Origin of the sequence: Roseisalinus antarcticus (genome assembly GCF_900172355.1) — a bacterium.
Lineage (GTDB): Bacteria > Pseudomonadota > Alphaproteobacteria > Rhodobacterales > Rhodobacteraceae > Oceanicola > Oceanicola antarcticus_A.
The window spans coordinates 108,702-206,276 of sequence record NZ_FWFZ01000007.1; the positions used below are offsets into that span (position 1 = coordinate 108,702).

General features: G+C 68.1%; 101 protein-coding genes, 1 tRNA gene, 1 pseudogene and 1 riboswitch (1 of these 104 cut by a window edge). Of the genes and pseudogenes, 59 read left to right on the forward strand and 44 right to left on the reverse strand.

What is annotated here, in order from left to right; translation table 11 throughout:
• The 5 genes from ROA7023_RS08820 to ROA7023_RS08840 all read left to right on the forward strand — a co-directional run.
• Window positions 1-352, forward strand: the 3' end of a protein-coding gene (locus ROA7023_RS08820; protein ID WP_085878654.1) for an NAD(P)/FAD-dependent oxidoreductase. The gene continues 947 nt to the left of window position 1, outside the view; only the last 352 of its 1,299 coding nucleotides appear in the window; the start codon falls outside the window, past its left edge; the stop codon is at window positions 350-352.
• Window positions 352-1,170: a DUF1365 domain-containing protein gene (locus tag ROA7023_RS08825; protein WP_085878655.1), complete on the forward strand. Its 819-nt coding sequence runs from the start codon at window positions 352-354 to the stop codon at window positions 1,168-1,170. Before ROA7023_RS08820 ends, ROA7023_RS08825 begins: the two co-directional genes overlap by 1 nt.
• Window positions 1,170-2,408 (forward strand): MFS transporter, encoded by a 1,239-nt coding sequence (locus ROA7023_RS08830; protein ID WP_085878754.1) that lies wholly within the window; start codon window positions 1,170-1,172, stop codon window positions 2,406-2,408. Before ROA7023_RS08825 ends, ROA7023_RS08830 begins: the two co-directional genes overlap by 1 nt.
• A 96-nt stretch (window positions 2,409-2,504) precedes the next feature.
• Window positions 2,505-3,245: an SDR family NAD(P)-dependent oxidoreductase gene (locus ROA7023_RS08835; protein WP_085878656.1), complete on the forward strand. Its 741-nt coding sequence runs from the start codon at window positions 2,505-2,507 to the stop codon at window positions 3,243-3,245.
• Between the two features lie 81 nt (window positions 3,246-3,326).
• Window positions 3,327-3,644 carry a DUF3775 domain-containing protein gene (locus tag ROA7023_RS08840; protein ID WP_085878657.1) on the forward strand — a complete coding sequence of 106 codons (318 nt, stop codon included), beginning with the start codon at window positions 3,327-3,329 and terminating at the stop codon, window positions 3,642-3,644.
• Here ROA7023_RS08840 and ROA7023_RS08845 read toward each other — a convergent pair.
• Both ROA7023_RS08845 and ROA7023_RS08850 read right to left on the reverse strand, forming a co-directional pair.
• Complete coding sequence (locus ROA7023_RS08845) at window positions 3,638-4,693, reverse strand: saccharopine dehydrogenase (RefSeq protein WP_085878658.1); 1,056 nt, start codon at window positions 4,691-4,693, stop codon at window positions 3,638-3,640. The genes ROA7023_RS08840 and ROA7023_RS08845 overlap by 7 nt on opposite strands.
• The gene (locus ROA7023_RS08850; protein ID WP_085878659.1) at window positions 4,693-5,340 is read right to left on the reverse strand and encodes a histidine phosphatase family protein; all 648 of its coding nucleotides are present in this window, start codon (window positions 5,338-5,340) and stop codon (window positions 4,693-4,695) included. Before ROA7023_RS08850 ends, ROA7023_RS08845 begins: the two co-directional genes overlap by 1 nt.
• A gap of 257 nt (window positions 5,341-5,597) precedes the next feature.
• Between ROA7023_RS08850 and ROA7023_RS08855 the strand changes: the two genes are divergently transcribed.
• Complete coding sequence (locus ROA7023_RS08855) at window positions 5,598-6,425, forward strand: DUF481 domain-containing protein (protein ID WP_234992103.1); 828 nt, start codon at window positions 5,598-5,600, stop codon at window positions 6,423-6,425.
• Window positions 6,426-6,491: 66 nt separating this feature from the next.
• Here the strand turns inward: ROA7023_RS08855 and ROA7023_RS24735 are convergent, their stop codons facing one another.
• The 5 genes from ROA7023_RS24735 to ROA7023_RS08875 form a co-directional block, all read right to left on the reverse strand.
• Window positions 6,492-6,659 (reverse strand): hypothetical protein, encoded by a 168-nt coding sequence (locus ROA7023_RS24735; protein WP_200812478.1) that lies wholly within the window; start codon window positions 6,657-6,659, stop codon window positions 6,492-6,494.
• A 189-nt stretch (window positions 6,660-6,848) separates the two neighbouring features.
• Window positions 6,849-7,706, reverse strand: coding sequence for a hypothetical protein (locus ROA7023_RS08860; RefSeq protein ID WP_085878660.1), 858 nt, complete (start codon window positions 7,704-7,706; stop codon window positions 6,849-6,851).
• A 155-nt stretch (window positions 7,707-7,861) separates the two neighbouring features.
• Window positions 7,862-9,145 carry a hypothetical protein gene (locus tag ROA7023_RS08865; protein ID WP_085878661.1) on the reverse strand — a complete coding sequence of 428 codons (1,284 nt, stop codon included), beginning with the start codon at window positions 9,143-9,145 and terminating at the stop codon, window positions 7,862-7,864.
• 194 nt (window positions 9,146-9,339) lie between these two features.
• Window positions 9,340-9,465 carry a type B 50S ribosomal protein L36 gene (gene ykgO, locus ROA7023_RS08870; protein WP_007255499.1) on the reverse strand — a complete coding sequence of 42 codons (126 nt, stop codon included), beginning with the start codon at window positions 9,463-9,465 and terminating at the stop codon, window positions 9,340-9,342.
• Between the two features lie 79 nt (window positions 9,466-9,544).
• Window positions 9,545-9,619: transfer RNA gene (locus ROA7023_RS08875), tRNA-Val, on the reverse strand.
• 149 nt (window positions 9,620-9,768) lie between these two features.
• Between ROA7023_RS08875 and ROA7023_RS08880 the strand changes: the two genes are divergently transcribed.
• Entirely contained in the window at window positions 9,769-10,632 is an 864-nt protein-coding gene (locus tag ROA7023_RS08880; RefSeq protein ID WP_085878662.1) for an N-formylglutamate amidohydrolase, read from the forward strand.
• 2 nt (window positions 10,633-10,634) lie between these two features.
• Here ROA7023_RS08880 and ROA7023_RS08885 read toward each other — a convergent pair whose 3' ends face one another.
• Both ROA7023_RS08885 and ROA7023_RS08890 read right to left on the reverse strand, forming a co-directional pair.
• Window positions 10,635-11,888 (reverse strand): DNA polymerase IV, encoded by a 1,254-nt coding sequence (locus ROA7023_RS08885; protein WP_085878663.1) that lies wholly within the window; start codon window positions 11,886-11,888, stop codon window positions 10,635-10,637.
• Window positions 11,889-11,988: 100 nt separating this feature from the next.
• Entirely contained in the window at window positions 11,989-12,576 is a 588-nt protein-coding gene (locus ROA7023_RS08890) for a YdeI/OmpD-associated family protein (RefSeq protein WP_085878664.1), read from the reverse strand.
• A gap of 142 nt (window positions 12,577-12,718) precedes the next feature.
• Between ROA7023_RS08890 and ROA7023_RS08895 the strand changes: the two genes are divergently transcribed.
• The 4 genes from ROA7023_RS08895 (at window position 12,719) to ROA7023_RS08910 (ending at window position 17,254) form a co-directional block, all read left to right on the forward strand.
• The gene (locus ROA7023_RS08895) at window positions 12,719-13,531 is read left to right on the forward strand and encodes an SDR family NAD(P)-dependent oxidoreductase (RefSeq protein WP_200812479.1); all 813 of its coding nucleotides are present in this window, start codon (window positions 12,719-12,721) and stop codon (window positions 13,529-13,531) included.
• Between the two features lie 264 nt (window positions 13,532-13,795).
• On the forward strand, window positions 13,796-15,091 hold the full coding sequence (locus ROA7023_RS08900) for a hypothetical protein (RefSeq protein ID WP_085878666.1): 1,296 nt from the start codon (window positions 13,796-13,798) through the stop codon (window positions 15,089-15,091).
• A gap of 195 nt (window positions 15,092-15,286) precedes the next feature.
• Complete coding sequence (locus tag ROA7023_RS08905; protein WP_085878667.1) at window positions 15,287-16,366, forward strand: PLP-dependent cysteine synthase family protein; 1,080 nt, start codon at window positions 15,287-15,289, stop codon at window positions 16,364-16,366.
• A 435-nt stretch (window positions 16,367-16,801) separates the two neighbouring features.
• Window positions 16,802-17,254 (forward strand): NUDIX domain-containing protein, encoded by a 453-nt coding sequence (locus ROA7023_RS08910; protein WP_085878668.1) that lies wholly within the window; start codon window positions 16,802-16,804, stop codon window positions 17,252-17,254.
• Between the two features lie 180 nt (window positions 17,255-17,434).
• Here the strand turns inward: ROA7023_RS08910 and dapA are convergent, their stop codons facing one another.
• Window positions 17,435-18,307, reverse strand: coding sequence for a 4-hydroxy-tetrahydrodipicolinate synthase (gene dapA, locus ROA7023_RS08915; protein WP_085878669.1), 873 nt, complete (start codon window positions 18,305-18,307; stop codon window positions 17,435-17,437).
• Between the two features lie 161 nt (window positions 18,308-18,468).
• Between dapA and ROA7023_RS08920 the strand changes: the two genes are divergently transcribed.
• Window positions 18,469-20,679 (forward strand): lytic transglycosylase domain-containing protein, encoded by a 2,211-nt coding sequence (locus ROA7023_RS08920; RefSeq protein WP_143535499.1) that lies wholly within the window; start codon window positions 18,469-18,471, stop codon window positions 20,677-20,679.
• On the opposite strand, the gene ROA7023_RS08925 is transcribed toward ROA7023_RS08920, so the two are convergent.
• Both ROA7023_RS08925 and mnmC2 read right to left on the reverse strand, forming a co-directional pair.
• Window positions 20,676-21,557 (reverse strand): DMT family transporter, encoded by an 882-nt coding sequence (locus tag ROA7023_RS08925; protein WP_085878670.1) that lies wholly within the window; start codon window positions 21,555-21,557, stop codon window positions 20,676-20,678. The genes ROA7023_RS08920 and ROA7023_RS08925 overlap by 4 nt on opposite strands.
• Window positions 21,554-22,222, reverse strand: a complete 669-nt coding sequence (gene mnmC2 / locus ROA7023_RS08930) for a tRNA (5-methylaminomethyl-2-thiouridine)(34)-methyltransferase MnmC2 (RefSeq protein WP_085878671.1) — start codon at window positions 22,220-22,222, stop codon at window positions 21,554-21,556. The genes ROA7023_RS08925 and mnmC2 overlap by 4 nt, the downstream gene beginning before the upstream one ends.
• Window positions 22,223-22,271: 49 nt before the next feature.
• Here mnmC2 and ROA7023_RS08935 point away from each other — a divergent pair, with 49 nt between their 5' ends.
• Window positions 22,272-23,306 carry an NAD(P)/FAD-dependent oxidoreductase gene (locus ROA7023_RS08935; protein WP_085878672.1) on the forward strand — a complete coding sequence of 345 codons (1,035 nt, stop codon included), beginning with the start codon at window positions 22,272-22,274 and terminating at the stop codon, window positions 23,304-23,306.
• A 142-nt stretch (window positions 23,307-23,448) separates the two neighbouring features.
• Here the strand turns inward: ROA7023_RS08935 and ROA7023_RS08940 are convergent, their stop codons facing one another.
• The gene (locus tag ROA7023_RS08940) at window positions 23,449-23,982 is read right to left on the reverse strand and encodes an NADPH-dependent FMN reductase (RefSeq protein WP_085878673.1); all 534 of its coding nucleotides are present in this window, start codon (window positions 23,980-23,982) and stop codon (window positions 23,449-23,451) included.
• 102 nt (window positions 23,983-24,084) lie between these two features.
• Here ROA7023_RS08940 and ROA7023_RS08945 point away from each other — a divergent pair, with 102 nt between their 5' ends.
• Window positions 24,085-25,722: a thiamine pyrophosphate-binding protein gene (locus ROA7023_RS08945; protein ID WP_085878674.1), complete on the forward strand. Its 1,638-nt coding sequence runs from the start codon at window positions 24,085-24,087 to the stop codon at window positions 25,720-25,722.
• 283 nt (window positions 25,723-26,005) lie between these two features.
• On the forward strand, window positions 26,006-26,824 hold the full coding sequence (locus ROA7023_RS08950) for a hypothetical protein (protein ID WP_159458469.1): 819 nt from the start codon (window positions 26,006-26,008) through the stop codon (window positions 26,822-26,824).
• A gap of 218 nt (window positions 26,825-27,042) precedes the next feature.
• On the opposite strand, the gene ROA7023_RS24400 is transcribed toward ROA7023_RS08950, so the two are convergent.
• The 4 genes and pseudogenes from ROA7023_RS24400 to cobO all read right to left on the reverse strand — a co-directional run bounded on the left by ROA7023_RS24400 (window position 27,043) and on the right by cobO (window position 30,369).
• Window positions 27,043-27,234: a hypothetical protein gene (locus ROA7023_RS24400; RefSeq protein ID WP_159458470.1), complete on the reverse strand. Its 192-nt coding sequence runs from the start codon at window positions 27,232-27,234 to the stop codon at window positions 27,043-27,045.
• Window positions 27,235-27,548: 314 nt separating this feature from the next.
• Window positions 27,549-29,110, reverse strand: a pseudogene (locus ROA7023_RS08960) (alanine/glycine:cation symporter family protein).
• A gap of 23 nt (window positions 29,111-29,133) precedes the next feature.
• Window positions 29,134-29,568 carry a universal stress protein gene (locus tag ROA7023_RS08965; RefSeq protein WP_085878677.1) on the reverse strand — a complete coding sequence of 145 codons (435 nt, stop codon included), beginning with the start codon at window positions 29,566-29,568 and terminating at the stop codon, window positions 29,134-29,136.
• Between the two features lie 192 nt (window positions 29,569-29,760).
• Window positions 29,761-30,369: a cob(I)yrinic acid a,c-diamide adenosyltransferase gene (gene cobO, locus ROA7023_RS08970; RefSeq protein WP_085878678.1), complete on the reverse strand. Its 609-nt coding sequence runs from the start codon at window positions 30,367-30,369 to the stop codon at window positions 29,761-29,763.
• A gap of 69 nt (window positions 30,370-30,438) precedes the next feature.
• Here cobO and ROA7023_RS08975 point away from each other — a divergent pair, with 69 nt between their 5' ends.
• Complete coding sequence (locus ROA7023_RS08975) at window positions 30,439-31,563, forward strand: endonuclease/exonuclease/phosphatase family protein (RefSeq protein ID WP_085878679.1); 1,125 nt, start codon at window positions 30,439-30,441, stop codon at window positions 31,561-31,563.
• 6 nt (window positions 31,564-31,569) lie between these two features.
• Here ROA7023_RS08975 and ROA7023_RS08980 read toward each other — a convergent pair whose 3' ends face one another.
• The 5 genes from ROA7023_RS08980 to ROA7023_RS09000 form a co-directional block, all read right to left on the reverse strand.
• Window positions 31,570-32,007, reverse strand: a complete 438-nt coding sequence (locus ROA7023_RS08980) for a GNAT family N-acetyltransferase (RefSeq protein ID WP_143535501.1) — start codon at window positions 32,005-32,007, stop codon at window positions 31,570-31,572.
• Window positions 32,008-32,352: 345 nt separating this feature from the next.
• A complete protein-coding gene (cobN, locus tag ROA7023_RS08985; RefSeq protein ID WP_085878681.1) occupies window positions 32,353-36,060 on the reverse strand; it encodes a cobaltochelatase subunit CobN in 3,708 nt (1,235 codons plus the stop codon).
• Between the two features lie 40 nt (window positions 36,061-36,100).
• Window positions 36,101-36,553, reverse strand: a complete 453-nt coding sequence (locus tag ROA7023_RS08990) for a GNAT family N-acetyltransferase (RefSeq protein ID WP_085878682.1) — start codon at window positions 36,551-36,553, stop codon at window positions 36,101-36,103.
• Window positions 36,550-37,620: a cobalamin biosynthesis protein CobW gene (cobW, locus tag ROA7023_RS08995; RefSeq protein ID WP_085878683.1), complete on the reverse strand. Its 1,071-nt coding sequence runs from the start codon at window positions 37,618-37,620 to the stop codon at window positions 36,550-36,552. Before cobW ends, ROA7023_RS08990 begins: the two co-directional genes overlap by 4 nt.
• A gap of 73 nt (window positions 37,621-37,693) precedes the next feature.
• Window positions 37,694-38,341 (reverse strand): HupE/UreJ family protein, encoded by a 648-nt coding sequence (locus ROA7023_RS09000; protein WP_085878684.1) that lies wholly within the window; start codon window positions 38,339-38,341, stop codon window positions 37,694-37,696.
• A 109-nt stretch (window positions 38,342-38,450) separates the two neighbouring features.
• Window positions 38,451-38,673: riboswitch (cobalamin riboswitch) on the reverse strand.
• Between the two features lie 213 nt (window positions 38,674-38,886).
• Between ROA7023_RS09000 and ROA7023_RS09005 the strand changes: the two genes are divergently transcribed.
• Together ROA7023_RS09005 and ROA7023_RS09010 are read left to right on the forward strand one after the other, a co-directional pair.
• Window positions 38,887-42,342 (forward strand): chromosome segregation SMC family protein, encoded by a 3,456-nt coding sequence (locus tag ROA7023_RS09005; protein WP_085878685.1) that lies wholly within the window; start codon window positions 38,887-38,889, stop codon window positions 42,340-42,342.
• Between the two features lie 184 nt (window positions 42,343-42,526).
• Window positions 42,527-43,672 carry an MFS transporter gene (locus ROA7023_RS09010; RefSeq protein WP_370739211.1) on the forward strand — a complete coding sequence of 382 codons (1,146 nt, stop codon included), beginning with the start codon at window positions 42,527-42,529 and terminating at the stop codon, window positions 43,670-43,672.
• 23 nt (window positions 43,673-43,695) lie between these two features.
• Here ROA7023_RS09010 and ROA7023_RS09015 read toward each other — a convergent pair whose 3' ends face one another.
• From ROA7023_RS09015 to ROA7023_RS09030, 4 genes are all read right to left on the reverse strand, one after another.
• Window positions 43,696-44,865 (reverse strand): lytic murein transglycosylase, encoded by a 1,170-nt coding sequence (locus tag ROA7023_RS09015; RefSeq protein WP_085878687.1) that lies wholly within the window; start codon window positions 44,863-44,865, stop codon window positions 43,696-43,698.
• Between the two features lie 78 nt (window positions 44,866-44,943).
• A complete protein-coding gene (gene cbiB, locus ROA7023_RS09020) occupies window positions 44,944-45,849 on the reverse strand; it encodes an adenosylcobinamide-phosphate synthase CbiB (protein WP_085878688.1) in 906 nt (301 codons plus the stop codon).
• On the reverse strand, window positions 45,846-46,847 hold the full coding sequence (locus ROA7023_RS09025) for an aminotransferase class I/II-fold pyridoxal phosphate-dependent enzyme (RefSeq protein WP_085878689.1): 1,002 nt from the start codon (window positions 46,845-46,847) through the stop codon (window positions 45,846-45,848). Before ROA7023_RS09025 ends, cbiB begins: the two co-directional genes overlap by 4 nt.
• Window positions 46,844-47,209, reverse strand: a complete 366-nt coding sequence (locus ROA7023_RS09030; RefSeq protein WP_085878690.1) for a DUF1636 family protein — start codon at window positions 47,207-47,209, stop codon at window positions 46,844-46,846. Before ROA7023_RS09030 ends, ROA7023_RS09025 begins: the two co-directional genes overlap by 4 nt.
• Window positions 47,210-47,482: 273 nt before the next feature.
• Here ROA7023_RS09030 and ROA7023_RS09035 point away from each other — a divergent pair, with 273 nt between their 5' ends.
• A complete protein-coding gene (locus tag ROA7023_RS09035) occupies window positions 47,483-47,839 on the forward strand; it encodes a response regulator (protein ID WP_085878691.1) in 357 nt (118 codons plus the stop codon).
• Here ROA7023_RS09035 and ROA7023_RS09040 read toward each other — a convergent pair.
• Window positions 47,836-48,828, reverse strand: a complete 993-nt coding sequence (locus ROA7023_RS09040; protein WP_085878692.1) for a glutathione S-transferase family protein — start codon at window positions 48,826-48,828, stop codon at window positions 47,836-47,838. The two genes, ROA7023_RS09035 and ROA7023_RS09040, sit on opposite strands and share 4 nt — an antisense overlap.
• 349 nt (window positions 48,829-49,177) lie before the next feature.
• Here ROA7023_RS09040 and ROA7023_RS09045 point away from each other — a divergent pair, with 349 nt between their 5' ends.
• The 8 genes from ROA7023_RS09045 (at window position 49,178) to ROA7023_RS09080 (ending at window position 56,261) form a co-directional block, all read left to right on the forward strand.
• Entirely contained in the window at window positions 49,178-49,402 is a 225-nt protein-coding gene (locus ROA7023_RS09045) for a DUF6732 family protein (RefSeq protein WP_085878693.1), read from the forward strand.
• On the forward strand, window positions 49,399-50,463 hold the full coding sequence (locus tag ROA7023_RS09050; RefSeq protein ID WP_085878694.1) for a sirohydrochlorin chelatase: 1,065 nt from the start codon (window positions 49,399-49,401) through the stop codon (window positions 50,461-50,463). Before ROA7023_RS09045 ends, ROA7023_RS09050 begins: the two co-directional genes overlap by 4 nt.
• A 79-nt stretch (window positions 50,464-50,542) precedes the next feature.
• Complete coding sequence (locus ROA7023_RS09055) at window positions 50,543-51,187, forward strand: precorrin-8X methylmutase (protein ID WP_085878695.1); 645 nt, start codon at window positions 50,543-50,545, stop codon at window positions 51,185-51,187.
• Window positions 51,184-52,386, forward strand: a complete 1,203-nt coding sequence (gene cbiE, locus ROA7023_RS09060; RefSeq protein ID WP_085878696.1) for a precorrin-6y C5,15-methyltransferase (decarboxylating) subunit CbiE — start codon at window positions 51,184-51,186, stop codon at window positions 52,384-52,386. Before ROA7023_RS09055 ends, cbiE begins: the two co-directional genes overlap by 4 nt.
• Entirely contained in the window at window positions 52,383-53,084 is a 702-nt protein-coding gene (gene cobI, locus ROA7023_RS09065; protein WP_085878697.1) for a precorrin-2 C(20)-methyltransferase, read from the forward strand. Before cbiE ends, cobI begins: the two co-directional genes overlap by 4 nt.
• Window positions 53,075-54,910 (forward strand): precorrin-3B C(17)-methyltransferase, encoded by a 1,836-nt coding sequence (gene cobJ / locus ROA7023_RS09070; protein ID WP_085878698.1) that lies wholly within the window; start codon window positions 53,075-53,077, stop codon window positions 54,908-54,910. The genes cobI and cobJ overlap by 10 nt, the downstream gene beginning before the upstream one ends.
• A gap of 123 nt (window positions 54,911-55,033) precedes the next feature.
• Window positions 55,034-55,810 (forward strand): precorrin-4 C(11)-methyltransferase, encoded by a 777-nt coding sequence (cobM, locus tag ROA7023_RS09075; RefSeq protein WP_085878699.1) that lies wholly within the window; start codon window positions 55,034-55,036, stop codon window positions 55,808-55,810.
• Window positions 55,811-55,904: 94 nt separating this feature from the next.
• The gene (locus tag ROA7023_RS09080) at window positions 55,905-56,261 is read left to right on the forward strand and encodes a hypothetical protein (RefSeq protein WP_085878700.1); all 357 of its coding nucleotides are present in this window, start codon (window positions 55,905-55,907) and stop codon (window positions 56,259-56,261) included.
• Here the strand turns inward: ROA7023_RS09080 and ROA7023_RS09085 are convergent.
• Window positions 56,255-57,430, reverse strand: coding sequence for a MalY/PatB family protein (locus ROA7023_RS09085; RefSeq protein WP_085878701.1), 1,176 nt, complete (start codon window positions 57,428-57,430; stop codon window positions 56,255-56,257). The genes ROA7023_RS09080 and ROA7023_RS09085 overlap by 7 nt on opposite strands.
• Window positions 57,431-57,531: 101 nt before the next feature.
• Between ROA7023_RS09085 and def (ROA7023_RS09090) the strand changes: the two genes are divergently transcribed.
• The 4 genes from def (ROA7023_RS09090) to fmt are packed head-to-tail and all read left to right on the forward strand — an operon-like array spanning window position 57,532 to window position 59,976.
• Window positions 57,532-58,053, forward strand: a complete 522-nt coding sequence (gene def / locus ROA7023_RS09090) for a peptide deformylase (RefSeq protein ID WP_200812480.1) — start codon at window positions 57,532-57,534, stop codon at window positions 58,051-58,053.
• Window positions 58,054-58,545 (forward strand): peptide deformylase, encoded by a 492-nt coding sequence (gene def, locus ROA7023_RS09095; protein ID WP_085878702.1) that lies wholly within the window; start codon window positions 58,054-58,056, stop codon window positions 58,543-58,545.
• Window positions 58,542-59,036, forward strand: a complete 495-nt coding sequence (gene def, locus ROA7023_RS09100) for a peptide deformylase (protein ID WP_085878703.1) — start codon at window positions 58,542-58,544, stop codon at window positions 59,034-59,036. Before def (ROA7023_RS09095) ends, def (ROA7023_RS09100) begins: the two co-directional genes overlap by 4 nt.
• 37 nt (window positions 59,037-59,073) lie before the next feature.
• Window positions 59,074-59,976, forward strand: coding sequence for a methionyl-tRNA formyltransferase (gene fmt / locus ROA7023_RS09105; protein ID WP_085878704.1), 903 nt, complete (start codon window positions 59,074-59,076; stop codon window positions 59,974-59,976).
• Between the two features lie 16 nt (window positions 59,977-59,992).
• Here the strand turns inward: fmt and rnhA are convergent, their stop codons facing one another.
• From rnhA to ROA7023_RS09125, 4 genes are all read right to left on the reverse strand, one after another.
• Window positions 59,993-60,445, reverse strand: a complete 453-nt coding sequence (gene rnhA / locus ROA7023_RS09110) for a ribonuclease HI (RefSeq protein WP_085878705.1) — start codon at window positions 60,443-60,445, stop codon at window positions 59,993-59,995.
• Window positions 60,445-60,894, reverse strand: coding sequence for a DUF3429 domain-containing protein (locus ROA7023_RS09115; protein ID WP_085878706.1), 450 nt, complete (start codon window positions 60,892-60,894; stop codon window positions 60,445-60,447). The genes rnhA and ROA7023_RS09115 overlap by 1 nt, the downstream gene beginning before the upstream one ends.
• A 206-nt stretch (window positions 60,895-61,100) precedes the next feature.
• Window positions 61,101-62,051, reverse strand: a complete 951-nt coding sequence (gene ispH, locus ROA7023_RS09120; RefSeq protein ID WP_085878707.1) for a 4-hydroxy-3-methylbut-2-enyl diphosphate reductase — start codon at window positions 62,049-62,051, stop codon at window positions 61,101-61,103.
• A gap of 128 nt (window positions 62,052-62,179) precedes the next feature.
• Window positions 62,180-62,758: a LabA-like NYN domain-containing protein gene (locus tag ROA7023_RS09125; protein ID WP_085878708.1), complete on the reverse strand. Its 579-nt coding sequence runs from the start codon at window positions 62,756-62,758 to the stop codon at window positions 62,180-62,182.
• Between the two features lie 90 nt (window positions 62,759-62,848).
• Between ROA7023_RS09125 and folK the strand changes: the two genes are divergently transcribed.
• The 13 genes from folK (at window position 62,849) to ROA7023_RS09190 (ending at window position 72,711) form a co-directional block, all read left to right on the forward strand.
• On the forward strand, window positions 62,849-63,457 hold the full coding sequence (folK, locus tag ROA7023_RS09130; protein ID WP_085878709.1) for a 2-amino-4-hydroxy-6-hydroxymethyldihydropteridine diphosphokinase: 609 nt from the start codon (window positions 62,849-62,851) through the stop codon (window positions 63,455-63,457).
• 98 nt (window positions 63,458-63,555) lie between these two features.
• A complete protein-coding gene (gene rpoZ / locus ROA7023_RS09135; protein ID WP_085878710.1) occupies window positions 63,556-63,915 on the forward strand; it encodes a DNA-directed RNA polymerase subunit omega in 360 nt (119 codons plus the stop codon).
• 40 nt (window positions 63,916-63,955) lie between these two features.
• Window positions 63,956-66,100, forward strand: a complete 2,145-nt coding sequence (locus ROA7023_RS09140) for a RelA/SpoT family protein (RefSeq protein WP_085878711.1) — start codon at window positions 63,956-63,958, stop codon at window positions 66,098-66,100.
• A gap of 25 nt (window positions 66,101-66,125) precedes the next feature.
• Window positions 66,126-66,749, forward strand: a complete 624-nt coding sequence (locus tag ROA7023_RS09145; RefSeq protein WP_085878712.1) for a DUF2062 domain-containing protein — start codon at window positions 66,126-66,128, stop codon at window positions 66,747-66,749.
• Window positions 66,750-66,848: 99 nt separating this feature from the next.
• Window positions 66,849-67,589 carry a pyridoxine 5'-phosphate synthase gene (locus tag ROA7023_RS09150; protein ID WP_085878713.1) on the forward strand — a complete coding sequence of 247 codons (741 nt, stop codon included), beginning with the start codon at window positions 66,849-66,851 and terminating at the stop codon, window positions 67,587-67,589.
• A complete protein-coding gene (locus tag ROA7023_RS09155; RefSeq protein ID WP_085878714.1) occupies window positions 67,586-67,891 on the forward strand; it encodes a Dabb family protein in 306 nt (101 codons plus the stop codon). The genes ROA7023_RS09150 and ROA7023_RS09155 overlap by 4 nt, the downstream gene beginning before the upstream one ends.
• A gap of 25 nt (window positions 67,892-67,916) precedes the next feature.
• The gene (locus ROA7023_RS09160; protein ID WP_085878715.1) at window positions 67,917-68,372 is read left to right on the forward strand and encodes a hypothetical protein; all 456 of its coding nucleotides are present in this window, start codon (window positions 67,917-67,919) and stop codon (window positions 68,370-68,372) included.
• Window positions 68,369-68,767 carry a holo-ACP synthase gene (gene acpS, locus ROA7023_RS09165; protein WP_085878716.1) on the forward strand — a complete coding sequence of 133 codons (399 nt, stop codon included), beginning with the start codon at window positions 68,369-68,371 and terminating at the stop codon, window positions 68,765-68,767. The genes ROA7023_RS09160 and acpS overlap by 4 nt, the downstream gene beginning before the upstream one ends.
• Window positions 68,768-68,929: 162 nt before the next feature.
• The gene (lepB, locus tag ROA7023_RS09170; protein WP_085878717.1) at window positions 68,930-69,766 is read left to right on the forward strand and encodes a signal peptidase I; all 837 of its coding nucleotides are present in this window, start codon (window positions 68,930-68,932) and stop codon (window positions 69,764-69,766) included.
• A gap of 5 nt (window positions 69,767-69,771) precedes the next feature.
• Window positions 69,772-70,722: a signal peptidase I gene (gene lepB / locus ROA7023_RS09175; RefSeq protein ID WP_159458471.1), complete on the forward strand. Its 951-nt coding sequence runs from the start codon at window positions 69,772-69,774 to the stop codon at window positions 70,720-70,722.
• Window positions 70,719-71,402 carry a ribonuclease III gene (gene rnc / locus ROA7023_RS09180; RefSeq protein ID WP_085878719.1) on the forward strand — a complete coding sequence of 228 codons (684 nt, stop codon included), beginning with the start codon at window positions 70,719-70,721 and terminating at the stop codon, window positions 71,400-71,402. Before lepB (ROA7023_RS09175) ends, rnc begins: the two co-directional genes overlap by 4 nt.
• A 71-nt stretch (window positions 71,403-71,473) precedes the next feature.
• Window positions 71,474-72,379, forward strand: coding sequence for a GTPase Era (era, locus tag ROA7023_RS09185; protein ID WP_085878720.1), 906 nt, complete (start codon window positions 71,474-71,476; stop codon window positions 72,377-72,379).
• Window positions 72,376-72,711 carry a DUF1491 family protein gene (locus ROA7023_RS09190; RefSeq protein WP_085878721.1) on the forward strand — a complete coding sequence of 112 codons (336 nt, stop codon included), beginning with the start codon at window positions 72,376-72,378 and terminating at the stop codon, window positions 72,709-72,711. The genes era and ROA7023_RS09190 overlap by 4 nt, the downstream gene beginning before the upstream one ends.
• Here the strand turns inward: ROA7023_RS09190 and ROA7023_RS09195 are convergent.
• A complete protein-coding gene (locus ROA7023_RS09195; protein WP_085878722.1) occupies window positions 72,708-73,319 on the reverse strand; it encodes a Pr6Pr family membrane protein in 612 nt (203 codons plus the stop codon). The two genes, ROA7023_RS09190 and ROA7023_RS09195, sit on opposite strands and share 4 nt — an antisense overlap.
• Before the next feature lie 70 nt (window positions 73,320-73,389).
• Between ROA7023_RS09195 and recO the strand changes: the two genes are divergently transcribed.
• Window positions 73,390-74,115: a DNA repair protein RecO gene (gene recO, locus ROA7023_RS09200; protein WP_085878723.1), complete on the forward strand. Its 726-nt coding sequence runs from the start codon at window positions 73,390-73,392 to the stop codon at window positions 74,113-74,115.
• Window positions 74,116-74,144: 29 nt separating this feature from the next.
• Here recO and ROA7023_RS09205 read toward each other — a convergent pair whose 3' ends face one another.
• The 3 genes from ROA7023_RS09205 to ROA7023_RS09215 all read right to left on the reverse strand — a co-directional run bounded on the left by ROA7023_RS09205 (window position 74,145) and on the right by ROA7023_RS09215 (window position 77,336).
• Window positions 74,145-75,167, reverse strand: a complete 1,023-nt coding sequence (locus ROA7023_RS09205) for an NAD-dependent epimerase/dehydratase family protein (protein ID WP_085878724.1) — start codon at window positions 75,165-75,167, stop codon at window positions 74,145-74,147.
• 87 nt (window positions 75,168-75,254) lie between these two features.
• Window positions 75,255-75,650, reverse strand: coding sequence for an META domain-containing protein (locus ROA7023_RS09210; RefSeq protein ID WP_085878725.1), 396 nt, complete (start codon window positions 75,648-75,650; stop codon window positions 75,255-75,257).
• 12 nt (window positions 75,651-75,662) lie between these two features.
• Window positions 75,663-77,336: an acyl-CoA dehydrogenase family protein gene (locus ROA7023_RS09215; protein ID WP_085878726.1), complete on the reverse strand. Its 1,674-nt coding sequence runs from the start codon at window positions 77,334-77,336 to the stop codon at window positions 75,663-75,665.
• 90 nt (window positions 77,337-77,426) lie between these two features.
• On the opposite strand from ROA7023_RS09215, the gene ROA7023_RS09220 reads away from it, so the two are divergent.
• Window positions 77,427-78,251 (forward strand): sulfite exporter TauE/SafE family protein, encoded by an 825-nt coding sequence (locus tag ROA7023_RS09220; protein ID WP_306372481.1) that lies wholly within the window; start codon window positions 77,427-77,429, stop codon window positions 78,249-78,251.
• 48 nt (window positions 78,252-78,299) lie between these two features.
• On the opposite strand, the gene ROA7023_RS09225 is transcribed toward ROA7023_RS09220, so the two are convergent.
• Window positions 78,300-79,898 (reverse strand): phosphoenolpyruvate carboxykinase, encoded by a 1,599-nt coding sequence (locus tag ROA7023_RS09225; protein ID WP_085878728.1) that lies wholly within the window; start codon window positions 79,896-79,898, stop codon window positions 78,300-78,302.
• Window positions 79,899-80,198: 300 nt separating this feature from the next.
• On the opposite strand from ROA7023_RS09225, the gene ROA7023_RS09230 reads away from it, so the two are divergent.
• From ROA7023_RS09230 to ROA7023_RS09260, 7 genes are all read left to right on the forward strand, one after another.
• Complete coding sequence (locus ROA7023_RS09230; RefSeq protein ID WP_085878729.1) at window positions 80,199-80,900, forward strand: response regulator transcription factor; 702 nt, start codon at window positions 80,199-80,201, stop codon at window positions 80,898-80,900.
• A gap of 15 nt (window positions 80,901-80,915) precedes the next feature.
• Window positions 80,916-82,661 carry a sensor histidine kinase gene (locus ROA7023_RS09235; RefSeq protein ID WP_085878730.1) on the forward strand — a complete coding sequence of 582 codons (1,746 nt, stop codon included), beginning with the start codon at window positions 80,916-80,918 and terminating at the stop codon, window positions 82,659-82,661.
• Window positions 82,662-82,668: 7 nt separating this feature from the next.
• The gene (locus tag ROA7023_RS09240; RefSeq protein WP_085878731.1) at window positions 82,669-83,097 is read left to right on the forward strand and encodes an HPr kinase/phosphorylase; all 429 of its coding nucleotides are present in this window, start codon (window positions 82,669-82,671) and stop codon (window positions 83,095-83,097) included.
• Window positions 83,094-84,032, forward strand: coding sequence for an RNase adapter RapZ (gene rapZ, locus ROA7023_RS09245; RefSeq protein WP_085878732.1), 939 nt, complete (start codon window positions 83,094-83,096; stop codon window positions 84,030-84,032). Before ROA7023_RS09240 ends, rapZ begins: the two co-directional genes overlap by 4 nt.
• Window positions 84,029-84,421, forward strand: a complete 393-nt coding sequence (locus tag ROA7023_RS09250; protein ID WP_085878733.1) for a PTS sugar transporter subunit IIA — start codon at window positions 84,029-84,031, stop codon at window positions 84,419-84,421. Before rapZ ends, ROA7023_RS09250 begins: the two co-directional genes overlap by 4 nt.
• A gap of 8 nt (window positions 84,422-84,429) precedes the next feature.
• Window positions 84,430-84,708 carry an HPr family phosphocarrier protein gene (locus ROA7023_RS09255; RefSeq protein WP_085878757.1) on the forward strand — a complete coding sequence of 93 codons (279 nt, stop codon included), beginning with the start codon at window positions 84,430-84,432 and terminating at the stop codon, window positions 84,706-84,708.
• An 81-nt stretch (window positions 84,709-84,789) separates the two neighbouring features.
• The gene (locus ROA7023_RS09260) at window positions 84,790-85,638 is read left to right on the forward strand and encodes a lysophospholipid acyltransferase family protein (protein ID WP_234992104.1); all 849 of its coding nucleotides are present in this window, start codon (window positions 84,790-84,792) and stop codon (window positions 85,636-85,638) included.
• Here the strand turns inward: ROA7023_RS09260 and ROA7023_RS09265 are convergent.
• Window positions 85,635-86,510: a 3-hydroxybutyryl-CoA dehydrogenase gene (locus ROA7023_RS09265; protein WP_085878734.1), complete on the reverse strand. Its 876-nt coding sequence runs from the start codon at window positions 86,508-86,510 to the stop codon at window positions 85,635-85,637. The two genes, ROA7023_RS09260 and ROA7023_RS09265, sit on opposite strands and share 4 nt — an antisense overlap.
• Window positions 86,511-86,674: 164 nt before the next feature.
• On the opposite strand from ROA7023_RS09265, the gene ROA7023_RS09270 reads away from it, so the two are divergent.
• Window positions 86,675-87,517 (forward strand): DUF6473 family protein, encoded by an 843-nt coding sequence (locus ROA7023_RS09270; RefSeq protein WP_085878735.1) that lies wholly within the window; start codon window positions 86,675-86,677, stop codon window positions 87,515-87,517.
• 81 nt (window positions 87,518-87,598) lie between these two features.
• On the opposite strand, the gene ROA7023_RS09275 is transcribed toward ROA7023_RS09270, so the two are convergent.
• From ROA7023_RS09275 to ROA7023_RS09300, 6 genes are all read right to left on the reverse strand, one after another.
• Window positions 87,599-88,522 (reverse strand): electron transfer flavoprotein subunit alpha/FixB family protein, encoded by a 924-nt coding sequence (locus ROA7023_RS09275; RefSeq protein WP_085878736.1) that lies wholly within the window; start codon window positions 88,520-88,522, stop codon window positions 87,599-87,601.
• On the reverse strand, window positions 88,522-89,280 hold the full coding sequence (locus tag ROA7023_RS09280) for an electron transfer flavoprotein subunit beta/FixA family protein (protein WP_085878737.1): 759 nt from the start codon (window positions 89,278-89,280) through the stop codon (window positions 88,522-88,524). The genes ROA7023_RS09275 and ROA7023_RS09280 overlap by 1 nt, the downstream gene beginning before the upstream one ends.
• A gap of 313 nt (window positions 89,281-89,593) precedes the next feature.
• Window positions 89,594-90,166 carry a cob(I)yrinic acid a,c-diamide adenosyltransferase gene (locus tag ROA7023_RS09285; RefSeq protein WP_085878738.1) on the reverse strand — a complete coding sequence of 191 codons (573 nt, stop codon included), beginning with the start codon at window positions 90,164-90,166 and terminating at the stop codon, window positions 89,594-89,596.
• 4 nt (window positions 90,167-90,170) lie between these two features.
• Complete coding sequence (locus ROA7023_RS09290) at window positions 90,171-90,368, reverse strand: twin transmembrane helix small protein (protein WP_085878739.1); 198 nt, start codon at window positions 90,366-90,368, stop codon at window positions 90,171-90,173.
• A gap of 60 nt (window positions 90,369-90,428) precedes the next feature.
• Window positions 90,429-91,253 carry an SDR family NAD(P)-dependent oxidoreductase gene (locus ROA7023_RS09295; RefSeq protein WP_085878740.1) on the reverse strand — a complete coding sequence of 275 codons (825 nt, stop codon included), beginning with the start codon at window positions 91,251-91,253 and terminating at the stop codon, window positions 90,429-90,431.
• A 39-nt stretch (window positions 91,254-91,292) separates the two neighbouring features.
• The gene (locus tag ROA7023_RS09300) at window positions 91,293-91,790 is read right to left on the reverse strand and encodes an SH3 domain-containing protein (RefSeq protein ID WP_085878741.1); all 498 of its coding nucleotides are present in this window, start codon (window positions 91,788-91,790) and stop codon (window positions 91,293-91,295) included.
• 266 nt (window positions 91,791-92,056) lie between these two features.
• Between ROA7023_RS09300 and ROA7023_RS09305 the strand changes: the two genes are divergently transcribed.
• The 5 genes from ROA7023_RS09305 to ROA7023_RS09325 form a co-directional block, all read left to right on the forward strand.
• Window positions 92,057-94,480, forward strand: a complete 2,424-nt coding sequence (locus ROA7023_RS09305) for a DNA topoisomerase IV subunit A (RefSeq protein WP_085878742.1) — start codon at window positions 92,057-92,059, stop codon at window positions 94,478-94,480.
• Window positions 94,481-94,537: 57 nt separating this feature from the next.
• Window positions 94,538-94,930 (forward strand): hypothetical protein, encoded by a 393-nt coding sequence (locus tag ROA7023_RS09310; RefSeq protein WP_085878743.1) that lies wholly within the window; start codon window positions 94,538-94,540, stop codon window positions 94,928-94,930.
• Window positions 94,927-96,186 carry a DUF898 family protein gene (locus ROA7023_RS09315; protein ID WP_085878744.1) on the forward strand — a complete coding sequence of 420 codons (1,260 nt, stop codon included), beginning with the start codon at window positions 94,927-94,929 and terminating at the stop codon, window positions 96,184-96,186. Before ROA7023_RS09310 ends, ROA7023_RS09315 begins: the two co-directional genes overlap by 4 nt.
• Before the next feature lie 8 nt (window positions 96,187-96,194).
• On the forward strand, window positions 96,195-97,313 hold the full coding sequence (locus ROA7023_RS09320) for a M48 family metallopeptidase (RefSeq protein ID WP_234992105.1): 1,119 nt from the start codon (window positions 96,195-96,197) through the stop codon (window positions 97,311-97,313).
• 135 nt (window positions 97,314-97,448) lie between these two features.
• Window positions 97,449-97,575 (forward strand): GTP-binding protein (locus ROA7023_RS09325; protein WP_234992111.1); only part of this gene is annotated, 127 nt, incomplete at its 3' end.

Below are 97,575 nucleotides of genomic sequence, written 5' to 3' on the forward strand. Positions count from 1 at the left end.
AAGCTGGGTCTATACCGAGAATCCGGCCAAGGTCAGCGAGCGGATCGACCTGACCTACTGGATGAACTCCCTGCAGCGCTGGCTGGTCGACGAGCAGGTGTTCGTCACCCTGAACACCACGCGCCAGATCGACGAAAGCCTGATCTGGGATCAGGTCACCCTGCGCCATCCTGTCTACGACCTGGAGGCGATGGAAGCGCAAAAGGCCGCGCAAAGGATGAACGGCGACAATGCGACCTGGTTCTGCGGGGCCTGGATGCGCAACGGGTTCCACGAGGACGGCCTCGCCTCTGGGCTGATGGTGGCCGATGCGCTCAATCGCGGTGTGCCCCAGGCCGTGGCGGCAGAGTGATGCCCGACGACGCGGCACAGATCGGTCTGCGGCCCGGCCCGCGCGAGGGGAGCGCGGCACCGGCCGGGTTGGAGCATATCGCGGGAGAGACCTATCACGGCCGCCGCGGGCGGACGGCCAACGCGTTCCGCTATTCCATCGACTATATCCTCTGCAATGCCGAGGCGGCGACGCGCGGTCCCCTGCTCTTTTCGCGCAACAGTGCCAATCTCTTCGGTCTGCGCGACAGCGACCACGGCGGGCCGCGCAAGGCCGGGCAGGGGGCGCCCTGGGTGCGGGAGGTTCTGGCCGCGGCCGGGCTGGACCTGCCCGGGCCGATCCTGCTTCTGGCGCAACCGAGGGTGCTGGGCCATGTCTTCAACCCGGTCAGCTTCTGGCTGTGCCATGGTGCCGACGGCGTGCTGCGGGCCGTCATCGCCGAGGTGACGAACACCTTCGGTGACCGCCATTCCTACCTGTGCCATCACGACGACCTGCGCCCGGTCACGGGCGAGGACACGCTGACCTCGCGCAAGATCTTTCATGTCTCGCCGTTCCAGCCGATCGACGGCGATTATTCCTTCCGTTTCGACATCCGGCGGGACCGGATCGACATTCGCATCGGCTATCGCTCCGAGAGCGATGACGGCGTGACCGCGACCCTCTCCGGCCTTCGCCGTCCGCTGACCAACGCCGGCATCCTGCGGGCTGCGCTGCGCCGGCCCTTGGGGTCGCGCCGGGTGCTGGCGCTGATCCACTGGCAGGCGCTGAAGCTCTGGTGGAAGGGTGCGCGATTCCGGGCCCGCCCGGAGCCGCCGACCGACGAGGTCAGCCGTTGATCAGCCGGGCGGCCGCGGGGCGGCTCCCGGCCTATTCGCTGTTTGCCGCGGTCCTTTCGGGGGCCGGGCTTCCGATCTATATCTACGCGCCGAAATTCTACGCCGACAGCTATGGCGTGAGCCTTACCGCGCTGGGCGCGGTCCTGTTCGCGCTGCGGGTGCTGGACTTCGTGCAGGACCCGGCGCTGGGCTGGCTGGCAGAGCGGATCAACCGTGGCCGGGCGCTCTGGGTCGGGGCAGGGGCGGCGGTTCTGGCGCTGTCGATGCTGGGGCTGTTCGCTGTCGTGCCACCGATCGCGCCACTGGTCTGGTTCGCGATCACGATCACCGGGCTGTTCAGCGCGTTCAGCTTTCTGACGATCTGTTTCTATGCGCAGGGCGTGGCCAAGGCGGGCCAGGTCCGGGGCGGGCACGTGCGTCTTGCCGCCTGGCGCGAGACCGGGGCGCTGACCGGCGTCTGCATCGCGGCAGTGGCGCCGACGGCGCTGACCTCACTGGCAGACAGCCCCTTTGCCGTCTTCGCCTGGGGCTTCGCGGCGGTCACCCTGCTCGCCACCCTCGTCATGTGGCCGGAGTGGACCGGACGCGCCCGGCCCGAGGCGACGCCGATCCGCGATATCCTCTCCGACGCTTCTGCCCGCAAACTCCTCGTGCTGGCGCTGGTCAACGCGACGCCGCTGGCGGTCTCATCCACGCTGTTCCTGTTCTACGTCGAAAGCCGGCTGGACGCGCCGGGCTGGGAGGGGCCGCTGCTTGTGCTGTTCTTTCTCGCGGCGGCGGTCTCGGCGCCGCTGTGGTCGGCGGGGGCCGAGCGGTTCGGCACCCGCCGGGCCCTGCTGGCGGCGATGGTGCTGGCGATCCTTTCGTTCGCGACGACCCTGACGCTGGGGGCCGGGGATGCCGCGATCTTTGCGGTGATCTGCCTCGCGTCCGGCGCCGCCATCGGCGCGGACCTCACCCTGATGCCCGCCCTCTTCGCCCGCAGGATGGCCGAGATCGCGCCCAACGGCGGGCAGGGGTTCGGGCTGTGGTCGCTGGTCAACAAGCTGACGCTGGCGATCGCGGCCGCCGTGCTGCTGCCGGCCCTCGATGCGGTGGGCTTCGTGTCGGGGCAGGACAACGGGCAGGCCGCGCTGACCGCGCTGACGCTGCTCTATGGCCTGGTGCCGATCGTGCTGAAATGCGGGGCTGTTGCGCTGCTGTTGCGGCTTCGGCTGCCCGAACCGGCCCGAGCCTGACGCGGGAATTGCCAAGAAAGTGCCATTTGCCCATCGCGTTCCGCGTCTGAGGCCCTAGATTGGGAGTGGTATTTCAGGACGAAGGAACAAGACCTCATGCGTGACTGGCAAGGCAAGAGATACTGGATCATTGGCGCAAGCGAGGGGCTGGGCCGGGCCGTCGCCGAGGCGGTCAGCCGCGCCGGGGCCGAGGTCATCCTATCTGCGCGTTCTGCCGACCGGCTGGAGACAATCGCGGAGGAGTTGCCCGGCAAGGCCCGCGCCGTGCCGATGGATGTGACCGATCAGAAAAGCGTCGATTCGGCTGCCGAGCAGGTCGGCGAGATCGACGGTATGGTCTACCTCGCCGGGCTCTACTGGCCCCAGGGCGCCAAGGCCTGGACCGCCGAACAGGTCACCGCGATGACGGATGTGAACTTCATGGGTGCCGTTCGGGTGCTGGGCGCGATCCTGCCAGCCTTCACCGACCGCGATTCGGGCCATATCGTGCTGACCGGCTCGCTGTCGGGCTATCGCGGCCTGCCCCAGGCGCAGGGCTACGTGCCCTCCAAGGCGGGTCTGATGACCATGGCCGAGTGCCTGCATGCGGACCTGCGCAAGACCGGTGTCGACGTGCAACTGGTCAACCCCGGCTTCGTCAAGACGCGGCTGACCGACAAGAACACCTTCGCCATGCCGCAGCTGATGGAACCCGACGTCGCGGCCCGGCAGTATTTCGAGTACATGAACTCCACCGATTTCAAGAAGAGCTATCCGGCGCCGCTGTCGTGGCTGTTGCGCGGATCGCAGCTTTTGCCGGACTGGCTCTATTACCCGCTGACCAGCAAGGGGCGCTGATGCGCATTCGTTTGCGCTGGATCAAGGATCCAGCCGTCGGGGCCGCGCTAACCTTCTCGGAGCATGCGAGGAGAATCGGCCATGATGGACATATCTGCGGACAAGGTGGCTGAGGTCATCATCCTGGCCCGCGAGGGCGACGCCGGTGAAGACGAACTGGTGCAGTTCATCAAGGGCATGCGCGATGAGGAGCAGGCGAGCCTGGTGGCCCTGTTCTGGATCGGGCGCGGTTCGTTCGAGACGGCCGAATTCGAAGAGGCCGTCGCCACCGCCCGGCAAGAGGCAACGGTGCCCACCGCGCAGTATCTGCTCGGCTCGCCGCACCTGGCGGACCACCTCGAGGCCGGGCTGGAGGCGCTGGGGATCTCGTCGTCGAGCGAGGAAGACGCGCTTTACTGAAGAAGGTGGCGGAAGGTCGCCTCGGCGCGCGCCCAGACACCTTCGTCCCTGTCGCCCAGCGTCAGCAGATGCGGGAGCAGGGCCGCCGCGAATTCCTGTGACGCCTCGCGCGGCAGCAGGGAGGGCAGGTTGTCGATCGCCATGATGTCCAGCGGCGGCGCATCGTGGACCCGCACCACCGGCTGCGCCCAGCTTGTCGCCGCATCATAGAGCGGGATCGGGTTGTAGGGCGTGCCCGGGTCACAGGCCACGTCGCCGATCACGGTCAGGCGCCGGTCGGCCGTCAGGATGTCGGGGCCGGCAAAGACCGGGATGCCGGGCATCGCAAGGACCGCGTTCACCATCAGGTCATGCTCGGCGACCTCGGGGAAGGGGCCGCCGCCCGCTGTCTCTTCCTTGTCCCAGAGGGTCAGGGCGAGGCCGACGTCGCGACCCAGGAAATCCGCCGCCCCCTGGCCGACACGGCCTTTCGCGCCGATCACCAGGGCGGTGGGTCTTTGCCGGCCAATCTCGGCCCGCACGGCGTCGATCATCGCATCGGCATCGGGCCAGGCGGAGACTGCCGGCATCGCGCCGGTGTCGCGCTGCGCCGCGCACCAGGCCAGAAGCGACACCGCCGCCCCCACGTAGCCCGCGTAATATCCGAAGGCCGCGACCCTGACGCCGCGTTCGTCCACCAGGTATTCCAGGTCCCACAGGGTGCCGCCGCCCCGCCGGAAACGCTCCAGCAGCGCCGGCGCGTCGGGCTGGCCCTTGAAGGCGTGGGCGAAGAAGATGTGCGCATGGCTGAGCGGGGCCGCAGCTGGCGGCAGCTCTTTCAGCCCGAGGATCACCGCATCCGGCGGCGCGTCGGGCCAGCTGCCTTCGGGGGCCATGGCGCAGCCGGCGGCGGCAAAATCCGCGTCGGGAATGATGCGGGTCGGGCTTTGCTCGACGGTGACCGCGAAGCCCCGGGCCAGAAGCGCCGCCGCGCCCTCGGGCATGAGGGGGGTGCGGGCCTCGGAGGCGCGGGCCTCGGCGCGGAGCCAGATATGCGGGGCTGTGGCCATCAGAAATGTGTCCTCAGATGATCCCGGTCGGCCTGTTCCAGATGCGGAATCGCATTGAACCCGGCCAGGATGGTGCCGTGCGGCCGCACATGCACCCGGTGGATCGACGTGTTCCAGATCGGCAGCAGCACATTCGCCAGCCGCGTCGGATCGAGCAGCAGAAGATGCCGCAGCACCATGCCGATCACCCCGCCGGAGGTGACGCAGAGCACCTTGCGGCCCGGCTCGGAGGCCTCTTCCAGAACCGCGGCGATGCGCGCCTCGAACTCGGCAAAGCTCTCGTTGCCGCGGATCTCGGCGGCGTGCCAGGCCTCCATGACCTTGGCGACGTGGCCGGGAAAGTCCTCGGGCGCCGGCATCGGGACTCCCTGGCTTTGCGCAAGCGCCAGGCCGAGGTTGAAATAGTCCATCTCGTTGAGACGCGCATCGGCGATGGCGACGTCGCCATAGCCCATGGCCTCGGCGGTGGAGCGGTGTCGGTTGAGGGTTCCGGCGAGCACCTTGTCAAAGACCATGCCGCGGTCCCGCATCCAGTCGCCCAGCGCCGCCGCCTGGGCGTGGCCGAGGTCGGACAGACGGTCGTAGCTTGCCTCGTCCCGGGCCGCGGAATTGGCCTGGCCGTGCCGCACCAGAATGATCTCGCCCATGGGACTCTCCTGTTTGGGGCGATCTACGTCGCGGCGCGGTATGATGCAACGCGGGCCGGAACAGTTCCATCGAAATAGAAAGAAAACCTGCCACGGGGGCGGGTCCTGGCCAAGTCACTGAAAAAGCAGATCGCATTTCCTTGAGCGTTACTTTTGTGTCGGCCCGGGTCGATGGCCACCGCGTGAACGGAACGACGGGTCTGTCGATTTGTTGGGTCGATACCTCAACAAGACCATTCACCAAGAAGGGGATATCAATGAAACTGATGACTGGAACCGCTGCTGCCGCCCTGCTGGCGTTGACCGCCGGTGTGGCCCAGGCGCAGGACACCGTCTTTACCGGCGCCGACCGCGTCGAGACCGCCAACGAGGATCTGACGGAGACCGTCCGCGAGGACTTCGACCGTGACGTGCAGGTGGGCAACGAAGGCCGGTCGCTGGGCTATACCGGCTCGGTCGCGCTGCGCAGCTCGGTCCTGACGGGGAACACCGACAGCGTCGATATCGGCCTGGGGGCGAACTACGGCTTCTTCGATGGCAAGAACGGGTATGAGCTGAACCTGAACTACACCTACGGCGAAGAAGACGGCACACGGACCGACGAAAGCCTGCTCTATGATCTCGAATACACGCGGGATTTCAACACGCAGCTGTTCGCCTTCGCCAAGGTCCAGGGGTCGATCGACGAGTTCTCGAGCTTCGACAGCGACACTTTCGTCGGCGCCGGCATCGGCTACCGGATCTACAACACGCCCGACATCCAGTGGTCGGTCCAGGCCGGTCCGGGGTATCGCTATGCGGAGCTGTCCGACATCGCCTCGAGCGACTTCGAGGAATCGGCGATCTCGGTGGCCTCGAACTACTCGAACCGGCTGAGCGACATGGTCACGGTAACCAATGACACGGACGTGATCGCCTCGGACAGCGATACGGTGGTATTCAACGACCTCGGTGTGAACCTTTCGGTTGCAGAGCAGCTCGCGCTGCGGACGAGCGTCTTTACCGAGTATCACTCCGATCCTTTGCCGGGACGCGAAGACGTGGACAACACGTTCGGTGTCTCGCTGGTGTATGATTTCAACTAATCCCGCTTTTTGCATTCCCGGGATTTCCTGTGGGGGCTTCGGCCCCCACTTTTTTATGCCGCGTCCCTAGTAGGGGGCCGACAGGAGGCCGCGCAGGATCGGTAGCAGGGTGGCCGCCACCATGCCGACGACGGCGCCGATGGCGAGGCGGGGCAGGATGCCGCCAAGGACGGGCGCGGCCCAACTGAGGCAGGCACAGACGACGGCGTAGAAGGTCAGCGAAATCGGGTCCATGCACAAGTACTAGCAAAGCACGAGGCGGCGGTCATCCATCCGTTGCACGGCGGGAGGGCTTTGACCATATGGAGCGCCTGCGGCGCACAGGCTTTCCCCGGTTTCCCCTTGCGGTGAAACCGGGCGGTGGGCGCCCTTTGGTCGGCCGCGTGCGCCAAACGGGCGGCTGGCCCGCTGGCCGGGCCGTCGTCAGCGTCTGGCGGCGGCCTTCATCTCGTCGATGCGGGTCAGGGCTTCGGTGCGGGTGTTGCGGATATTGGGGCGGATCTCGCGGGTTTCGGCTCGCTGGCGGATGTCGCGTTCGGTTTCGGAGCCGGCGGCATAGCGCACGGAGCCGAGGGACCAGGTTTCGCGCAGCGCGTCCGCGCGCAGCGAGTATTGCAGCCAGGCCGGGGATTGGATGCGGGTGCCTTCGTAGTTGTAGAGGAAATACCATTTGCGGCGGGTGGCGCGGAGCTCTTCCTCGAGCCAGTTGAAGACGTCGTTCACGTCGCGGGAATGCTCGAAGGACATGGCCGAGAAATCCACCTCGGCGATGTCGGTCGCCGGGTTGAGCCGGACCCGGCGCAGGAATTCGGACTTCAGGAAGCTGGGCACATGGCCCACGCGGGTGCGGCGCCGGGAGGGGCGGGTGGAGAGGTCGGCCACAGCCTCGGCCCGGCTGGCGAAGAGGTTGGGGTTGAAGCGGTCCGTGCCCCGCGTCCGCTCGATCCGGGCAGCCGTGTCGGCGCTACGGTCCACGCGCAGGGTGCCCATGGAATGGCCTTCCTGAACGTCGCGGCCCCGGCGGGTATAGGTAAACCAGGCCGAATCGTCGATCCGGTAGTCGGTGGTATCGACCAGGAAGAACCACAGCGGCTCGCCGGTTTCGGTGATGCGCTGCTCGATCCGGTCATAGAAGGCGCCGACCTCGGCGGAGGTGTCGAACGTCAGGCCGGTGTAGTCGATCTCTATTGTCTGCATGCCTTCGTGGACGGTGATCCGGTCGTCGAGCGCCCCGGGGGAAAAGTCCGGGCCGAGGGGGCTGGGTGCCTTCCTGTCTGCCATCGTGTGCTCCTGTCTGACGGGGGCCAAATGGCCCATCGGGTGCGGCGCTGCAAGCTTGGCGGGTGCACCTGGCGGCGGGTGTGCCGCCCCGAAACGGCAACGGCCGCCCCCGGGAAACGGGGGCGGCCGCCGGGGCCGTACGAAACCTGCGCGGCTTACTGGGCCGGCACGTAACGCTCCATCACCAGGCGGAGCATCGGGCTGGAGCCCGAGATGTCGGTCAGCGCCACCAGGTAGGTGCCGGGGAAGACCCGGGCAGCGATCTGGCTGTCCAGACCCTGGCCGTAGTCGTCGTTGTAGCCGATCTGGCGGCCGACATCGTCGAACAGCCGCAGCACCGGGTCGCCGTTGGACGTGGCGATGGCTTCGATCAGCAGCAGGCCGGTCTGATCGACGGTGAGGCTGAACCATTGCGCCCGGTCGCCCTGGACCTGGGCGTTGGACACGCTGCGCGACGCGACCGTGCCGAGCGGCGTGATCGGGTAGGAGCCGTCCATCGGCGGCGCGACCTCACCCTGGTCATAGAGAGCCTGGGCCGCGGCGACCGGGTCATAGCCGGTCAGGGCGACGGTCACCGGCAAGGTGCCGTTCGACAAGGCGCGCAGGCCGATGCAATAGGTGCCGGGCTGAAGCGCGGTGGTCATGTCGATGCGGCTGTTCAGGCCGTCGAAGTCGTCGTTCTCGGCGTAGAAGGTGCCGTCATCGCCGGTGAGGGTGAGGACAGGGTCCGCATCCTGGTTCTCGGCCGTGATCGACAGGGTTGTCGGAGATCCGACGACGAAAGCGTAGGTCGGCACGCTGTCGATCGCGTTGGTGACGGACAGGCCGCCACCGAGGCTGCCCTCGACCGGGTTGCCGCCACCGATCATCATCGCGCCGCCACAGGCGCCGCTGTCGGTCATGCTGCCGCCACCGTCGTTGCCGGTGTCGCCGCCGCCCGTGTTTCCGCCGCCCGTATTGCCGCCATTGGCCGAGAGCTGCGCGCCGCCTTCCGTCAGCGCCTCGTGGCGGGTCTGGCCGATGCGGACGGTCGCGGTCAGCGGGGCATTGTCGTAGGACGACGTGTTCATGCAATAGGTGCCGGGTTGCAACGAGAGCAGCGCCGCCGAGGAGGTCCCGCCACCCGAGTCGTCGTCGCCGCCGACAACGGCGCCAGTGGAATCGAGGATCTCGATCACCGGGTCACCGGCGCCGCGGCCTTGGGCCTCCAGGCGCACGTCCATCGCCGAGGACAGGTCGAACAGCGAGACATGGGCATTGCCGAGCAGGACCAGCGCCAGCTGCTCGCGGTAGGTGTCGGAGGTGGCGATGTCGGAATTCGCCTGGTTGCCGCCGATCCAGGTTCCGGATCCGCCGCCGCAATAATCCTGCGCGGCTGCGGGCAGGGCCAGGGCGCACGCCGCCACCGGGCCGAGGATGAGAGATATTCTGAGCGTCATGGAAAAGGACCCCCCTCTTGAGTGTTTCACTGGGGGAACCGTAGAGCGATCGGTGGTGCGTTGGCTAGGAAATGCGTCAGAAGTTGCGCATTATTCCATCATTCGGAAATTCTGGCGCCTCAAATGACGAAGCCGCCCTCGGCGGGGCGGCTTCGTGTCGTCTCTATCGGTGCGGGACCGATGCACGGCAAGGCTCAGCCCTGGCGGGCCTTGAACTTGCGCTGGGTCTTGTTGATCACGTAGACCCGGCCCTTGCGGCGCACGACGCGGCAATCGCGGTGGCGCTGCTTGAGCGAGCGGAGGGAGTTGCGAACCTTCATGGGCCCTGTTCCTCTGTGTCGCGGCGCGGCGATGCGCCTTGTTGCTGTCGTGCGCCCCGGTCGGGCGCGGTGAAATTCATGGTGGGCGATACTGGGATCGAACCAGTGACCCCTTCGATGTCAACGAAGTGCTCTACCGCTGAGCTAATCACCCATGACCCTCGACAAAACGGCGTCCCATAACGAAACAGGACGCGGGCGTTCCGCGTCAGGTGTGCGGTCTCTAAAAGGAGTCGGAGACAAGATCAAGGGCTTTTGGCTGCGAATGAAAATGGTCTATCTTGACCTTGCAAAGGAGCCCCCATGTCGCACGCCGCCTACGATCTAGTCTTGCCCCGGGCGCGAACGACATCCGTGGTCTTCGCCTCGCCGCATTCCGGGCGCCGCTACGATCGGGCGTTCCTCGACATGGCCATTCTGGACCGGCACGAGATCCGGTCGTCGGAGGACGCCTTTGTCGACGAGCTTTTCGGGACGGCGACGCGGCATGGTGCGCCGTTTCTCAGGGCCGGGGCGCCCCGCGCCTTCGTCGATCTGAATCGCGCCGCCGAGGAACTCGACCCGGCGCTGATCCAGGATGTGCGGCAGGTCGCGCATAATCCGCGTATCGCCAGCGGGCTCGGGGTGATCCCCCGGGTGGTGGCCAACGGCCGGGCGATCTATCGCGGCAAGCTACCGCTGGCCGAGGCCTACCGCCGGATCAACGACTACTGGCGGCCCTACCATGCCGCGTTGCAGGGGCTGCTGGACGAGAATCACCGGATGTTCGGCGAGGCGATCCTGATCGACTGCCACTCCATGCCCCATGAGGCGCTGGAGAACGTGGGCCCCATCGGCGCGCCGCGCCCGGACGTGGTGCTGGGCGACCGGTTCGGCGCGGCCGCCTCGGCCCGCGTGATCGAGCGGGTGGAGGCGGCGTTTTCCGCCGCGGGCTTCCGTGTGGCCCGCAACATGCCCTTCGCGGGGGCCTACATCACCCAGGCCTATGGCCGCCCCACCCGCCGGCAACATGCCATCCAAGTCGAGATCGACCGCGCCCTCTATATCGACGAGCGCCGGATCGAACGCCTGCCGGACTTCGACGACGTCGCACGGCGGCTGGAGAGCGTGATCGCCGAGATCGCCGCCATCGGCCGGATCAACGACCTGCCTGTCGCGGCCGAATAGGCTCAGCGCAGGGCCCGCCCCTTCAGGATCGCGTCCTTGCCCCAGCGGGCGCGGATCGCGTCCGCCGCGCGTTCGGCGCTGGCGCGGCGCACCGCGCCCGGATCCAGCAGGTCGCCTTCCCGGTCCGCGTTCGCGGCCGTCTCCAGGTGGCTGAGCCCGACCCCGAGCAGCCGATAGGGCCCGGGATCACCCAACTGGTCGAACAGGGCCCGGGCCGTGCGATAGATCGTGTCGGCCAGCTGGGTCGGCTGCCGCAGGCTCTGCCGGCGGGTCAGCGAGGCATGGTTCGACCGCTTGAGTTTCAGCGTCACGACATGGCCCGCGTGATCCTTGGCCTTGGCGCGATCGGCGACCTTTTCCGCGAGGCGCCAGATGTGGCCATCGAGGATCTCCGGGTCGGCGGTATCCTTGTGAAAGGTCGTCTCGTTGCTGATCCCCTTGACCGGCGTGTTCGCGGACACCCTGCGGTGGTCCTCGCCCCGCGCCAGGTGCCACAGCCTGTCGCCCATGCCGCCGAAGCGTTCATGCAGTGCGTCGCGGTCCCAGCGGTGGAGGTCGTTGAAGGTGCGGATGCCGGCGGCCTCCAGGCTTTTCTGAGCGGCGGGGCCGATGCCCCAGATCAGCCTCACGGGCCGGGGGCGCAGGAATTCCACGGTCTCGGCCGCGCCGATCACCGAGAACCCGCGCGGCTTGTCGAGGTCCGAGGCGACCTTGGCCAGGAACTTGTTGTGCGAAAGGCCGATGGAGCCCGTCAGGCCGAGCTCGTCCTTCATCCGCCGCACCAGCCGCGCGAGCATCACCGCGGGCGGGGCGCCGTGCATCCGTTCGGTGCCCGACAGGTCCATGAAGGCCTCGTCCAGCGACAGCGGCTCCACCACCGGCGTCAGCTCGTCCATCATCGCGCGGATCGCGCGCGAGACCTCGACATAGGCCTCCATCCGCGGACGGACGACGATGGCCTCGGGGCAGAGCTTGAGCGCCTGGAACATCGGCATGGCCGAGCGCACGCCCTTGATCCGGGCGATGTAGCAGGCCGTGGACACCACGCCGCGCCGGCCGCCGCCGATGATGACGGGCTTGCCTTCCAGCGCGGGGTTGTCGCGCTTTTCGACGCTGGCGTAGAAGGCGTCGCAATCCATATGCGCGATCGACAGCGAAAAGAGCTCGGGATGTGTGGTCACGCGCGGCGAGCGGCAGGCCGGGCAGCGGGGGCCGTCGGGCAGGATGGTCAGGCAATCTCGGCAGAGCGCGGGCATGGCCGGATCATAGCAGGCCCGTGCGCCGCGGGGGAGGGGGCCCGCCGGGGTGGACGGAAATATCGCCCGGCGCCGGATGGGTCGGCCGGACGAGGCCGCGCTAGCGGTCGTTCAGCCCCTTGCCTCTGAGGATCCGCGCCCGGCACCTGTCGATCCGCGCGGTGCGGGTCTTCGATTGTTTCGCGCCCGACATGTGCAGGACATAGCCGCGCCGCCGCCCCGGTGTCAGCGCCTCGAAAGCCTCCTGCAAGGCGGGGTCCTCCTCGAAGGCGGCCAGCAGTTCGGGCGGATAGTCCAGCGAGTTCTTCTGGGGGAACGCAACCTTCGCGCCGGCCTTCTCGAGGGCGACGGCCTGGCCGATGAAGCCGCGCAGCACCTCCGCGCCCGCGTCGACCTCGGCCAGGCTGGCATAGCGCAGCATCCGCACCGCCTGGGAATTCGGTCCCTGCCGGTGCAAGTGACCCTCGGGATCGGACATCAGCGCCCCCTTGAAGAACCCCAGCCCGCAACAGGCCTTGAGCCCGAAGAAGATCGCCACGTTCGCGCCCTCGGCCATGTAGCAGAGCTTGGCCCATTTCACCGTCTCGACCAGGCCGCAATCGAGCGCGATGGCCCGGATGCGCTTGCGCTCTTCGTGCCAGTCGGGGGCGCTCAGGATCGTCTCGACACTTGGCTGCGGGCGTTTCATCGCATTGGCTCCGGTGGGGTGCGTGGCTGATCATGGGCCCTGGGGGTGGCGGCCTCAAGCGCGGAGGGTGCAGATCGCCCCTGTCGCGGCGCAGGGCAAGAGCGTAGAGGTCGGGTAGCACAGAGTTTCAGGAGGCATGACGATGACAGCACCCTTCCTTGCACCGAAGTCCGTGGCCGTCGTGACGGGGGCCGCCTCGGGGATCGGCCGGGCGGCCTGCCTGCATTTCGCGGAGCGCGGCATGCGCATCGTCCTGGCCGACGCGGACCGGGACCGGCTGGACCGCGCCGCGGCGGCTGTCACCGCGATCGCCGGCCCGGACAATGTCTCCGCCGTCGCGCTGGACGTGGCGGACGCGGGGGCCGTCGAGGCGCTGGCCGACGATACCTTCGAGCGGTTCGGCCAGGTCGATCTGCTGATGAACAACGCCGCGGCACGGGTCGCGGGCGGCGACCGCGAGGACCTGGAGGAATGGCACCGTACGATGGATGTCAATTTCTGGGCCGCGGTCCATGCCGAGCGCGCCTTTCTGCCCCGGATGCTGCTTCAGGGAACGCCCGCCGCGATCGTCAACACCGGCTCCAAGCAGGGGATAACGAACCCGCCGGGCAACCTGATCTACAACGTGACGAAATCGGCCCTCAAGACCTATACCGAGGGGCTTCAGCACCAGTTGCGCAACGTCGATGGCTGCAAGGTCTCGGCTCATCTTCTGGTGCCCGGCTGGACCAACACCGGAGAGCGCCCGCCGCATGACGGCGCCTGGATGCCCGAGCAGGTGGTCGACCGGCTGATCGCGGCGCTGGAAGCCGGGGATTTCTATGTCATCTGCCCCGACAACGAGGTCACCTCCGAGATGGACGCCCGCCGCATCCTGTGGGCGGCCGGCGACATGACCGAGAACCGCCCCCCGCTGTCGCGCTGGCATCCCGGGTGGAAGGACAAGTTCTCCTAGGTGCGGCCCCGTTTGTGCTAGGCTCTCCCGATCGGGGAGGAATGCCATGCGGGCTATCATCTGGACGATCGCGGCCTGTCTCTGGGTCACTCAGGCCGCGGCCGGGCCCTCGGAACGCTGTGTGCAAGAGGTCCTGGCCATGCATGGCTACGACCCGGGACCGATCGACGGCATCCTCGGGCGGCGGACCGGCGACATGGCGGCGGGCTTCGCGCAGGACAATGCCCTGGCGCTGCCGCCGCTGACCGTCGCCACCGCTCCGCAATGGTGCGAGGCCTTGCGCGAGGTTCAGCGCGGGGCCGGGGGGCCGCCGCTCGATCCGGCCGAACCGCGACCGGCCGGGGCTGCACCGAGCGTCCCGGCGACGGCTTCGCGCAGGAGATCACGGGCACGCTCGCGGGCGAACCGCTCAGCCTGCGGGTCTCTGCCCGGTTCGGCGGCGCGGTCGAGTCGATCCGTTGGCGCGGCCGGGAGTTTCTCAACATCTACGACCACGGCCGGCAGATCAGCTATGCGTGGCATCTGGACGGCTGGGGCGAATGCCTGAACCCGACGGAGCCGGGCTCGGCCTGGGACAATTTCCGCCAGAGCTCGACCACCGAGCTGCTCGAGGTCTGCTCGGACGCGCCCGGACGGCTGAGCACGCGGGCCCGCCCGGCCTGGTGGCTGCGCCCGGGCGAGACCGGGTTCTGCGACCGGGGCGCCGAGACGGCCCTGAACGACGGCCCCCTGACCGACCAGCTGTTCGAGAAGACGGTCGAGATCGGTTATGCTGGGATCGAGGGCGTCATCGCCTTCGATGCCACGATCACGCTGATGTCCGACCATGCCTCGCTCCAGGCCGAGATGCCGACGGGGTATCTCACGGGGGCATTCACGGCGCATCATACCTACGATCCGCAGTCCGGGAGGCTCGAACGGCCTGCGTCGCAGCCGCTGGTGCCGCCCTGGACCTCGGTGCACTGGTCCGGCCTGCCGCCGATCCTGGCGACCGAGGACGGGCAGTTCGCGATGGGGGCCTATACCGACGCGCCGATCCTCGGATACGAGATGCTGGCCTATGACGTGCCCAACCCGTTCGACCATACCAACAAGTGGAACATGATCCTGCGGCATGAACCTGCCCCGGCCGGCACCTATCGCCACCGTAGCTTCGTGATCGTCGGCACGCTGGAGAGCGTCCAGGCGGCGATGTCCCGGCTCTACCGCCTGCATCCCACCGATTTCGACCCGCCCGAGGGCTACGTGGACGTGGCCGACTGCGAGCAGATCGCGGGCTGGGCCTGGGATCCCAAGGCGCCGGACACCCCCATGCAGATCGAGATATACGACGTGACCGACAGTGCGCGGCGTCTGGTTCATGACGGTCCGGCGGATCGACTGCGCTTGGACCTGGTGCCGGTACTGGACGACGACGGGCGTCACGGATACCGGATCTGGACCTACCAGGCCATCGACCGGGCCGGTCCGCGCAGGCTGTCGGTCGAGGTGCGCAATTCGGTCGACGGCCTGCCCAACACGGTGCTGTCGTCCGGTGATCTGACGCTGGAGTGCCAATAGCCGGCCGCCCGGCCAGCGCCGCGGATAGCCGCCCGGGCGCGCGGGCTGACCTAGGGTAAAGGACTTGACCCCGCGCCGATGAGATCCCTAGGATCAAGGAGCAATTCCGCCTTGTCGGTATGTTGACGGGGTGCGGGCATCTGCCTGCCTCCCGAATGGCCCGGATTGCAATTCGAGCATCAGGGAAGGCGGACCATGGCCATCAAGTCATCCATACTGGAGACGGTCGGCAATACGCCGATCGTGCGGATCAACAAGCTCGGCCCCGCCACGGTGGAGCTTTACGCCAAGCTGGAGGCCTTCAACCCGCTGGGCTCGGTCAAGGACCGGCTGGCGCTGGGGATGATCGAGGCGGCCGAAAAGGACGGAAGCCTCCGCCCCGGCCAGACGGTGATCGAGGCGACCTCGGGCAACACCGGCATCGGGCTGGCCATGGTCTGCGCACAGAAAGGCTATTCGCTCGTCATCACCATGGCCGAGAGTTTCAGTGTCGAGCGACGCAAGCTGATGCGGTTCCTGGGGGCGAAGGTGATCCTGACACCGGCTTCGGAGAAAGGCACCGGCATGGTCGGGAAGGCCAAGGAGCTTGCCGAGAAACACGGCTGGTTCCTTGCCCGGCAGTTCGAGAACGAGGCCAATGCCGACATGCATTCGCGCACGACGGCCCGCGAGATCCTGGCCGATTTCGAGGGACTCGGGCTCGACTACTGGGTGACGGGCTTCGGGACCGGCGGAACGTTGAAAGGGGTTTCCCGTGTTCTCAGGGCCGAGAGCCCGGGGACCAGGATTGTCGTGGCCGAGCCCGAAAATTCGCAGCTTCTGTCCAGCGGAATCCCCCAGGAGCGCAATCAGGACGGCAGTGCCTCTGGGAGCCACCCGAGCTTCGAGCGGCACATGATGCAGGGTTGGACGCCGGACTTCATCCCCAAGCTGGCCGGAGATGCGCAGGCTGCCGGGGTGATCGACCTGCTGCAGCCCGTGGCCGGGGCGGACGCGCTGCAATGCGTCCATGACCTTGCCAGGCAAGAGGGTATCTTTTGCGGTATCAGCGGCGGTGCGACCATGGCGGCGGCCCTGAGCGTGGCCAGGTCCGCGCCAGACGGCTCACGCATCCTCGCGATGATCCCGGATACCGGCGAGCGCTACCTGTCGACGCCGCTCTTCGAGAACGTGGCCGAGACCATGACCGAGGAAGAGATGAACATCGCCGCCTCCACCCCGCGGTTTCGCTTCGATGTCGCCGGCGGGGCGGGGGCGGCCTCCGGGCCGCACTAGGCGCCCTCGCCCGGGGGCGCGGGCAAATGACCTATTGCCGAATGCCTCCTGGCCCGCGGTTCTGTTCGCCGCGGAGTGGTGTGCATTCTGCCGGCCGGTGCGCAAGATGCTTGCCGCTGCGACCATCGCCTGCCGGTCGGCAGGACAATGGGCGCGGTGGAAACCGTCTGGGCATCAGGTTGCGGACAAGTCCGCAGATTTTTCTGGGCCGACCCGGTATCGGCGGCACGACCGAGACCTTCGATTCGCTCAACGACGGCAGTTTGAGGGAACGGCTGACAGGACCGGGCGTCGCGTTCGACGCCACCATGATCCGTGACGCCATTCGGTTTTTGCCAGCCAGGCTCCATCCGCGCCAGCGCATGAAGTGTGCACCGTGGTGTCAGGGGCGCGTGTTGGGCTTGCAGGCTGGCGCGGGGTGACGTCAGGTGCCCCATGGAGAATTTCATCGGATCCAAAGTCGCGCTGTTTCTGGGCGCACGCCTGTTGGTCTGCCTTCGGGACGACTTCGCGCATATCCCGTTTCCCGGCGAATGGGACTTTCCAGGCGGCGCCCGGGAGGCCGGGGAGAGCCCGTGGCAGACCCTCGTCCGAGAGGTGGACGAGGAATTCGGGCTGGAGATGGACCGCGCCGAGGTGCTCTGGCAGAGTGTCGGGCCCTCGGCTTTGGACCCGGACCGGCTGATCTGGTTCTACGTGGCGCGGATGGACGAGGCGGCCGTCGGCGATGTGCTATTCGGCGACGAGGGGCAGGCCTGGGCTCTGATGGCGCCGGATGCCGTTCTGGCGCTCGACAAGCTGGTGGCGCATCATCGGCCGAGACTGGAGTGCTATCGGGCTCTGTCGGGGGGCTGGGGGCTGCCCGTGCCGCGCGACCACTGGTCCTGATCTGGCCGTGGGACGACGGACGACGCTCGCCTTCGGCATCGCCCCGCCCGCCGTCCCTTGGGCGTTTCGCTCTGAGTGGGACGTCTCTGCGTGTGCCAGCCGGAACCCCGTGCCGCAGGCAGGGGGGGACAGGGTCTGCGCGGTCCCGCTTCGCGGGGCCGCTCAATTTGATTGATCCGCCTAGTTGATCAGCCCGGCGTGCGTCATCGCCTGTCGGATCGCCACGCGGGTGGGCTCGCTTGCCTCCGTCAGCGGCGAGCGGACGTCGTCGGCGACGATGCCGAGCAGGGAAAGGGCGTATTTCGCCCCGACCGTCCCGGGCTCCATGAACACCGCGATATGCAGCGGCATGAGCCTGTCCAGCAGCGTCAGCGCAAGACGGTAGTCGCCGGACAGCGTCGCTTCCTGGAATTCGGCGCAGAGCCGGGGAGCCACGTTCGCGGTGACCGAGATGCAGCCGATCCCGCCATGGGCGTTGAACCCCAGAGCCGTCGCATCCTCCCCCGAGAGCTGGACGAAATCGGGGCCGCAGGTCAGCCGCGTCTTCGGCACCCGGGCCAGGTCGCCGGTTGCGTCCTTCACGCCGATAATCATCTCGTGCTGCGCGAGTTCGCCCATGGTTTCCGGCGTCATGTCCACCACCGACCGTCCGGGGATGTTGTAGATCACGATCGGCAGGCCGCAATCGGCGGCCGCGGTAAAATGGGCAATCAGACCCCGCTGTGTGGGCTTGTTGTAATAAGGCGTCACCACCAGCGCCGCATCGGCGCCTGCGGATTTGGCAGCTTGCACCAGGCGCACGGTCTCGGCGGTATTGTTGGACCCGGCCCCGGCCACGACCGGCACCCTTCCGGCGGCCTGTTCGATGACGCAGGCGACGACGCGGTCGTGCTCGGCATGGGTCAGGGTCGGGCTCTCGCCGGTGGTGCCGACGGGAACAAGCCCGTGGCTGCCCTGGTCGATCTGCCAGTCGACGAAGCGTTTCAGCGCATCATAATCCACCTCTCCTCCGGTGAAGGGGGTGACAAGGGCGGGAAGAGACCCTCTGAGCATGTGCGCGTCCTTTCTGAGCGGGGCGGACCGTGAGGCCCGGAGTCCCATGGGCGAAATCGCGCGGACCCTAGACCTATCCACGGACTTTGCCAAGTTTGTGAGTTGATTGGCGCGGCGGGGAGATTAGGGTCTCGGCATCGTCTCAAACCGGATTTGACATCATGCGCCTGCTGGCCGCCCTGTGCCTTGTTTCCTGCCCCTTGCTGGCCCCCGCCAAGGCGGTGGCAGAGGTCGACATCCCCGATCTGAACGCGGCCTTCGCCGCGGCCGACCGCGAGGACTGGCTGACCGCCGAGGAGCTTGCCGCGCCGGGCGGGCCGATCGGGGCGGATCTGATCGAGTGGATGCGTCTGCGCGACGACGCGGGGACCTGGGACGAGATCATCGCCTTCCTCGACCGGCACGGCGACTGGCCCGGGACCGACCGGATCCGTGCCCGGGCCGAGACGCTGATCCCCGAGGACTTGCCTGCCGAGGACGTTCTGGCCTTTTTCGAGGGGCATGACACCGAGACCGGCCAGGGCGTCGTGGCCCGCGCCCGGGCGCTGGAAGCGGCGGGCGAGACCGGCGAGGCCGCGGCCCTGGTCGTGCAGGCCTGGTTGACCCGGACTTTCGACACCGAGGGCGAAGCGATCCTGCGCGGCTCCTACGGTCAGCTGCTGGCAGAGCATCACGCGGCCCGGGTCGACATGCTGCTCTGGCGGTGGCGGGTCAGCGACGCGCAGCGGCTGTTCCCGCTGCTGGACGACGAGACCCGGAGCCTTGCCGAGGCGCGGGTCGGTTATATCCAGGGCGCGGGCAATCTACCCGCGCTGGTCGACAAGGTGCCCGCGGCCCTGCGCGAAAGCGCGGGCTTTCGCTACGACCGCTACAACTGGCTGGCCGGGCGGGGCCGCAACGACGACGCGATCGAGATGCTGGAGGCCGCCTCCGTCTCCGCCGACGCGCTCGGAGAGCCGTTCCGGTGGTCGGGCTGGCGGCGCGTCCTGGCCCGGCTCGAAATGCGCACGGGCGATCCGGAGCGGGCCTATCGGCTGGCGGCGAACCATTTCCTGCAGGAGGGCACCGCATTTTCCGATCTGGAGTGGCTGGCGGGCTATATCGCGCTGACGCGGCTCGACCGTCCCGACATCGCCTTGCTGCATTTCCAGACGCTGGAGCGCAATGTCTGGACCCCCATCAGCCAGGGCCGGGCCTGGTATTGGATCGGCCGCGCCCAGGAGGCGCGCGGCGACGGGCCGGCGGCGATGGCCGCCTACACCGAAGGCGGGCAAAATCAGACGGCCTTCTACGGCTTGCTGGCGGCCGAAAAGGCCGGGATGCCCCTCGACCCGCTGCTGACCGGGCTGGAGGATTTCCCGCCCTTCGAGCAGACCGGCCTCGCGGAGGACCCGCTGGTGATGGCGGGGCTGCATCTGCTCAAGGGCGGTGAACGCGGGCTTGCCGTGCTCTTTCTGGCCGAGGCAGGCCGCATTCTGGAGCGCGACGAGCTGGGATCATTGGGTGCCCTGCTGGATGATTGGGACGAAACCTATTTCGAGGTGCTTCTGGGCAAGTCGGCGGCCCAGCGCGAGATGGTGATCCCGTCGATCTATTTCCCGCTGCACGACATGGCCGGCATGGACCTGCCGGTGGAACCCGCGCTGGCCCTGTCCATCGCACGGCGTGAGAGCGAATTCCGCGTCGATGCGGGCTCTTCCGTGGGGGCGCTGGGGCTGATGCAGCTGATGCCTGGCACCGCGCAGGACGTGGCCGGCTGGCTGGATCTGCCCTATTCCCGGGCGCGGCTGACCCGGGACTGGACCTACAACGCCACGCTGGGCTCGCGCTACCTGGCCTATCTGACCGAGGAGTTTGGCGCCTCGCCATCGATTGTCGCGGCGGGCTACAATGCCGGTCCGGGGCGGCCGCGGCAGTGGATCGACCTTTTCGGCGATCCGCGTCTGGGCGAGGTGGACATCGTCGACTGGGTCGAGAGTATCCCGTTCGAGGAGACCCGGAATTACGTCATGCGGGTCACGGAATCGATCCCAGTCTACCGCGCCCGCCTTACCGGAGAGACCGGCGAGCTCGCGTTTCGCGACCTGCTCGTCGGGGTGAAGCCCTTGGTGCGCCCCGTGGCGCGTCCCGATGGCAGCCTTTCGACCGAGGGCCCCGAGGTCACGGTCTCGACCGCGGTGGCGCCCGGCGGGGCCGAGGCCTCTGTGGTGACCGCGCCCAGTGCGCTGGCGCCCGTAGTGTCGGTCGCGCCGCCGCCGAGACCGGATCGCGAGGCCGAGACCGGCGTCGGCGGCGGCATCTCGGCGCCCGCATCCATTTCTGGTCCGTCCGGGGTGCGGCCGCCGTCCCGGCCGACCGGTCCCGGCGGCTAGGACGCCGCGCCGCCGGCCACCTGTTTCCGGCGGCTGCGCCTGAGGGTGAAGAGGCCGGCCGAGATCACGATCGCGACGCCGATCACGGTGCTGGTCCGCAGTGTCTCGCCGAAGACAGCGATGCCCAGCGCGGTCGCAAAGACGAGCTGCAGATAGGCGAAGGGCTGGACCGAGGAGGCCTCAGCGACCTCGTAGGTCTTGATCAGCAGCCAGTGGCCCAATGCTCCCGTCATGCACAACAGGCCCATCCAGGCCCAGTCGGGGGGTGTCATCGGTTCCCACGACCAGATGCCGATGACGGTCACGAAGACCGCGCCCGCGGTGCCGGTATAGAAGAAGCTGGTCGCGGCGCTGTCCTTGCGGGCGGCGAAGCGGGTGAGCAACCCGTAAAGCGCGAACATCAGCGCCGCCGCGAACGGGACTAGGGCAGCGGGCTGAAAGACACCCACACCGGGCTGCAGGATCACGAGGATCCCGACAAAGCCCACGCCGATCGCGGTCCATCGCCGCCAGCCCACGGCCTCGCCCAGAACCGGCCCCGACAGGGCGGCGATCAGCAGCGGGTAGCAGGCAAAGACCGCGTGGCTCTCCACCAGGCCCAGCAGGACGAAACCCGCGACCATGACGCAGATCTCGAAGGCAAGCAGAAGGCCGCGAAAGATCTGCAGCACAGGCTGCGAGGTCCTGGCGGCGGCGCGGATCGACCCGGACTGGCGGGTGGCGATGGCGATGACGAAGGCCGCGAAGAACCAGTAGCGCAGCATCACCACCATCAGCACGTTGTATTCGCCCGCCAGATGGCGAGAGATGCCGTCCTGCATCGCGAAAACGAATGTGGTCCCGATCATCAGGGCGATGCCGCGTCTGGGATCGTTCATCTCAGGATGCCTCGGGACATGTGGCGTTTGCGGCCGAAACCGGCAGCCCGCGTGACGTCGAAGCCCGAGTCTCTCAGGCCCCGGCGAATGTGGCCGGCGGCGGAATAGGTCGCGACCGTGCCGCGCGGCGCGGTGTGGCGGGCGACCTCGCGCAGCAGCGCCGGCCCCCAGAGCTCGGGGTTCTTGGCAGGCGAGAAGCCGTCGAGGAACCAGGCGTCGGCGCATCCGGTCCAAGCCGGCAGCGTTTCGCGGGCGTCGCCGAGGATTACCCGCAGGGTGAGCCCCGGCAGATCGGCGCGGTCCGGCGTCTCGGCCAGGGCGGACAGCAAGCGGTCCGTCAGGTCGGGCGGGGTGCCCGCGGCGGCGAGCGCCCGGGTCATGTCCGGGTTGGCCATGGGAAAGGCCTCGAAACTGGTGAACCGGAGGGCGCCGGGCAGCCCGGATTTGCGGAAGGCGTCCCAGGCCATGATGCAGTTCAGACCGGTCCCGAACCCCAGTTCGGCGATGTGGAACCCGCTGTTGAACCGGGCCGGCAGGTCGTTGCCTTGCAGAAAGACATGGGTGGTCTCGGCCGGGCCATTGCTGAGCGAGAAATAGGGATCGTCGAACCGGGTCGCCACCGGGGTGCCGTCCTTCCAGTCGATCTCGGCTCTCTGGCCTTGCATGCCGCACTCCGCTAGCTCTTGCCGCGAGGAATGGGCGAAAGGTCGGGCGATGGCAACGGCGGATGTGACCATACGCGGCGCGGGCGTCTTCGGCCTGTCGGTGGCCTATGCCTGTGCGCGGCGGGGGGCGGCGGTGCAGGTGATCGACCCGCATGGCCCCGCCGCGGGGGCCTCGGGCGGCGTGGTCGGGGCGTTGGCGCCACATGTGCCGGAGCAGTGGAACGACAAGAAGGCGTTTCAGCTCGAGTCCCTGTTGATGGCCGCCGGGTTCTGGGCCGATGTGACGGCGCTGTCCGGCCTCGATCCGGGATATGCGCGGTCCGGCCGGGTGCAGCCCCTGGCCGATGCCGAGGCGGCCGGGCTGGCGCGACGGCGGGTCGTCGGCGCGGCGGACCTCTGGCGCGGAGAGGCGAGTTGGGAGGTGACGGAGGATTCGGGCGGCTGGCGCGTGGAGAGCCCCACCGGGCTATTCGTCCGCGATACGCTCAGCGCCCGGATCCATCCCCGGCAGGCCACCCTGGCGCTGGCCGGGGCGGTGACGGCGCTGGGCGGGCGGATCTGCAGGGAGGGGGCGGACAGGGGCAAGGTGGTCTGGGCCACGGGCTGGCAGGGTCTGATGGCGCTGTCAGATGAGCTGGGACGCGTGGCGGGGAACGGGGTCAAGGGACAGGCTGCGGTTCTGCGCCACGCGGCATGTCACCTCCCGCAGGTGTTTGTGGACGGGATCCACGTCGTCCCCCATGGCGACGGGACGGTCGCGGTCGGGTCCACGTCCGAGAGGGAGTTCGACCGGCCCGACACGGTCGACGAGCAGCTGGATGTCATCCTGAAGCATGTCCGAGCCGCAGTGCCGGAGCTTGCGGATGCAGAGGTCCTGGGTCGGTGGGCCGGTGTCCGCCCCCGGGCCCGCAGCCGGGCGCCGATACTGGGCGGTTGGCCGGGGCGCACTGGTCATTTCATCGCCAATGGCGGGTTCAAGATCGGCTTCGGGATGGCTCCGCTCGTGGGCGAAGTCATGGCCGATCTCGTGTTCGAGGGGAGAGACAGGATCCCTGCCCCGTTCCGCGTCTCCGCCTCTCTGTGACAGCGGCGGGACGGTGCGCGACGCTGTCCGCCCCCAAGGGGGCAGATGCGCCCCGCCCACCGTCCCATGGGCGTTGCTGCGGGATGGCGGGCGGGGCGATGCGCAGCACGCGCGAGCGCCGTACGTCATCCATGGACCACGGTCAGGTGGCCATCGCCTTGAGCTGGTCCATCAGCTCCTGAAGCCCTGCGAGCGAGCGTTCGTTTGTGAGGCGCCCGTCCTGGTCGAAGGCATTGCTGCTGTCGGCGATCATCACCTCGGGGCCGGGGAGGAGCCTCGGCCGGAAGGGGATCATGCACAGCCGCAGGGAATATTGCGACCGCTCTCCGCCCGCCCGGCCATCCGCCGCGGACATCATCGCGACCGGCTTGTCCCGCCATGGAGCGCCCTTTGTTCGACTGACCCAGTCGAGCGCGTTCTTCAGCACGCCCGACAGCGCCTTGTTGTATTCCGGCGTGGAGATCACCACCGCGGAGGCACTGGCGATCTGGTCCGCAAGGGTCTGGACGGACGGCGGAATGCCGGACGCCTTCTGGAGGTCGCCGTCGAACAGCGGCAGGCGCAGGTCGGCCTCGATGAAGTCGTCCGGCGCGAACAGGCGCACCGCTTCGCGGACGAGCTTTCGGTTCGTACTCTCCGCGCGAAGGGCGCCGGCTATGCCAAGTAGGGTCGTCATGGGCTCTCCTGTCCAATCAGCATCGGCACTTAGGGCTTCGTCCCCGGGTTGCAAGGCGGCGAGCGCGGGGCCAGTGTCTGCCCGAACAGGCGGAGGCATGACATGCGGCACGGCGGCAAGATACTGGCCGATCAACTGCACAAGCTCGGGGTGCGGCGGGTGTTCTCGGTGCCCGGAGAGAGCTTTCTCGCCGCCCTCGACGGGCTCTACGAGAGCGGGATCGAGAACATCGTCTGCCGGCAGGAAGGCGGGGCGGCGATGATGGCCGAGGCGCAGGGCAAGATGTCCGGCGCTCCCGGCGTCTGCTTCGTCACGCGGGGTCCCGGCGCGACGAATGCCAGCGCCGGCATCCACATCGCCCGGCAGGACAGCACGCCGATGGTGATGTTCGTCGGCCAGATCGACCGGGGCCACCGGGACCGTGGCGCCTTCCAGGAGGTCGACTACCGCGCGATGTTCGGCGGGCTGGCCAAGTGGGTCGCCGAGATCGACCGGACCGACCGCCTGCCGGAATACATCGCCCGGGCTTTTCGCGTCGCCCTGTCGGGCCGGCCCGGTCCGGTCGTCCTCGCGCTGCCCGAGGACATGCTGTCCGACAGCGCCGACGTGGCGGACTACGACGGCCTCGTCGGGGTCTATCCCACGCCCGCACCGGCAGCGTTTGACGCGATCATGGCAAAGCTTGCGGAGGCGGAGCGGCCGCTCGTCGTCGTTGGCGGCCCGCACTGGTCGCCCCGGGCAGAGGCCGACCTGAAGCGTTTCCTCGAGGTGCAGGGCCTGCCCGCCGTGGCGGATTTCCGGCGGCAATCCTACCTCGACAACCGGCACCGCAGCTATGCGGGGGACCTCAACGTCGGCATGGCCCCGGCGCTGGCGGCGCGGGTGCGGGAGGCCGATTGCCTGCTTCTGCTGGGCAGCCGCCTGGGAGATATCGAGACCCGCGGCTATACGCTTGTCGATCCCGCGGCACCCGCGCCGACCATTCTGCAGGTCCACCCCGATGCCGACGAGATCGGCCAGGTCTACGGGCCGGCGGCGGCGGTCGTGGCCACTGCGCCCGACGCCTTGGAGGTGCTGGCAGGCCGCGCCCGGCTGTGCGGCCGGGAGGACTGGACCGCCGCCGCGCGGGCCGACTACGAGGCCTGGCGCAGGCCACACCCGACCCCGGGCGACGTGAAGATGGAGGAGATCGTCCACTGGCTCTCCGACTCCTTGCCCGAGGATGCGATCCTGACCAACGGGGCAGGGAATTATGCCGCCTGGCTGCACCGGTATTTCGTCTTCAAGGGGCCGGGCACCCAGTTGGCACCGACCTCCGGCTCCATGGGATACGGGTTTCCCGCGGCGGTGTCGGCGGCCCTGCAGCACCCCGAACGGGTCGTCGTCTGCATGGCCGGGGATGGGTGCTTCCAGATGACCCTGAACGAGATGTCCACCGCCGTGCAGCACGGCGCGGCCCCCATCGTCGTGGTCTGCAACAACGGCCAGTACGGCACGATCCGGATGCACCAGGAGCGGCACTACCCCGGGCGCGTCTCGGGCACGGCGCTGGCCAACCCGGATTTCGCAGCGCTGGCGCGGGCCTATGGCGGGCACGGAGAGCTTGTCACGCGGAGCGAGGATTTCGCGGACGCCTTTGCCCGGGCGCGGGCGGCGGGGGTGCTTGCCGTGATCGAGCTGCGCGTCGACCCCGAAGCACTCTCCACCGGCGCCACGCTGACCGAACTGCGGGGAAGCTGAGCAGGGGGAAGCGTTCGCGCACCCCGCGCACGGATCCGGGATGAAGAAGGTCCCCTCTCGGGGGATCACCAGCTGTCGTCGGACGTGTCGGGGTCAGGACGCGCCGGTGGCGCTGCACCGACCGCTCCGAGGCCGGTGGGGCGGTTTCCGCGAGCCTCACGAAGGGGCAATGTCGCAACACGGCACAACGCGCCCGCAAAAAGGGAGTCGTCTCTGCGGCCGTCGCGTGACATGGATCAGGTTCGCGGTTGCATGACCGACCGACGCAGCATGGGGCAATAGCTTGACCGCGGCATCCTTTCGCGACCGCGCAGGTCGCATGACGGTCGCAATTGCTCTGGCGATGATGGTGCTGAGCCTTGCCGCGGGATTGTTCGATGAACGCACCTTGGGCGGCGCTTCTGTCTGGTCGAAGCCAACCAAATTCAATTTTTCATTTGCGGTCCACATCGCGACCCTGATGGTCTTTCTGTCTTTGCTGCAGGCGGATTTGCGCAAGAGCAAACTGATCACGTCGACGATGCTCGTCACCTGCGCCGCGGTGCTGCTTGAGCTGGGGTATGTCGGGCTTCAGGCGGCGCGCGGGCGTGCATCGCACTTCAACCAAGAAACGCCCTGGGAGGAGTTGGCATACTATGCCATGGGCGCTGCGGTCGCGGTTGTCCTGCTTGGTACGCTTGTCATCGGGTTGACGGTATGGCGCCGTCCGGTGTCACAGGTCGGCCCGGGGCTGCGGCTCGGGGTGGGCCTCGGGACCTTGGCGGGAACCCTCGCCACGCTGGCAACTGCCGGGGCGATGTCGAGCATGCAGTTCACGCCAACCGGGCATTGGGTTGGCGGGGATCTGACGGATGCCGGGGGGCTGCCGATTCTTGGCTGGTCGACAACGGGCGGCGACCTGAGAGTTCCGCATTTCTTTGCAACGCATCTGCTTCAGGCGCTTCCGGTCGCCGGGTGGCTGGCAGACCGTTCGGGACTAGCCTTCCCACGCGTGGTCCCGTTGGTCGCAGCTGTCGCCGGACTGGCCATTGTCTGGTTCACCTTCCAGCAGGCGATGTCCGGTCAACCGGTAATCGGCTGGAATACCGCTCGCTCGCCATAGGGTCGTCTTTCATTTCCGAACGGCGACGTCGTGCGACCATCCGACAGTCGGAATGCCTCCGTGCCGGCGGATGTGCGCAGCGGCCGCCTCGACGGCTCCGGGGCCCTTGCAGGATGTGTCAGAGATCGCAACGCGCGGCTGAGGCTGTCGCAACCGCGTCCAGCGCATCCGGCTTTTGCGTCGGGCCGCGGCGAAAGGCTGGGCCTTCATCTGGCCATTCACCGCAATCCAAGGATGGATGCGGGTCCATGACCATTTGAAGGGAACGGCATGATCGAGCCCGCCGTCTTGCTGACCTGCGCGTCGATAATTCTTGGCTTCGTATTCATCCCCGGCCCAGCCACGTCGTTGACGGTCGCGCGGGCCACCACATCGGGAACCAGGGTCGGGATCGCGACGGGTGCGGGCATCACGGCGGGGGATTTCCTCCACACGATCGTCTTTGCCGTGGCGTCCGGGGGGCTTGGCACCTTTCTTCGCCGGAACCCTGCTGTCCTGAGGTGGCAAGGCAAGGTCGTTGGCAGCATCTACTGCGCGTTGGGTGTCCGTCTCGCCCTGCAGGAGCGATAGGCGCTCCGTCCGGCAAAGTCTTGCCTATCCGGCAGTCGTGTTCGCAGGGTTGCACGCCATCCGCGACGGGACCTCAAGGGGACGGTGCCCCGGATCGGAAAAGGGCCTCCCCGACGGATCGGGAAGGCCCGGGTGTTCGACCGATCCCGAAGGATCAGGTTAACTTCTTGATTTCGAATGATTTTCGGCGGCTCTGGTAGCTTTCCAGCTCACGCTTCACGATCGGCATCAGGAAGTAGAGGCCGATGATGTTGACCACCGCCATCGCGAAGATCGCCGCATCCGAGAAATCGATGACCGGACCGAGGCTGGCCGAGGCGCCGATGATGACGAAGATGCAGAAGATGACCTTGAACACCAGTTCTTTGGTCTTTCCCTCGCCGAACAGGAAGGTCCAGGCCTTGAGGCCATAGTAGGACCAGCTGATCATCGTCGAGAAGGCAAAGAGAATGACCGCGATCGCCAGAACGTATTTGAACCAGCCGAAGGTCGACCCGAAGGCCGCCGACGTGAGGGCTACGCCGGAATTGCCATCGAGGTCTGGATCGCGGTGCTGCCCTCGTTCAGCAGGTAGAGCCCGGTTTCCGGGTCCGACACGAGCTGACCGGTGATGATGATCACCAGCGCCGTCATGGTGCAGATCACGACCGTGTCGATGAACGGCTCGAGCAGCGAGACGAAGCCCTCGGTGATCGGCTCCTTGGTGCGCACCGCCGAGTGGGCGATGGCCGCGGAGCCGACGCCCGCCTCGTTCGAGAAGGCGGCGCGCTTGAAGCCCTGGATCAGGGCCCGGACAAAGCCGCCCGCCACGCCGAGGCCGGTGAAGGCGCCCTCGAAGATCTGGCCGAAGGCCCAGCCGATGCTTTCGTAGTTGAGCAGGATGATGACCAGCGCCGTCAGGACATAGAGCACCCCCATGATCGGCACGACCTTCTCGGTGACCCGGGCGATGGACTTGAGCCCGCCGATGATGACCGCAAAGACGATGCCCGCGAAGATCACGCCGGTGATCCAGCCGGGATAATCGCCCACCACGTTCGTAAGCTGCGCATGGGCCTGGTTGGACTGGAACATGTTCCCGCCGCCCAATGCGCCGAGGATACAGAAGATAGAGAACATCACCGCAAGGAACTTTCCGGCCGGCAGCCCGCGTTCCTCGAACCCCTTCGTGAGGTAGTACATCGGCCCGCCCGAGACGGTCCCGTCCGGGTATTCGTTGCGGTATTTCACGCCCAGCGTGCATTCGGTGAATTTCGACGCCATGCCCATGAGGCCCGCGAGGATCATCCAGAAGTTTGCCCCCGGTCCGCCGATGCCGATGGCCACCGCCACCCCGGCGATATTGCCAAGCCCCACGGTGCCCGAGAGCGCCGTCGCCAGCGCCTGGAAATGGCTGACCTCGCCCGCGTCGTTGGGGGCGGAATAGTCGCCTTTGACCAGGGCGATCGAATGGGGAAACGCGCGGAACTGGATCAGGCCGAACTACACGGTGAAGACCGTCGCGCCGACAACCAGCCAGGCCACGATCCAGGGGAAACTGGTGCCCGGAAAGTTGCTGAAGATCAGATTGACGAACCAGCCTGTCGAGCTGGCAAAGACATCGTTGATCCGTTGGTCGAGGGTCATGGCCGTCTCTTCGACGGCCTGGGCCAAGGCGGGCGTCGCCGCCAGCATGGCCGGAGCGGCGAAGGCCGCTCGCTTGAATGCCTTGTTCATGAATGTCCCTATCTGTTTATTGTTTATGGAACAATGGTGACGGGCACGGGCGAGACCTGTGCCAGGCTTCCGGCGACGGACCCGAAGAGCCGCGACGTCAGCGACGAGCTTCCCGTGCGGCCGATCACGACCTCGTCCGCGCCGGACTCTTCGATGATCCTGCAGAGCACCTCGGCGATGTGGCCGTATCTCAGCACGGTCGTCACCTTCAGCCCGCTATCGGCGAGCCTGGCCTTCACCGGCTCCATCAGGGCCGTGTCGGCGCGGCGCAGCTCTTCGGTGCGGCGCTTGTGCCGTTCTTCCAGCTCCTCCGGGGTCAGGAACGAATACGGGGACCATTCCAGAACATGGGCGACGATCAGCTCGGCCCCCTCGGACCTTGCCAGCCCGGCGGCGAAGTCGAGAGCGGCCTGGGCGCTGTCGCTTTCGTCGAATCCTAGGACAAACTTGCGGGACACTGTCGTCCCTCCTGTATTGTTTGCCCCAAGACGGGGTGGAGGGAGCCTAGACCGACCTGTCCCGTCGGCAGAATCATCTTTGTTGTTTTGATGCGGCGGCGCGACAGGACCGCCGCCGCGTATGTCCTGTCGCAAGGTTGAGAGAAAAAGTAGCAGCGGCGGGACATGTCCCGCCCCGGTCGGGCCCTGCGCCTAGAACTCGACGCCCTGCTGGGCCTTGATACCGGCGCGGAACGGGTGCTTGACCAGCTCCATCTCGGTCACGAGGTCGGCGATCTCGATCAGGTCCGCATGGGCGTTGCGCCCGGTCAGCACCACATGGGTCATCGGCGGCTTTTCGGCGGCGAGGAATTCCACGACATCGGCGATCGGGACATAGTCGTAGCGGATCGCGATGTTGATCTCGTCGAGCAGGACCATGCTGTTGGCCGGATCGCGGATCAACTCCTTGGCCTTTTCCCAGGCGGCCAGCGCCATTTCGGTGTCGCGGGTCTTGTCCTGGGTCTCCCAGGTGAAGCCCTCGCCCATGGTGTAGAACGGGCATTCCTCGGCAAACTTCGCCAGGATCAGGTCGCGCTCGCCGGTCGACATCCCGCCCTTGATGAATTGCACCACGGCGCAGGGCATCCCGTGGGCGATGTGGCGGAAGATCATGCCGAAGGCTGCGGTGGACTTTCCCTTGCCCTTGCCGGTGTGGACGATGACGAGGCCCTTCTGGTCGGTCTTGGTGGCCATGATCTTGTCGCGGGCGGCCTTTTTCTTGGCCATCTTGGCGGCGTGGCGGTCGGCGTCGTCTGACATGGGTAGGGTCTCCCTGACTTGAAACGGCACCATTGCGCGGGGCAGCTTGGGGGGCAAGGGGGTGCGCCGATGCCAAGCTACAACGACCTGCGGCCGGACGAGGATTTCGTCGCGCGGGATTTCGCGCGGGTCTTTCCGGCGATGACCCCGGCCGAGCGGCAGCGCTGCATCCAGGGCCTGATGCGGCTGAAGATGGGGCTTGGCACCCTCGTGCCGCCGCGCCGGACCGAGGCCAACCTGCTGGTTGCCAGCTGGAACATCAAGGAATTCGGTCATACCGGTCAGCGCCTGCCCGAGGCCTATTACTACATCGCCGAGATCCTGTCGGCCTTCGACCTGATCGCCGTGCAGGAGATCAAGTCGACCCTGGTGGATCTGGACCGGGTCATGCGGATCCTCGGCGACGACTGGCGCTACATGGTGAACGACATCACCGACGGGGCGGACGGCAATTCCGAGCGTTCGGCCTATGTCTACAACACCAGGCGGGTAGAGCTGTCGGGGCTGGCCGGAGAGATCACGCTCTGGGACGAGCTGACGGCGGGCTCGGCGCTCAAGCAGTTGAAGCGGGCGCCCTATATCACCGGGTTTCTCGCGGGGTGGAAGCGGTTCGCGATGATCAACCTGCATCTACATCCGGGCGACGGCGCCGACGACCTAGCCTTGCGCGGCGAAGAGGTCCGGCTGCTGCTTGCCGCACTGGAGAAAAAGCGCACCGGGCTCTGGACGGACAACCTGGTGCTGGTGGGGGACATGAACCTCTACCTCGGCGACGACGCCGCGACGGTGGCGCGGCTCGAGGCGTCCGGCTACCTGGATTGCGGCGGCCTGAAAGGGGCGCTGACCAACGTGACCCGCAGCCAGGGCTATGACCGGATGTTCTTTCGCAAGAACGATTACTTCCAGTTCGTGCAGGACCAGCAGCAGCGCGAGAGCGGCGGTGTCTTCGACTTCTTCGCCCATGTCTATCGCGACGGAGACTGGGCGCCTTACCGCGCCGAGATGGCGGCGGATCACACCAACCCTGTCAAGGCGGCGGCGCTGCCGGCGGACGACGACCTGGCGCGGTCCTATTTCCGGCATCCTTGGCGCAAGAACCAGATGTCGGACCATTTCCCGATCTGGGTGGAGCTCGTGACGGACGATTCCGCCAAGTTCCTTTCGGACAACCTGGCCGAAATGCGCGGCGCCTGAGCGCGTTCAGTCGATGCGGGCGCCGGGGGCCAGGGCCTTGGCAAGGTAGCTTCTGCGGCGGGCGGGGGGGCCGCCGTCGAGGGTGCCGAAGACGGTATATCCAAGCTTTTCGTAGAATTCGGGCGCCTGGAAGGCGTAGCTGTCGATGAAGATCCCGGTGATGCCCTCGGCGCGGGCCTTGTCCTCGGCCGCGCGGACAAGGCGGGCCCCGTGGCCGCGTCCGCGCCGGTGCGGGGCGACCGCGATGTAGCGCACGAAGAGCCAGTCGAACAGACGGTAGCCCTCGAACCCGGCGACACATTGCCCGTCCTCGCGCAGCTCCAGCAGGAAGGGGGTATTGTCGAAGGGATGCCCCGATGCTGTCGCGTGGTCGGACACCCAATCGTAGAGCCGGGTGTGAAAGGCGGTCTCGTCCTCGGTCGGGGGCAGGATCTGGGTCGTCATGGCCGGCAGTCTGGCGACTAGCCGGGCGAGGTCAAGCGGCGGATCGCCGATCGGCGGGGCGGGATCGGCGTGGAATTGCCGGCGGCCTGCCTGCCCGGGCCCGGTCACGATCCTGTGCACGATATTTGCGAAAAAGGTGTGGAATACCCGTCTCGCGCCGGTCCGGCTTCGGGGCCAGACTTGAGGCGCAGGGACGATCACGCGGGACCGACGGACATGAAGACCTCATTGCGCCTTTCGCTCTTTCTGATGGGCGGCTTCCTGGCCCTTGCGGGCCTGTCCGGGCTGATCGGCTAACGTCCGGGCGGTGACCAGATTATTCGCGAATAATCTGGGGCCCGGTGATCAGGCGCGGTGGGCGGTTATTCGGGCGGCGGCGCTGTTGGAGCGCGGTTGCCACAGGCCCCGGTCGATGGCCTCCTGCAGGCGGTCGGCGATGTCGCGGAGCGCCGGCGCGTTGACTTCGGCGATGAACCCCCGGGTGGCGTCGTCTTCGAGAAACGCGGCCTCGACCAGGTCGAAATGGTGGTTGCGCACCGCGCCGGTCGTCGCGGCGAAGGCGAAGAGGTAGTCGACCGTCGCCGCGATCTCGAACGCGCCCTTGTAGCCGTGGCGTTTCACCCCGTCGATCCACTTGGGGTTCACCACCCGGGACCGGACGACCCGGGCGATCTCATCCTCCAGCGTGCGGATGCGGGGGCTTTCCGGGCGCGAATGGTCGTTGTGATAGATCGGTCGGTCGCGGCCCTGCAGGGTCGCCACGGCAGCCGCGGCGCCGCCCTCGAACTGGTAGTAATCGTCCGAATCGAGGATGTCGTGTTCGCGGTTGTCCTGGTTCTGGACGATGGCCTCGGCCCCGCTCAGGCGGGCCTCGAGCCCCGCCCGGTCCCGGCGCCCCTCGGCGCCCGCGCCATAGGCGTAGGAGCCCCATTCCAGGTAGGCCTCGGCCAGATCGGCGCGGGAGGCCCAGAGCCGTTCGTCGATCATCGCCTGGAGCCCCGCGCCATAGGCCCCGGGTTTCGAGCCATAGACCCGCGCGGCGGGGGCGCCGGCCCGCGCACCGGCCGCGGCGGGATTCATGTCCTCGGGCTCGTCGAGGGCCTGGATTGCCCGTGCGGCGGAATCCATCAGGTCGATCAGCCCCGGGAAGGCGTCGCGGAAGAAGCCCGAGATGCGCAGTGTGACGTCCACGCGGGGCCGGTCGAGGATGGTGAGGGGCAAGATCTCGAACCCGGTGACGCGGCGATTGGCGGCGTCCCAGGTGGGCTTGCAGCCCATCAGCGCCAGCGCCTGGGCGATGTCATCCCCGCCGGTGCGCATGTTCGACGTCCCCCAGGCGGTGAGCAGCAGGTTGCGGGGCCAGTCGCCGTGGGTCTGAAGATGGGTCTCGATCAGAAGTGTCGCCGATTTCCAGCCCAGGGCCCAGGCGGTCGGGGTGGGGATGGCGCGGCTGTCGACAGAGTAGAAATTGCGCCCGGTGGGCAGGGTGTCGAGCCGGCCGCGCGTCGGCGCACCCGACGGGCCGGGCGGGATCGCGCGGCCGTCGAGCGCCCTCAGCAGGGCCGCGCCTTCGGCCGGGCCGCACGCGGCCACGGCGGGGCGGACAACGTCCTCGATCTGGGCAAGGACCGTGGCACTGGCGGCGCCGGGGGCGGTAGCCTTGCCGTCGAGCAGGTCCTGCGCCAGAAGCTCCAGCCGCTCTACCGTGTCGCCATTGGTGCGCCAGAGATCCGCCGTGAGGGGGGCGAGAGCCTCGGGGCGCTCCTGTGCCGCCTCGGCCGGGGGGCAGTCGAGCGGATCCATGGCGATGCCAAGATCGGCGGCGAGGGCGCGGATCAGGGAGGCGTTGCCCGCCTTGCCCTCGGCCCGGGGCACGCGGGCCAGGGCGATGGCCAGGTCACGGGCCTGGCGGCCGGTCGGGCTCTGGCCGAAGACGTGCAGGCCGTCGCGAATCTGGGCCTCTTTCAGATCGCAGAGCCAGGCGTCCAGCCGGGCCAGATCGCTGTCGTCATCGCCCGAGAGACCGGCGTCGGAGGCCAGACCGGTGGCCTGGGACAGCGACAGGATCTCGCGCCGCAGGTGGGTCGTGCGGCGGGGATCGACGCCGGCGGCCTCGTAGTACTCGTCCACCAGCGCCTCGAGGTCGCGCAGGGGGCCGTAGCTTTCGGCCCGGGTGAGAGGCGGTGTCAGGTGATCGACGATCACGGCCTGGGCCCGCCGTTTGGCCTGGGTCCCCTCGCCCGGATCGTTGACGATGAACGGGTAGATGTGCGGGACGGGGCCGAAGGCGATCTCGGGCCAGCAGGTCTCGGACAAGGCGACGGCCTTGCCGGGGAGCCATTCGAGATTGCCGTGCTTGCCCATGTGAACGATGGCATGGGCGCCCCAGTGGTCGCGCAGCCAGAGGTAGAAGGCGAGATAGTTGTGTGGCGGGACGAGGTCGGGCGAGTGGTAGGTATCGGTCGGGTCGATATTGTAGCCGCGGGCGGGCTGGAGCGCGACGACGGCGTTGCCGAAGCGGTGGATGGAGAGGGCGAAGACAGGTTCGGAGCGGCCCTCCGGGGGGAGTTTTTCCGCCAAGATGAAGGGATCGGATTCAGGCGGGCCCCAGCGGTCGGTGACCTGTTGCTTGGCCTCCCAGGGCAGGGTGTCGAACCAGGTGCGGTAGGTGGAGAGCGGCAGATGCTCTCCTCCGGTGCGCGAGGCGCGGTCGGTCAGCCAGTTGGTGGGGCCGGCCATCAGGGTCGCCATCAGGGTTTCGGCATCGGCGGGGGGGGGCGTCTGGTATCCGGCCTCGGCCAGCAGGGTCAGGGCATGGACGGTCGCGGCCGGTGTGTCGAGGCCGACCCCGTTGGCCAGGCGCCCGTCCCGGTTCGGGTAGTTTGCCAGGACCAGGGCGACGCGCCGGTCTCGGGCGGGGGTGTGGCGCAGGTGGGCCATTCGGGCGGCCATCTGCGTTACCGCGTCGATCCGGTCGCCGCGCGGCCTGTAGGTGGCGATGGGGCATTCGGTGGCCTCGTCGAAATAGGCCGCGTCCTTGAAGCTGATCGCGCGGGAGAGCAGGCGGCCATCGACCTCGGGCAGGGCCACGTTCATGGCGATGTCGCGGGCCGAGAGGCCCGACAGGCCGCCCTCCCACGCCTCTTCGGTGCCGCCGGACAGGATGACCTGGAACACGGGGGCGCCGTTCGCCTCGGCGCTGGCGAGCGGGTTGCCGGAGCCCGGGGAACCGGGGGTGCCGGTGGCGAAGGCGGTGCAGTTGAGGATGACCGAGGGCGGCGCCGCGGTGAAGAGAGACGACAGCATGGCCTGGCTCACGTCGTCCTTGAGCGAGGCCGCGAAGATCGGCATCGGGTTGAGGCCGGCGCGCAGCAGGCTTCGGGTCAGGCGGTTGATCGGGGCGAGCCCGGCGCCCTGCAGCAGGGCACGGTAGAAGACGATGGGCACGACCGGGGCGTCCTGGGTCCATGCACTGCGCAACCGGGTCAGGTCGGGTGCGGTGGCGCCGGGCCAGTAGAGACCGGCCCGCAGCAGGGGGCGGGCGGGCGCGGCCGTGCGCTGCTCCGTCCCGCTGGCGATGTCCGCCGCATGGCGCAGGAAATTGGCGGCGTTCTCCGGCCCGCCTTCGACCAGATAGGACCAGAGCGCGTCGTAATCCGCCTCCGAGACCGTGCTGAGCGCCCGCAGCTCGGGGTCGGGCTTGTCGTCGCCGGGCAGAAAGGCGACGGGCACCCCCGCTGCGTGGAGCCCGGCGGAATACTGCGTCAGCCCGTAGCGCCAATAGCCCGCGCCGCCCAGCAGCCGCGCCACCACCAGCCGGCATTTCCGGGCGCAGGCGTCCAGGTGCAGGTCGACGCTCATGGGATGGTGCAGGTGCGTCAGGTTGGCCAGCCGCAGGCTCGGCGCCTCGGGCAGGTTGGCGCGGGCCTCCGACAGGGCCGCGAGTTCGGTATCGGCGGCGGAAATCACCAGGATGTCGGCGGGGGTCTGGCCCAGGTCCGTCGGCTCTTTGCCGTCGTCGACGGCACCGGGTGTCGCGGCGAGGAGATGCATCTGGCGGCCCTTCGGGTCGGGCGCCTGACCGACGTCAGGATCAGGCGAGGGGTTTGCGCATGAAAATGCTGGTGGTGTTCGCGGTGTAGCTGCCGAAGGGGGCGCAGGGGGCGAACCCCATCCGTTCATAGAGCCGGTGGGCCGCGGACAGCGTGTTGCCGGTTTCCAGCTTCAGTTCGGCGAGGCCCTGCGCGACGGCCTCCTGTTCGAGCCGGTCGAGGATGAGCCGTGCGGCCCCGCGCCCGCGGGCGGTCTCGGCGGTGAACATGGATTTGACCTCGCCGTATCCGTCGCGCAAGGCGAGCGCCCCGGTCGCCAGGGTCTCGCCTTCTGCCGTCGCCGTGAAGAATCGGATGTCGGGCGCGGTGAGCGCCTCGATGGAGAGGTAGTGATTGTCCTCCGCCGGGAACAGGCTCTGCATCAGGGCATGGCTCGCCTCCAGCAATGCCCGCGGACCGGGATCGCGCGGGTCGGCCGGTCTGACCTCGATCATGCGGTGAGCGCCGCCGAGATGGCGGCCCGGTCCAGACCCGCCTGGCCGATCACCACGAGACGGGTCTCGCGCGGGCCGGCATGGGGCTTGTCGAAATATGTCTCGATCCGCGGGCCGACCGCCTGGAGCGTCAGCCGCAGGGGCTTGCCCGTGACGGCTGCGAAGCCCTTGAGCCGCAGGATATCGTGCTGGCGGATCGTGTCGGCGACGCGTTCGGCGAAGGCTGTGGGGTCGGCGATCTCGCCCATGGTGACGACGAAGCTTTCGAAATCGTCGTGGTCGTGGTGATGGTCGTGATCGTGCTCATCCTCATGCGTGTGGTCGCCATCGTCGTCGTGGTGATGATGGTGGTGGACCTCGTGTCGGGCACCGAGGTCGGCCTCTGCGCCGATCTTCTGGCCCAGCAGGATTTCGACCGGCAGGGCGCCCATGGCCGTCCGGATCACCTGCACGCCCCGGCGGGCGTCGGCCTTGAGCACGGCGGCCAGGTGGTCGGCCTCCTCGCTTTCCATCAGGTCGGACTTGTTCACCACGATCATGTCGGCGCAGGCAATCTGGTCGTCGAAGAGCTCCGACAGGGGCGTCTCGTGGTCGAGGTTCTCGTCGGCGCGGCGCTGCCGGTCGACGGCGGCCACGTCCACGGCGAAACGGCCTTCGGAAACGGCCTTGCCGTCGACCACGGTGACGACGCCGTCAACGGTGACGCGGGTGGACAGGCCCGGCCAGTTGAAGGCGCGCACAAGCGGCTGGGGCAGGGCGAGGCCCGAGGTCTCGATCACGATGTGGTCGGGGGGCAGGTCGCGGGCCAGCAGCTTTTCCATGGTCGGCACGAAATCCTCTGCGACGGTGCAGCAGATGCAGCCGTTCGACAATTCCATGATGTCGTCATCGGTGCAGGTGGCGTCTCCGCAGCCCTTGAGCAGGTCGCCATCGACGCCGAGGTCGCCGAACTCGTTGATGATCAGCGCGATGCGGCGTCCCTTGGCGTTGGACAGCATGTGGCGGATGAGGGTGGTCTTGCCGGCGCCGAGAAAGCCGGTGACGATGGTGGCGGGAATCTTGGCCATGCTTCTGAGGGGTCCTCTGGACGCGGAAAGGCGGCCCCCGGAAGGGCCGCCCGGATGTGGGATGAAACGCGGATCAGCCGGCGATGGCGGCGACGATCGGGCCTTCGAGCATTTCCAGCGCCAGGAAGACACCGACGCCGGCCACGGCCGCGCCCGCAAGGCGGGCGTTCACGCTGCCGGCCGCGGTCGCGCCGAGCAGGCCGCGGGCGGCGAACTGGGCCCCGATGGCAAGCGCGTATTGCGTCAGACCGAGGAACAGGAGATAGCCCGCAAGGACAGCCCCGCCGACGCCGCCTTCCTGGCCGGCAAGCGCACCCGCGAAGGCCGCGCCGTGAAACAGCCCGAAGCCCGCGAACAGCGCCAGCGCCGGTCCGAGGGTCAGCGCACGGCCCGACAGGATCACGCCGCCGACGGTCAGCAGCGACAGCACGATCACCACCTCGACAGCGGGCAGCGCGAGCCCGGCATAGGCGGCGACGCAGCCCAGCACCATGGCCGCGACATAGGCCAGCGGCGCGGTGAAACGGGCCTGGGTGAACAGCGCGGCGATGCCCATGGCAGCCACGAAGAACAGGTGGTCGAAGCCCAGGACCGGATGGCCGACGCCGGACATCGCCCCGTGGGCGAAGGTCTCCATCGGCAGGCCACCCAGCGGATGGTGAGCAAGAGCGGGTGTCGCGGCCAGCGTCGTGGCGGCGGCGGCGAGCGAAAAGCGTTTCATCAAGTCTGTCCCCTTCGGTTTCAAAGGGGGTCTTTCGAGGGGCAGGCCATGCTTGAGCTGTGGCAGACCCTACGGAACACCCCGTCCGTCGTGTTGTCTCCACGGCCTGTCGGGGCCGTGGCGCATGGCAGGTCTCCTGGCTCGCGGGTCGATGCAACCTGCCGCCTTCCCGGGTGTCCCCAGTGGCTGAGTGGCAGGCCGCTCTCCGCTGACAGTCGCGGGGGCGGCTGCGGATTTGGGCCTCCGGTCTGGATCTGCCCGCACCGCATTCCCTTTTGAGCCCCGGCCTTTGGTGGTCGGCCTGACGGGGCACCATGCCCCACCCTTGTGCGGCGCGGGGGCGGCAGGCGTCAAGCAGCGATTGCGACCGAAAAGCTGCCCGCCGCGGCATGGGACCGGGCTTCGCCCCCGCGTCAGGCGGTCGGATCTGCGCAATATGTTGGGGATAACGAGCGGTGGTCGGCCATATGCGGTGCCGTGTCCGTTGACTCGCGGGGCGGGCGGGCGGCAGGCTGACGGCACAAGTAGAATCGAAAGGCCAAGCGGTGCGCTTTACCCGGCTGAAGCTGAACGGCTTCAAGAGTTTTGTCGACCCGACCGACCTGGTGATCGCCGACGGGCTGACCGGCGTCGTCGGGCCGAACGGCTGCGGCAAGTCCAACCTGCTGGAGGCGCTGCGATGGGTCATGGGCGAGAACCGCCCGACCGCGATGCGCGGCGGCGGCATGGAGGACGTGATCTTTGCCGGGGCGGCCACGCGGTCGGCGCGGAACCATGCCGAGGTCTCGCTTGTGCTCGACAATGCCGAACGGCTGGCGCCCGCGGGGTTCAACGACAGCGACATCCTGGAAATCACCCGGCGGATCACCCGCGACATCGGCTCGGCCTACAAGGTCGGAACCAGGGATGTCCGGGCGCGGGACGTCCAGATGCTGTTCGCCGATGCGGCCACGGGGGCGCATTCGCCCGCGCTGGTGCGGCAGGGCCAGATCAGCGAGCTGATCAACGCCCGGCCCAAGTCCCGGCGCAAGGTGCTGGAGGATGCCGCGGGGATCGGCGGGCTCTACCAGCGGCGCCACGAGGCAGAGCTCAAGCTGCGCGCGGCCGAGCAGAACCTCGCCCGGGTGGACGATGTGATCGAACAGCTGGCCGCGCAGCTGGCGCAGCTGGCGCGGCAGGCGAAGCAGGCCGCGCGCTATCGCGAGATCGGCACGGCCCTGCGCCAGGCCGAAGGGGCGCTTTTCTACACCCGGTGGCGCGAGGCGGACGCGGCCCGGCTGACGGCCGAGCAGGCCCTGCGCGAGCAGGTCATCGCCGCCGCCCGCGCCGAGACGGCCGCCCGCGAGGCGGGCCAGGCGCGCGAGGTCGCGGAGGCCGCGCTCCCCCCGCTGCGGGAGGAAGAGGCGATCGCCGCGGCGGTGCTGCAGCGGCTGGTGGTCGAACGCGATGGGCTGGCCGACGAGGAGCACCGGGCGCGGGAGGCGATCGAGGCGCTCGACGGCCGCATCGCCCAGCTGACCCGCGACATCGAGCGCGAGGCCGGGTTGAACCGCGACGCCGGAGAGACGGTGGCGGGGCTCGAGGCCGAAGAGGTCAGGCTGCGGCAGGCCGGCGAGGGGCACGAGGACAGGCTCGCCCAGGCCTCCGAGCAATTGGCGGAAGCGGCGGAGGTGTTGCAGACGCGCGAAAGCGACCTGACACGGCTGACCGAGGACATGGCGCGGCTGTCGGCGCGGCACCAGGCGGCGCACCGGCTTGTGGAGGATCACCGCAAGACGTTGAGCCGCAACGAGGCCGAGGCCACCAAGGCCCGGGCGGCGCAGGCCGAGGCGCGCCTGGCGCTCGACGCGGCCGCCGCCGCGATGGCGGACGCCACCGCCGGGTCAGAGACCGCCCAGGCGACGGCGCAACGGGCCGAAGAGACGCTGGCACAGGCCGACGAGGCCCGGTCCGAGACCCAGGGACGCGAGTCCGATGCCCGGGCTGCAAGGTCGGCGGCGGAGGGCGAGGCCTCGGCGCTGCGGGCCGAGGTCGGGGCGCTCGAGAAGCTGGTGAACCGCGATTCGCGCGACGGGGCGCAATTGCTGGACCGCGTCGAGGTGCGCCCGGGCTATGAAAAGGCGCTTGGCGCGGCGCTGGCCGATGATCTGCGGGCCCCGGTGGTCGGGCCGGGCGCGGTCTCGGGCTGGATTGCGCTGCCGGGCTATCCGGCGCCGGCGCCCTTGCCGGCCGGGGTGACGGCGCTGACGGATGTGGTCTCGGTCCCGGATGTGCTTGTGCGGCGGATGTCGCAGATCGGGCTGGTCGCGGCCGAGGCGGGCGCGGATCTGCAACTGGCGCTTTTGCCCGGTCAGCGGCTGGTCTCGGTCGAGGGGGATCTCTGGCGCTGGGACGGGTTCCGCGCCGGGGCGGCGGATGCGCCCTCGGCCGCGGCGTTGCGGTTGCAGCAGCTGAACCGTCTGACCGAGCTGAAGCGCGACCTCGAGGAGGTGACCGCCCGGGCCCAGGGTGCCAGGCAGGCGCATGAGGCCCTGTCCCGCCGGCTGGCGGATCTGACGGCTGCGGACCGGCACGCGCGGGACGCGCGGCGCGAGGCAGACCGGCTGGTCGGCGAGGCCGCCCGGGCCCTGAGCCGCGCCGAGGCGGACCGGAACCTGTCGGACGGCAAGCTGGAGACGGCGGGCCTTGCGCTGGACCGGTTCGAGGCCGAGGCGGAGGGCGCCCGCCGGGCGCTGGCCGAGGCCGAGACGGTGGTGGCCGATCTGGGCGATCTGTCGGCGGCGCGGGGCGAGGTCGAGGCGGTGCGCACCGCGGTGGAGGCCGCGCGGATCACGATGATGTCGCGGCGCTCGGCGCTGGACGAGGTGCGGCGCGAGGGCGAGGCGCGGGCGCGTCGGGCGCGCACCGTCGAGGCCGAGATCAAGACCTGGCGTACACGGCTGGACACGGCGTCGAGCCGGTCGGCAGAGCTGGAGGATCGCCGGTCCGAGGCGCAGGAGCAATTGGCCGCGGCGGCCGGCAAACCGGAGGAGATCGCAGTAAACCGGGCGCGGTTGGACGCGGCCATGGAGGCGGCCGAGGCGCGGCGGCGCGACTCGGCCGAAGCGCTTGCCGTGGGCGAGACGGGTCTGCGCGAGGCGACGGTCGCCGAGCGCGACGCCGAGAGGCTCGCCGGCGAGGCGCGCGAGGCCCGGGCCCGGGGCGAAGCCCGGTTGGACGCAGCGAAGGAGTCTGTTTCCGCCGCCGCGCTGCGGACCCAGGAGGCGCTGGAGATGGCCCCGCAGGAGCTGCCGGCCGCGCTTGCGCTCGACCCCGAGGCGTTGGGCCGAGCGGAGGATATCGAGGCGGATGTGAACCGGCTGAAGCGGCAACGGGACGCCTTGGGCGCGGTCAACCTGCGGGCCGAGGAGGATGCCCGCGAGGTCCAAGAGGAGCATGACGGCCTGGTGCGCGACAAGACCGACCTCGACGAGGCGATCCGCACCCTGCGCGCGGGTATCGGCAGCCTGAACCGCGAGGGCCGCGAGCGCCTGCTGACCGCCTTCGAGGAGGTGAACCGGAACTTTTCGGCGCTGTTCACCCACCTTTTCGGCGGCGGCGAGGCGCGGCTGGAACTGGTGGAGAGCGACGACCCGCTGGAGGCGGGGCTGGAGATCATGTGCCAGCCGCCGGGCAAGAAGCTGTCGGTCCTGTCTCTGTTGTCGGGCGGCGAGCAGACGTTGACGGCGCTGGCGCTGATCTTTGCGGTGTTCCTGGCCAACCCCTCGCCGATCTGCGTGCTCGACGAGGTGGACGCGCCGCTGGATGACGCCAACGTGGGGCGGTTCTGCGACTTGTTGAACGAGATGACGCGGCGCACGGAGACGCGGTTCCTGGTCATCACCCACCATGCGGTGACGATGAGCCGGATGGATCGCCTGTTCGGTGTCACCATGGGGGAGCAGGGGGTGTCTCAGCTGGTCTCGGTGGATCTGAAACGCGCGGAACAGATGGTGGCCTGACCCGGTGCGGCGCGGGGACGCCGTGTGACGCTCGCCTTCGGCATCGCCCCACCCGCCGTCCCTTGGCAAGGGGCCCGCGCCCTGGAGATTACCGTGACAGGCGGAGTGTGCTGATCTGTCGGGAGATCGGGGGTGCGTCATCTCGGATGCGTGGAAAATTCTTGCGGCGCTGACGCTCGCGCGGTTGAGCATGGGGTTTCAGTTCCAGGCTGTGCCGGCGCTGGCGGCGCAGCTGACCGCCGACCGGGCGCTGAGCTTTGCCGCCCTTGGCTCCCTCGCGGGGGCTTACCTGTTGCCCGGCGTGGTCGCGGCCCTGGGCAGCGGCTGGCTGGGTCAGCGGTTGGGAGACATTCGCACCGCCCTGTGGGGGCTGGGCATGATGACCCTGGCGGGGGTCTGCGGTTGGCTGGCCGAAAGCTTTGGCGCCGCGCTCTTGTGGCGGGTCGTGGCGGGCTGCGGGGCCGTCGGGCTGAACGTGATGCTCACCAAGATGGCGGCGGACTGGTTCCAGGATCGCGACGATCTGCCGACCGCCATGGGAGTTCTGGTCTCGAGCTGGCCGGCGGGGATTGCCCTGGCGATGGTCGTCGTGCCGCCCGTGGCGCTGTGGATGGGGCTTGGCGTCGCGATGATCCTGCCTGCCGTGGTCGCCGGGGCCGCGCTGGGGTTGCTGGCGCTCGTGTGGAGGGCGCCGCCCTCGCGGGGCGGAACGGTGCGGACCGGCTCGGCGGGGTGGCTCACGCGCCGCGAACTGGCGCTGGTGTTGATCGCGGGCGGGATCTGGGCGCTTTACAACACCTCGCTGATCGCGGTGATCGCCTGGACACCGGGCCTGCTGCAGGCGCGCGGCGTCGACGCCATCGCCGCCGCCGCAGCCGTGAGCCTGATCGGCTGGCTGGCCATCCTGTCGGTTGCGGCGGGCGGATGGCTGGCGGCGCGGTCGCCATGGCGCGATCTGCCGGCGCTGGCCTGTTTCGGGCTCTCGATCGCCGGATATCTGGCGATCATCGCATCGGGAGCCGCCGCGGCCTCGCCCTGGGCGATGGCGGCCATGGGGCTGGTCTTCGGTCCGGCGGCGGCCGTGATCATGACACTTCCGGTCGAGGCCTCTCGGCCGCAGGTGCGGGCCTTGACCATGGGTCTATATCTTGCGGTCTACTACCTGTTCATGGGTGTGGGCCCGCCGATGTTGGGCGCCCTGCGGGACGTCACCGGGTCTGCGGCGGCCCCGCTTCATGCAGGGGCGGCGATGCTGGTCGGCTGCCTTGTCCTGTGGGCCGGGTTTCGCGGCCTGCAGCGACGCGGACCAGAGACGGCCCTCGGCAGCTGAGGGACGAGTCGGCCCGCGCGGTGTCAGAGCCGGTTGAGAAGCTCCCGGGTCGGCCAGGCGTCGGCCGGCAGGCCGAGGCGGACCTGTTCCCGCTGCACCGCCTCGCGGGTCTTTTCGCCCAGGATGCCGTCGACGCCGCCAACGTCGTGGCCCCGCGCCACCAGTCTCTGCTGAAGCTGAAGCATCTCTTCGCCCGAAAGGCCCGGGTCGGGGTTTCCGGCGTCGTAGACCGGCGCCCCCATCAGGCGGGTGGCGAAATAGGCGGCCGTGGTGACGTAGACGAGGCTTTGGTTCCATTCGAAATATACGTTGAAATTGGGGTAGGCGAGGAAGGCCGGCCCATTGCGCCCCATGGGCAGCAGGACCGAGGCCTGCAGGTCCGGGGCACCCAGCGCACCGGTGCGGGCCTGCACGCCGAGGGCCTGCCAATCGGCGACCAAAAGCGAATGGTCGAGCCCGGTAAGCGTAAGGTCGAGCCCGTCTGGCACCACGATTTCCTGCAGCCAGGGCTGACCGGGACGCCAGCCCAGATCCGACAGCATCGCGGCCCCGGACAACAGCGCGTCGGCGGCGGAGGTCTTGAGCGTGACGTGGCCGTCGCCGTCGCCGTCGCGGCCGTTGGTCAGGATGTCCTCGGGCAGCATCTGGACCTGGCCGATCTCTCCGGCCCAGGCGCCGGTGGTGGTCGCGGGGTCGAGGTCGCCGCGGGCGAAGAGCTCGATCGCGGCGAAGATCTGTGGCCGGAAAAGCTCTGGCCGGCGGCAGTCGTGGGCCAGGGTCACCAGCGCGTTGACCGTGTTGTAGTCGCCCTGGACCGCGCCGTAGTCGGTCTCGAACGCCCAGAAGGCGAGCAGGACCCCGGGGGGGATGCCGTAATCGGCCTCGATCCGGGCGAAGGTATCGGCATGGCGGTCGGCATTTCTGCGGCCGTTGTCGATGCGATTCTGCGAGATCAGGCGGCGGGAGAAGTCGATGAAGTCGCGCTGGAACACGCCCTGGCGGCGGTCGGCGGCGATCACCGACGGGTCCTGCCGGACCGAGGCGAAGAAGGCCTCGACCGTCTCGCGGGGCTGGCCGGCGTCGATGGCCTCGGCCTTTAGATCGTCGATGAAGGCGGGGAAGGGGCCGCCGCATTCCTGTGCCGAGGCGCTGCCGGCGGCACATGTGAGGGCGAGGATTTTCAGGGTGCGCATTGTCTCTCCCAACGTCTGTTGCGGTCAAGGGTAGCAAGGGGTGGCGGCGGTGCACAGCGCCGACTGGCAGGAGCCTGCTCAGATCAGTGTGGACAGGGCGAGGGCGCCGAGACCGATGGCCCAGCTGCGCCAGAGGATGCGGGCCGCGGAGTCGATCTCGGCCGGTCCGGGGGATCGGCCTCCAACCGGATGGACGAACGGGTCGTCGGTCAGGGTGCCGCCATAGCTGCGGGGGCCGGCCAGCGCGGTATCTATGGCGCGGGCCATGGCGGCCTCGGGCCAGCCCGCGTTCGGCGAGCGGTGCCTGTTGGCATCCGCGAAGAACCCGCGCCAGTGTCGGGGGGCGCCGGCGGCAAGCCAGATCAGCAGCGCCGTGAGGCGGGCCGGAACCAGGTTCAGCAGGTCGTCGAGACGGGCTGAAGCCCAGCCGAACGCCGCGTGTCGGGGGGTGCGATGGCCGATCATGCTGTCGGCGGTGTTGACCGCCTTGTAGGCGACGAGCGCTGGCAGGCCGCCAAGCAGGAACCAGAACGCCGGCGCGGTGACGCCGTCAGAGAGGTTTTCCGCGGCGCTTTCGATGGCGGCGCGGGCGACGGCGGCCTCGTCCATGGCGGCGGTATCGCGGCCGACGATCATCGCGACCGAGGCGCGGCCGTCGGGAAGGGACAGGCGGAGCGTATTGGCCACCTGTCGGACATGGTCGGACAGGGATCGCTGGGCCAGCAGGATCGCGGTGACGACGATTTCGGCGAGCTGGCCGGGAAGGGCGGCGAGGGCGGCGCCCAGGGCGAGCGCCGCGGCGAGCAGGAAGGTCAGCGCGAGCACGCCCTTCGCGCGGCGATTGCGGCCTTGGTTCAGCTGTCGGTCGAGGGCGCCGACCGCGCGGCCAGCGAGCACCGCGGGGTGGGGCAGGCGTGTCCAGAGCCAGCGCGGCTCACCCAGCAGCGCGTCGAGGAGCAAGGCTACGACGAGGGCGGTTGTCATGGCCGCCGGACGACGCTCGCCTGCGGCATCGCCCCGCCCGCCGTCCCTCGGGCGGCCGCGCCGGCGATGGCTGTTTCGAGCTGTTGCCAGTGGTCCGGGTGCGGAAGGCCCAGGCGGAGCCAGCGGTCAGAGTAGGGGAAGATCCGCGACCAGACGCGGCTGGCGGCCAGGCGGGCCTGCCAGGCTGCGGCGTCCGCTGTCTCGTAGAGCCGGAAGAGGGGGGTGCCGCCGATGGGCCGGGCGCCCTGGGCCGTCATGAGTTTGTCGAGGTGCGCGGCATCCGCCGCGAGGCGTCCGCGTGTCGCGGCGGCCCACTCTCTGTCCCGCAGTGCGCACGCTCCGATCCGCAGGGCGGGGCCGGAGACCGGCCAGGGCCCCAGTCGTTCGGCCAGATCCGACATCGTGTCGGGATGGGCGATGGCGAAGCCGAGGCGAAGCCCGGCGAGCCCCCAGAACTTGCCGAAGCTCTTGAGGATGAGCGTGCCTGGGCGGGCGGTCGCCGCGATATGGCTTTTGTCGGGCCAGATATCGCAGAAGCTTTCGTCGACAATGGTCAGGCGGGATGTGCCAGGAAGGTCCCAGAGCCGGCCGTCGGGATTGTTGGGATGCACCCGGATGGTGGTCGGGGCCGGGGCCGCTTCGGTGACGGTGCGGCCGTGGAGGCGGGCCGCGGCGGCATGCTCGTTGTAGGTGGGGCCGGGGATGTGGATCGGGCCCGGCGGGGCGATCTCGGGCAGGCGCACGATCAGGGCCGAGGCGCCGGGGGCTGCGACGATGTCGGCCGCATCGGGCACGTTCCAGGCCGCGCGGGCGGCCTCGATCAACCGGGCGGTGGCGGCGGCATCGGGCAGGGCCGTCCACGCAGCGGGGTCCAGATCGGGCAGCTCGTAGGGCAAAGGATTGATACCGGTCGAGAGATCCAGCCAGTCCGGCCGCCGCCCCCCGTAGCTGGCGATGGCGGCGTCGAGGCCGCCGCCGTGATCCCGCCCGGATGTCATTCGGGCAGCGGGGGGTGGCGCGTGACGAAGTGCCCCTTGATCTCTTGCGGCCATTGCCGGTAGGGCACCTGCCCGGTCTCGGACGCCGCGTGCAACGCCGCGTAATCGAGGATCGCCCGGGCGGCTTCAGGCGTGGGTTCGAACCGGCCGAGAGTGTAGCAGAGCTTTCCCCGGGCCTGGATCGTGATGTTGCACCCCTGGGTGCAGCCCATCAGGCAGGAGACGCGCCGCAGGGCGAGGTCCCCGTCGCGGAAAGCGGATTCGATCAGCTCCGCCAGCACCTCGCCATCGGTGCGGCCCATCGGTCCGGCCTCCCAGCCCTCGCGCTTGCAGGTGTCGCAGATGGTGATCCAGGTTGTCATGCAGGGTCTCGCGAGTTTGGCCGGGCCGGGACGGTTGAAGCGGAAGCGGGGCGGCGACGCAAGCCCCCCTTCCGGGTGGGCCCACCCGGCGGGATATCGCCGGTCGGAGAGACGCCCGCAGGAAGTAACCTTCTCTTAGGAAATTCCAATTTAGTTTGTTTTGGCGATACACGGCCCGGAGAAACGGCCCGCGGTCGCGGCAGTTGCGTCTGACACGGTTCCCTGGCCGGGCCGCGACCGGTTCGCAATGCACCGGAAAGATGGACTTGCCACATGAGACTTCTGATCGTCGAGGATGACATCGCGCTTTGCCAGCTTTGGGGGCGGCATCTGGCGCGGGCGGGACATGAGGTGACGCTCTGCCACGACGGGCGGCGGGCGATCGACCTGCTGTGCGTGACGGGCTACGATGTCATCGTGCTTGACCTCGTTCTGTCGTCGGGCTCCGCCCTCGGCGTGGCGGAATATGCCGAGGTGCGACAGCCGGAGGCGAAGGTCATGTTCGTCACGAACACGACCTTCTTTTCCGACGGCTCGATCTTTGCGTTGAACGGCAATGCCTGCGCCTATCTTCCGACCGACACACTGCCCGAAGATCTCGCCGCCATGGTGGAGCATCACGGCCGCTAGGATCTGCGGCCGTGGGGGGCGTCGAAATCGAGGAGGGGCCCGATCGGGACGATCCTGTGCGGATTGATGGATTCGTGGCTGTAGTGGTAGTGCCGGGTGATGTGGTCGAGGTGGACGGTGTCGCCCACGCGGCTGTGGTCCGGCGCGACCCACTGGAACAATTCGCGCGTGTGGCCCCAGATGTTCGGGTAGTCGACAATCCGGGTGCGGTTGCACTTGAAATGCCCATGATAGACGCTGTCGAACCGGACGAGGGTCGGAAACAGGCGCCAGTCCGCCTCGGTGATGCGGTCGCCGGTCAGATAGCGGTTGCGCGAAAGCAGATCCTCCAGCCAGTCGAGCGTGTCGAAGAGCGCCCCCGCAGCCCGGTCATAGGCCTTCTGGCTGGTGGCAAAGCCGGCTCGGTAGACCCCGTTGTTCAAGGTGTCGTAGATGCGTTCGTTGATCGGTTCGATCTTTTCGCGCAGCTCTTCGGGCCAGAAATCCTGGGTGTCGCCGGTGATCTCGTCGAAGGCCGAATTGAACATGCGGATGATCTCGGAACTTTCGTTCGAGACGATGGTCTCGGTTTTCTTGTCCCAGAGCACGGGGACCGTGACCCGCGCGGTCACGTCCGGCCGCGCACGGGTGTAGATGTCGCGCAGGAAGTCCACGCCATAGAGCGTGTCGCCCGTGGCGCCAGGGAAATCCGGGTCCAGTTTCCAGCCGTCGTCGAGCATGTCGGGGTGGACGACCGAGCTGCCGATATGGGACTCGAGGCCCTTCAGCTTGCGGAAGATCAGCGAGCGGTGCGCCCAGGGGCAGGCATAGCTGACATAGAGGTGGTAGCGGCCGGATTCGGCCGGATAGCCCCCATCGCCCGAGGGGCCGGGTGACCCATCCGCGGTGATCCAGTTCCGGAAGGATGCGTTCGGTCGTTTGAATTCGCCGTCTGTGGCGCCCTTTTCGGGCGGATTGACGTGCCATGCGCCGTCGATCAGCTGGCCCATTTGTTTTTCTCCTATAACTCTTTGATTTCTTAGATATGGGATCCTCGGGGCGCGGAAACCCCGGCGAGAGCGCAGGGGCTCGCGCACTCGCGCACAGGCCGGTGGACGACGCTCGCCTTCGGCATCGCCCCGCCCACCGTCCCTTTGCCGTCACACCGGGGGCCGGCCGCCGGTTTGCGTTTGCGTGTCGTACGCCGGCGCGGTATCGCGGAAAAAGACGAAGCCCGGACCGGGCCAGACAGGAGGTGCCGAGTGGATCGACCCGTACCGGGGATCTTGCCGGCACATCGTCGATGGCGGAACCACCGCCGGCGCTCCTGTCCGCAACTGATGACATGGAGGTGCGCCCATGAAGATACAGATTCGCCAGATTGTTCCGCTGCTTCTGCTGGCCGCGACGACCGCCGATGCCCATCCGGGGCATCTGGCCGAGGTCGCGGGCCACGGCCACTGGATCGGCGCCGCCGCCATCGGACTGGCCGTGCTGGTCGGGATATGGGGCAAGCTGAAGGACCGAGAGGCGGCCGATTCGGGCGATGAACCCGAAGAGACCGGCGACGAGGCCGAGGCATGACGACGGGGGTCTTGCTCTGCGGGCACGGGTCCCGGTCGGCATCGGCGGTCGCGGAATTCGCGACCCTGGCGGACAAGCTTCCGCCCCTCCTGCCGCCCGACTGGCAGACGGAATACGGCTACCTCGAGTTTGCGAACCCTGTTCTGCGCGACGCGCTCGACAGGCTGCGGGACAAGGGCTGCGACAGAATCTTGGCGGTGCCCGGAATGCTGTTCGCCGCGATGCATGCCAAGAACGACATCCCGACGGTGCTCAACACTTACGCGGCCGAGCACGGGATCACGATCCAGTACGGCCGGGAACTTGGTGTCGATCCCAAGATGATCGCCGCCGCAGCCGCCCGGATCGAAGAGGCGCTCGACGATTCCGTGCCGCGGCATGAGACCTGTCTCGTCGTCATCGGACGCGGCGCCTCGGACCCCGATGCCAACGGGAACGTCGCCAAGGTCGCGCGGATGCTGCACGAGGGCATGGGCTTCGGCTGGTGCGAGGTGGGCTATTCGGGCGTCACCTTCCCCCTGGTCGAGCCCTGCCTCAGCCATGTGGCAAGGCTCGGCTACAAGCGGGTCGTCGTGTTCCCCTACTTCCTGTTCTCGGGGATCCTGATCGACCGGATCTATGGCTTCACCGATGCCGTCGCCGAGCGGCATCCGGAGATCGAATTTCTCAAGGCCCCCTATCTCGGGGATCATCCGTCGGTTCTCGCCACCTTCGCGGAGCGGGTCACTGAACTGGTCGGCGAGGTTCCGCCGCCGAATTGCGCCATGTGCAAATACCGCACGCAGGTGCTGGGGTTCGAGGCGGATGTCGGCGCGGTCCAGGAAAGCCACCACCACCACGTGGAAGGTCAGGGCGCCCAGGCGCCCGGGTCCAACGTGGCCGATTGCGCCCTGTGCGACACGTTCTGCACCGGGCTCTGCAGGCTCGATGACGCCGGCCATGCGCACGGCCACGATCATCATCACGACCATCACCATCATGACCACCACCATCACGCGCCATATCCCCACGCGGACCACCCCCACGGCCCGGAAAGCGCCCGGAAGACGGCGAAGTCATGATCCTTCTTCTGGTCTCAAATATCCCGGGGGGAGTCTCCGCAAGGAGACGGGGGGCAGAGCCCCCCTGCCGGCCTCCGGAATGAGGCCCTACCTCCGCGACCCCGCGGCGATCTACGCCGAAAGCTTCCGGACCGTCCGCCGCGAGGCACGGCTCGAGCGATTTCCGCCGGCGATCGAGCCCCTGGTCGTCCGCCTGATCCACGCTTGCGGTATGGTCGAGATCGCCGACCGGCTGGCGTTCTCCCCCCGCGCGGCCGAGGCCGGGCAGGCGGCGCTCGCGGCGGGGGCGCCCGTGTTGTGCGATTGCGAAATGGTCGGCGCCGGGATCATCCGGCGCTTTCTGCCTGCCTCAAACGAGATCGTGGTGACGCTCAACGACCCCGCCGTTCCCGCCCTGGCGCAAGAGGTCGGCACCACCCGGTCGGCGGCGGCCGTCGATCTGTGGCGGGACCGGATCGACGGCGCGGTCGTGGCGATCGGCAACGCGCCGACGGCTCTCTTCCACCTGCTGGAACGCCTGGAGGCCGGATGGCCACGGCCGGCGCTGATCCTGGGCTTTCCGGTGGGCTTCGTCGGCGCGGCCGAATCCAAGGCGGAGCTGGCCGGCGATCCGCGCGGCTGCGATTTCGTCGCCCTGCGGGGCCGGCGCGGCGGGTCGGCCATGGCCTCGGCGGCGGTCAACGCGCTTGCTCAGGGCGCATCGCTTCGCGACCCCGGCGCGTGACGGCCCCCTGGCTGCATATCGTCGGGATCGGCGAAGACGGGCTCGACGGGCTCACGCCCGCGACCCGCGCGGTCGTCGAGGCGGCCGAGGTCATCCTGGGCGGCGACCGCCACCACCTGCTGTCCGACCGGATTACCGCCGAGCGCATCGCCTGGCCGTCGCCTTTCGATGCGATGATCGACACGATCCGCAGGCTTTCGGGCCGTCGGGCCGTGGTCCTGGTCACGGGCGATCCGCTGTGGTTCTCGGTCGGGGCCCGCATAGGCCGTGCCATCGACCCGTCCGAGATCGTCTACCATCCTCAGCTCTCCGCCTTTCAGCTTGCCGCCGCCCGGATGGGATGGAGCCTGGCGGATGCCGAGACGCTCACCGTGCACGGCCGGCCGGTAGAGCAGATGATCGCCTTCATCCAGCCCGACGCCCGCCTACTGATCCTGACGACCGGGGCCGACACGCCCGGTCGCATCGCCTCTTTCCTCACGGATCGCGGCTATGGCCAGTCCCGGATGTCGGTGCTTGCCGCCATGGGGGGCAGCGCCGAGCAGCGATTCGACGGGACCGCCGAGAGCTGGGCCCACGAGGTACCGGCCTTCAACACCCTCGCGGTCGAGTGCGTCGCCGCGCCCGACGCCGCGCTGATTCCGCGCGTTCCGGGGCTGGACGATGCGCTTTTCCGCTCCGACGGGACGATGACCAAGCAAGAGGTGCGCGCCGCTACCGTCGCGAAACTGATGCCGATGCGCGGCGCCCTCCTGTGGGACATCGGCACCGGCAGCGGATCTGTGGCGATCGAGTGGATGCGCGCGGCGCGCTACGCCCGCGCAATCGGGATCGAGCCCCGGGCCGACCGGCGCGCCATGGCGGCGGAAAACGCCCTCGCCCTCGGTGCGCCCCGGCTGGAACTGGTCGAGGGCGAGGCGCCCGCCGCGCTCGACGGCCTGCCGCCGCCGGATGCCGTCTTCATCGGGGGCGGTCTCAGCGCCGAGGTCTTCGCGGTTTGCTGGCAGGCGCTGCGGCCGCTCGGGCGGCTTGTCGCCAACGCCGTCACCCTGGAGAGCGAGGCCGATCTGCTGGCGCTGCACAAGGCGCATGGCGGGCAATTGTCCAAGATCTCGGTCCACCGGGCAGAGCCCGTGGGGCGGCTGACCGGTTGGCGGCCGTTCATGCCGGTAACCCAGTGGAGCCTCGTCAAGCGATGACCGGCACGATGTATGGCGTGGGCCTCGGCCCCGGAGCGCCGGACCTTGTCACCTTGCGCAGTGCCCGGCTGATCGGGGCGGCGCAGGTGATCGCCTACCCCACCCTCGCCGGCGCCCCCAGTTTCGCCCGCTCCATCGTGGCCGACCTGATCCCGCCGGGGGCCACGGAGATCGCCATCGAAATTCCCATGGTCCGCGAGCGCGGCCCCGCGCAGGCGGCCTATGACGCGGGCGCGGCCCGGATTGCCGAAGAGCTGGCGCAGGGGCGCGACGTGGTCACCCTCTGCGAGGGCGATCCGTTTCTTTATGGGTCGTTCATGTATCTTCACGCCCGGCTGGCGCCCCGTTTCCGGGTCGAGATCGTGCCGGGCGTAACCTCGATGACCGCCGCCTCCGCCGCCGCGCGACGGCCGCTTGCGGCGCGCGACGAGGTGTTCACCGTGCTGCCCGCGCCGCTGTCCGACGACGCGCTGACCGCGGGGATCGCCGGGGCGGACAGCGTCGCGATCATGAAGCTCGGGCGGCACCTGCCGAAGGTCCGCCGGGTTCTCGACGCGCTTGGGCTGACGGACCGGAGCATCTATGTCGAACGCGCGACGCTGGGCTCCGAGACCGTCTGCCCCCTGGCCGAGGCGCCGGAAAAGGCGCCGTATTTTTCGATGATCCTGGTTCTGAAAGGCAATGACCCATGGCTGTGACCCCGGTCGTTCTCGCCCTGTCCGCCTCCGGCGAGGCCGTGGCCCACAGGATCGCCGCCGCACTGGGGGCGCAGGTCCATGGCCGCGAGGGGCGCGTCCGCCGGGCGGATGCCTGGTTCGGCAACGCGCTGGATCATGTCCGGGACCTCTTTCTTGCCGGAGTGCCCATAATAGGCGTCTGTGCGAGCGGTATATTGATCCGAGGTGTCGCGCCGCATCTCGCAGACAAACGCGGCGAGCCCCCCGTTTTGTCGGTGTCGGACGATGGCGGCGTCATCGTGCCGCTGCTGGGCGGACATCGCGGTGCGAACCGGCTTGCGCGGCAGACGGCGGAGGCGCTGGGTGGTGTGGCCGCGGTCACCACGGCCGGCGACGTGGCGCTGGGCGTGTCGCTCGACGAGCCGCCCGCCGGCTGGCGCCTGGGCACGCCGGAGCTGGCCAAGCCGGCCATGGCCCGGCTGCTGTCAGGGGCCCCGGCCGAGATCACGGGTGACGCCGCGGAGGCGGCGGGCTGGCTTGCGGACCTGCCAGGGCGAGGTGCGGCGGGTGGGCAAGAGCCCGTCCGGATCGCCGCGACGGTCGGACCAGCCCCCCAGGACGTGCTGACCTTTCATCCCGTCCGCTACGCGCTGGGCGTCGGCTGTGCGCGGGATTGCGCGCCCGATGACCTCCATGCCCTCGTGGTGGCCGAGCTCGATGCCGCCGGCGTGGCGCCCGGGGCGATCGCGGCGGTGCATACGCTGGATCTGAAGGCCGACGAGCCCGCCGTGATCTCTCTGGCGGCGCGGCTGGGGCTGCCGCTGCGGCTGTTCGATGCCGCGGACCTCGAGGCCCTGACGCCGCGGCTCGCCAATCCGTCCGAGGTGGTTTTCGCCGAGGTCGGCTGTCACGGCGTGGCCGAGGCCGCGGCCCTGGCCGGGGCGGGGGAGGACGCGACGTTCGTCCGGCCGAAGGCGAAGACCGCCACGGCGACTTCGGCACTGGCCGTCACGCCCGACCCGGTGACCGAAATGCGGGGTCGGGCAAGGGGACGGCTGTCCGTGGTCGGCATCGGGCCGGGGCAGGCCGCGTGGCGCACGCCGGAAGTCTCGCGGCTGGTGTCCGAGGCGGAAGAGCTGGTGGGCTATGGCCTCTACCTAGATCTGCTGGGCCCGTTGGCCGCCGGCAAGGTGCGGGCGGATTTTCCGTTGGGCGGCGAGGAGGACCGTTGCCGTCATGCGCTGGAGCGTGCGGGCCAGGGCCGCAACGTGGCGCTGGTCTGTTCGGGCGATGCCGGGATCTATGCCATGGGGGCGCTCGTGTTCGAGTTGATGGACCGGGGCGCGGCGGCGGGCGGCGTTTCGGACGCGGCGCGGCGGGCCGAAGTGATCTGTGCGCCGGGGGTCTCGGCCCTGCAGGCCGCGGCGGCCAGGGCCGGGGCGCCGCTGGGCCATGATTTTTGCGCGATCTCCCTGTCGGACCTGCTGACCCACCGCGAGGACATTCTGCGCCGGGTGCGGGCGGCGGCGGAGGGGGATTTCGTGATCGCCTTCTACAATCCGGTCTCGCGGACGCGGCGGACGCTGTTGGCCGAGGCGCGGGAGATCCTTTTGGCGCACAGGCCCGGGGCGACACCGGTGATGCTGGCAACGAACCTGGGCCGCGCGGGGGAAAGCCTGCGATACCGGCGTCTGGATGCCCTGGAGGTGGACGAGGTGGATATGCTGACCGTGGTACTGGTCGGGTCCTCGCAAAGCCGGTTGGCGACGCTCGGGGAGGGGCCGCGGATGTACACGCCGCGCGGCTATGCCCGCAAGATCGACGGGGACTTGTCGGATGCGGGGTGACCTTGAGGTGCGGGCTCTGCCCGCGCACGCCGCCTCGGCCCCCATCCTGTCCTTCCCCCGTGGCCGGGGGAAGGGAGCCCGTGGCGGGCCGACCCAGACGAACAGATGGCAGGAGGGCAGAATATGACCGTATTCTTCATCGGGGCGGGGCCGGGCGACCCTGAGTTGTTGACGCTGAAAGCGGCGCGGCTGATCGCTTCCTGTCCGGTCTGCCTTTATGCTGGCTCCCTCGTGCCTGCCGAGGTTGTGGCGCAGGCGCCGGAGGGGGCCGTCGTGCGGGACACAGCCTCGATGACGCTTGACGAGACCCATGCGGAGATCCTGGCGGCGGAGGCGCGGGGGCAGGACGTGGCGCGGGTGCATTCGGGGGATCCGTCGCTCTATGGGGCCATCGCCGAGCAGATCCGACGGTTGAAGGCGGACGGGATCGGGTATGAGATCGTGCCGGGCGTGCCGGCCTATGCGGCCGCCGCGGCGGCGCTCGGCCAGGAGCTGACCGTGCCGGAAGTGGCGCAATCCATCGTGCTGACGCGGATGTCGATGAAATCGACCTCCATGCCCGAGGGCGAGCGGTTGGAGGTGTTCGCGCGGTCCGGCGCCACGCTGGCGATCCACCTCGGGATTCGGGCACTGCGGGAGATCGAGCGCCAGCTTGTCCCGCACTACGGGGCCGCCTGCCCGGTTGCCGTGGTCTATCGCGTCGGCTGGCCGGATCAGATGATTCTGCGGGGCACGCTCGGCGATATCCGGGAGGCTGTGCGGGCGGCGAAAATCACGCGGACCGCGCTGATCCTCGTCGGGCCGGCAATGGCAAGGGAGAACGCCTTTCCAGAATCGGCGCTCTATGATGCAGCAAAGCCGCATGTTTTGCGACCGCGCGCACTCAAGCCGGAGACGTGACCCGCGCGCATCGTTGCCGCAGTGCGGCGACGGAAGTTTCTTGCTTTTTCGCCGGGATGACCCAACCTCATCTCGAGTAGGTAGGGATGGTGTCATGGAGTTTCTCCCACAAAGCGTCCAGGACGGACTTGCCGAGGCTCAGAGGCGGGCGTCCCGCCGCGCGTCGCGCTTGAGGATCGAAGTCGGGGGCGAACGAATCCGCGTGCTGCGATCCTGGGAAACGGGTTTTGCGGTGGACGCCAGCGCACCGGCCCATCTGCGGGGGGTCGTCGACCTTTATGACGGTCCTCGGCTGCTGTCGCGTTGCCTGATCATCACCTCCCGCGAATCGGACGGCGAGCGTGTGTATGAATTCAAGCGCAGCACCGCGGCGGCCGACAAGCCGCCGCTGGATTTCGAGACGCCGGAGACCGCACCCTCCGGTCTGCTGGCCGGGCCCGAGGCTTACTGAACGTCCGAGAACGCTTCCTGGATACGGGCCGCAGCCTCGGCGACTCGGCTGCGCTGGGTTCCGATGTTGAACCGCATTGCGCAGTCTCCGCCCGTTCCAAAATCCGGTCCGGGGGAGCCGCCGATGCGGGCGTCTTCGACCAGCCGCCGCCGGATCTCTTCGAAGTTCATGCCAAGCGGCGTGAAGTCGACCCATGCGAGGTAGGTCCCCTGCATCGGTGTCGCGCGAAGGCCGGGGATCCGGGCGATCTCCTCCCGGAACAGGGCCGCGTTGCCCGCGAGATAGGGGGTGAGGCTGTCGACCCACTCCGCACCGCCCGGGCCGTAGGCAGCCTGTGTGAGGAAGGCCCCGAAAATATTCGGCTGGATGTCGAGCATGGCGACGGTCCTGCGCAGGGTCTCGCGCAGCCGCGGGTCGGGGACGGTCACGGTGCCGACCCGCGTGCCGGCGATGTTGAACGTCTTGGAGGCCGAGGTGAGCATGACGATCCGGTCCGCATGTTCCGGCGCGGCAACCATCATCGGCAGATGTTCGGAGCCAGGAAAGACGAGATCCTGATGCACCTCGTCCGACATCAGTACCAGATCATGGCGGGCGCAGAATTCGGCCAGGCGACGCTGCTCTTCCAGGGTCCAGAGACGTCCGGCGGGATTGTGTGGCGACGACAGAAGCATGACCTTCTCGCGACCCGTCATTCCGGCCTCGAGCGCGTCGAAGTCGATCTGGAATTGTCCATCCGAGTCGAGGATCAAGGGGGATTCATGCACTTCCCTGCGTGCGTTTTTGACTTTCTTGGCGAATTCCAGGTAAACGGGTGTGAAAATGATGATTCCATCGCCCGGCTCGGTGAAGGCCTGCAGGCAGGTGGCGATGCCGTTGCCAAGACCGCCGACAAAAAGCGCGTGGTCCGGGTCCATGGCCCAGCCGTGCCGGGTCCGCATCCAGTCGGCGATGGTCCCTGCCACGGCGTCGAGACCGTCGAAATAGCCGAGTATCGCCGTGTCCCGCAGGCGCGTCACCGCGTCGAGGATATGGGGCGAGGTGTCGAAATCCATGTCGGCGACCCACATCGGCAGGGCGTCTTCCCCCGTGAGGCCGAGGGCTTTGCCGGCCGCGGACCATTTCGCGGAATGGGTGCCGCGGCGCACGGTCAGTCGGTCGAAATCCATGGTGCCTCCGGATCGTGCCATCGCGCGGCAAGCTAGCCACGACGCCGGTGAGCGCAAGGGGGCGAGTTGCGCGGGCGGGCGGCTTGTCCTAGATGATCGAAATGGCATTGCGTTCGATCCTCATTCACCCCGATCCGCGGCTCAAGACCGCGGCCGACCCCGTCGCCTCGGTGACGGACGATGTCCGCCGGCTGGCCGATGACATGCTGGAGACGATGTACGACGCGCCCGGCATCGGCCTGGCCGCGCCGCAGGTCGGGATCCTCAAGCAGATGCTGGTCATGGATTGCGTGAAGGACGATGCCGAGCCACCGCGGCCCATGGTGCTGATGAACCCCGAGGTGACCTGGGCCTCGGACGAGACGAATGTCTACGAGGAGGGCTGCCTGTCGATCCCCGAGCAATTCGCGGACGTGGAGCGGCCCGCATCTGTCGAGGTGCGGTGGATGGATCTTGACGGGGCCAGCCGGACCGAGCGTTTCGATGGCCTCTGGGCGACATGCGTCCAGCACGAGATCGACCACCTGCGTGGCAAGCTCTTCATCGACTATCTCAAGCCGCTGAAGCGGCAGATGATCACCCGCAAGATGGTCAAGCTGAAGCGCGAGAAGGCGAGGGCCTGAATGGCCCTCCTCAAGATCCTGCACTGGCCCGATCCGCGCCTGTCCCGGGTTTGCGACGACATCAGGGATGTGGCCGGTGTGCGGGGTCTGGCGGCGGATATGCTGGAGACGATGTACGATGCGCCCGGGCGCGGGCTTGCCGCGCCGCAGGTTGGCGCGATGGTGCGGCTTTTCGTCATGGATGTGACCTGGAAAGAGGCGAAGCCCGCGCCGCGGGTGATGATCAATCCGACTGTGTTGTCGTCGGACGGGGTGCGGGTTGTCGCCGAGGAAGGCTGCCTGTCGATCCCGGGGGTGCTCGCCCCGGTCGAGCGGCCGGAAGCGGTGAGGATGCGGTGGACCGACCTGGACGGCCGCGCTTGCGACGAGGTGCTGGAGGGGGCGGCGGCGCGCTGTGCCCAACATGAGCTCGACCACCTGGACGGGATCGTCACGCTGGATCGTCTGTCGCCGGAGGCGCGGGCCGCGGCAATCGGGGATCTCGCCCGGTGAGCCGTCCGTTCGTCATTTGGCCGCACAAGGCGCTGCGCACGCCCGCCGCGCCGGTGCCGGAGGTGACCGAAGAGGTTCGATCCGTCTGGGACGAGATGGTCGCGGCGATGGAGGCGATGCCGGGCTACGGGCTGGCGGCGCCGCAGCTGGGGATCGGGTTGCGCCTGGCCGTTGTGGATGCCAGCCGGGAGAGGGGCCGCGTCGTACGGCTGGCCAATCCGCGCGTTCTGCATGCGAGCGTCGAGTTGCGGGAACATGAGGAGGCCTCGCCCAATCTTCCCGGCGTCTCGGCGGTGGTCACGCGGCCGAGGGACGTGACCGTTGAGTTCCTGAACGCGGAGGGGCAGCCCGAGGAACGGGATTTCGTCGGTCTCTGGGCCACGAGCGTGCAGCACCAGATCGATCACCTGGACGGGCGGATGTATTTCGACAGGGTCAGCCGGACGAAACGGGATATGCTGTTGAAACGGGCGCGAAAGATTGGCCACTAGGGGCCAGAATATTCGCGAATATTCTGGGGAGAGTTTCATGCGGATCGTTTTCATGGGCACGCCGGATTTCTCGGTTGCGGCGTTGGACGGGCTTGTCGCGGCCGGCCACGAGATCGTCTGCGTCTATACCCAGCCGCCCCGGCCCGCGGGGCGCGGGAAGGCGTCAAGGCCGACGCCGGTTCAGGCCCGTGCGGAGGCGCTCCGTCTGCCGGTGTGCGCGCCCCATTCCCTGCGCGGCGCCGAGGCGCAGGCCGAGCTTGCCGCGCTGGAGGCGGATCTGGCGGTGGTCGTGGCCTATGGGCTGATCCTGCCGCAGGCCGTTCTGGATGCGCCTCGACGCGGGTGTTTCAACATTCACGCCTCTCTCTTGCCGCGCTGGCGCGGGGCCGCGCCGATCCACCGTGCGATCATGGCCGGGGACCGGGAGACCGGCGTCTGCATCATGCGGATGGAGGCCGGGCTGGACACCGGCCCCGTCGTGCTGCGCGAGGCGGTCACGATCGCCGAGACGGATACGACCGGGGACCTGCATGACCGCCTGGCGGGACTGGGGGCGCGGCTCGTGGTCGAGGCGCTCGCGCGGCTCGAGGATCTTCAGCCCGAGGAGCAGCCGGAGGACGGGGTGACCTATGCACAGAAGATCGACAAGGCCGAGGCGCGGATCGACTGGAGCCTTGGCGCGGTCGAGGTGGATCGTCGGATCAGGGGCCTGTCGCCGTTTCCGGGCGCGTGGTGCGATGCGGGCGGAGAGCGGCTGAAGCTGTTGCGGTCTCGCGTCGTCGATGGGGCGGGGGCGCCGGGGACCGTTCTGGACGGGCTGACGATTTCCTGCGGAGACGGCGCAGTCGAGATCATGGAGGCGCAGCGGCAGGGCAAGCGCGTCATGGACGCCGAGGACGTGCTGCGCGGCTGGGCCGGATTTCCGGCGCGGCTCGTCTGACCGCGGGCCCCGGCGTTCAGGGTTTGAACGGGGCCATGCCCGCGCGGGCGAGCGCGTCGGCGCGTTCGTTTTCCGGGTGGCCGGCGTGGCCCTTGACCCATTCCCAGGTGATGTCGTGGCGCTGGGTGGCGTCCTCGAGGCGGCGCCAGAGGTCTTCGTTCTTCACCGGCTTCTTGGTCGAGGTCTTCCACCCGCGGCGTTTCCATCCGGCGATCCATTCGGTGATGCCGCCCTTCACGTAGGCGCTGTCGGTGACGATGGTGATGCGGGACGGCCGGCCGAGGGCCTCGAGCGCGGAGATCGCGGCCATGAGTTCCATGCGGTTGTTCGTGGTATGGGCCTCGCCGCCCGAAAGCTCGCGCTCCTTGACGGTGGTGTGTCCGTCGCGGGCCAGAAGAAGTGTGCCCCAGCCGCCGGGGCCGGGGTTTCCCGAGCAGGCGCCGTCGGTATAGGCGTAGAGGTCGGGCATCAGAAGATCACCGGTAGCAGTGTCAGGATGACCGCCGCGCTGAGGCCGATCCGCAGGGTCATCCACCAGGCGGGAGCAAGGCCCCACCGGGCGAATTGCGCGTCAAGCAACAGCAGCGCGGCGAAGCCCGCGGCCAGGTTCGTGGCCGCCGAAGTGGGGCCGCCGCCGGTCATGAAGAAGGCCCAGAGGGCGGGCAGGGTCGACAGGGCATAGCCCGCGGCGGCCCGTGGACCATCCGCCTTGGTGGCGAAGCCCCAGAGGACACCGGACATGAAAGACAGGATGATGGCGCCGTAAAAGAGCTGTACGTATGGGCCGACGAAGCGGCCGCCGATGAGGGTGGCGGCCTGTTGGCCGAAGCCGGGCATCAGCACCGTGAGCGCCCCCCACAGGAACGGAACAAGGCCGGCGCAGCCGAGGATCAGGGCGGATGTGGGTGGTCTGGTCATGGGGGAGGATTGAGCGCACCCGGAGCGGTTTGGCAAGGGTCGGGGTGCAATGCGTGCCTTGGCGTTGGCGCTTTGTCGCGTGATCTGGGCAGGTCGGGACGCCGTTCGGCGCTCGTCCCGGCCCGGGGGGCCGGAACATCGCCCCGCCCGCCGTCCCCTGGCATTTCCGGTGTGACACGTGGCGTGAGGGGGCCCTCGTTCGGGTCTCAGGCGGGTTCGCGCAGGACGCGGGGCACCTTGAATTCGACATGTTCCTCGGCCGTGGTCACCGTCTCGACCGTGACCTCATGGCGCAGACGGAAGGCGTCGATGACCTCTTCGATCAGCACTTCGGGCGCCGAGGCCCCCGCGGTCACGCCGACCGATCCGATCCCTTCCAGCGCCCGCCAGTCGATGTCGGTCGCGCGCTGGACAAGCTGGGCGTAGCTGCAGCCCGCCTTGCGGGCGACCTCGACCAGGCGGCGGGAGTTCGAGGAATTGGGGGCGCCGACGACCAGCAGGGCGTCGACACGCGGCGCCATGGCCTTCACCGCCTCCTGGCGGTTGGTGGTGGCGTAGCAGATGTCTTCCTTGTGGGGGCCGGCGATGGCGGGGAAGCGGGCCTGCAGCGCCGCCACGATGTCGGCCGTGTCATCGACCGACAGGGTGGTCTGGGTCACGAAGGCCAGCTTCTCGGGGTCACGGACCGAGACGTTGGCCACGTCCTCGACGGTTTCGACCAGCAGGACCTCGCCCTCGGGCAGCTGGCCCATGGTTCCGATCGTCTCGGGGTGGCCCGCATGCCCGATCATGATCATCTGCAGGCCGTTCTCGGCGTGGCGGGCTGCCTCGATATGCACCTTGGACACCAGCGGGCAGGTGGCATCGACGAACACCATCTCGCGCCGGGCCGCTTCGGCGGGAACAGCTTTGGGCACCCCGTGGGCCGAAAAGATCACTGGCCGGTCCGGGGGGCAATCGTCCAGCTCTTCGACGAAGACCGCGCCTTTCGCCCGCAGATCGTCGACCACGAAGCGGTTGTGGACGATCTCGTGCCGGACATAGACCGGCGCCCCCCATTTCGAGAGCGCCATCTCGACGATCTTGATTGCGCGATCCACGCCGGCGCAGAAACCGCGCGGCGCGGCGAGATACAATGTGAGCGGTGGGTTTGTCATGGCTCCTCCGGTTCAGCCAAGAGGTAAGGGACCGGATGCCGTGCGTCCAGTGGGGGGACGTCGGGCCAGAAGCCTCCGGTACCCGGACGGCCGGGGCGGCGGCAGGCCCGATGTCAGGCGTGGCGAGGCTACTCGCCGTTGACCAGTTCCGCTTCGGCGGAGCTCTCGGCGCGGGGTTCGCGCGGCGGGCGGCCGACGACATCGCGCAGCTCGTCGAGCTCGATGAAGTTGTCGGCCTGCCGGCGCAGTTCGTCGGCGATCATCGGCGGCTGGGACCGGATGGTGGAGCAGACCGAAACCCGCACGCCCTTGCGCTGGAGCGCCTCTACGAGGGGACGGAAATCGCCGTCACCGGAGAACAGCACGATATGGTCCACATGGGCCGCGGTTTCCATCGCGTCGACCGCAAGCTCTATGTCCATGTTGCCCTTGACCTTGCGCCGGCCCTGGCTGTCGGTGAACTCCTTGGCCGGCTTGGTGACCATGGTGAAGCCGTTGTAATGGAGCCAGTCCACGAGGGGCCGGATCGGCGAGTAGTCGTCATTTTCGAGCAGCGCCGTGTAGTAGAAGGCGCGCAGCATCTTTCCACGACGCATGAATTCCTGTCGCAGCAACTTGTAGTCGATGTCGAACCCGAGTGACTTTGCCGCCGCATAAAGGTTCGATCCATCGATGAAGAGCGCGAGTCGCTCGTCCCGATAAAACATTGAATGTCCTTCTCAATGAGCTTGCCCTGCCGCTGGTGTCCGTGAGCGAGTGAGTGGTATCGAGGTCCGGCAGGGATGGGGGCAATGTAAATGTTCGGTGACGAGGATCAAGGCAATGCGGTGGCCGGAACCGGTCATTTCGTGCTTGTTGCCGCAGGGGCAAACGAGGTGACCGAAGGGAAATCTCCGGCAGAGCGCGTGGCGGTCGCCTTCGCCGCACTGCCCGGGCGGCTGCGGGGCCCGGTCCGGCCGAGCCGGTTCTACCGCTCGCCCGCCTTCCCGCCCGGGGCCGGGCCGGACTACGTGAACGCCGCGTGCGTGGCGCGGACGCCGCTCGGCCCGCAGGAGGTCCTGGCAGCGCTGGACGCGCTGGAGGCCGAGGCGGGGCGGGTCCGGGGGCAGCGCTGGGGTGCCCGGGTGCTCGACCTCGACCTGATCGCCTGGGACGCGGAGATCCTGCCGTCGGAGCAGACGTTGCGGCACTGGATGTCGCTGCCGCTGGACCGACAGATGCACGAGGTGCCGGACAGCCTGATCCTGCCCCATCCGCGGATGCAGGATCGCAGTTTCGTCCTGCGGCCGGCGGCCGAGGTGGCGCCGGACTGGCGGCATCCGCTGCTCGGACGGACAGTCGCCGAGCTTCTGGCGGCGCGGCCCCAGCAGGAGCGCGACGCCGTGGTGCCCGTCGCCGGCGGATAGGCGCGGGCCCAGATCGGTTTCGCCTTGTCAATCCCTCTCGTGCGGAGTATGGCTCCAATCTCCGAAGACCACATTTATTGCAAGACACTGGAGGCCCCATGGCCCGCGTTACCGTCGAAGATTGCGTAGACAAGGTTCCAAACCGGTTCGAGCTCGTGATGCTTGCCGCCCACCGGGCGCGTGAGATCAGCGCCGGCGCACCGCTGACCGTCGACCGCGACAACGACAAGAACCCCGTTGTGTCGCTGCGTGAGATTGCCGAAGAGACCCAGCAATCCGACGATCTTCGCGAGCGCATGATCGAGGCCCAGCAGACCCAGATCGAGGTCGACGAGCCCGAGGATGACGCGATGGCGCTCCTGATGGGTCAGTCGGAGCCGGCGGACAAGCCGGTCGACGACGACATGTCCGAGGAGAAGCTGCTTCGCGCTTTGATGGAGGCGCAGGGCCAGCGCTAAGCGGCGCCCGGCGGGCACTCCGATGCTTGAGCGGACCCGGATGACGACCAGTTGCGACGCCCTGATTGGTCTGGTCCGTTCCTATAACCCCCGAAGTGACGAGGCGCTGCTGCGCCGCGCCTATGACGTTGGCGACGAGATGCACGCCGGCCAGATGCGGCGCTCGGGCGAGCCGTATTTCACGCATCCCGTCGCCGTGGCGATCATCCTCGCCGAGATGCAGATGGATGACGCCACGGTCGTCACCGCCCTGCTTCACGACACGATCGAGGACACCAAGGCCAGCTATCCCCGGGTGGAAGAGCTGTTCGGTCGCGAGATCGCCGAGCTTGTGGATGGGGTCACCAAGCTGACGAACCTGCAGCTGAGTTCCAGCGAGACCAAGCAGGCCGAGAATTTCCGCAAGCTCTTCATGGCGACCAGCCGCGACCTGCGCGTGACGCTGGTGAAGCTGGCCGACCGTCTGCACAACATGCGCACGATCAAGTCGATGGCGCCTGAGAAGCAGGCCCAGAAGGCGCGCGAGACCATGGACATCTACGCGCCGCTGGCCGGGCGCATGGGGATGCAGTGGATGCGCGAGGAGCTGGAGGATCTGGCCTTCCGCGTGCTGAACCCCGCGGGGCGGGAATCGATCATCCGGCGGTTCGTCACACTCCAGAAGGAGGCCGGCGACGTGGTCGAGAAGATCACCGCCGACATGACGCTGGAGCTGAAGAAGGCGAAGATCGAGGCCGAGATCCAAGGCCGCGCCAAGAAGCCCTACTCGATCTGGCGCAAGATGCAGGAGAAGGAACAGGGCTTTTCCCGGCTCTCCGACATCTACGGCTTTCGGATCATCACCGAGAACGAGGCCGATTGCTATCGTGCGCTGGGCGCGATCCATCAGCGATGGCGGGCGGTTCCGGGCCGGTTCAAGGACTACATCAGCCAGCCCAAGTCCAACGGCTACCGCTCCATCCACACGACGGTTTCGGGGCGCGACGGCAAGCGGGTCGAGGTGCAGATCCGCACCCGCCAGATGCACGAGGTCGCCGAAACCGGCGTGGCCGCGCATTGGTCCTATCGTGACGGCGAACGGGTGGAAAACCCCTTTGCCGTCGATCCCCAACGCTGGATCGCCGCCCTGACCGAGCGCCTGGACGACGGCCATGACCACGACGAGTTCCTCGATATGGTCAAGCTGGAAATGTACACCGACCAGGTGTTCTGTTTCACGCCCAAGGGGGACGTGATCAAGCTGCCGCGGGGGGCGACGCCGATCGACTTCGCCTATTCGATCCACACCCGGATCGGCCATGCGACCGTCGGCGCCAAGGTCGACGGGCTGCGGGTGCCGCTGTGGACGCGGCTCAAGAACGGCCAGTCGGTCGAGATCATCACCGCCGAGGGGCAAAGCCCGCAAGCCACCTGGATCGACATCGCGGTGACCGGGCGCGCCAAGACGGCGATTCGCCGGTCGCTGCGCGAGGAAGATCGCGAACGGTTCATCAAGCTGGGCCAGGAACTGGCGCGCGTCGCCTTCGAGCACGTCGGCAAACGGGCGACCGAGAAGGCCCTGCGCACGGCCGCCAAGGCGCTGGCTTTCGAGAATACCGCCGACATGCTGGAAAAGCTGGGCTCGGCCGAGTTTCCCGCCCGCGAGGTGGTGGCGGCGATCTATCCGGACCTCGCCGACCGCGGCAAGGGCGAGGAGATCGACGCCCGGCGTGCGGTTCTGGGCCTTGCGCCCGGCCACAGCCATGCCCGCGCCGCCTGCTGCCAGCCGGTCCCCGGAGAGCGGATCGTCGGCATCACGATGCGCGGCAAGGGCGTGGTCGTGCATGCCATCGACTGTGCCGTGCTGGCCCGGCACGAGGACAACCTCGACCGCTGGGTCGACCTGCACTGGCAGGAGGGCACCCACCCGCCGGTCAACACGGTGACCCTGGATCTGGCGATTATCAACGACGCGGGCGTTCTCGGGCGGATTTGCACATTGATCGGAGAGCAATCCGCCAATATCTCCAACCTGAAGTTCATCGACCGAAAATCGGATTTTTTCAGATTGCTGGTGGACGTGGATCTGCGCGATGCGGAACATCTGCACAGGGTCATGACGGCGCTGGAGGCCGACAGCAACGTGGCCTCGATCACGCGCCACAGGGATCCGAGACGCGCGGACGAGGTCGAAATCGGCGCCTGAGAGCGGCGTAGGGGAAGGGCGGGACTTGGTCTTCAAGCGCAGGGACAGACGCCCGATCTGGCAGGTGGTGTTGCGATTCATATGGCCGCGCGGGGGCTGGGGGCGGGCCGCCCTCTACGTCCGCCACAGGCTGCGCCGCCTGCCGGACACGCCCGAGAAGATCTGCCGCGGGATCTGGGCCGGCGTCTTCGTGACCTTCACCCCATTCTACGGCCTGCATTTTCTCGTTTCGGCGATCATCGCCATGGTGATGCGGGGCAACCTGCTGGCCGCGTTGCTGTCGACCTTCTTCGGCAATCCGCTGACTTACGTTCCGATCGGGATCGTGTCGCTGAACATGGGCTACTGGCTGCTCGGCACCCGGCCGGGGGAGGGGTTCCACGAGAGCTTCCTGCAGAAGTTTTCGGGCGCGGGGCGGGATTTGTGGCATAATTTCAGCGCCATGTTCACGCCGGAGAAGGCCGAATGGGCGCGGCTGGCGCGGTTCTACCACGAGGTTTTCCTGCCCTATCTTGTGGGCGGGATCATCCCGGGGATCGTTGCTGCGACCGTTTGCTACTATCTCGCGTTGCCGGTCGTCCGGGCCTATCAGAACCGGCGCAAGAAGATGCTGCGCGCGAAGCTCGAGAAGTTGCGGGCCCGGGGCTGAGCGCGGCGCGGGCAGACCCGCGGCGGGGATGTCGCGGCCCGTTGCAATCCGGGCCGCGACGCCTATCGTCCGCTGACATCATGACGGGAGGCGCGGGCCATGGAACGGCTGAGGCTGGGTGTGAACATCGACCACGTGGCGACCGTGCGCAACGCGCGCGGGTCGTCCTATCCGGACCCGGTCCGCGCGGCGAAACTGGCCGAAGAGGCCGGCGCCGACGGGATCACGGCCCACCTGCGCGAGGACCGGCGGCACATTTCGGACGCCGATATCGAAGGGTTGATGGCGGCGTTGACGCTGCCGCTGAACTTCGAGATGGCCGCCACCGACGAGATGCAGTCGATTGCCCTGCGCCACCGGCCCCACGCTGTGTGCCTCGTGCCGGAACGGCGCGAGGAGCGCACCACCGAGGGCGGGCTGGAGGTCGCGCGCGAAGAGAACCGGCTTGCCCATTTCATCGCACCGCTGGCGGAGGCCGGCTGCCGGGTGTCGATCTTCATCGCCGCAGACCGCGCCCAGATCGAAGCGGCGAACCGGATCGGGGCCGCTGTGGTGGAACTGCACACCGGGGCCTATTGCGACGCCCATGCCGAGGGACGCATGGAGGAGCGCGATGCCGAGCTCGAGCGGCTGCGCGGCATGGCCTCGCTTGCTCACAGCCTGGGGCTTGAGGTTCATGCCGGCCACGGCCTGACCTACGAGACGGTCGGCCCTATCGCCGCATTTCCGGAAGTGCGAGAATTGAACATCGGCCATTTCCTGATCGGCGAGGCGGTGTTTCGCGGGCTGGGGCCGGCGATCGCCGAGATGCGCCGGTTGATGGACGAGGCCCGGGCATGATCGTGCATGTCGTGCTGTTGCGCCTGGCCAGAGGCTGGGACGCCGCCGAGTTGGCCGATGTGATGGACGGGCTTGGCGTCCTCTCCCTGCCGGGTCTTCTGGGGTTCCGGCACGGGCCGAATCTGGACGCCGAGCGGAAGTCGCCGCAGTTCCCCTATGGCTTCGTCGTGGACTTCGCGGACCGCGCCGCGCTGGATCGTTATGCCGCCGATCCGGGGCACCAGGCGCTGGGGGCGCGGCTTGTGGCCTTGTGCGAGGGCGGCGGGGACGGCATCTTCGTGGCCGACCTGGACGCCGGATGACCGGGCCGAGTGCAAGGAGCATGACATGATGAAGGTTCGACACGCGGCGCTGGCCGGTCTCGTGGCGCTCGCGCCGATGACGGCGACGGCCGAGGCGATCGTGCGCGATTGCGACACCTACCAGGCGAACGCGCGCAATCTTTCGCGCCCGTTCGACGAGGCGACACGGCTATTCGCGAACGGAAACGCCGCCTTTCTGAGCCTGGCGCTGGGCGAACCGGCGTGCTGCGGGGCGCATATGATGGTGACGCTGCTTCCGGCCGATGAGCCGTTTGCGCTCTGCGCCCTCGTCACCGACGCGTCCGAGATGGGCTGGTCCCGCCTGTCCCTCGCCGGGGCGCAGGCGGGCTATGACCCCGCGATCGGGCTGGTCGTGGCAATCCCCGGCGAGCGGTTCGATTCGGTCGATTTCGTCCCGTTCGTTCTTCAGGTCACCGTCAATCAGGCCACCGGCACCGTCAGCGCGGTCGAGCTGCGGTGATTCTCGGCATCGGCACGGACCTTGCGAATATCGAGCGGATCGAGCGGACGCTCGACCGGTTCGGCGACCGGTTCCGCAACCGGGTCTTTACCGAGACAGAACAGCACAAGGCGGAGCGGAGGCGGGATGTTGCCGGCACCTATGCCAAGCGCTGGGCCGCCAAGGAGGCCTGTTCCAAGGCGCTGGGTACCGGCTTGCGGATGGGCATCGCGTGGAAGGACATGGCGGTGTCGAACCTGCGCACCGGGCAGCCCGTGATGCACGTCACCGGCTGGGCCGCCGAGCGGCTGTCAGACATGACGCCGCAGGGCCATCGGGCGATCATCCACGTCACCCTGACCGACGATCATCCATGGGCCCAGGCCTTCGTTGTCATCGAGGCGCGGCCTCTGTGACGGGGCGGTGGACGGTGTACGACGCTCGGCCCGCGGCAGGCCGCGGACCATCGCCCCGCCCACCGTCCCCTGCTGGCACGGCGACGGGGCAAGGGCGTAGCTTGACAGGGCGCGCGGCGGCGCTCATGTAGCGGCCAACCAAAACAAGGGGACAGGCACATCATGGCTGAGAAAGAGGGTGTCCTGCACAGCATCTGGGAGACCGTGAAGACGGTGGTCTATGCGTTGTTGATTGCAGGGATCTTTCGCACGCTGTTCTTTCAGCCGTTCTGGATCCCGTCCGGGTCGATGAAGGATACGCTGCTGATCGGGGATTTCCTCTTCGTCAACAAGATGGCGTATGGCTATTCCTACGCCTCCTGTCCCTCGATCCGGATTCCGGCGCTGGGGGTGGATATCGGCGCCGACGATTTCTGCGGCGTGTTCCAGGGTGCGGAGGACCGTCTTTGGGGCAGCGAGCCCGAGCGCGGCGACGTGGTGGTCTTTCGCCACCCGGTCACCGGGCGCGATTTCATCAAGCGGCTGATCGGCCTGCCCGGGGACCGGATCCAGATGCAGGACGGCCAATTGATCCTGAACGGCACGCCGGTCACCGTCACCGACGCCGGCATCTTTGAGGAAGAGTTCGCACCGCAGGGCCCCCAGGGGCTGCGCCCGCGCTGCGCCAACGGGGCCGTCGGGGCCGGGGCCGTTTGCGAAAAGCGCCGGTTCACCGAGACCCTGCCCAACGGCGTCTCGCACGACATCCTCGACATCCGCAGCCAAGGCTACGACGATACCGGAGTCTACACGGTGCCGGAGGGGCATTACTTCTTCATGGGCGACAACCGCGACAATTCGCGCGACAGCCGCGAGCCGCAGGCCTCGGGCGGTGTCGGCTTCGTGCCGCGTGAGGATATCGTCGGCCGCGCGGACCGGATCATCTTTTCCTCCGCGGGGCGTTCGATGCTGTATTTCTGGACATGGCGCAGCGACCGGTTCTTCAAGGCAATCGACTAGGGCCGATGGGGGCAATACGCGCCTTTTTCGTCGGCGGTTTCGACTGGAACGGAACCACCGGCAGAGCGTCGGTCGTTGTCGGATTGCTGACCTTCGGCCTGATCCTGGTCGTCAGCCCGTCGTTGGCCGAGGCGACGGGCGGGCGCCTGACCTTGCGGCAGGTGGTCTTTGTCCTCTCTGCCCTCGTGACGGTCCAGATGTTCGGCACGATCGTGCGCCGCCTGCACGACGCAGGGCGCAGCGGCTGGTGGCTGTTGCTGGCCGCAATCCCCTACATGCCGATCCTTCTGATGCTCGCGTTGCTGGCGCTGCCGCCGACCGAGCGCGGCCGCCGCTGGGAGCCTGCCTCGAGCCGCCGTCTGGCGCTTGGGTTGACCCTCGTGCTGGCGCTGTTCATGGCGAGCCGGGCGTTCTGGACCGATCACCTGCTGGCCTCCGAAGCGATGAGCCCGACCCTCTGGCAGGGCGATTACGTGGCGGCCGCCACGCTGTTCCGCGCACCCCGGCGGGGCGACATCGTCGTCTATGACGCGGGCCCGGCCCAGCCGGGGGCGCTGCAGGTCATGCGGGTCGTCGGGCTTGCCGGCGAAACGGTGCGGCTCGGCCCCGAGGGCCCCGAGATCGACGGAGCCCCCGTCCCGCGCGAGACCGGCGCCGCGGGCGTGCTCGAGACGCTGCCCGGCGGGCCGGCCTATGACGTGGTCCCCGAAGGCCAGCCCGGCGGCCCCTACGTCGCGGTGACCGTGCCGGCGGGCGCGGTGCTGGTGCTCGCGGACAATCGGCTGCTGGACGCGGCCTTCGCCTCGCAGGCGAGCCTGGAGGCGCATGTCATCTCCGAGGCGAGCGTGCGGGCGCGGATCGTCCTGGTGCTCGCCTCCAGCGCCAGCTGGCGCGGCGGGGTTCCCGCCTGGGTCCGGGGCATGCGCTGGGACCGGGTCTGGAGCGTGCCGGTATGAAACTGGGCGCGGACCTGCGCGGCTTTTGCGAGCGGTTGGGCCATGACTTCGCGCAGCCCGATCTGCTGATCCAGGCCCTGACACACCCCTCGATGGCAAGTCCGACCCGAGGCGACAACCAGCGGCTGGAGTTCCTCGGCGACCGGGTGCTGGGGCTGGTGATGGCGGAGGCGCTCTTCGATGCGGACCGCGACGCTGCAGAGGGCCAGCTTGCGCCGCGCTTCAATGCGCTGGTGCGCAAGGAGACCTGCGCCGACGTCGCCCGCGAGATCGACCTCGGCACCGTGCTCAAGCTGGGCCGCTCCGAGATGCGGTCGGGCGGGCGGCGCAAGGAGGCGCTGCTGGCCGACGCGATGGAGGCGGTGATTGCCGCCGTCTATCGCGACGGCGGGTTCGATGCCGCGCGGGCCATGGTGCTGCGGCTTTGGCACAGCCGGATCGCCTCGGTCGAGGCGGATGCGCGGGATGCCAAGACCGCCCTGCAGGAATGGGCGCAAGGACGCGGCGAGCCGCCGCCCGAGTATCTGGAGCTGTCGCGGCAGGGCCCGGATCATCAGCCGGTCTTCACCATCGAGGTGCGGCTTTCGGGCGGCCAGCGGGCACAGGCGACCGCGGGGTCGAAGCGCCAGGCGGAACATGCGGCGGCGCGGACGCTGCTGGAACAGGTGAGCGCGGGCTAGACGCCGCGCTTTCGCTGGTGGATGCGCGGGAAATCCGCTAGGACCCGCGATCAGGATTTGGAGAGGGTCGGATGACCACACGTGCGGGCTTTGTCGCCCTGATCGGAGAGCCCAATGCGGGCAAGTCGACGCTGACCAACCGGCTGGTCGGCGCGAAGGTGTCGATCGTCACCCACAAGGTGCAGACGACACGGGCGCGGATCCGGGGCGTGGCGCTCGAGGGCGACGCGCAAATCGTTCTGGTGGATACGCCGGGCCTGTTTCGCCCCAAGCGCACGCTGGACCGCGCGATGGTCGCCGCCGCCTGGGGCGGGGCATCCGACGCCGATATCGTGGTGCTTCTGATCGAGGCGCACCGGGGCATCACCGCGGGCGTCGAGGCGATCCTCGAACGGCTTCAGGACCTGTCCAACCGGGCCAGGGTGGCGCTTGCGATCAACAAGATCGACCGCGTCAAGGCCGAGGTTCTGCTGGCGCTGTCGGAAGACCTGAACAGCCGCTTTCCCTTCGCCGAGACCTTCATGATCTCGGCCGAGCGGGGCTACGGTTGTGACGACCTCAAGCGGTGGCTGGGCGATGCGCTGCCCGAGGGGCCCTGGCTTTATCCCGAGGATCAGATCGCGGATCTGCCGCTTCGGATGATCGCCGCCGAGACCACGCGCGAGAAACTGACCCTGCGCCTGCACCAGGAGCTGCCCTATCAGCTGACCGTCGAGACGGAGAGCTGGGAAGAGCGCGAAGACGGAACGGCGCGGATCGACCAGATCGTCTATGTCGCCCGCGACGGCCACAAGGGCATCGTCCTCGGCCACAAGGGCGAGACGATCAAGGCCGTCTCGAAGGCGTCGCGCGAAGAGCTGGAGGAGTTCCTGGGCCGCCGGGTCCACCTGTTCCTTCAGGTCAAGGTGCGGCCCGGCTGGCTGGACGAGGCCGAGCGGTTCTCGGAGATGGGGCTGAACATCAAGGACGGAAAGTGACCGCGAGGCTTGCGTCCGGGCTTTGGGTGTCGGCCTATTTGCATCGGCTGCAACTGGAGAACATCCCGGCCTATGTCGTGGCCCGGGGCGATGCGACGTCCGGGGCCGTCATGGTCAAATGCGCCACTCTCGATGGCCGGGCGACCTGCCATGAGCGCCTGATGGATCTTCAGACGGGCGGGCGCCGCTGGGACTGCGTGGTCGACGGGCCCGAGGCCGAGGTCGACGCCCGCATCGCCCGCGCCCGGGCGCGGGACCCCGACCTCTGGGTGATCGAGGTGGAAAGCCGCGAGGGGCGGCATCTTCTGGATGCGCCTGGGCTCGACGGCTAAGCGAGCGGGCGGATCCTTGCGGCGGCCACCAAGAGCCCCCCGATGATCAGGAAACCCGCCCCGATCCCGCCGATCCAGCCCAGCGTGACGGGCCAGCCCTGCTCGGCGGCGTTGAGGAAATGGTAGGGATAGATCCCGTCGAAGCTGGCCCGCGTCAGCGCATAGACCACGTAGACCGTCGGATAGCCGACCCAGATCAGCATGTCGGCAAAGCCAAGGTCCCCTTTCGGGGCAAACACGGCCCAGTGCAGCACCGTCAGCACCGGCACCACGCTGTGCAGCATGTGATCGACCACCAGGTCCAACCCGGTGTAGTCGTTCGTGTCGGCAAGCAGCAGGTGATAGACCGCGCCGGTGATGACGATCGGCACGACCAGCCCGGCGTGAAGCCGGGCAGAGCCGGCACGCCCCCGGACCGCGAGCCAGACGAAGACCGCGGCGATGGCGGCGTTTGTCAGGATCGTGAAATAGAGCATCAGGTCCCAGACCGCCCAGAGAAACGTCAGATCCGCGCCGGTCATCTTCAGCCAGACTCGGGTCGCGACCGCCCAGAGGGCGAGGGCGCCGGTCAGACCGGTGGCGGCTTGGTGGGGTCGGGTCATATGCATGCTGCGCTGTTTCCCTTCTGGGCCGGATACCGGCAAGATAGAGCGACAGAAGACGAGGAACACCGACGCAATGCAATGGCGTGACACGGGCGTGCTGCTGGTGCGCCGGCCCCACGGCGAGACCAGCGTGATCGTCGAGGTCTTTACCGAGGCGCATGGCCGCCATGCCGGGCTGGTCCGGGGCGGGGTCAGCGCCCGGCTTGCCCCCGTCCTGCAGCCGGGCAGCCAGGTGGACGTCGCCTGGTCGGCGCGGCTCGAGGATCATCTGGGCACGTTCCGGGTCGAGCCGATCCGCTCTCGGGCGGGGGTGGTGATGAACGACCGGCTTGCGCTCGCGGGGCTGAATGCGATCTGTGGCTTGCTGGCCTACGCCCTGCCCGAGCGAGAGGCCCACGCAGAGATCTATGCCCGCTCAGTGACCCTGCTCGACCTTCTGGGCCGCACCGATGCCTGGCCGCTGGCCTATCTTCGCTGGGAACTCGCGCTGCTGGAGGATCTGGGCTTCGGGCTCGACCTCGGCACCTGTGCCGTGACCGGGCGCAGCGAGGGGCTGGCCTATGTCTCGCCGCGCACCGGCCGTGCGGTCAGCGCCGAGGGCGCCGGGGACTGGGCGGACAAGCTGCTGCCGCTGCCGCCCGCCCTGCTGGGCGGGGGCACCGGCCCGGACCAAGAGATCCTGGCCGGCCTCGGCACGACGGGCCATTTCCTGGCCCATTGGCTGGCGCCGGCGCTGGGCGATCAGCCCATCCCCGCCGCGCGGGAGCGCCTGATGGCGCAGCTTGCGCGAAGCCTCTAGTCGACGGCGAACCGGCCCCCGCAGCCGGTTCAGGCGACCAGCGGGTCGGCCTTGTCCGCATCAAGGATCATCTGGGCGCTCTTCAGCAGCGCATCGTCGCTGGCGACGAAGGGACGACCCAGAAGCTGCCGCGTCGCGCTGTTGTCGATGGCAAGCGGGCGGCCGATGTCGGGCAGGATACCGCGCAGCGCCGGGTCGAACAGGCCGAGCAACCGCAGCAGGACCCAGGGGGCGGTCTTCGTCGCGATCTTGCGGTGTGGAAAGCTCTCGGCGAAGAGCTTCGCGATCTGCGGCATGCGACGGACGCTGTCCGCCGCGACGAGGCGCTCTCCGATCGTCTCGGGTCGCTCCAGCGCCACAAGGTGCAGGGCACTGGCGTCGCCGAGATCGACGACCGGCAGGCCAAGGTCGGGCTGCATCGGGTCCTTGCCTGACAGGATCCGCTCCACAAGCTTCATCGAGGTCCCGAAATGCCGGTCCATCGGTGTGCCGACCACGAGGCCGGGATGAATGGTCGTCAGCTGCATCCGGGGATGGTCCGAGACGAAATCCCAGGCGGCCTTCTCGGCCAGGGTCTTCGATTTGACATAGGCTGTCGCCGCGGGATGGGTCACGTCGGTCCAGTCCGAGGGGCCGTATGCGTGGCCCGCCAGGCGCTTGGCATAGATCATCGTCACCATCGAGGCGGTCAGCACAACGCGCCGCACCCCGGCTGTGTCCGCGGCGCGCAGGGCCCGCAGGGTGCCATCAACGGCGGGGCGGATCGTCTCGCGCTCGTCCTTGGGCGCGGACATCGGAAAGGGCGAGGCGGTGTGGACGAGCGCATCGACCCCGGCCATCGCCTGCGCCCAGCCGTCGTCGCGGTTCAGGTCGAGCGTCACGAAGGACAGCCGGTCCAGCCCATCGGGGCCGAGGGCAGTGCGCACCTCGGCGGCCTTGGTCGCGGACCGGACGGTGCCCCTGACCACATGCCCCGCGTCCAGCAGTTCGCGGGCGATGCGTTTGGCCAGAAAGCCCGAAATTCCGGTCAACAGAACCGTTTGCTGCGTCATTGCGCGTGCCTCTCTTCTGGTCGGACTCCGTCCTGACATGGGGTCGGTGAGCGGGCTTTCAACGCCGTGGACGGACGGCTTGCCCGGTCACGGCCCGCCGGAGATCCGCCGGAAGCGCAGGGCCGTGCCCGCGGCCGTGGTCAGCACCAGCGTGGCGCCGCCTGCCGGAACGAATTGCTCGCGGACCTGCGAGAGTTGGCCAAGGTAGACCTGCTCTGCCGCAAGGGCCGGGCAGGCCGACTGGGTGACCGACGGGACATCGAGGATCAGCACCGAGGGGCTCTGCCGCTCCAGCTTGCCGTTGTAGCTGTTGCAGGGTGCGCGGCCCGCGTAGCTGTCCGATCCCAGGCCCAGGAACGCCTGGCCGGGGAACGGCACGCCGCCGATGCTTTCGAGCTGCCAATGCAGTCGCGGCGGGTAGTCTCGGGACTGGGCGCAGGCGGCCAGAAACAGGCCGGCCGCCATGAGTGCGAACCTTTTCATGTGCTCAGGATGCTACCCCAGAAGCCGGCGCGCAATGACCTGCGCCTGTATTTCGGCCGCGCCTTCGAAGATGTTCAGGATACGCGCGTCGCAAAGGATGCGGCTGATCTTGTATTCCAGCGCGAAGCCGTTGCCGCCGTGGATCTGCAGCGCATTGTCGGCTGCGGCCCAGGCGACGCGGGCGCCCAGGAGCTTGGCCATCCCGGCCTCGAGGTCGCAGCGCTTGTCCTCGTCCTTCTGGCGGGCCGAGAAATAGGTAAGCTGCCGGGCCACCATGATCTCGACCGCCATCATCGCCAGCTTGCTCGCGACGCGGGGGAAGGCGATCAGCGACTTGCCGAATTGCTTGCGGTCCTCGGCGTATTGCATCCCGGCGTCCAGGGCGGACTGGGCGACGCCGATCGCGCGGGCGGCGGTCTGGATCCGGGCGGATTCGAAGGTCTGCATGAGCTGGCGAAAGCCCTGGCCCTCTTCGCCGCCCAGAAGGTTGTCGGCCGGGACGGGAAAGCCATCGAAGGCCAGCTCGTATTCCTTCATGCCGCGATAGCCCAGCACCTCGATCTCGCCGCCGGTGATGCCCGCGTCGGGGAAGGGGGCGGCATCGGTTCCGGGCGTCTTTTCGGCCAGGAACATCGACAGGCCACGATGGTCGGTGCTGTCGGGGTCGGTGCGGGCGAGCACGGTCATCACCTGGGTCCGCGCGGCATGGGTGATCCAGGTCTTGTTCCCGGTGATGGCATAGCTGTCGCCGTCCTTGACCGCCCGCGTCCGCAGGGCGCCAAGGTCGGATCCGGTGTTGGGCTCGGTAAAGACCGCCGTGGGCAGGATTTCTCCGGAGGCGAGGCCGGGCAGCCATTTCTCCTTCTGGGCGTCGGTGCCGCCGCAAAGGATCAGCTCGGCCGCGATCTCGGACCGGGTGCCAAGCGAGCCGACGCCGATATAGCCGCGCGAAAGCTCTTCGGAGACGACGCACATGGACGCCTTGGACAGGCCGAAGCCGCCGAATTCCTCGGGGATCGTCAGGCCGAAGACCCCCATCTCGGCCAACTCGGCGATGGTCTCCATCGGGATCAGCTCGTCCTTGAGGTGCCAATCGTGGGCATGGGGGTCGATCCGCTCGACGGCATAGCGCCGGAACTGCTCTCGGATCATCTCCAGCTCGTCCTCGAGGCCGGTGCGGCCGACGGTGATATTGGCGCTGTGCTCCTGCATCAGGGCCACCAGACGGGCGCGGGCGTCCTGGGTGTTGGCGTGGCGGATCAACTGCGCGACCTCTGGCGGCATCACGGCGGGCGTCACGCCCAGATCGGCCAGGCGGACGATCTCTCCCTGGCTCATGGGGATGCCGCCGAAGATCTGGGCGAGGTATTCGCCGAAAGCGATCTGGTGCAGCAGCGCCTCGGTCTCGCCGAAGGTGCCTTCGGCGGTCAGGCGCTCGGCCCAGTCCTGCATCTGGCGCAGCGCCGCGACATAGGTGGCGAGCCAGGCCAGCCCATGGGCCGCCGTCTGATGCGCCTCGAGCAGGGTGGCCGAAAGGCGGCCGTCCTCACCGAGCTCGGACCGAAGACCGTCGGTGGCGTCCCTCAGGATCTGCTCGACCGGGGGCAGGGCCGCCGCGGTAAGCGTCAGCAGGTCGGCCAGGACGGGGCCGTGGGCATGGGTCATGTCTGCGCCGTCGTGGGGCATGAAGAGCTCCTTTTTTCGCAAGCGCAGAGGTAAGGCGTTTGCAATTGCAGCGCAATAATAATTCGCGCGGATACCTCATCAGGAACGGAAATGACGCAGAGAATTCCTGATGCGCCGGTTTCTGCTTCGCGCTATTGCCCCGGCATGGAAGTCCTCACAGCGCTCATGCCCCTGGAATACATCGTCTTCGCCGTCGCGGTCACCCTTCTGGCCGGAGTGGTCAAGGGGGCGGTCGGATTCGCGATGCCGCTGATCATGATCTCGGGCCTGGGGATGGTGCTGGAGCCGCGGCTGGCGGTGGCCGGGATCATCCTGCCCATCGTGCTGTCGAACGGGCTGCAGGTCCTGCGGTCGGGCCTCGGCAACGCCCGCGACGCGATACGGGAATATGCCGTCTACATCGTCATCGTCTGCGTCATGATCCTGGTTTCGGCGCAGTTCCTGACCGTGATTCCGACCGAGGTGATGTTCCTGGTGCTGGGCATCCCGGTGACCCTGCTCTGCGCGATCCAGCTGGCCGGGCTTCGGATCATCATTCCCCCCGGGGGGCGTCGCGCGGCCTCGCTTGTCGCGGGGTTCCTGTCCGGGACGCTGGGGGGGCTCGCGGGAACCTGGGGGCCGACGACCGTGCTTTACCTTGTCGCGGTCGAGACACCCAAGGCGCGACAGATCGTCGTGCAGGGGGTGATCTACGGGCTGGGGTCGGTGATGCTGCTTCTGGGGCACCTGCAATCGGGGGTGCTCAACCGGGACACGGTCTGGTTGTCCGGGCTGCTGATCGTGCCTGCGATCCTCGGCATGTGGGCGGGCTTTCGCCTCCATGACCGGATCGAGCAGAAGGCGTTCCGAAAGGTCACCCTCGCAGTCCTGATGATCGCGGGTCTGAACCTTGTCCGGCGCGGCCTGATGGGATGAGCGGCCGGGGACGGGGGTGCGCGGATCCCGCGCACCCCCGTCGTCGGGTCAGCCGATGGCGATCGCTTTCACGTCGTCGTCGATGAACGGCACGTACTGGGCGAAGTTCGCGGCGAACATCTCGACCAGCTCCTCGGCCTTCGCATCATAGGCCTTGGGATCGTCCCAGGTCGTGCGCGGGTCGAGCAGGGCGCTGTCCACGCCCTGCGCGGCGACCGGCACGTCGAAGCCGAAATGCGGGTCGCGGCGGAACTGGCCCTCCGCGAGGGAGCCGTCGAGCGCCGCGGCCAGAAGCGTCCGGGTCGCCTGGATCGGCATCCGGGTGCCGGTGCCGTAGCTGCCGCCGGTCCAGCCAGTGTTGACCAGCCAGCAGGTCGTGCCGTGACGGGCGATCTTGTCACGCAGCAGGTTGCCGTAGACCTCGGGCCGGCGGGGCGTGAAGGGCGCGCCGAAGCAGGTCGAGAAGGTCGGCTGCGGCTCGGTCACCCCACGCTCGGTGCCGGCAACCTTCGAGGTGAAGCCGGACAGGAAGTGATACATCGCCTGCGCCGGCGTCAACCGTGCGATCGGGGGCAGCACGCCGAAGGCGTCGCAGGTCAGCATGATGATGTTCTTGGGGAACCCGCCAAGGCCGCTGTCGCTCGTGTTCGGGATGAACTCCAGCGGATAGGCGCAGCGCATGTTGGCCGTCAGCGAGTCGTCTTCGAAATCGAGCTCCTTGGTGACGGGATCGTAGACCATGTTCTCGATGACCGTGTTCTTCATCGAGCAGGTTGCATAGATCTCCGGCTCGGCTTCGGGGCTGAGGCTTATGGTCTTGGCATAGCAGCCACCCTCGAAGTTGAACAGGCCGCGATCGGACCAGCCATGTTCGTCGTCTCCGATCAGCGTGCGCGAGGGATCGGCCGACAGCGTGGTCTTGCCGGTGCCGGAGAGGCCGAAGAACACGGCGGTGTCCACCGGGTTGCCGGGCGCGTGGTTCGCCGAGCAATGCATCGGCATCACGCCCTTCTCGGGCAGCAGGTAGTTGAGCAGGGTGAATACGGATTTCTTGTTCTCGCCAGCGTATTCCGTGCCGCCGATCAGAATCAGCTTCTCGTCAAAATTGAATGCGATCACGGTTTCGGTGCGGCAGTCGTGACGCTCCGGGTCGGCGAAGAAGCTGGGGCAGTTGATGATGGTCCAGTCGGGGGCGAAGTCGTCGAGCTCGGACGCCTCGGGCTTGCGGAGCATGTGGCGGATGAAGAGGCCATGCCAAGCCAACTCCGTCACCAGCCGCACATCGAGGCGGTAGGTCGGGTCGGCCCCGCCGAAGAGGTCCTGGACGAAGTAGTCGCGCCCGCCCATGTGGGCCAGCATGTCGGCCTTCAGCGCGGCGAAGCCCTCGGGCGACATGGGCGCGTTGTTGTCCCACCAGATAGTGTCCTCGGTCGTCGCGTTGCGCACCACGTGTTTGTCCTTGGGGGACCGGCCGGTGAACTTTCCGGTGGAAACCAGCAGCGTCTGGCCCTGGCCTTCGACACCCTCCCCGCGGGAGACGGCAGCCTCTCGCAGATCGTCCTCGAGCAGGTTGTAATAGACGGCGCCGAGCCCCGTGATGCCCTGATGCTCCAGTTTCATCTGCGGATTGACGCGTCCATGTTCCATTGTCTCGCTCCTCAAAGACCGCGGGTCCGGTCCCGCAGCCTATGTGGTAACACGACGTTTTTGCGTGTGAACAGAGGGGTTTGCCGACGTTAGCGCAACCATGCCGATGTTAGCGCAACCTTGGCGGAGATGCGCCGGAACAAAGGCGTCGTAAATCTGGAATTAACACATTTCCGGCGCAAATGGGACACGGACGGCCATCAGATTCGCTCAAGGGGATTGATTCGCCCCCCGATTTGAGCAGAAGCTTGCAGAAAAGCAGGCATAAAAAATGTTTGAGAGCAGAAGAGGCACAAGACAATGTCAAAAATCGCCCTTGTGGACGATGACAGGAACATCCTGACATCCGTCTCCATGACGCTCGAGGCCGAAGGCTTCGAGGTCGAAACCTACAATGACGGCCAGTCGGCGCTTGACGCGTTCAGCAAGCGGATGCCCGACATGGCGGTCCTCGATATCAAGATGCCGCGGATGGATGGCATGGACCTGCTGCAGCGGATGCGGCAGAAGACCACGATTCCGGTGATCTTCCTCACGTCCAAGGACGACGAGATCGACGAGGTGCTCGGGCTGCGCATGGGCGCGGACGACTACGTCAAGAAACCATTTTCCCAGCGTTTGCTTGTCGAGCGGATCCGGGCCCTGCTGCGCCGTCAGGATGCGATCTCGGGGGACGTGGTCGACGAGTCCGAGGAAGCCAAGATCATGGTGCGCGGGCAGCTTTCGATGGATCCGCTGCGTCACGCGGTGAAGTGGAAGGGGATGGACGTCGCCCTGACCGTGACCGAATTCCTGTTGCTGCAGGCGCTGGCCCAGCGGCCCGGCTTCGTCAAGTCCCGCGACCAGCTGATGGACGTGGCCTACGACGATCAGGTCTACGTGGACGACCGCACCATCGACAGCCACATCAAGCGGCTGCGCAAGAAGATGCGGATGGTCGATGACGAGTTCTCGGCGATCGAGACGCTCTACGGCATCGGATATCGGTACAACGAAGAATAAGTCCGGAGCGGGCGCGTGACAGTGGCTCCCAAGATCGACGTGCGCGACCTGTCCTCGGTCCGCCGCGCGGCCGAAGAGGCCGAGCGCGTCGTTCTGGGCGATGACTGGGTCGCGCCCGACTCCACGGTCGACAAGGAATTGCGCGAGACCCGCAGGCGACGCGGGATCCGGGCGCTTCGCGGATCGCCGCTCGCCCGCAAGATCATCACCTTCAACCTGCTCGCCCTCATCATCCTGGTGGCGGGCGTGCTCTATCTGAACCCGTCGCGCGACAATCTGGGCTACCAGCGGGCCTCCGGCCTTGTGAAAGAGGCCGAGCTCATCGCCAATGTCTTCGAGGCCCAGGTGCCCGGCGGCGCCTCCGACCCGCTCTCGGCGGAGGGGCCCCTCGGTGCGGCGGTGACGCTGGGTGCGCTCGACCTGCGGGGCGGAAGTTCGGTCTTTGTCTTCGATCCCTCGGCGACCCTGATCGCCTCTACCGCCGGGCGTGCGCCGCCCGACCTGCGGCCGATCGAAGGGCTGGAGGAATCCGGCGGCGCGACTTTCGTCACCGACGGGCTCAGCCGATTGTGGAACGGATTTTCCGGGCTCCTCACCTCGTCGCGCGCCGGTCCCGACCCGTTCGACGAGGCGGCGGCCGCACGAAACAGTGTCGCCGCGGCCCTCGACGGGGCCACGCATGTCCAGACCCAGGAGGATGGCAGCGGCCGCACGGTCTACGTCGTCTCGACCCCGGTGATGCGGGGCGGAAACCCGGTCGGGGTCGTCGCGCTGACCTCGCAATCGGCCGAGATCGACGACCTCGTCCTGCACGAGCGCGAGCAGTTGCTGCAGATGTTCATCGTGGGCGTCGTCGTCTCCATCGCGCTCAGCCTGATGCTCGCGTCGACCATCGCCAACCCGATCGCCGACCTGGCCGCCGCGGCCGAGATCGGCCGCGACCGCAACGCCCGCAAGATGTCGCCGCGCCGGGTTCGTATCCCCGATCTGACCGCGCGCCCGGACGAGATCGGCCGGTTGTCGGGGGCGCTGCGCGGGATGGTCTCCGCGCTCTATGGCCGGATCGAAAGCAACGAGCAGTTCGCCGCTGACGTGGCTCACGAGATCAAGAATCCGCTGGCCTCTCTGCGCTCGGCGGTCGGAACCCTGCGCGTGGTCAAGCGCGACGACCAGCGCGACAAGCTGCTGGACGTCATCGACCACGATGTCCGCCGGCTCGACCGGCTGGTCAGCGACATCTCGAACGCCTCCCGCCTCGACAGCGAACTGGTCAAGGAACAGGAAGAGCCGTTCGACCTGATCCACATGCTCGGCAATCTGGCCGAACACCTCGGGCTCGAGGCCGAGGAGAAGGGCGTCGATTTCATCACCGACCTGCCGTCCGAGCCGATTCGCATCCAGGGGCTGGAGGGGCGGCTGGCGCAGGTCTTCGTGAACCTCATCACCAACGCGATCTCGTTCTGCGACCAGGGCGATGCCATCCGCATGTGGGTCCGGCAGCGGGAAAACAGGGTGCTGGTGGTGGTCGAGGATACCGGCCCCGGGATCCCGGACGGGGCCCTGACGAAGGTGTTCAACCGGTTCTACTCGGAGCGTCCGCCGAACCACTTCGGCAACAATTCGGGCCTGGGCCTCGCGATCTCCAAGCAGATCGTCGAGGCGCATGGCGGCGTGATATGGGCTGAGAACATCCGCCCGACAGAGGCCGACCCGACCTCCGAGCCACTTGGCGCGCGGTTCGTGGTGGGCCTGCCGGTCTGACCGGACCATGCCCGCGCCCACGACCCTGTCCCTGCACGCGACGACGGTCGCCTGGAAGGGACGGGCGGTGGTCCTCACCGGCAAGAGCGGGTCGGGCAAGTCCGAGACCGCGCTGATGCTGATGGCGTGGGGCGCGCGCCTTGTCGCCGACGATTCAACGGTGCTCAGCCGGGCCGGGGCCGGCCTGACCGCGGCCTGCCCTCCCTCGATTCGCGGCTTGATCGAGGCGCGACGGGTGGGGATCCTGAACGCCGAGCCGGTTGCCGGCGCCGCGGTGGTCCTTGCGGTCGACATGGAGCGGGTCGAGTACAGCCGCCTTCCGCCACGACGCAGCGTCTCGTGGCTCGGTGTCGACATCCCCTTGATATTCCGGGTGGACGCTCCCCATTTTGCAGCTGCGATATTGCAGTATCTCAAGGCGGGGCGGCACCGATGACAGATCCGGGCCACGTATGGCAAAGCCAGAAGCTGGTGCTGGTCACCGGCCCGTCGGGCGCGGGCCGGTCCACCTGTATCAATGTGCTTGAGGATCTCGGCTACGAGGTGATCGACAACCTGCCGCTGACGCTTGCGCCCCGGTTGATGGAGGGCCCTCCGCTGGGCCGGCCGCTCGCGCTTGGGCTCGACGTGCGCAACCGGGACTTCGGCACCGATGCGCTGGTCGACCTGATCGACGGTTTCGCCGGGCGGCAGGGGCTCGACGCGCAGGTCCTCTACCTCGACGCGGACGAGGATACGCTCGTGCGCCGCTATTCCGAGACCCGCCGCCGCCACCCGCTCGCCCCGAACGACCCGCCGCTGACGGGCATCCAGCGTGAGCGTGACCTGCTCTGGCCGATCCGAAGCCGGGCGGACGTGCTGATCGACACCTCGACCATGAGCCCGCACGACCTGCGCGACGAGGTGGAGCGCTGGTATGCGACCGACGACAGCGCCGGCATGGGGGTCTCGGTCACCTCGTTTTCCTACAAGCGCGGATTGCCGCGCGGCCTGGACCTGGTGTTTGACTGCCGGTTCCTGCGCAACCCGCATTGGGAGCCTTCGTTGCGCGGGCTGACTGGGCGGGATCCGGCCGTCGATTCCTATGTTGCGTCCGATCCGCGCTTCGACGACTTCTTTACCAAAGTGCGCGACCTTGTGGTCAGCTTGCTGCCCGCCTACCGGGACGAGGGCAAGTCACACCTGTCCGTCGGCTTCGGATGCACCGGCGGGCAACACAGATCCGTGGCCTTGACAGAAAGGCTGGCCGGGGCACTTGCGGCGGCCGGATGGCAGGTGTCTAGTCGGCATCGGGAACTTGAGCGGCACGCTGGCAACAGCGGGCCCACGCGCGAAGCGGGACAGGGAATGAGGGGCGACGGGCGACCGTGATCGGGATCGTTATCGTGGCACATGGGGGACTGGCCCGCGAGTATCTTGCGGCGGTCGAACATGTGGTCGGCCCGCAGGAGGGCATCCGCGCCATCGCCATCGCTCCCGATGACGATCGCACGGCCAAGCAGGACGAGATCTGCGACGCTGCCGACGAGGTCGATACCGGCGCCGGCGTGGTCATCGTCACCGACATGTTCGGCGGCTCGCCGTCCAACCTGTCGCTGCGGGCCTGCTCGCCGGAAAACCGCCGGATCGTATATGGCGCCAACCTGCCCATGCTCATCAAGCTGGCCAAGTCGCGCCGCAGATCGGTGCCCGATGCCGTCGCGGCGGCGCTGGCGGCCGGACGGAAATATATTGACAGTCTGGCAATCGGCGGGGATTGACCGAAGTCATGAGCCAGACCGCGCCGCGCCGCCTGAAAATCGTCAACGTCAAGGGTTTGCACGCCCGTGCCTCGGCCAAGCTTGCCGAAGTCGTGGAGGCGCATGACGCGAGCGCCGTCGTCCGCAAGGACGGAGAGGAGGCCTCGGGCGACAGCATCATGGGGCTTTTGATGTTGGCAGCCTCGATGGGAACCTTTATCGAAGTAGAGACCAGCGGCACGGAGGCCGAACGGCTCGCCGACGCCATAGAGACGCTGGTGGCCGACAAGTTCGGCGAGGGAGACTGACGCGCATGATGCGGGTGCGACCGAGGGGACAGGACCGGGTTGACTGACGCGAGCAGCCGGAACGTTGCCGGGCGGGGGCCCTTGAGGAGGGGCGGCGCGCAGAGGGTCTATGACCGTCGATCGCTGACCTATGCGGAGAGTTTCGACAACGTCTTCAAGCGGACCACGATCAAGTCCATCGAATGGATGACCGGCAAGATCGAGATCATCCGCCGCGTCAGGAAGTTCGAGCGCACCGGCACGGCCTACGGCCAGGCTTTCTGGCCCGCCACGATGAAGATCATGGGCATCGACATCCAGACGCCCACCGAACAGCTGGAGCGTATTCCGGCCACCGGGCCCGTGGTTCTGGTCGCAAACCATCCCCACGGCCTGATCGACGGGATGGTGCTGGCCGACCTGATAGGGAGGCGGCGCAACGATTATCGGATCCTGACCCGCGCCCTGCTGACCGGCATCGACGAGAGTGCGTCGACCTACATGATCCCCGTGCCCTTCCCGCACGAGCCCGACGCCCAGAAGAAGATGATCGAGATGCGCGCCGCCGCCATGGACCATCTGGCCAAGCGCGGCCTGATCGCGTTGTTCCCGTCGGGCGTGGTCGCCACGTCCCGGCGGATGCTGGGCCCGGCGGTCGAGGCGGAATGGAACCTGTTCACTGCCAAGATGATCCGCAGGTCGGGGGCGTCCGTGGTCCCGTGCTTCTTTCCGGGCGCGAATTCGCGGGCATTCCAGATCGCCAACCATCTGTCACCTACCCTGCGGCAGGGCCTTCTGATCCACGAGATCGTCCATGCCTTCGACAAGCCGCAGGCGCCGGTCATCGGTCACGCCATCGGCCCCGAGGAATGCGAGGAGCGAAGCCGCGATCCGCGGCAGTTCATCGCCTGGCTGCGTGAGCAGACGCTGATGCTGGGGCCGGACGCCTAGCGGGTCGGGATCGGCACTTCGCCGGTATAATCGTAGAATCCGCGGCGGGTCTTGCGGCCCAGCCAACCGGCCTCGACATATTTCGTCAGCAGCGGACAGGGGCGGTACTTGGTATCGGCCAGCCCGTCATGCAGTACGTTCATGATCGCAAGGCAGGTGTCCAGCCCGATGAAATCCGCAAGCTCCAGCGGCCCCATGGGATGGTTCGCGCCCAGCTTCAGCGAGGTATCTATGGATTTGACCGATCCCACCCCCTCGTAGAGCGTATAGATCGCCTCGTTTATCATCGGCATCAGGATGCGGTTGACGATGAAGGCTGGGAAATCCTCGGCCGTGGCAGAGGTCTTGCCCAGCTTCTCGACCACCTGGTGAAGCGCGTCGAAAGTCGGCTTGTCGGTGGCGATACCGCGGATCAGCTCGACCAGCTGCATCACCGGCACCGGGTTCATGAAGTGGAAACCCATGAACTTTTCCGGCCGGTCCGTGCGCGACGCCAGACGCGTGATCGAAATCGACGAGGTGTTCGAGGTCAGGATCGTCGACGGCTTGAGGTGCGGCACGAGGTCTTCGAAGATGGCGGTCTTGATGGTTTCGCGCTCGGTCGCGGCCTCGATCACCAGGTCGGTCTGCCCCAGCTCGGCGAGTTTCGGCGTGGACGAGATCCGCGCCATCGCCGCGTCCTTTTCTTCCTGGCTGATCTTTTCGCGGCTGACCTGCCGGTCGAGGTTCCTTGAGATCAGGGCGCGACCGGCATCCAGGGCGTCCTGGCTGATGTCGGTCATCAGCACCTCGTAGCCGGCAAGGGCAAAGACATGGGCAATGCCGTTGCCCATCTGCCCCGCGCCCACGACGCCAATCTTCTGGATGTCCATGTCTTGCCTCCGTCACCGGACCGATTGTCGAGTGTAGGGCCCGTCACAACAGAGCCGCAAGCCCGAGGCAATATCCAAAGATTGTCTAAACGCCAATGTTTAAGGTTTCGGCAATCTGTATGGGGGAAAGTTGTCACTGCGATTGAATGATGGTGGTGGGACACATGAAACACGCAGTGATTGGCCGTTCAGGCCTTCAGTACGAGCTCGGCAGCTATGGTTTTTCGAGACTCACGTTTCGAAGACCGCGCAGGACGCTGGATGCGCCCTACGCGGCCTTCGTCGGGGGGGCTGAAACCTTCGGGAAATTCCTCGAGGACCCTTTCGTCGACCGGATCGAGCGCAGGACCGGTGTGACCTGCGTCAACTTCGGTATCGTGAACGCTGGCATCGGGGCACATCTGGGCGATTCCGCCGTGATGGCGACCTGCCACGATGCCGCGCTGACCGTGGTGGAGCTGATGGGCGCACACAACCTGTCGAACCGATTCTACCAGGTGCATCCGCGCCGCAACGACCGGTTCGTGCGGGCGACGCCACTCTTGCAGGAAGTCTACGACGAGGTGGATTTCGCGGATTTCGTCTTTACCCGGCACATGCTGGCGGCGCTTCGGAGCGTCTGTCCGAAACGATTCGAGATTGTCCGGCGGGAGTTGCGCCGGGTCTGGGTCGAACGCATGACCGAATTCCTGTCGGAGCTGCCAAGGAAACCTCTGCTGCTGTGGCTGGCGCCGCGACACGACGACGAGGCCGAGACCGACGCGGAATGGATGGAGCCGCTCTTTGTGACGTCCGGGATGATCGAGAAGATCCGCCCCCTGGGCCGTGGGCTGATCGAGATTTGCCCTGACGCCAAGAGCCTGGAGGTCGGCCGGCGGGTCCTGGTCCATGAGCCTGGTGAGGCGAAGGCCGCGAACCTGATGATGGGCGCCGATGCCCATGAGCAGGTGGCCCGCGCGATCGGGCCCATCGTGGCAAGCTTCGCCGACCGGGGGCCGGGCGGCTGACCGGACACCACACATGATGCCGCGCGAAAAAGGGCGGGCCCCATGGCCCGCCCTTGCTGCGTCGTTGTCGGACCGCTCGGGTCAGAGTTTCTCGGTCAGTTCCGGGACCGCGTCGAACAGGTCCGCGACCAGGCCGTAGTCCGCGACCTGGAAGATCGGCGCCTCTTCGTCCTTGTTGATCGCGACGATGATCTTGCTGTCCTTCATGCCGGCAAGGTGCTGGATCGCGCCCGAGATTCCGACCGCGATGTAGAGGTCGGGGGCGACGACCTTGCCGGTCTGGCCGACCTGCCAGTCGTTCGGCGCAAAGCCCGAATCGACCGCCGCGCGGGAGGCGCCGACAGCGGCCCCCAGCTTGTCGGCCAGCTTCTCGATCAGCGCGAAGTCGTCCTCGGAGCCGACGCCGCGACCGCCCGACACGACGATCCCCGCGGAGGTCAGCTCCGGGCGGTCGCTTTCGGCGACCTTGTCCTCGACCCATTCCGACAGGCCCGTGCTGCCGGGCACCGCGACGTCCTCGATCGGAGCCGAGCCGCTGGCCTCGGCCGCGTCGAAGGACGACACCCGGACGGTGAAAACCTTCTTGCCGTCGGAGGATTTCACGGTCTGGACGGCGTTACCGGCATAGATCGGACGCTCGAACGTGTCGGCATCGACGATGCCGGAGACGTCGGACAGGACCATCACGTCCAGAAGGGCGGCGACCCGGGGCAGGATGTTCTTGGCATCGGTCGTGGCGGGGGCGGCGATGTGCTCATAGCCCCCCGCCAGCGACACGATCAGGTCTGCAGTGGCCTCGGCCAGGCGATGGTCGAGCGTCGCATCCTCGGCCTTGAGCACCTTGGCCGCGCCCAGGGCAGCGGCCTGGGTGGCGGCGTCGGTGACATTGGCCCCGGCACAGAGGATGTGAACCTCGCCCAGCGGGGCGACGGCGGCCAGCGCCTTGCCCGTCGCATCGGCGTTCAGGGCGCCGTTGGTGATTTCGGCAAGCAGGAGAACGGCCATCAGACGGCTCCCTTCTCTTTGAGTTTCGCGACCAGCTCGTCGACCGACCCGACCATTTCGCCCGCCTTGCGGGTTTTCGGTTCGGCGGTGGAGACGACCGTGTGCCGAGGCGTGACGTCGACGCCGAAATCGGCGGGTGTCTTTTCGTCGAGCGGCTTCTTCTTCGCCTTCATGATGTTGGGCAGCGAGGCATAGCGTGGCTCGTTCAGGCGCAGATCGACCGAGACGATGGCCGGCATCTTCACCTTGATCGTCTGCAGGCCGCCATCGACCTCGCGGGTCACGGTGGCGCTGTCGCCCTCGATCGCCAGTTTCGAGGCGAAGGTCGCCTGCGACCAGCCGAGAAGCGCCGCCAGCATCTGGCCGGTGGCGTTCATGTCGTTGTCGATGGCCTGCTTGCCGCAGAGCACGAGGCCCGGCTCTTCGGCGTCGATCACGCCCTTGAGGATCTTGGCCACGGACAGGGGCTCGATATCGGTATGGACGTCCTCGGCCGCGACGACCAGGATCGCCCGGTCGGCGCCCATGGCCAGGGCCGTGCGCAGTGTTTCCTGGCTTTGCTTGACGCCGATCGAGACGGCGATGACCTCGGTTGCGATCCCGGCCTCCTTGAGGCGGATCGCCTCTTCGACGGCGATCTCGTCGAACGGGTTCATCGACATCTTGACGTTGGCGAGATCGACACCGGAGCCATCCGCCTTGACGCGGACCTTCACGTTGTAATCGATCACGCGCTTGACGGGCACGAGCACCTTCATGCGCTATCTCCTTGGGCTTCATGACTTTGCGCCCGTGTTACCTTGGCCGGCAGGGCCGCGACAGGGCAAAATCGTCACGTTAGCGCCAACCTACGTCGCGTTCCGGGGAATCCTTCGTTCGCTCGACCCCTGTTTCGGGTGCAGAGCAGGCGCCGGGGGTGGGGGGTGGCGCGGCAATTCCTTGCTCATCGCGCCAGGCCGGGGTCGGCTGTGACTTGGTGCGGTCTGGTCCACGAGGCGCCGCCGGGGGCGCTGCCCCCGGACCCCCGGGATATGGAAGGCAATGAAGCCCCCGGGGCGTGCCGCTGTCAGGTCAGCGGTTCTTGCCGGGCACCCAGAGGACGTCTTCGCGGCCGTCGTCATTGGCGATGCGGGAGGCCACGAAGAACCAGTCGGACAGGCGGTTGAGATAGGTGACCGCGTCGGGGTTCACCGTTTCCAGGGTCGCGAGCTCGACCGTCATGCGCTCTGCCCGGCGGGAGACGGTCCGGCACAGGTGCAGGTGCGCGGCCAGGGGCGATCCGCCCGGCAGCACGAAACTGCGCAAAGGTTCGAGCGCGTCGTTCATCGCGTCGATTTCCGATTCGAGCCTCGCCACCTGGCTGGCCGCCATGCGCAGGGGCGGGTACTCGGCCTCGGCGTCCTTCTCCATCTCCGGGCGGCAGAGGTCCGCGCCGAGGTCGAAGAGGTCGTTCTGGATCGCGGCGAGTCTCGCGTCGATCTCTTCGGAGGCGTGGAGCCGGGCGAGCCCGACGGTGGCGTTGGCTTCGTCCACGGTGCCGTAGGCGGTGACGCGCAGGCTGTGCTTGGCCACGCGGGCGCCGTTCCCCAGCGCCGTCTCGCCGGCGTCCCCGGTTCGGGTGTAGATCTTGTTGAGCACGACCATGGTGTCAGCCTCCGCGGCGAATGAGGACGAAGAGAAGAATCAGGATGACGGCCACGAACTGGGCGCCGATCCGCCATTTCATGAGTTTGTTCGATGTCTTGGGATCACCGCCCTTGCCGAAATTGCCGATGCCCATGAGCAGGATGGCCGCGACGCCGAGCACCGCGAGGGCGACGACGATGAAGAGGGGATCGCTGGCCATGGGAGGCTCCTTTCCGTGGCTTTCGCCCGATGTAGCAGGGATGCGGCCATTGCCAAGGGGTCAGCTCCGCGCAAGCAGCCAATCGGACAACCGCGCGGGCAGGGCCCGGCGCATGACGCCCGCGATATGGGTCGGCGTCGTCACGTAGTACCGCGCCCTGGGTCGGGGCGCCGTCAGGGCGCGGACCAGCTTGGTCGTCACGGCCGAGGCCGGCCACTGCATCTTGCCGTCGCTGCCCTTGTAAAGCATGTCGAGCAGCGTCGCCTCGTAGTCCGCGCGGCGGGCGGAGGCGCGCCAGTCGATCCAGCGTTCGAACTGTGAGATGGCGTTGGCGCGGAACGGGGTGTCGATCGGGCCGGGTTCGATCAGGACGACGTCTATGCCGGTGCCGGCCATTTCCTGCCTCAGGACATCGGAATAGCCTTCCAGCGCGAACTTGGTGGCCACATAGGCGCCACGGTATTTCGCCCCGACGAGGCCCAGGACCGACGAGCATTGGATGATCCGGCCGCGCCGGGCCGGGCGCATCACGCGGATCGCCCGGGTCGTCAGGTCGTGCCAGCCGAAGAGGTTCGCTTCGAAATTCGCGCGAAGGGCGGCGGTGGGCACATCCTCCAGCGGTCCGGGCACGGCCCAGGCGCCATTGTTGAACAGCGCATCCAGCCGTCCGCCGGTCAGGGCCACGGCTGCGTCGAACCCAGACGCAATCGTCGCCTCGTCGGCATAGTCAATGAGAACGGCGTCGAGCCCCGACGCCTTCAGCCGGTCGACGTCAGCGGGTTTGCGGGCCGACGCGATGACGTGCCAGCCCTTCCGCGCGAGGGTCTGCGCCGCATCTAAGCCGATGCCGGTGGAGCAGCCGGTGATGAGGATCGTGCGTGCCATGACGCCCTATCGCAAGCCGGAGCGACGTCGTCCAGCGTCTCAGAGCCCGTCGAGCAGGAAGTCGGCGGTCCAGCCGGTCGATCCGTTGGGCATCTCGATTTCTGCCCAGCCCCCGCGGGTATCCAGCAGGCGGACGTCCTGCCCGCGCTCCAGCTGCAGCATGATGCCGTAATCCGTGCCGGGGCCGGTGCGGACGTTCACCTTGCTACCGTTGACATAGACGATGCGCTGGCCCGGTTGCGGCGTCTGCTCGGTCGCGATCTGCAGCGCCTCTGTCACGGCATCGGCGCCCGAGGTCCATCGCGGTGCCGGCTCGGCGGCGGGCTCTTCGCTTTCGGCCGATGCGGTCGCGGGCTCAGGGGGGCGAAGAAAGCGGGCCTGCGTCGCGGTGCCGTCCGCCGGTGCGGTCGTCACCAGCGGCCGGGTCGCGGCACGGGTGACGCCGACATCGCTGTCCTCGGCGATCTTGTCCGGATCCGCGAGCGGCGCGGCCGGGGCCGCCGCCACGGTGCGGGTATCGGGCCGGGTCTCGAGCACGTAGTCGGCCCCCCCCCCGAAAGTTCATAATAGCTCCAGGCGAGAAAGCCGAACGTCAACAGCATGAAACGCTTCACAGGCGCGGACCCCCCAGTCCTGATTTGATTTCAGTCGCCGCACTTTAGCAGAGGGAAATCGATTCTTGCCCCCCTATTCTGCAATTTTGTCCACAGAGGCGGACCCTGCGTCCCGCGGGCCGCTATTGCCGGTAAGTCAGGCGCGTTCGGGCGCTAGACCATGGGACGCGGTCAGTGTAGCCATGAGCCATGGCCGACACGCCCGACCCCGACTCTGTCCCACGCGATCTGGTGGAGCCGCTGCGCCGAGCGATCGGAGAGCGGTATCTGACCTATGCCCTGTCGACGATCATGCACCGGGCGCTGCCCGATGCCCGCGACGGGCTGAAGCCGGTGCATCGGCGGATCCTCTACGCAATGCGCGAGTTGCGGCTGACCTCGACCGGGGGGTTCCGGAAATCGGCCAAGATCTCCGGCGACGTGATGGGCAATTACCACCCCCATGGCGACAGCGCGATCTACGACGCGATGGCGCGGCTCGCGCAGGATTTCAACGTGCGCTACCCGCTGGTCGACGGGCAGGGGAACTTCGGCAACATCGACGGCGACAACCCCGCCGCCGCCCGCTACACCGAAGCGCGTCTGACGGCCGTTGCCGAGGCATTGCTGGAAGGCCTGGGCGAGGACGCGGTCGACTTTCGCGCCAATTACGACGGGACACTGACCGAGCCCGCGGTGTTGCCGGCGGCGATTCCGAACCTGCTGGCCAACGGCTCTTCGGGGATCGCGGTGGGGATGGCCACCAATATCCCGCCGCACAATATCGACGACCTGGTGCAGGCCTGCCTGCACCTGATCAGGACGCCCGATGCCCGCGACGAGACGCTGCTGAAATACGTGCCCGGCCCGGATTTTCCGACCGGTGGCGTGCTGGTCGAGCCCGCGGAATCGATCGCCGAGACCTATCGCACCGGGCGCGGCGCCTTCCGGTTGCGCGCGAAGTGGGAGGTCGAGGATCTGGGCCGCGGCCAATGGCAGGTGATCGTCACCGAGATCCCCTACCAGGTGCAGAAATCCAAGCTGATCGAGAAGCTGGCCGAAGTCATCCAGACCAAGAAGGTGCCGCTTCTGGCCGATGTGCGCGACGAGAGCGCCGAGGACATCCGCATCGTGCTCGAGCCGCGCTCGCGCAATGTGGACCCCGAGATGCTGATGGGGATGCTCTATCGCAACTCGGACCTGGAGATCCGGTTCTCGCTGAACATGAACGTGCTGATCGACGGGGTCACGCCGAGGGTCTGCTCGCTCAAGGAGGTTCTGCGGGCGTTCCTGGACCATCGGCGTGAGGTCCTGCTGCGGCGGTCGCGCTATCGGTTGGCAAAGATCGACCACCGGCTGGAGGTGCTTGAGGGGCTGATCACGGCGTTCCTGAACCTCGACCGGGTGATCGACATCATCCGCTACGACGACGACCCCAAGGCCGCCCTGATGTACGAGGATTGGTCCAAGTCCCACCAGGCCGGCATCCCCCGCGCGATGACGGAAGGCGACTACGTCTCGCCCCTGCTGGGGGTGGACCGCGACGCGCTGGTGCTGCTGGACGACCCCGAGGCGCGGGCGCCCGACGAGATCGCCGAGGGGGCGCCCGCCGGCGTGCCGCGCCGGTTTGATGGCCGCGAAGAGGGGCTGTCGGACGTGCAGGCCGAGGCGATCCTCAACATGCGCCTGCGGTCCCTGCGCCGCCTCGAAGAGCTGGAGCTGGTCAACGAGCGCGACAAGCTGATGGTCGAGCGCGCGGGGATCGAGGATCTGCTGGAAAGCGAGGGTCTGCAATGGGCCCGGATCACCGAAGAGCTGAAAGAGGTCCGGGCGAAATTCGGGGCCAAATCCGAAGGCGGCGCAAGGCGCACCGTCTTTGCCGAGGCGACAGAGGTGCCGGACGTGCCGCTTGAGGCGATGATCGACCGCGAGCCGATCACGGTCGTCTGTTCGCAGATGGGCTGGATTCGGGCGATGACCGGCCACATCGCCCTCGACCGCGAGCTGAAGTTCAAGGATGGCGACGGGCCGCGCTTCCTGTTTCATGCCGAGACCACCGACCGGCTTCTGCTGCTGGGCTCCAACGGCCGGTTCTACACCCTGTCCGGCGCCAACCTGCCCGGTGGGCGCGGCATGGGCGAGCCCGTGCGCCTGATCGTCGATCTGCCGAACGAGGCCGAGATCGTGGCGCTTTTCGTGCATCGGCCCGGGGCCAAGCTCTTGCTGGCCTCCAGCACCGGCGACGGCTTCGTCGTGGCCGAGGAAGAGGTGCTGGCCCAGACCCGCTCCGGCAAGCAGGTGCTGAACGTGCGCAGCCCCGCCGTCGCCCGGATCTGCCATAGGGTCAGCGGCGACCACGTGGCCGTGGTGGGCGACAACCGCAAGGTTCTGGTCTTCCCCCTGACCGACCTGCCCGAGATGGGCCGGGGCAAGGGTGTCCGGCTGCAGAAGTACAAGGACGGCGGCCTGTCTGACGCCACGACCTTCACGCTGGAAAACGGCCTCAGCTGGCTTGACCCGGCCGGACGGACCCGCACCGTTGCCGCAGACGATCTGGCGGAATGGCGCGGCAACCGGGCCACGGCCGGTCGCATGGCTCCGCGGGGCTTTCCCCGGAACAACCGCTTTGACTAGGGTCCGCGCCGTGATCCGGCACGCCGGCGGGGACACAGCGAAAGGACGGTGGGTGGGATGAAGGCGCTGAAGGCTCTGGCGATTGTCGCCCTCGTTCTGGGGGGTATCTTTTTTCTGTCGAACCAGATCGGTCGGTTTTTCCTGGCGCTGCCGGACGGCGAGCCCTGCCCGCAGGTGACAAGGGCAGAGGCCGAGGCCGGCGGCGCGGTCTTCGGGATCCGCAACGGCGATGACCGGCGCGGCGTCAAGGGACTGCGGATCCTGCAGGACGGCAATGCCGCGGTGGAGGACTGCGTCTGGATCGGCGACATCTTTTCCTGCGGCCAGCCCGGGCCCGCGACGGTCTATGTCCGGTCGGGGAACGCCCGGACGGTCTTCGTCATCGACCGTGACGCGGTGATCGGCGGCACCTGGGACGAGATTGCCTGCGTGATGCCGGACCCCGCATGACCCGTGCGGCCTCGACAACCTGGCCCGGCGGCGCGTTGCCGGCGGACGGCTCGGCGGCCCCCCCGCAGGCCGAGCGCGAGGCCGCAGATGTCATCGCCCCGCCAGAGGCCGACGCCCTGCCGGTGGCCTGTGTCGCCACCCGCGGGCCGTTGTTCGGCCTGGCGTTGCGGACCGGCGCACTGACGGTCCTGACGCTGGGCTTCTACCGGTTCTGGATGAAGACGCGGCTGCGCCGGTGGTACTGGTCCTCGGTGCGGCCCGGGGGGCTGCCGATGGAATACGTGGGCGAGCCGCTGGAAAAGCTCCTCGGCTTCCTGGTGGCGGTCGTTATCCTCGCGTTCTACATCGGCGTGGTGAACCTGCTGCTGATGTTTGTCAGCCTGTCGGTCTTCGCAGGGTCGGCGCCGGCCTTCCTGATGTCGCTGCTTGGGGTGATCCCGCTGTGGTTCTACGCCCGCTACCGGGCGCGGCGCTACGTGCTGGCCCGGACCCGCTGGCGCGGCCTCCGCTTCGGGCTGGAGCCGGGGGCCTGGGGCTATGCCCTGCGGGCGCTGGGCCATTGGCTGGCCGTGATCCTGACGCTCGGGCTCCTGTGGCCGCGCATGACCTTCGGGCTGGAGAAATACCGCACCGACCGGACATTTTTCGGCGGGCTGCGCCTGCACCAAGGCGGCCGGTGGACCATGCTGCTGCCCGCTTTCGGGCATGTCATGGGCGGGGCGGTCTTTTCCGTGGTCTTCGTGCTCGCGGCGTTCGACGGTGCGCCGGATGCGTTCTGGATGCTGGGCCTGTCGGTGCCGTGGCTCGTCTTCGGCCTGGTGCATTACTCGGTCGAAGCGACCCGCCTGATGGCCAATGCCAAGACCGCCGGGCCGCTAGCGCTCGACTCCCGGCCGAGGACGGGAAAGATCGCGCGGATCTACCTCTTCGGCGGTCTTGCCGCGCTGATCAGCCTGTTGATCCCGCTGGCGGTCGCGGGCCTGCTGCTGGCCGGGGCCGAGGCGACCTTTGCCGGGATCCTCGAGAGCCATCCGGCGCTGTTGGCCGTTGCGGGGGCCGCCCTCTACATCGCCCTCGCCCTGATCTGGAGCACCTTGCGGCATGTTTTCCTGACCATGCCGGTCTGGCGCCACTACGCCGAGACGCTGACCGTGACCGGCGCGGTCGCCCTGCCCGAGACCCGGCAGCGGGCGCGTGATCCCTTCGCCGAGGCCGAGGGGTTTGCCGAGGCGCTGGACGTGGGGGCGGCGATATGAAGCCGGCGATGCGGATATCGGTCGGCAGCGGCCCCCCGGTGTTCCGGGCCCGGGCGATCTGGATGGACGGGCAGGCGGGCGCGGCCGCTCCGGTCGAGATCGGCCTGGACGACGCGGCCCAGGAGCTTGTCATCGGGGACCACGCCCGCTGGCCTTTCGCCCAGATCCGCCAGTTGCGGGACCAGGCCGGCGGGGATCAGGTGGTCCTGCGCCGGGCCGACGACCCGGTGGCGCGGCTGGTGGTGCCGTCCGGCGACGACGCGCGGGTCATCCGCTCGCGCGCCCGGCGCATCGACCGCGTGCCCCGCGCCAGCGGCCTGCGGCGCATCGCGGCCTGGGCCGTGGCGGCGCTGGCCTCGGTCGCGCTGATCGTCTTTCTGCTGGTGCCCGCGCTGGCCGACCGCCTGGCCGCCTTCCTGCCGCCCGAGGGGGAAAAGGCACTGGGCGACGCGACACTCCACCAGGTGCGGCAGGCGCTGAGCGAGGATTTCGATCCGCTCAGGATCTGCGACGCGCCCGGGGGGCAGGCCGCGCTGGAGAGTATCGGCACGAGGCTGGCGGCGGGGGCCAACCTGCCGGTGCCCCTCACCGTGCATGTGCTGGACCACGAGCTGGTCAACGCCTTCGCCCTGCCTGGCGGGTACATCGTCTTCTTCGACGGCCTGCTGCAAGAGGCCGGCGGCCCCGAGGAGGTCGCCGCCGTCTTCGCCCATGAGATGGGCCATGTGGAGAATCGCGACCCGACCCGGATTGCCCTGCGCTCGGCCGGGTCGATCGGCGTGCTGGGGCTGTTGCTGGGGGATTTCGCCGGCGGGGCGCTTGTGCTGTTTCTGACCAACCAGCTGATCCAGGCCGATTACACCCGCGAGGCCGAGGCCGGGGCCGACACCTATGCCCACGCCCTGCTGCTGAAGGCCGGGATGCCCCCCGAGGGGATCGCCACCTTCTTCGAGCGGCTGTCTTCCGACGCCGGAGAGCCGACCGGGCTGGAGCGGCATTTCATGTCCCATCCCGCGCTGGGCGACCGGGTCGCCGCCGCGCGGGCGGCCACGCCCGAGGGCGCGACGTTTGCTCCGGTTCTGAGCGACGCCGAGTGGCGCGCCCTTCGCGGCATCTGCACCGATTGAGCTTCGGGGTGGCGGTGGCGCGGCGGCCTCAAGACCTGCTTGATTTTCCCGTCGCGGGGCAATACATCGCCCGCGATGTGAAATCCGGGCCGGGCAATCTCTGCCAGCCCCCAACCTGCGAGGCGCAAGAAAGCCATGGGCAAGGCAAAGTTTGAACGCAACAAGCCGCACGTCAACATCGGCACGATCGGTCACGTTGACCACGGCAAGACGACGCTGACGGCCGCGATCACGAAGTATTTCGGCGACTTCCGCGCCTATG

Bases quoted from the DNA above. Each gene is read 5' to 3' on its own strand.
- ROA7023_RS08900 (WP_085878666.1), top strand. From the start codon at position 13,796: ATGGTGCGAGGCCTTGCGCGAGGTTCAGCGCGGGGCCGGGGGGCCGCC.
- ROA7023_RS09315 (WP_085878744.1), top strand. From the start codon at position 94,927: ATGACCCGTGCGGCCTCGACAACCTGGCCCGGCGGCGCGTTGCCGGCG.
- ROA7023_RS09275 (WP_085878736.1), bottom strand. From the start codon at position 88,522: ATGGCCGTTCTCCTGCTTGCCGAAATCACCAACGGCGCCCTGAACGCC.
- ROA7023_RS08860 (WP_085878660.1), bottom strand. From the start codon at position 7,706: ATGGCAGACAGGAAGGCACCCAGCCCCCTCGGCCCGGACTTTTCCCCC.
- ROA7023_RS09270 (WP_085878735.1), top strand. From the start codon at position 86,675: ATGAAACACGCAGTGATTGGCCGTTCAGGCCTTCAGTACGAGCTCGGC.
- fmt (WP_085878704.1), top strand. From the start codon at position 59,074: ATGCGGATCGTTTTCATGGGCACGCCGGATTTCTCGGTTGCGGCGTTG.
- ROA7023_RS09050 (WP_085878694.1), top strand. From the start codon at position 49,399: ATGACGACGGGGGTCTTGCTCTGCGGGCACGGGTCCCGGTCGGCATCG.
- ROA7023_RS09045 (WP_085878693.1), top strand. From the start codon at position 49,178: ATGAAGATACAGATTCGCCAGATTGTTCCGCTGCTTCTGCTGGCCGCG.
- ykgO (WP_007255499.1), bottom strand. From the start codon at position 9,465: ATGAAGGTTCGCAACTCCCTCCGCTCGCTCAAGCAGCGCCACCGCGAT.
- ROA7023_RS08880 (WP_085878662.1), top strand. From the start codon at position 9,769: ATGTCGCACGCCGCCTACGATCTAGTCTTGCCCCGGGCGCGAACGACA.
- ROA7023_RS08945 (WP_085878674.1), top strand. From the start codon at position 24,085: ATGCGGCACGGCGGCAAGATACTGGCCGATCAACTGCACAAGCTCGGG.
- ROA7023_RS24400 (WP_159458470.1), bottom strand. From the start codon at position 27,234: ATGCCCGCACCCGTCGCGATCCCGACCCTGGTTCCCGATGTGGTGGCC.
- ROA7023_RS09240 (WP_085878731.1), top strand. From the start codon at position 82,669: ATGCCCGCGCCCACGACCCTGTCCCTGCACGCGACGACGGTCGCCTGG.
- ROA7023_RS08835 (WP_085878656.1), top strand. From the start codon at position 2,505: ATGCGTGACTGGCAAGGCAAGAGATACTGGATCATTGGCGCAAGCGAG.
- ROA7023_RS09285 (WP_085878738.1), bottom strand. From the start codon at position 90,166: ATGGTCGTGCTCAACAAGATCTACACCCGAACCGGGGACGCCGGCGAG.
- ROA7023_RS09220 (WP_306372481.1), top strand. From the start codon at position 77,427: ATGACGCAGAGAATTCCTGATGCGCCGGTTTCTGCTTCGCGCTATTGC.
- cbiB (WP_085878688.1), bottom strand. From the start codon at position 45,849: ATGACAACCGCCCTCGTCGTAGCCTTGCTCCTCGACGCGCTGCTGGGT.
- ROA7023_RS08825 (WP_085878655.1), top strand. From the start codon at position 352: ATGCCCGACGACGCGGCACAGATCGGTCTGCGGCCCGGCCCGCGCGAG.
- ROA7023_RS09040 (WP_085878692.1), bottom strand. From the start codon at position 48,828: ATGGGCCAGCTGATCGACGGCGCATGGCACGTCAATCCGCCCGAAAAG.
- ROA7023_RS08890 (WP_085878664.1), bottom strand. From the start codon at position 12,576: ATGAAACGCCCGCAGCCAAGTGTCGAGACGATCCTGAGCGCCCCCGAC.
- ROA7023_RS09150 (WP_085878713.1), top strand. From the start codon at position 66,849: ATGGAACGGCTGAGGCTGGGTGTGAACATCGACCACGTGGCGACCGTG.
- ROA7023_RS09085 (WP_085878701.1), bottom strand. From the start codon at position 57,430: ATGGATTTCGACCGACTGACCGTGCGCCGCGGCACCCATTCCGCGAAA.
- ROA7023_RS08925 (WP_085878670.1), bottom strand. From the start codon at position 21,557: ATGAACGATCCCAGACGCGGCATCGCCCTGATGATCGGGACCACATTC.
- ROA7023_RS09265 (WP_085878734.1), bottom strand. From the start codon at position 86,510: ATGGACATCCAGAAGATTGGCGTCGTGGGCGCGGGGCAGATGGGCAAC.
- mnmC2 (WP_085878671.1), bottom strand. From the start codon at position 22,222: ATGCAAGGCCAGAGAGCCGAGATCGACTGGAAGGACGGCACCCCGGTG.
- cobN (WP_085878681.1), bottom strand. From the start codon at position 36,060: ATGCATCTCCTCGCCGCGACACCCGGTGCCGTCGACGACGGCAAAGAG.
- ROA7023_RS08865 (WP_085878661.1), bottom strand. From the start codon at position 9,145: ATGACGCTCAGAATATCTCTCATCCTCGGCCCGGTGGCGGCGTGCGCC.
- ROA7023_RS09025 (WP_085878689.1), bottom strand. From the start codon at position 46,847: ATGACATCCGGGCGGGATCACGGCGGCGGCCTCGACGCCGCCATCGCC.
- cobW (WP_085878683.1), bottom strand. From the start codon at position 37,620: ATGGCCAAGATTCCCGCCACCATCGTCACCGGCTTTCTCGGCGCCGGC.
- ROA7023_RS09295 (WP_085878740.1), bottom strand. From the start codon at position 91,253: ATGGCACGCACGATCCTCATCACCGGCTGCTCCACCGGCATCGGCTTA.
- recO (WP_085878723.1), top strand. From the start codon at position 73,390: ATGCAATGGCGTGACACGGGCGTGCTGCTGGTGCGCCGGCCCCACGGC.
- ROA7023_RS08840 (WP_085878657.1), top strand. From the start codon at position 3,327: ATGATGGACATATCTGCGGACAAGGTGGCTGAGGTCATCATCCTGGCC.
- cobI (WP_085878697.1), top strand. From the start codon at position 52,383: ATGACCGGCACGATGTATGGCGTGGGCCTCGGCCCCGGAGCGCCGGAC.
- ROA7023_RS09195 (WP_085878722.1), bottom strand. From the start codon at position 73,319: ATGCATATGACCCGACCCCACCAAGCCGCCACCGGTCTGACCGGCGCC.
- lepB (WP_085878717.1), top strand. From the start codon at position 68,930: ATGGCTGAGAAAGAGGGTGTCCTGCACAGCATCTGGGAGACCGTGAAG.
- ROA7023_RS09035 (WP_085878691.1), top strand. From the start codon at position 47,483: ATGAGACTTCTGATCGTCGAGGATGACATCGCGCTTTGCCAGCTTTGG.
- rapZ (WP_085878732.1), top strand. From the start codon at position 83,094: ATGACAGATCCGGGCCACGTATGGCAAAGCCAGAAGCTGGTGCTGGTC.
- ROA7023_RS09140 (WP_085878711.1), top strand. From the start codon at position 63,956: ATGACGACCAGTTGCGACGCCCTGATTGGTCTGGTCCGTTCCTATAAC.
- folK (WP_085878709.1), top strand. From the start codon at position 62,849: ATGTTCGGTGACGAGGATCAAGGCAATGCGGTGGCCGGAACCGGTCAT.
- ROA7023_RS09280 (WP_085878737.1), bottom strand. From the start codon at position 89,280: ATGAAGGTGCTCGTGCCCGTCAAGCGCGTGATCGATTACAACGTGAAG.
- ROA7023_RS09255 (WP_085878757.1), top strand. From the start codon at position 84,430: ATGAGCCAGACCGCGCCGCGCCGCCTGAAAATCGTCAACGTCAAGGGT.
- def (WP_085878702.1), top strand. From the start codon at position 58,054: ATGGCCCTCCTCAAGATCCTGCACTGGCCCGATCCGCGCCTGTCCCGG.
- ROA7023_RS08845 (WP_085878658.1), bottom strand. From the start codon at position 4,693: ATGGCCACAGCCCCGCATATCTGGCTCCGCGCCGAGGCCCGCGCCTCC.
- ROA7023_RS09030 (WP_085878690.1), bottom strand. From the start codon at position 47,209: ATGACAACCTGGATCACCATCTGCGACACCTGCAAGCGCGAGGGCTGG.
- cobO (WP_085878678.1), bottom strand. From the start codon at position 30,369: ATGTCAGACGACGCCGACCGCCACGCCGCCAAGATGGCCAAGAAAAAG.
- ROA7023_RS08905 (WP_085878667.1), top strand. From the start codon at position 15,287: ATGGCCATCAAGTCATCCATACTGGAGACGGTCGGCAATACGCCGATC.
- ROA7023_RS09205 (WP_085878724.1), bottom strand. From the start codon at position 75,167: ATGACGCAGCAAACGGTTCTGTTGACCGGAATTTCGGGCTTTCTGGCC.
- def (WP_200812480.1), top strand. From the start codon at position 57,532: ATGGCATTGCGTTCGATCCTCATTCACCCCGATCCGCGGCTCAAGACC.
- ROA7023_RS08850 (WP_085878659.1), bottom strand. From the start codon at position 5,340: ATGGGCGAGATCATTCTGGTGCGGCACGGCCAGGCCAATTCCGCGGCC.
- ROA7023_RS08935 (WP_085878672.1), top strand. From the start codon at position 22,272: ATGGCAACGGCGGATGTGACCATACGCGGCGCGGGCGTCTTCGGCCTG.
- ROA7023_RS09055 (WP_085878695.1), top strand. From the start codon at position 50,543: ATGAGGCCCTACCTCCGCGACCCCGCGGCGATCTACGCCGAAAGCTTC.
- ROA7023_RS09215 (WP_085878726.1), bottom strand. From the start codon at position 77,336: ATGCCCCACGACGGCGCAGACATGACCCATGCCCACGGCCCCGTCCTG.
- ROA7023_RS08990 (WP_085878682.1), bottom strand. From the start codon at position 36,553: ATGATCGAGGTCAGACCGGCCGACCCGCGCGATCCCGGTCCGCGGGCA.
- ROA7023_RS08920 (WP_143535499.1), top strand. From the start codon at position 18,469: ATGCGCCTGCTGGCCGCCCTGTGCCTTGTTTCCTGCCCCTTGCTGGCC.
- ROA7023_RS09320 (WP_234992105.1), top strand. From the start codon at position 96,195: ATGCGGATATCGGTCGGCAGCGGCCCCCCGGTGTTCCGGGCCCGGGCG.
- rnc (WP_085878719.1), top strand. From the start codon at position 70,719: ATGAAACTGGGCGCGGACCTGCGCGGCTTTTGCGAGCGGTTGGGCCAT.
- era (WP_085878720.1), top strand. From the start codon at position 71,474: ATGACCACACGTGCGGGCTTTGTCGCCCTGATCGGAGAGCCCAATGCG.
- ROA7023_RS09080 (WP_085878700.1), top strand. From the start codon at position 55,905: ATGGAGTTTCTCCCACAAAGCGTCCAGGACGGACTTGCCGAGGCTCAG.
- ROA7023_RS09115 (WP_085878706.1), bottom strand. From the start codon at position 60,894: ATGACCAGACCACCCACATCCGCCCTGATCCTCGGCTGCGCCGGCCTT.
- ROA7023_RS08980 (WP_143535501.1), bottom strand. From the start codon at position 32,007: ATGACGACCCAGATCCTGCCCCCGACCGAGGACGAGACCGCCTTTCAC.
- ROA7023_RS09310 (WP_085878743.1), top strand. From the start codon at position 94,538: ATGAAGGCGCTGAAGGCTCTGGCGATTGTCGCCCTCGTTCTGGGGGGT.
- ROA7023_RS09305 (WP_085878742.1), top strand. From the start codon at position 92,057: ATGGCCGACACGCCCGACCCCGACTCTGTCCCACGCGATCTGGTGGAG.
- ROA7023_RS08885 (WP_085878663.1), bottom strand. From the start codon at position 11,888: ATGCCCGCGCTCTGCCGAGATTGCCTGACCATCCTGCCCGACGGCCCC.
- ispH (WP_085878707.1), bottom strand. From the start codon at position 62,051: ATGACAAACCCACCGCTCACATTGTATCTCGCCGCGCCGCGCGGTTTC.
- ROA7023_RS08975 (WP_085878679.1), top strand. From the start codon at position 30,439: ATGCCAAGCTACAACGACCTGCGGCCGGACGAGGATTTCGTCGCGCGG.
- rnhA (WP_085878705.1), bottom strand. From the start codon at position 60,445: ATGCCCGACCTCTACGCCTATACCGACGGCGCCTGCTCGGGAAACCCC.
- ROA7023_RS09125 (WP_085878708.1), bottom strand. From the start codon at position 62,758: ATGTTTTATCGGGACGAGCGACTCGCGCTCTTCATCGATGGATCGAAC.
- ROA7023_RS09210 (WP_085878725.1), bottom strand. From the start codon at position 75,650: ATGAAAAGGTTCGCACTCATGGCGGCCGGCCTGTTTCTGGCCGCCTGC.
- ROA7023_RS09160 (WP_085878715.1), top strand. From the start codon at position 67,917: ATGATGAAGGTTCGACACGCGGCGCTGGCCGGTCTCGTGGCGCTCGCG.
- ROA7023_RS08855 (WP_234992103.1), top strand. From the start codon at position 5,598: ATGAAACTGATGACTGGAACCGCTGCTGCCGCCCTGCTGGCGTTGACC.
- ROA7023_RS09225 (WP_085878728.1), bottom strand. From the start codon at position 79,898: ATGGAACATGGACGCGTCAATCCGCAGATGAAACTGGAGCATCAGGGC.
- ROA7023_RS24735 (WP_200812478.1), bottom strand. From the start codon at position 6,659: ATGGACCCGATTTCGCTGACCTTCTACGCCGTCGTCTGTGCCTGCCTC.
- ROA7023_RS09155 (WP_085878714.1), top strand. From the start codon at position 67,586: ATGATCGTGCATGTCGTGCTGTTGCGCCTGGCCAGAGGCTGGGACGCC.
- rpoZ (WP_085878710.1), top strand. From the start codon at position 63,556: ATGGCCCGCGTTACCGTCGAAGATTGCGTAGACAAGGTTCCAAACCGG.
- ROA7023_RS08895 (WP_200812479.1), top strand. From the start codon at position 12,719: ATGACAGCACCCTTCCTTGCACCGAAGTCCGTGGCCGTCGTGACGGGG.
- ROA7023_RS08910 (WP_085878668.1), top strand. From the start codon at position 16,802: ATGGAGAATTTCATCGGATCCAAAGTCGCGCTGTTTCTGGGCGCACGC.
- ROA7023_RS08940 (WP_085878673.1), bottom strand. From the start codon at position 23,982: ATGACGACCCTACTTGGCATAGCCGGCGCCCTTCGCGCGGAGAGTACG.
- ROA7023_RS09230 (WP_085878729.1), top strand. From the start codon at position 80,199: ATGTCAAAAATCGCCCTTGTGGACGATGACAGGAACATCCTGACATCC.
- dapA (WP_085878669.1), bottom strand. From the start codon at position 18,307: ATGCTCAGAGGGTCTCTTCCCGCCCTTGTCACCCCCTTCACCGGAGGA.
- ROA7023_RS09015 (WP_085878687.1), bottom strand. From the start codon at position 44,865: ATGCGCACCCTGAAAATCCTCGCCCTCACATGTGCCGCCGGCAGCGCC.
- ROA7023_RS09000 (WP_085878684.1), bottom strand. From the start codon at position 38,341: ATGAAACGCTTTTCGCTCGCCGCCGCCGCCACGACGCTGGCCGCGACA.
- ROA7023_RS09290 (WP_085878739.1), bottom strand. From the start codon at position 90,368: ATGGCCAGCGATCCCCTCTTCATCGTCGTCGCCCTCGCGGTGCTCGGC.
- lepB (WP_159458471.1), top strand. From the start codon at position 69,772: ATGGGGGCAATACGCGCCTTTTTCGTCGGCGGTTTCGACTGGAACGGA.
- cobJ (WP_085878698.1), top strand. From the start codon at position 53,075: ATGGCTGTGACCCCGGTCGTTCTCGCCCTGTCCGCCTCCGGCGAGGCC.
- cobM (WP_085878699.1), top strand. From the start codon at position 55,034: ATGACCGTATTCTTCATCGGGGCGGGGCCGGGCGACCCTGAGTTGTTG.